This is a genomic window from Catellatospora sp. NPDC049133, from assembly GCF_040648455.1.
GTDB lineage: Bacteria > Actinomycetota > Actinomycetes > Mycobacteriales > Micromonosporaceae > Catellatospora > Catellatospora aurea.
In genome coordinates this window covers 113,674-229,016 of sequence record NZ_JBEZDT010000005.1, presented here as the reverse complement: position 1 = coordinate 229,016, position 115,343 = coordinate 113,674, and the positions used below count along the sequence as shown (strand labels likewise).

Annotated in this window: 75 protein-coding genes (2 of these 75 only partly in view); 45 read left to right on the top strand and 30 right to left on the bottom strand. The window is 73.2% G+C overall.

The window, feature by feature from the left end; genetic code table 11:
• Positions 1-155: the 5' portion of a hypothetical protein gene (locus tag AB0B35_RS07530; RefSeq protein WP_361041980.1), read on the bottom strand. It extends 457 nt beyond the left edge of the window; the window shows 155 of its 612 coding nt (coding positions 1-155); it begins with the start codon at positions 153-155; the stop codon falls past the left edge of the window.
• A gap of 146 nt (positions 156-301) precedes the next feature.
• On the opposite strand from AB0B35_RS07530, the gene AB0B35_RS07525 reads away from it, so the two are divergent.
• The 3 genes from AB0B35_RS07525 to AB0B35_RS07515 all read left to right on the top strand — a co-directional run bounded on the left by AB0B35_RS07525 (position 302) and on the right by AB0B35_RS07515 (position 3,152).
• Positions 302-820 (top strand): hypothetical protein, encoded by a 519-nt coding sequence (locus AB0B35_RS07525; RefSeq protein ID WP_361041977.1) that lies wholly within the window; start codon positions 302-304, stop codon positions 818-820.
• A gap of 79 nt (positions 821-899) precedes the next feature.
• Complete coding sequence (locus AB0B35_RS07520) at positions 900-2,057, top strand: DUF1996 domain-containing protein (RefSeq protein ID WP_361041974.1); 1,158 nt, start codon at positions 900-902, stop codon at positions 2,055-2,057.
• A 54-nt stretch (positions 2,058-2,111) separates the two neighbouring features.
• Complete coding sequence (locus AB0B35_RS07515) at positions 2,112-3,152, top strand: magnesium transporter CorA family protein (RefSeq protein WP_361041972.1); 1,041 nt, start codon at positions 2,112-2,114, stop codon at positions 3,150-3,152.
• An 18-nt stretch (positions 3,153-3,170) separates the two neighbouring features.
• On the opposite strand, the gene AB0B35_RS07510 is transcribed toward AB0B35_RS07515, so the two are convergent.
• A complete protein-coding gene (locus AB0B35_RS07510; RefSeq protein ID WP_361041969.1) occupies positions 3,171-3,758 on the bottom strand; it encodes an NADPH-dependent FMN reductase in 588 nt (195 codons plus the stop codon).
• Between the two features lie 177 nt (positions 3,759-3,935).
• Between AB0B35_RS07510 and AB0B35_RS07505 the strand changes: the two genes are divergently transcribed.
• On the top strand, positions 3,936-4,544 hold the full coding sequence (locus AB0B35_RS07505; RefSeq protein WP_361041967.1) for a VOC family protein: 609 nt from the start codon (positions 3,936-3,938) through the stop codon (positions 4,542-4,544).
• 18 nt (positions 4,545-4,562) lie between these two features.
• On the opposite strand, the gene AB0B35_RS07500 is transcribed toward AB0B35_RS07505, so the two are convergent.
• Entirely contained in the window at positions 4,563-4,898 is a 336-nt protein-coding gene (locus tag AB0B35_RS07500) for a hypothetical protein (protein WP_361041964.1), read from the bottom strand.
• Between the two features lie 279 nt (positions 4,899-5,177).
• On the opposite strand from AB0B35_RS07500, the gene AB0B35_RS07495 reads away from it, so the two are divergent.
• A complete protein-coding gene (locus tag AB0B35_RS07495; protein WP_361041962.1) occupies positions 5,178-5,984 on the top strand; it encodes a hypothetical protein in 807 nt (268 codons plus the stop codon).
• A 221-nt stretch (positions 5,985-6,205) separates the two neighbouring features.
• On the opposite strand, the gene AB0B35_RS07490 is transcribed toward AB0B35_RS07495, so the two are convergent.
• Positions 6,206-7,087, bottom strand: a complete 882-nt coding sequence (locus tag AB0B35_RS07490) for a phosphotransferase (protein WP_361041959.1) — start codon at positions 7,085-7,087, stop codon at positions 6,206-6,208.
• Positions 7,088-7,269: 182 nt separating this feature from the next.
• Positions 7,270-7,491, bottom strand: a complete 222-nt coding sequence (locus tag AB0B35_RS07485; protein WP_361041956.1) for a hypothetical protein — start codon at positions 7,489-7,491, stop codon at positions 7,270-7,272.
• Positions 7,492-7,637: 146 nt separating this feature from the next.
• On the opposite strand from AB0B35_RS07485, the gene AB0B35_RS07480 reads away from it, so the two are divergent.
• From AB0B35_RS07480 to AB0B35_RS07470, 3 genes are all read left to right on the top strand, one after another.
• Positions 7,638-8,345 (top strand): SDR family oxidoreductase, encoded by a 708-nt coding sequence (locus AB0B35_RS07480; RefSeq protein WP_360526733.1) that lies wholly within the window; start codon positions 7,638-7,640, stop codon positions 8,343-8,345.
• Positions 8,346-8,409: 64 nt separating this feature from the next.
• Positions 8,410-9,015 (top strand): TetR family transcriptional regulator, encoded by a 606-nt coding sequence (locus tag AB0B35_RS07475; RefSeq protein WP_361041954.1) that lies wholly within the window; start codon positions 8,410-8,412, stop codon positions 9,013-9,015.
• A 389-nt stretch (positions 9,016-9,404) separates the two neighbouring features.
• Positions 9,405-10,145 carry a methyltransferase domain-containing protein gene (locus AB0B35_RS07470; protein ID WP_361041951.1) on the top strand — a complete coding sequence of 247 codons (741 nt, stop codon included), beginning with the start codon at positions 9,405-9,407 and terminating at the stop codon, positions 10,143-10,145.
• A 19-nt stretch (positions 10,146-10,164) separates the two neighbouring features.
• Here AB0B35_RS07470 and AB0B35_RS07465 read toward each other — a convergent pair whose 3' ends face one another.
• Positions 10,165-11,379 carry an amidohydrolase family protein gene (locus AB0B35_RS07465; protein WP_361041949.1) on the bottom strand — a complete coding sequence of 405 codons (1,215 nt, stop codon included), beginning with the start codon at positions 11,377-11,379 and terminating at the stop codon, positions 10,165-10,167.
• Between the two features lie 180 nt (positions 11,380-11,559).
• Between AB0B35_RS07465 and AB0B35_RS07460 the strand changes: the two genes are divergently transcribed.
• Positions 11,560-11,973 (top strand): cupin domain-containing protein, encoded by a 414-nt coding sequence (locus tag AB0B35_RS07460; RefSeq protein WP_361041946.1) that lies wholly within the window; start codon positions 11,560-11,562, stop codon positions 11,971-11,973.
• On the opposite strand, the gene AB0B35_RS07455 is transcribed toward AB0B35_RS07460, so the two are convergent.
• From AB0B35_RS07455 to AB0B35_RS07445, 3 genes are read right to left on the bottom strand one after another with little or no spacing between them, the layout of a single operon-like run.
• A complete protein-coding gene (locus tag AB0B35_RS07455; protein WP_361041943.1) occupies positions 11,958-12,209 on the bottom strand; it encodes a hypothetical protein in 252 nt (83 codons plus the stop codon). The genes AB0B35_RS07460 and AB0B35_RS07455 overlap by 16 nt on opposite strands.
• 30 nt (positions 12,210-12,239) lie before the next feature.
• Positions 12,240-12,632: a hypothetical protein gene (locus AB0B35_RS07450; RefSeq protein WP_361041941.1), complete on the bottom strand. Its 393-nt coding sequence runs from the start codon at positions 12,630-12,632 to the stop codon at positions 12,240-12,242.
• A complete protein-coding gene (locus AB0B35_RS07445; protein WP_361041938.1) occupies positions 12,629-12,889 on the bottom strand; it encodes a family 43 glycosylhydrolase in 261 nt (86 codons plus the stop codon). Before AB0B35_RS07445 ends, AB0B35_RS07450 begins: the two co-directional genes overlap by 4 nt.
• A gap of 43 nt (positions 12,890-12,932) precedes the next feature.
• Between AB0B35_RS07445 and AB0B35_RS07440 the strand changes: the two genes are divergently transcribed.
• From AB0B35_RS07440 to AB0B35_RS07430, 3 genes are all read left to right on the top strand, one after another.
• Entirely contained in the window at positions 12,933-14,090 is a 1,158-nt protein-coding gene (locus AB0B35_RS07440) for a GyrI-like domain-containing protein (protein WP_361041936.1), read from the top strand.
• 76 nt (positions 14,091-14,166) lie between these two features.
• Complete coding sequence (locus tag AB0B35_RS07435; RefSeq protein WP_361041933.1) at positions 14,167-14,667, top strand: SigE family RNA polymerase sigma factor; 501 nt, start codon at positions 14,167-14,169, stop codon at positions 14,665-14,667.
• Positions 14,664-16,055 carry a hypothetical protein gene (locus AB0B35_RS07430; RefSeq protein WP_361041930.1) on the top strand — a complete coding sequence of 464 codons (1,392 nt, stop codon included), beginning with the start codon at positions 14,664-14,666 and terminating at the stop codon, positions 16,053-16,055. The genes AB0B35_RS07435 and AB0B35_RS07430 overlap by 4 nt, the downstream gene beginning before the upstream one ends.
• Here AB0B35_RS07430 and AB0B35_RS07425 read toward each other — a convergent pair.
• Both AB0B35_RS07425 and AB0B35_RS07420 read right to left on the bottom strand, forming a co-directional pair.
• Positions 16,045-16,734: a type 1 glutamine amidotransferase domain-containing protein gene (locus AB0B35_RS07425; protein ID WP_360526701.1), complete on the bottom strand. Its 690-nt coding sequence runs from the start codon at positions 16,732-16,734 to the stop codon at positions 16,045-16,047. The genes AB0B35_RS07430 and AB0B35_RS07425 overlap by 11 nt on opposite strands.
• A 44-nt stretch (positions 16,735-16,778) precedes the next feature.
• Positions 16,779-17,516 carry a tetratricopeptide repeat protein gene (locus AB0B35_RS07420; protein ID WP_361041927.1) on the bottom strand — a complete coding sequence of 246 codons (738 nt, stop codon included), beginning with the start codon at positions 17,514-17,516 and terminating at the stop codon, positions 16,779-16,781.
• Positions 17,517-17,642: 126 nt separating this feature from the next.
• Between AB0B35_RS07420 and AB0B35_RS07415 the strand changes: the two genes are divergently transcribed.
• Positions 17,643-18,299, top strand: coding sequence for a PhzF family phenazine biosynthesis protein (locus AB0B35_RS07415; RefSeq protein WP_361041924.1), 657 nt, complete (start codon positions 17,643-17,645; stop codon positions 18,297-18,299).
• Between the two features lie 18 nt (positions 18,300-18,317).
• On the opposite strand, the gene AB0B35_RS07410 is transcribed toward AB0B35_RS07415, so the two are convergent.
• Complete coding sequence (locus AB0B35_RS07410) at positions 18,318-19,622, bottom strand: serpin family protein (RefSeq protein ID WP_361041921.1); 1,305 nt, start codon at positions 19,620-19,622, stop codon at positions 18,318-18,320.
• Positions 19,623-19,814: 192 nt separating this feature from the next.
• Here AB0B35_RS07410 and AB0B35_RS07405 point away from each other — a divergent pair, with 192 nt between their 5' ends.
• From AB0B35_RS07405 to AB0B35_RS07360, 10 genes are all read left to right on the top strand, one after another.
• Positions 19,815-21,644: a glycoside hydrolase family 76 protein gene (locus AB0B35_RS07405; RefSeq protein WP_361041919.1), complete on the top strand. Its 1,830-nt coding sequence runs from the start codon at positions 19,815-19,817 to the stop codon at positions 21,642-21,644.
• Between the two features lie 281 nt (positions 21,645-21,925).
• On the top strand, positions 21,926-22,087 hold the full coding sequence (locus AB0B35_RS07400; RefSeq protein WP_203692783.1) for a hypothetical protein: 162 nt from the start codon (positions 21,926-21,928) through the stop codon (positions 22,085-22,087).
• A gap of 81 nt (positions 22,088-22,168) precedes the next feature.
• Entirely contained in the window at positions 22,169-23,434 is a 1,266-nt protein-coding gene (locus tag AB0B35_RS07395; protein ID WP_361041917.1) for a YcaO-like family protein, read from the top strand.
• Complete coding sequence (locus tag AB0B35_RS07390; RefSeq protein WP_361041915.1) at positions 23,413-24,036, top strand: TOMM precursor leader peptide-binding protein; 624 nt, start codon at positions 23,413-23,415, stop codon at positions 24,034-24,036. The genes AB0B35_RS07395 and AB0B35_RS07390 overlap by 22 nt, the downstream gene beginning before the upstream one ends.
• A complete protein-coding gene (locus AB0B35_RS07385; protein ID WP_361041913.1) occupies positions 24,033-25,484 on the top strand; it encodes a hypothetical protein in 1,452 nt (483 codons plus the stop codon). The genes AB0B35_RS07390 and AB0B35_RS07385 overlap by 4 nt, the downstream gene beginning before the upstream one ends.
• A 140-nt stretch (positions 25,485-25,624) precedes the next feature.
• Positions 25,625-25,999, top strand: coding sequence for a hypothetical protein (locus tag AB0B35_RS07380; protein ID WP_361041911.1), 375 nt, complete (start codon positions 25,625-25,627; stop codon positions 25,997-25,999).
• Positions 25,996-27,153, top strand: a complete 1,158-nt coding sequence (locus AB0B35_RS07375) for a hypothetical protein (RefSeq protein ID WP_361041909.1) — start codon at positions 25,996-25,998, stop codon at positions 27,151-27,153. The genes AB0B35_RS07380 and AB0B35_RS07375 overlap by 4 nt, the downstream gene beginning before the upstream one ends.
• Positions 27,150-28,499: a SagB family peptide dehydrogenase gene (locus AB0B35_RS07370; protein ID WP_361041906.1), complete on the top strand. Its 1,350-nt coding sequence runs from the start codon at positions 27,150-27,152 to the stop codon at positions 28,497-28,499. Before AB0B35_RS07375 ends, AB0B35_RS07370 begins: the two co-directional genes overlap by 4 nt.
• Positions 28,500-29,111, top strand: coding sequence for a flavoprotein (locus AB0B35_RS07365; RefSeq protein WP_361041903.1), 612 nt, complete (start codon positions 28,500-28,502; stop codon positions 29,109-29,111).
• Positions 29,108-30,187, top strand: a complete 1,080-nt coding sequence (locus tag AB0B35_RS07360; RefSeq protein WP_361041902.1) for a hypothetical protein — start codon at positions 29,108-29,110, stop codon at positions 30,185-30,187. Before AB0B35_RS07365 ends, AB0B35_RS07360 begins: the two co-directional genes overlap by 4 nt.
• 57 nt (positions 30,188-30,244) lie before the next feature.
• On the opposite strand, the gene katG is transcribed toward AB0B35_RS07360, so the two are convergent.
• The 9 genes from katG to AB0B35_RS07315 form a co-directional block, all read right to left on the bottom strand.
• The gene (katG, locus tag AB0B35_RS07355; protein ID WP_361041899.1) at positions 30,245-32,521 is read right to left on the bottom strand and encodes a catalase/peroxidase HPI; all 2,277 of its coding nucleotides are present in this window, start codon (positions 32,519-32,521) and stop codon (positions 30,245-30,247) included.
• Positions 32,522-32,543: 22 nt separating this feature from the next.
• Positions 32,544-32,969: a Fur family transcriptional regulator gene (locus AB0B35_RS07350; protein WP_361041897.1), complete on the bottom strand. Its 426-nt coding sequence runs from the start codon at positions 32,967-32,969 to the stop codon at positions 32,544-32,546.
• Positions 32,970-33,120: 151 nt separating this feature from the next.
• Positions 33,121-34,218: an NAD(P)-dependent alcohol dehydrogenase gene (locus AB0B35_RS07345; RefSeq protein ID WP_361041895.1), complete on the bottom strand. Its 1,098-nt coding sequence runs from the start codon at positions 34,216-34,218 to the stop codon at positions 33,121-33,123.
• A gap of 8 nt (positions 34,219-34,226) precedes the next feature.
• Entirely contained in the window at positions 34,227-35,018 is a 792-nt protein-coding gene (locus AB0B35_RS07340; RefSeq protein WP_361041893.1) for an SDR family NAD(P)-dependent oxidoreductase, read from the bottom strand.
• A 56-nt stretch (positions 35,019-35,074) separates the two neighbouring features.
• Positions 35,075-36,688 (bottom strand): FAD-binding protein, encoded by a 1,614-nt coding sequence (locus AB0B35_RS07335; RefSeq protein WP_361041891.1) that lies wholly within the window; start codon positions 36,686-36,688, stop codon positions 35,075-35,077.
• A gap of 276 nt (positions 36,689-36,964) precedes the next feature.
• Positions 36,965-38,437 (bottom strand): MFS transporter, encoded by a 1,473-nt coding sequence (locus tag AB0B35_RS07330; RefSeq protein ID WP_360526644.1) that lies wholly within the window; start codon positions 38,435-38,437, stop codon positions 36,965-36,967.
• 39 nt (positions 38,438-38,476) lie between these two features.
• Entirely contained in the window at positions 38,477-38,692 is a 216-nt protein-coding gene (locus tag AB0B35_RS07325; RefSeq protein WP_360526641.1) for a ferredoxin, read from the bottom strand.
• A complete protein-coding gene (locus tag AB0B35_RS07320; protein ID WP_360526638.1) occupies positions 38,689-39,891 on the bottom strand; it encodes a cytochrome P450 in 1,203 nt (400 codons plus the stop codon). Before AB0B35_RS07320 ends, AB0B35_RS07325 begins: the two co-directional genes overlap by 4 nt.
• A gap of 32 nt (positions 39,892-39,923) precedes the next feature.
• A complete protein-coding gene (locus AB0B35_RS07315) occupies positions 39,924-40,688 on the bottom strand; it encodes an SDR family oxidoreductase (protein ID WP_360526635.1) in 765 nt (254 codons plus the stop codon).
• Positions 40,689-40,939: 251 nt separating this feature from the next.
• Here AB0B35_RS07315 and AB0B35_RS07310 point away from each other — a divergent pair, with 251 nt between their 5' ends.
• The 9 genes from AB0B35_RS07310 to AB0B35_RS07270 all read left to right on the top strand — a co-directional run bounded on the left by AB0B35_RS07310 (position 40,940) and on the right by AB0B35_RS07270 (position 90,573).
• On the top strand, positions 40,940-55,489 hold the full coding sequence (locus tag AB0B35_RS07310) for an SDR family NAD(P)-dependent oxidoreductase (RefSeq protein WP_361041889.1): 14,550 nt from the start codon (positions 40,940-40,942) through the stop codon (positions 55,487-55,489).
• An 18-nt stretch (positions 55,490-55,507) separates the two neighbouring features.
• Positions 55,508-65,311, top strand: coding sequence for an SDR family NAD(P)-dependent oxidoreductase (locus AB0B35_RS07305; protein ID WP_361041887.1), 9,804 nt, complete (start codon positions 55,508-55,510; stop codon positions 65,309-65,311).
• 19 nt (positions 65,312-65,330) lie between these two features.
• A complete protein-coding gene (locus AB0B35_RS07300; RefSeq protein WP_361041884.1) occupies positions 65,331-76,058 on the top strand; it encodes a type I polyketide synthase in 10,728 nt (3,575 codons plus the stop codon).
• A gap of 9 nt (positions 76,059-76,067) precedes the next feature.
• The gene (locus AB0B35_RS07295; protein ID WP_361041881.1) at positions 76,068-81,428 is read left to right on the top strand and encodes a type I polyketide synthase; all 5,361 of its coding nucleotides are present in this window, start codon (positions 76,068-76,070) and stop codon (positions 81,426-81,428) included.
• On the top strand, positions 81,428-85,381 hold the full coding sequence (locus AB0B35_RS07290; protein ID WP_361041878.1) for a beta-ketoacyl synthase N-terminal-like domain-containing protein: 3,954 nt from the start codon (positions 81,428-81,430) through the stop codon (positions 85,379-85,381). The genes AB0B35_RS07295 and AB0B35_RS07290 overlap by 1 nt, the downstream gene beginning before the upstream one ends.
• A gap of 28 nt (positions 85,382-85,409) precedes the next feature.
• On the top strand, positions 85,410-86,633 hold the full coding sequence (locus AB0B35_RS07285) for a cytochrome P450 (RefSeq protein WP_361041875.1): 1,224 nt from the start codon (positions 85,410-85,412) through the stop codon (positions 86,631-86,633).
• Between the two features lie 32 nt (positions 86,634-86,665).
• On the top strand, positions 86,666-87,022 hold the full coding sequence (locus tag AB0B35_RS07280; RefSeq protein ID WP_361041873.1) for a nuclear transport factor 2 family protein: 357 nt from the start codon (positions 86,666-86,668) through the stop codon (positions 87,020-87,022).
• 15 nt (positions 87,023-87,037) lie between these two features.
• A complete protein-coding gene (locus AB0B35_RS07275; RefSeq protein ID WP_360526611.1) occupies positions 87,038-87,814 on the top strand; it encodes an alpha/beta fold hydrolase in 777 nt (258 codons plus the stop codon).
• A gap of 302 nt (positions 87,815-88,116) precedes the next feature.
• Positions 88,117-90,573 carry a LuxR C-terminal-related transcriptional regulator gene (locus AB0B35_RS07270; protein WP_361041871.1) on the top strand — a complete coding sequence of 819 codons (2,457 nt, stop codon included), beginning with the start codon at positions 88,117-88,119 and terminating at the stop codon, positions 90,571-90,573.
• Positions 90,574-90,622: 49 nt separating this feature from the next.
• Here AB0B35_RS07270 and AB0B35_RS07265 read toward each other — a convergent pair whose 3' ends face one another.
• A complete protein-coding gene (locus AB0B35_RS07265) occupies positions 90,623-91,261 on the bottom strand; it encodes an NAD(P)H-binding protein (protein ID WP_360526605.1) in 639 nt (212 codons plus the stop codon).
• A gap of 101 nt (positions 91,262-91,362) precedes the next feature.
• Between AB0B35_RS07265 and AB0B35_RS07260 the strand changes: the two genes are divergently transcribed.
• From AB0B35_RS07260 to AB0B35_RS07235, 6 genes are all read left to right on the top strand, one after another.
• The gene (locus AB0B35_RS07260) at positions 91,363-91,740 is read left to right on the top strand and encodes a helix-turn-helix domain-containing protein (protein ID WP_361041868.1); all 378 of its coding nucleotides are present in this window, start codon (positions 91,363-91,365) and stop codon (positions 91,738-91,740) included.
• A gap of 79 nt (positions 91,741-91,819) precedes the next feature.
• Entirely contained in the window at positions 91,820-92,662 is an 843-nt protein-coding gene (locus tag AB0B35_RS07255) for a metallophosphoesterase (RefSeq protein ID WP_361042176.1), read from the top strand.
• Positions 92,659-93,321, top strand: a complete 663-nt coding sequence (locus AB0B35_RS07250; RefSeq protein ID WP_361041865.1) for a 4'-phosphopantetheinyl transferase superfamily protein — start codon at positions 92,659-92,661, stop codon at positions 93,319-93,321. Before AB0B35_RS07255 ends, AB0B35_RS07250 begins: the two co-directional genes overlap by 4 nt.
• A gap of 139 nt (positions 93,322-93,460) precedes the next feature.
• Complete coding sequence (locus AB0B35_RS07245) at positions 93,461-94,183, top strand: VOC family protein (RefSeq protein ID WP_361041863.1); 723 nt, start codon at positions 93,461-93,463, stop codon at positions 94,181-94,183.
• 82 nt (positions 94,184-94,265) lie between these two features.
• A complete protein-coding gene (locus AB0B35_RS07240) occupies positions 94,266-96,740 on the top strand; it encodes a DUF4132 domain-containing protein (RefSeq protein ID WP_361041861.1) in 2,475 nt (824 codons plus the stop codon).
• A 313-nt stretch (positions 96,741-97,053) separates the two neighbouring features.
• Positions 97,054-97,668 carry a M23 family metallopeptidase gene (locus tag AB0B35_RS07235; RefSeq protein WP_361041860.1) on the top strand — a complete coding sequence of 205 codons (615 nt, stop codon included), beginning with the start codon at positions 97,054-97,056 and terminating at the stop codon, positions 97,666-97,668.
• 16 nt (positions 97,669-97,684) lie between these two features.
• On the opposite strand, the gene AB0B35_RS07230 is transcribed toward AB0B35_RS07235, so the two are convergent.
• The 3 genes from AB0B35_RS07230 to AB0B35_RS07220 all read right to left on the bottom strand — a co-directional run bounded on the left by AB0B35_RS07230 (position 97,685) and on the right by AB0B35_RS07220 (position 100,884).
• Entirely contained in the window at positions 97,685-98,368 is a 684-nt protein-coding gene (locus AB0B35_RS07230) for a DUF305 domain-containing protein (RefSeq protein ID WP_361041857.1), read from the bottom strand.
• Between the two features lie 55 nt (positions 98,369-98,423).
• Positions 98,424-98,801, bottom strand: coding sequence for a VOC family protein (locus tag AB0B35_RS07225; protein WP_361041854.1), 378 nt, complete (start codon positions 98,799-98,801; stop codon positions 98,424-98,426).
• Positions 98,802-98,880: 79 nt separating this feature from the next.
• Positions 98,881-100,884 (bottom strand): hypothetical protein, encoded by a 2,004-nt coding sequence (locus AB0B35_RS07220; RefSeq protein ID WP_361041852.1) that lies wholly within the window; start codon positions 100,882-100,884, stop codon positions 98,881-98,883.
• 206 nt (positions 100,885-101,090) lie between these two features.
• Here AB0B35_RS07220 and AB0B35_RS07215 point away from each other — a divergent pair, with 206 nt between their 5' ends.
• Positions 101,091-102,470 carry a PQQ-binding-like beta-propeller repeat protein gene (locus AB0B35_RS07215; protein ID WP_361041849.1) on the top strand — a complete coding sequence of 460 codons (1,380 nt, stop codon included), beginning with the start codon at positions 101,091-101,093 and terminating at the stop codon, positions 102,468-102,470.
• Between the two features lie 61 nt (positions 102,471-102,531).
• On the opposite strand, the gene AB0B35_RS07210 is transcribed toward AB0B35_RS07215, so the two are convergent.
• The 5 genes from AB0B35_RS07210 to AB0B35_RS07190 form a co-directional block, all read right to left on the bottom strand.
• On the bottom strand, positions 102,532-103,731 hold the full coding sequence (locus AB0B35_RS07210) for an alginate lyase family protein (protein WP_361041847.1): 1,200 nt from the start codon (positions 103,729-103,731) through the stop codon (positions 102,532-102,534).
• 130 nt (positions 103,732-103,861) lie between these two features.
• Positions 103,862-105,334, bottom strand: coding sequence for a glycoside hydrolase family 130 protein (locus AB0B35_RS07205; protein WP_360526572.1), 1,473 nt, complete (start codon positions 105,332-105,334; stop codon positions 103,862-103,864).
• Positions 105,331-106,341: a glycosyltransferase gene (locus AB0B35_RS07200; protein WP_361041845.1), complete on the bottom strand. Its 1,011-nt coding sequence runs from the start codon at positions 106,339-106,341 to the stop codon at positions 105,331-105,333. The genes AB0B35_RS07205 and AB0B35_RS07200 overlap by 4 nt, the downstream gene beginning before the upstream one ends.
• Complete coding sequence (locus AB0B35_RS07195) at positions 106,338-107,462, bottom strand: glycosyltransferase (protein ID WP_360526566.1); 1,125 nt, start codon at positions 107,460-107,462, stop codon at positions 106,338-106,340. Before AB0B35_RS07195 ends, AB0B35_RS07200 begins: the two co-directional genes overlap by 4 nt.
• 178 nt (positions 107,463-107,640) lie before the next feature.
• Positions 107,641-108,642: a glycosyltransferase family 4 protein gene (locus tag AB0B35_RS07190; protein ID WP_361041843.1), complete on the bottom strand. Its 1,002-nt coding sequence runs from the start codon at positions 108,640-108,642 to the stop codon at positions 107,641-107,643.
• Positions 108,643-108,847: 205 nt separating this feature from the next.
• Between AB0B35_RS07190 and AB0B35_RS07185 the strand changes: the two genes are divergently transcribed.
• The 6 genes from AB0B35_RS07185 to AB0B35_RS07160 all read left to right on the top strand — a co-directional run.
• The gene (locus tag AB0B35_RS07185; RefSeq protein ID WP_361041840.1) at positions 108,848-109,345 is read left to right on the top strand and encodes a hypothetical protein; all 498 of its coding nucleotides are present in this window, start codon (positions 108,848-108,850) and stop codon (positions 109,343-109,345) included.
• 69 nt (positions 109,346-109,414) lie between these two features.
• A complete protein-coding gene (locus AB0B35_RS07180) occupies positions 109,415-109,954 on the top strand; it encodes a GAF domain-containing protein (RefSeq protein ID WP_361041838.1) in 540 nt (179 codons plus the stop codon).
• A gap of 30 nt (positions 109,955-109,984) precedes the next feature.
• Complete coding sequence (locus tag AB0B35_RS07175; RefSeq protein ID WP_361041836.1) at positions 109,985-112,069, top strand: EAL domain-containing protein; 2,085 nt, start codon at positions 109,985-109,987, stop codon at positions 112,067-112,069.
• A 92-nt stretch (positions 112,070-112,161) separates the two neighbouring features.
• On the top strand, positions 112,162-114,102 hold the full coding sequence (locus tag AB0B35_RS07170; protein WP_361041834.1) for a sensor domain-containing diguanylate cyclase: 1,941 nt from the start codon (positions 112,162-112,164) through the stop codon (positions 114,100-114,102).
• A gap of 176 nt (positions 114,103-114,278) precedes the next feature.
• Positions 114,279-114,548: a hypothetical protein gene (locus tag AB0B35_RS07165; protein ID WP_361041831.1), complete on the top strand. Its 270-nt coding sequence runs from the start codon at positions 114,279-114,281 to the stop codon at positions 114,546-114,548.
• A 140-nt stretch (positions 114,549-114,688) separates the two neighbouring features.
• Positions 114,689-115,343: the 5' portion of a DUF4184 family protein gene (locus AB0B35_RS07160; RefSeq protein WP_361041828.1), read on the top strand. 98 nt of this gene lie beyond the right edge of the window; 655 of the gene's 753 nt are visible here — the first part of the coding sequence; its start codon is at positions 114,689-114,691; its stop codon lies off the right edge, out of view.

Here is a 115,343-nt window from a genome sequence, read left to right as displayed (position 1 = left end):
GCCAGCCACGTCACCGTGATCACGATGGCGACCAGGCCCGGCGACGGCGACGGCCCGCCGGCCAGCCTGGCCCGCAGGCCGGGCCGGTGGCGGCCGCGGACGTCCGGCGGCGGCTGCTCGCCGGCCGCCGGACCGCTGCGCGTCGGGGCGTTCACGGAGGCCATCTTGCACGGTCACCGGGCGGCCGGGAACGGCGGGTGGTTCCGCGCCCGCGACCTGGTCTGGAGGCAGTAGGGTGCCGCACATGTTCGGTCGTGCGAAGCCTTCGTCGCTGCCTTATCCCCAAGCATCCCCGGAAGGGATGGCGGCCCGCTGGCTGCAGTGGGCAGCTTCGATTCCGGCGTGGCGGACTCCGCTCGGCGACCGCGCGGAGTACTACGCCACCAACCAGCCCAAGGACGTGTGGTTCCTCGCCGGACAGTTCGGTGACGCGGGTGACGATCCCGAGAACTTCCGGCGGGTGACCGTTCCGGTGGGCCGGCCGGTCTTTCTGCCGATCTGGTGGGCCTTCGGGACGGACGACGCCCCGAACGGCAGGCCTGCCGACGCCGGGGTCGCGTATGCCACGCTGGAGAACGACGAGGAGATCGACCTGCCGATCCTCGAGGTGGTCTGCCGTCGCAAGTTCACGGTCGACGGCGTCTTCGGCAATCCGATCACGACCACCGGCCGCTCACGGGAGGTCTGGATGTGGGCCAACTGCGTGCTGCTCACCGGCCTCACCCCGGGACGGCACCGGCTGATCACGTCACGAGCGCACGTCTCCGAGGAGCGTCCGGACGCGGCCGCCTTCGTCTACCTCATCACGATCCGCGGCTGACCCGTGCGGAGACATCGCGTTCACCGGGCGCGGTTACCATGCCAGCGGCCCGAGATCGCCTTGCCTGCCAGGAGTCAGCGTGTCGTACCAGACGATCGACGGGTCCGGACCGGACCCGCAGCCCGGTTCCGGCCTGCGGAGCCGGCTGGCCCGCAACCGGCGCAACGTCCTCGTCGTCGCCGCCGGTCTGGCCGTCGTGACGGCCGTGGCGGCAGGGGCGGTGTTCGCGGCCGGCGAACCGGAACCGTCGAACGCGGCCGAAGGTCCCTCGCCGACCGCGTCACCGGTTGCGCCATCCGCGTCGACGGCGACCGCGCCGTCACCGAGTGCGGCCGTGCCGAAGGCGCCCAAGCCCGGCTGGGTGCCCGTCGACCAGGCGGTATGGCAGGCGCAGGTCGACGCGTACCGGGCGAGGAAGGTCGATCCGGTCCCGGCCGGGGTCGGCAACCTGCCGGAGTTCCGGGCCGACTGCAAGTACAGCCATTCGCTGCCCGACGATCCGATCGTCGCCCCCGGGCTGCCGGGCGCCTCGCACATGCACTCGTTCGTCGGCAACAAGGCCGTCGACGCGCAGACCAAGGCCGCCGACCTGATGAAGTTCACGGCGACCACCTGCAAGCCGGTCGAGGACCACTCCTCGTACTGGGTGCCGACGCTCTACGACAACGCGACCGGCAAGCCGGTCGAGACGACGGGTTTCCGGGTCTACTACCGCTCGCTGATGAACACCTCGGCGAACCAGCTGCCGATGCCCAACGGCCTACGCATGATCGTCGGCGACGCCAAGAAGAAGAAGCCGACCCCGCGCGGGGCGGGCGGCCAGTTCTTCTGCGCCTACTACGGCCCCGGCGACGTCGACGGCGTGGCCCGCAGCGGCAACGGCAACTGGCCGGTCTGCGACGGCAAGGCGACGCTGCACTACATCATGCAGTTCCCGGACTGCTGGGACGGCAAGCACCTGGACAGCCCCGACCACAAGGCGCACGTGTCGTTCGGCCGCGGCAACGCGTGCCCGCGCAGCCACCCGGTGAAGATCCCGGCGATCACCTTCGACATAGCGTACGGCTCGCAGGGCAGCGCGGCGGGTTTCTACCTGTCCTCCGACAAGGACGGCAAGAGCGCCTCGTCGATGCACGGCGACGCGTTCGTGATGTGGGACGTCGACGCCATGAACAAGCGCACGAAGAACTGCGTTCAGCAGCGCCGGACCTGCGACAACTTCGGCTATCAGCAGTGAGGCGCCGGTGGGCGACCGCCCTCGGTGACCGCCCGGCTCGCCTAGGCTGGAGGCGTGGGCGGGGACGGCGGGGTCGTCTCGGGCCCCGGCGGCGATCGTGATCCGCCGGAGGCGCTGCGGCGCGCGAGGTCCCGGGTGTATCGCGACGGCGTGTGCGTGCTCGAAGACTTCCCGGTCGACGACGTCGCCGCGCACCTGGCCGACCCGGCGGCGGTCCTCTGGCTGGACCTGTACCGGCCGAGCGCCGAGGATCTGGACATGCTCGGGGCCGACATCGGGCTGCACGAGCTGGCGATCGGGGAGTGCCTGGACAAGGGCCAGCGCCCCAGCCTCAACCGCTACCCCGAGCATCTGTCCCTGGACGGGTACGGGGCCGCCCTCGATCCGGACAGTTCGGCGCTGATGCTGTACGAGATCGCCGTCTTCTGCAACGACCGTGTGCTGATCACGATCCGCAAGGACTGCGGCCTCGACCTGGATCCGGTCGTCGCCGGCTGGGACGCCGCACCCGGGCTGACCCGCCACGGCGTCGCCTACCTGCTCTACGGGCTGCTCGATCACATAGTCAACGGCCAGTTCCAGGCGGTGCGCCAACTCGACGAGGCCGTCGACGATCTCGAGGAGCAGCTGTTCGGCGCCCGCAGGTCCGCGGTGCAGTCGGCGCAGCAGCGGCTGTTCCGGCTGCGCCGCGACCTGATCGCGTTGCGCCGTGTGGTGAAGCCGATGGAGGAGGTCGTCGAGTCGTTGCTGAACCAGGACGTGCTCACGATCGACGATGCCGTGTCGCCGTACTACCAGAAGCTCTACGACCACGCGATGCGCGCGGCCGACTGGGCCGACGCCCTGCACGACCTCGCCGCCACCACCGTGCAGACCAACCTGATCACCCAGGCGAACCACCTGAACATGATCATGAAGAAGGTGACCAGCTGGGCGGCCATCATCGCGGTGCCGACGGCGATCACCGGGTTCTACGGGCAGAACGTTCCGTTTCCCGGCTACGGCAGCGCGTGGGGCGTGCTCGTCTCGACAGCCCTCATCGCGCTCCTGTCCGTCGTGCTCTACACCGTCTTCAAGCGCAACGACTGGCTCTGAGCCGGCGCGCTTCGGGCGTCACTGCGGCTGCTCGTGGCCCTGGCGGGGGAGCACCGACAGCACGCGCACGATGTGGTCGCGGAACTCGGCCATGTAGTCCGACAGGAACGTGCGCACCGCGTCGTCGACGACCTCGCCGTCGCCGGGGAACAGCGTCTGGTTGAACTGGATGTACGCCTCGGGCGCGGTCATCTGCCGGGCGTTGCAGAAGCTGAGCACACCGCGCAGCGCCTGCTGGGCCAGCGCGGTGCCGATCTGGCCGATGGACGCGCCGATGACCGCCGCCGGGATGTGGTCGAACGAGTTCTTGCCCCACGGCCGCGACGCCCAGTCGATCGCGTTCTTCAGCGCGCCCGGGATCGACCGGTTGTACTCGGGCGTGACGAACAGGATCGCCTGGGAGCGGTGGATGGCGTCCTTGAGCGCGACCGCCTCGGGCGGGTAGTTCGCGTCGTGGTCCGGGCTGTACAGCGGCAGGTTGCCGATCGCGATCTCGGTGAACTCCAGCTCCTCCGGCGCGAGCCGGATCAGCACCCGGGACAGCTCCCGGTTCACCGACGTCGACGACAGGCTCCCGATGAAGTATCCGACCTTGTACGTGGTCATGGCACAGCCTCCTGGCTAACGGTTCCTCCGGCCTGCATACCTCCACCCGGGCCCCGCCGTACGCGGTTCCGCGCAGTTCGCCCGGGTAGCAGGTTGTATTAGGGCGATAAGGCGCGGCAAATACGATTCGCCAGTATCGTCGAGGACGAGAAATCGCCGTGGTCTTGGGAGGAAGCGATGGGCACGACGCCTGGTGTCGCCGACGTCGACATGAAGCTCGAAGTCGTGGTGATCCCGGTCTCCGACATCCCTCGGGCGGAGGAGTTCTACGGGCGGCTGGGCTGGCGCTCGGATCAGACCCCGCCGGGATCGGGTGTCATCCAGCTGACGCCGCACGGCTCGCAGTGCTCGGTCCACTTCGGCACGAACCTGACCACGGCCGCACCCGGGTCGGCCCGGTCGTTCCTGATCGTCGCCGACATCGAGCAGGCCCACGATGCGATCGCCGCTGCCGGTGTCCAGATCAGCGACGTCTTCCACCTCGGCCCGGACGGGCCGATCAAGGGCCCGGACCCCGCTCGCGGCACGTACGCGTCGCGGGCCGAGTTCGCCGACCCCGACGGCAACACCTGGGTGCTGCAGGAGATCACCAACCGGCTGCCCGGCCGCGTCGACCCGGGCGCGACCGCGTTCACCTCCACGACGGACCTGGCGACCGCGATGCGCCGGGCTTCGGTGGCCCACGGCGAGCACGAGAAGCGCCTCGGCGCGGCCGACCCCGACTGGCCCGACTGGTACGCGGCGTACATGGTGGCCGAGGCGTCGGGCGCACCGCTGCCGCAGTGACCCGGCCCGGTCGTCGCGTCATCCGGCGAATGCGTGCCACGCGACGTCGAAGGCGCGCAGCGGAGCCAGATGTGCGCGGTGCCGGGTACTGAGGAACACGTGCGGGCGGCGACCGCCGCGGTCCACCTGGACGACGAGTCCGTCACCGGCATGGAACTCCGTGTCGCGGCCCAGCAGCCACCCGCCGGTCGGCACGCGCCGCAGGCCGCGGGTGAGCGCCTGCGCCTGGTCCTCGTCGACACCGCCGCTCGCATAGCAGGGCGCGTAGGTCGCATGTGGCGTGCCGTGGATCCGCACCGGCTGCCCGGCCGAGGCGAGCGCGACGGCCTCCGAAACAAGTGCTCTCTCGTGCACGTCCGTCCTCGCTCATGCCTGATCACCGGACTGCGAACCTAGCGGAGCGGGGTGACGTTCTGCCCAGCGTGCGAGAACGGATTTCGGTGGTCCGTCCTGGCGGTCTTCCTGGCCGTTCGGCCAGGTCAGGTAGGCCGAAGTGGTCACGCTGCGTCAGATCGAGGACAACTCGAAACCGGACAGTGTCGCTCCGATTACAGTCCGGAACGGCTTTGGATTCCTGTTGGTCTCAGGCGCTCTGGTGTGGAGAGCGCCTGCTCCTTTTTCGAGGTGGCCCACGTGGTGGAGCAATCGCAACGCCCTGCGCCGGGTGCGCGCGGCGCGGCCTTGTCGGCGATCGCCACGGTCGTCAGCACGGTCGTGGCACTGCTGGAGTTCTTGACCGACCTGGGCGCGCTGGCCATCGTGCTGCTCGGCGCGACCGCGCTCGTCTTCGCCGGCTGGGGACTGGCCCGCACCTGGACCAATCGGCAGGCGCTGCCCGCCGTCTTCCTGCTGCTCGCCGTCATCGCGGTATCCGCCGCCGTCGGCGCCGCGGGCGACCGCCTGCTGCGTCCCGAGCCGGCCGCTGTCACGGCCGCCGGGCAGACCGGGCCCGGCGGCGCGACCTCGGCGACGCCGGGCGCGCCGACCGGGGATCCGAGCCGGAGCGCCTCGCCGTCGGCGAGCACACCGTCACCGTCGCCGACCGCGCCGTCCGCCCCGGGCGGCGAGCCGGCCGTCAAACGGGCGGCCTCCGTGACGCTGCCCATCTACTACTCCATCGACCTCGACTCCGGCGCGCCCAACTGGAACGTGGTCCGCGGCTCGGTGTCCGGCTGGGACCTGCGCGGGGCGCTCGGGGTCGGCCCGTACGGCGTCGCCTCGAACCGTGACCTGACGTACGTCAGCGGGGAGCCGTCGCACCAGACCTGTGTGGCCGCCACCGCCCTGCAACGCGGCATCGAGCAGGAGAAGACCCGCGCCGGCACCGCGTTCTGCGTACGCACCAGCGAGGGGCGGTGGGCGTGGGTGAAGATCACGGGTGTGTCCGCGGACTCCGGGGACGTCAAGCTCGACGTGCACGTCTGGGAGGCGACCTCCTGAGCCGCTCCGGGCGAGGCCGGCGCTCCGACCGCATACGTTCGCCGGGTTGGTCGGGCCGCCGCGGTGAGTGGGCGTCCACCACAGCGGAGGTAAGCGTGAAGCACAGCTCGACCCGGTGTTTGAGGGCGCTGGAAGTGTAGCCGTCGGCGTCCGCGTCGAGCAGCACCATGTCCTGGCCATCGATGTCCAGGCGGAGCCGCTACTTCCAATACATGCCTTGGTCAGTCGACAAGGAACTCCCGCGCTGCGAGCAGGCCCATCTCATTCTCTCGTGCATCCTCGATGCCAGTCATGTCGCGGGTCGCGATGCGCCCCGCGAAGTAGTCGGCCTGAACTGCCCACCTGAACCGGTGGAATACATCCAGGCCTCGCTCGATCTCGTCCTCGCCGAGGGCGCCGGTCCGAACGTATGCCGCGAGCAGAGACTGCGCCTGCGCCTTCCCGCCTACGTACATGACTGCCGAGGCGAGGTCGTAAAGCAGCGGACCCGACATGGCGGCCGCCCAGTCGATCAATCCGACATCGCCGGTCGCGGGATCGACGAGGAACGCCTCAGGCGCCGGGTCGGTGTGCAACATGCCCCAGGTGAGCGACGGCGGGTCGAGCGCGTCGAACATCGCCAGGGCCTTCACGATACCGGGCTTCACCCAACCCGGGGCATGATCGAGGTGCGCGGCGTTCGGATCGACCCAGTGAAACTGCTCTGCGCCGGCCACGCATATGTCCCGGACTGCCACGTGCACGCGCCCGAGAGTCTCCCCGATGACGCGCCGACCGCTCTCGTCATCGGGCGGCTCGGCACCCGGCACGTACTGCAGGAGCGCCACCGGCCCATCGGCGGTCTCGACCGCCAGCTGCCCGGAGGTCGTGGGGATCGGCGCACCCGCCGGGATACCAGCACGTTGGACGTGCGAGGCCACAGTGAGCCCGCCGACGAACTGGTTGCGGTTCCAGCCGGGGATGTGCTTGGCGACGTCGCGACGGCCGTCGTGGTCGACCCACCAGGTCGCGGAGTTCATACCACCGTTGTGCACCTCGACGCGGACGTCGACGAGGCCCCAATGTCCAGCGAGCAAGCCGGACAACCTGTCGGAATCGATCATCCGGCGAGTCAATCAGATGCCTGTTCGGGCGGCGATCGATTAACCTGCTCGCATCCACCCGCACCCCATACGCGACGCGGTGACCGCAACGTGGGACGCGGCGGCTTCCCACTGAGGCTATTTCAGCCCACTCAGGCCTTGAGTCACCGATCCCAAAGCCGGTGACGTATCAGGTCGCGGCCCTAGCCGTCGTCGACGGCCGACGCCGTCCGCAACTCCACCATGAGCTGTTCGGCGTCGAGGGTGTCGAGCACCTTCTCCAGCACCCGCGAGTCGTGGCGGCCGGTCGCCTGCGCCGAGAGCAGCGCCGACCGCTGCCGCTCGATCACCCGTAAGCGGAGTTCGCGGTACTGCCGGATCTTTCTGGCGGTCGCCAAGGCGTCGAGGTCCACGCGGTTCCGCACAGTTCCCCGCCCGGTTCCGCCGACTGGATGTCGCCCACCGAGGGAGCGCGCTATGGTAGTAACCAACTAGTTAGATACTCGCTCGGTCGACGGGCAAGGACCCGTCGACGGGACAGCGCGGGTGAAAAGGGATTAGGAAGCACATCATGACCATCACGCTGATCACCGGGGCCAACAAGGGACTCGGTTTCGAGACCGCCCGCCGGCTCGTGGACGCCGGACACATCGTGTACGTCGGCGCCCGAGACCCGGAACGGGGCCGTCAGGCCGCCGAGCGGCTCGGCGCTCGCTTCATCCAGCTCGACGTCACCGACGACGCCTCGGTGGCCGCCGCCGTCAAGACCGTCGAGGCCGACGGCGGCCTCGACGTCCTGATCAACAACGCGGGCATCGAGCCGCGGACCGCCGGCGGCGGCTTCGTGCCGCCGGCCGAGGTGACCGCCGACTCCGTACGCGCCGTCTTCGAGACGAACGTGTTCGGCCAGGTGCGGATGCTGCACGCGTTCCTGCCGGTGCTGCAGCGCTCCGCCGCCCCGGTCGTCGTCAACGTCGGCAGCGGCACGTCGCTGATGCGCGAGCTGGCCAACCCGGACTCCCCGTCGCACTTCTATCCCGACATCGCCTACCCGGCCTCGAAGGCCGCGGTGAACATGCTCACGGTGCAGTACGCCAAGGCGTACCCGGGCGTCAGGATCAACGCCGTGGACCCGGGTTTCACCGCCACCGACCTGAACCACCACGCCGGCACCCAGACCGTCGAGGAGGGAGCCGAGGCCATCGTCCGCATGGCCCAGCTCGGCCCCGACGGACCCACCGGCGGGTTCTTCGACAAGGACGGCGTGATTCCCTGGTGATCCGGCAGGGCCCGGCGACCGTACGGCCGCCGGGCCTGGCCCGCCCTTCGACGAGGAAGCCCGAATGACCACACCCATGCCGCGGGCCCGCGACGCCCAGGCCACCAAGGCGCTGCTGCTCGAAGCCGCCACGGACGAGTTCGCCGAGCGCGGGCTGGCCGGTGCGCGCATCGATCGCGTCGCCGAGCGCGCCGGAGCCAACAAACGCCTGCTGTACGTCTACTTCGGAGACAAGAACGACCTGTTCGACGCCGTCCTGGCCGAGCAGACGCGGGCCGTGGTCGCGGCCGCGTCCCTGGACGACGGGGACCTGTGCGCCTTCGCCGCCGCGCGTTTCGACTACATGCTCGCCAACCCCCGGGCACGCAGGCTCGCCACCTGGCGCGTCCTGGAACGCTCCGAACCGACCGCACTGGAACGCGAAGCGTTCCAGGCGCGGGTCGACGCCGTCGCCTCAGCACAGCGCGCCGGGCGGCTCCGCGACGACATCACCGCCGTGGACCTGTTCGCCATCGTGCTGCGCATGACGGAGGGCTGGCTCAGTGCCTCGCCGGGTCTGCTCGCGACCGCCGGCGACGACCCGATGTCGCCCGGCCGGCTCGCCGAGCACCGCGCAGCGCTGCTCGCGGCGGTCCGCAGGGTGAGCGAACCGCCACCCGGCCAGGGCTGAACACCGATGCCTGGCACCCCGTATCCTGCCGGTGATGATGGTAGGAAGGCACGCTTGACATCTCCCCCAGCCGAAGCAGGGGGATTCGACCCTCGCGGGTTGAACTTTCTGCTTCACAGCCCGTTGCCGACCTGGGTTACCAGCAAGGAGCGGTGTACCGCCCACCGGTCTTACACAGGCTCCACAGACCTGACTTCCCGCCAGCCCGGCGGTAGGCCCGACCGGCTTGGTTATCGCTGGCCAGGCCACAACAAATTAGCACACCTGTTCCCTCCCGCGACACCGGCGGATGCCATTCGCCCTGGCGGCGAACCGGCTTTTCCTGCCCTGCTCCGCAGAGTTCCGTTTCCTCTCCGCCCTGAAGGCCGGAGTATCCACGGGGGTATCCGATGAACGATCCTTACCGGACTCTCGGCGCAGGTTATGCCGAGCGCCGCCGACCGGACCCGCGCGTGGCCGCGATCATCGAAGCGGCGCTGGGCGATGCCCGTACGGTCGTCAACGTCGGGGCGGGTGCGGGTTCCTACGAACCCGCCGACCGCATGGTGCTCGCCGTGGAGCCGTCGCCGGTGATGATCGCGCAACGGCCGCCGGGCAGCGCGCCCGTGGTGCGCGCCGTCGCCGAGCGGCTGCCGTTCGCCGACAAACACTTCGACGTCGGCCTTGCCGTCCTCACCGTGCACCACTGGACGGACCCGGCACGCGGGCTGGCCGAGCTGCGCCGCGTCTCGCACCGGCAGGTGGTGCTCACCTGGGATCACACGGTCATGTCCCGGTTCTGGCTGATCGCCGACTACCTGCCGGAGATCGCCGAGGCCGAGCGGGAGCTGCCGGAGCACGACTTCATCGCCAGGCACCTGGCTCCCGCCCAGGTGGCGGAGGTGCCGGTGCCGCACGACTGCAGCGACGGGTTCCTGGCGGCGTACTGGGACAGGCCGCACGCCTACCTCGACCCGGCGGTGCGGGCATCGATCTCCTCGCTGGCCAGGCTCGACCCGGCCCGGGTCACCGAGGCGACGCGCCGGCTGCGGGCCGACCTGGAAGGCGGGCAGTGGCAGGAGCGCCACGGGCGACCGGGCGCGGGCGGCACGGCTGACGTCGGCTACCGGCTGCTGACATCGCCCCGGTAGTGCCGATCGGGGTCGTGTTTCAAGCGAGGCGCGCGGTCAGCCTGACCCCGCGGACGTACACCGCAAGCAGCCGGTGGATCGCCGCCGGCTCGGCGACCGGGTCGCCCGAGACGGCCAGGATGTCCGCGTCGTAACCGGCGGCGATCCGCCCTTTGCGATGGCCCAACCCGACCACCTCGGCCGCCCGGGCCGTGACCGCGTGCAGTGCCTCCGCGCCGTCCATGCCCAGCGGCGCGAGCTGGGGCACCGCATGACGCAGCACGAAGTGCGGCTTCACGGGTGCGATGCCCGCGTCGGTGCCGATCACGATCCGCGCGCCTGCGGCCCGCATCCGGGCCGCGTTGGCGGTGAACCGCGGCATCCGGGTGGCGATGCTCGGCGGCACCGCGTGGCCGTCCACGGGCCGGGTGCCGAACGTGAGGCTCAGCGCGATGCCGCGGGACACGATCGTGTCCAGCAGCCCGTCGGGGATGTCGTCGACGAAGCCGGCGTTGATGAAGGTGGCGTGTTCGAGGCTGTCGACGCCGGCCTCGGCCGCCGCGACGATCGACGACGTGCCGTGGGCGTGCGCCGCGACCCGCAGCCCGAGCCCGTGCGCCTGCTCGACCACCGCCCGCAACTCGTGCACGGAGTACTGCGCCAGCTCCGGGCGGCTGCCCGGGGTGATGTTGCCGCCGCTCGCCATGATCTTGATGACGTCGACCCCGCGTTCGGCGCGAGCCCGGATCGCGGCGCGCAGGTCCGCGACACCGGCGGCGCAGTCACCGAGGAAGTGGCAGTGCCCGCCGGGTGTCGTGATCGGCACGCCCGCGGCCACGACCTCGGGCAGCGTATGGTCGCCGGCGCGAGCCGCCGCGCGTACCCGTAGCGCCAGGTAACCACGGTCGCCGAGGTCGCGCACGGTGGTGACGCCGCCGGCCGTGGCCGCGCGGGCCGCCGCGCACATCGCCTCGTAGGCCGCCGTGTCGTCGCGCTCGCCCAGCCGGGCGATCGGGTCGGCGCTGGCGTCGAACGCCAGGTGCAGGTGGGTGTCGACGAGGCCGGGCAGCAGCGTGGCCTCGGGCAGGTCGACCACGTCCGCGCCCTCGGGCAGACCCGCCGGTCCTTGCGCGACCGACACGATCCGGCCGCCGTCGACGACCACGGACGGGTCGTCGAGCAGGGCACCGCCGTCGAACAGGCGCCGTGCGCGCAGAACGAGCAGGTTCGGGCGGGGGCGCGTCTGCGTGGTCATCACGTCAGGATCCCGTGTCACGCCGAACCGTGCCAGACCGGCCGCCCCACCCGAGTGAACGGTTCCGGGCACGGGACCTGCCGCCCTTTGCGAGGATGGGTTCGACCGGCGTACCGGCAGGGACCGGTGCCGGACCAGCTCAGCGGCCATCGCTGGCACGGTGCGAAGAGGTGAACCGACATGGACCCCGCGGACAACCGGAGCACCTCCGTGCTCACCATGCTCAACCAGCGGCTGCTCGACACCACCCCGCAGCCGGTCGATGTGATGACCCTGCTGGTCGAGATCCCGCCCGGCGGCAAGGGACTGCCGCCGCACAAGCACTCCGGCCCGATCTTCGGATACATGATCGAAGGCGAGATGCTCTTCGAACTCGAAGGCGAGCCCGAACGGGTCATCCGGGCGGGCGAGGCGTTCTTCGAGCCGGGCGGCGACGTCATCCACTACCAGGACGGCAACAACCTGCCCGACGCGACCAGCCGCTTCGTCGTCATCATGCACTGCGTGCCGGGCCAGCCGATGCTGACCTATGTCGACGACGACGAGCTGGAACGCCGCCGCGACCGGCGCGCCCCGCGTCAGAGCGGTTCGTAGTCGAACCAGTCGAACGCGACCTCGCCGGCTGCGGCGTACAGGCCGATGACCCGGCCGGTGAAGCCGCCCGCCACCTCGGTCGACAGGTAGCGCCCGTCGAGTTCGGCGAGCACGTCGAACGTGCCGTCGGCGGCTTCGACCCCGAGGCGGAGCAGGTCGGGCTCCATCCGGGGATGCCAGTTTTCGGGTGAGGCGGCGGCGACGTCGATCCGCAGCCGGACCGGCCCGTCCGGCACGGCCCGGGTCGCGACCGTCGAGAGCAGCGACTACGCACGCGCCAGCACCCGCACCTGGCCGTCGCCCGCCTCGATCTCGTAGTGGTGTGCCTCGTCGATCCGCACCGCGAGCCCGCCGCGCCCGGCGGTGGCGTCGACCAGGGTCCGCGCCCGGCAGGACTGGTGCTGCTGGCGGCGGCCCACGAACGTCACGTCGGGTGAGTCGAGGCCCGCGCCGCGCGCCCGCATGGTGAGCCAGCCGGGGCGGTCGGCCGACCGGAACACCTCCGGTCGGGACCGTACCCAGATCCACCGCGGGTGCAGCGCGTCGCCGTCGAAGTCGTCGCGGACCGCAGGGGCGGGCAGCGGGTGCGCCGGCCACGGCGGTGCGGCCATGGTGGGGGCGAGCTCGCCGACCACCGGCCAGCCGTCGACCCAGCTCACCGGCGCGAGGAAGGTTGCCAGAAGCGGCCATCGTGGTGGCGCAGGGTGGGCGCGTACACGCCGGCCGACGACGGCATGCCGAGCGGCAGGACGAGCTGGCTCGGCCGGTCCAGCGCGTTGCCGATCTGCTCCCAGTGCACCAGGTCCCGGCTGTGGAAGACCGGCACCCCGGGGAAATACTCGAAGCTGGAGCAGGCCAGGTAGTAGTCCTCGCCGACCCGGCACACGCTCGGATCCGGGTGGAACCCGGGGATCACCGGGTTGGTGAAAGCCCGCCTATTCTAGCGCTAGAATAGGCGCGTGGACCCGACACTGACCGACGCCGAGCTGACCGTCCTCGGGCTGCTCCTGGAACAGCCACGCCATGGGTACGAGCTGGAACGGGTGATCGAGGAACGGGGTGTGCGGACCTGGACCGCGCTGGGCTTCTCTTCGATCTACTACCTGCTCGACAAGCTCGCCGGGCGTGGCCTGATCGAGGCGTCGGCGACCGAGAAACGCTCGGCGAAGTCACGCGCGACCTACCAGGTGACGGCAGCGGGCCGTGACCTGTGCGCGGCCACCACCAGGGACGCGCTGGCGGCGCTGACGCCGGTGCGCTCCCGGGTCCTGATCGGCATGGCGAACAGCCCCGGTCTGCCGGAAGGGGACGTGGCCGCGGGGCTGACCCGGCGGCTGACGGCGCTGCGGGACCAGCTGGCAGAGGTCCGTGCCGCTCGGGCGCACCAGGAGCCGCTGCCCGGCGCCGCTTCGGCGATCTTCGACTACTGCGAGGCGATGCTCCGGGCCGACGTCGGCTGGACCGAGGCCACGCTCGCGACACTGACCAAGGAGACCGCGATGGACAAGTACGACGTCAAGAAGGCACACCGCGAGCTGTACGCCCCACCGGCGAAGGACTTCGTCGTCGTGGACGTGCCCGAGCTGCGGTACCTCGCGGTCGACGGCCATGGCGACCCGAACACCTCGACGGCGTACGCCCAGGCCGTGGAGGCCCTGTTCACGACGGCGTACACGCTGAAGTTCGCGAGCAAGAAGGCCCTCGACCGCGACTTCGTGGTGGGGCCGCTGGAAGGGTTGTGGCGTGCCGACGACCCGCAGTCCTTCGTGACCCGTGACAAGCAGGCCTGGTCGTGGACGATGTTGATCAGCCAGCCAGACTGGATCACCGAGGACATGGTCCGCGCCGCGCTCGCCGAGGCCGCGAAGAAGAAGGACAACCCGGCGCTGGCGGGTGTACGGCTGATCAGCCTCACCGAGGGGAAGAGCGTGCAGATCCTGCACATCGGCTCCTACGACGACGAAGCGCCGACCCTGGACCGCCTGCACCGCCGCTACCTGCCCGACAACGGGCTGACCTTCAACGGCGACCATCACGAGATCTACCTCAGCGACGCCCGGCGCACGGAGCCGGCCAAGCTCAAGACGATCCTCCGGCAGCCCGTCAAACCGGCCTGACCGAGAATTCGACGGCCGGACGGCACAACCGTTCGGCGAGCTGCTCCGGTCAGGGGGTACGGACGAGAGGGGTCAGATGCGGGCCGACGACGAACACGCCTTCACCGAGTTCGCGCAAGCACGGGTGCTGGAGCTGCGCCGGACGGCATACCGGCTGTGCGGGAACTGGGACGAGGCGCACGACCTGACCCAGTCCGCCCTGATCCGGCTCTACCGGCACTGGACACGGGTCGCGCAGGCCGACTCGCCGGACGCCTACGTGCGCCGCATGCTCGTCAACATCTTCCTCGACCAGCGGCAGACCTGGTGGGCGCGACGGGTCAGGCCGTTTCCCCAACCACCGGACGTGCCCGCACCGGCCGCGGACGTCGCCGACCGCCTCGACCTGATGGCGGCGCTGGCCAGGCTCGCCCCCGGCCAGCGCGCCGTGATCGTGCTGCGCTACTGGGAGGGCATGGACGTCGCGGAGACCGCCCGGACGCTGGGCTGCTCGCCGGGCACGGTCAAGAGCCAGACGTCGTACGCCATCACCGCCCTGCGGCGGCTGCTGCCCAACTACGTAGGAGACCGAGCGTGAACGACCAGCAGATCGCGGCCCTGCTGGCCGCGGCCCCGCAGGAACCCGAGCCGCCGCTGCCGCCCGGCCTGCTGGAGGGCCTGGTGCCGGCCGCCCGGCGCGACGTCCGGCGGCGACGCGCCACCGCGGCGCTGTGCGCGGTGGTGGCCCTGCTGCTGGGCGCCGGAGCGCTGCTCATCCCCGCGGGCAACCGCGACGCGGTCCCCGCGCGGCCGTCGCCTGGCAAGGCGGCCGGCCTGCCGGACCTGATCGCCGGGTACTCGCCGCTGACCGGTTCGGTGAGCGCCGCCCCGCCGGGACGGGCTCTGCTGCTGTACGGGTACGGCAACAGCGAGATGCTGCGCACCTACCAGACGCTCGTGCTGGGTGCCGACGCCGACGTGTACCGACAGCTCGACGCCGTGCCCGAGCGCACCAAGCCGTGGCTGCTGTCCCCGGACGGGCGCACGATCGTGCTGTCCGAACCCGACCGCGAGGTGGCCGAGGTGCGGGTCGTCGACCTGGAGACGGGGCAGACCCGGCAGGTGCCGGTGCCGCGCCCCGGCGGGGTCGTCCCGCTGGCACTGTCCCCGGACGGCAACATCCTGGCGTACTCGGTCGTCGACCTGGGGCCCGTCGCGGAGGAGGCGGCCCGTGACGCCGGCGACTACGTCGAGTGGTACGCCACCGGGCACGGCGAGCTGATGCTGCTGGACCTGCGTACCGGGCAGGCCACCGGGACCGGCGTCGTGCCGGTGTCGGCCGCCGCGTTCGCGCCCGACGGGCAGCGGCTGGTGGTGCAGTCCGAGCTGCGGACCTGGCTGATCGGGCTGGACGGGCAGCGGCAGCGGGAGGTGATGGTGCCGCAGGGTTACGGGATCACCGTGCACAACGCCTGGTCGCCGTCGGGGCTGCTGCTGGCCGTCGTGCCGTGGCGGTCCGAGGGCATCGACAGCGGGCGCGTCTACATGTTCGACTCCGGGACGTCGGGTGCGGTGCGCACCGTCAGTATCGCCGAGCCGTCCGCCCTGCGTGGCACCGCCGATACGGAGACGTTTCTGGGCTGGCTGTCCGACACCGAGGTGCTGGGCCATGCCTGGGACTACGGCTCGGACACCGGCGCGCTGTCGGCGGTGCCCCTCGACGGGAGCCCGGCCCGGGTGCTGAGCCGGTTCGACGACTCATACCGGTGCGAGTTCGGCATGCAGCGCTGCGTGCCGTACGAGATCTCGGTCGCCGCGGGCCTGCTGGCCGGACTGGGCACGCGTACGGCCGAGTCGGCCGACCGCGGACCGTGGCCCGTCGGGTTCCAGATCGCGGCGCTCGCGACGGTCGCCGTCCTGGCCGCGGTGGTCTGGCTGGTGCGACGCCGGGTCCGGCGCAGGCGGGCCGGTGAGGCTATTTCGTGAGCTTCTCGACCATGGAGATCAGCTGGTCGGCGGCCGGGCCCGAGGACGCCGGGTTCTGGCCGGTGATGAGCCGGCCGTCGGTCACCACGTACGGCTGCCAGTCGTCGGCCTTGCTGAAGTGGGCTCCCTTGGCGACGAGTTCGTCCTCGACCAGGAACGGCACGACCTTCGTCAGGCCCACCGCCTCCTCCTCGGTGTCGGTGAAGCCGGTGACCTTCCGGCCGGCGACCAGGGGAGTGCCCTCGGGCGTCGTGACGTGGCGCAGCGCGCCCGGGGCATGGCACACCAGCGCGATCGCCTTGCCCGACCGGACCACCTGCTCGATCAGCGCGATCGAGACGGGATCCTCGGCCAGGTCCCACATCGGGCCGTGCCCGCCCGGGTAGAACACGGTGTCGAAGTCGTCGGCGGATACCGAGTCCAGGCGCAGCGTGGTGTCGAGCTGGGCTTCGGCGGCCGCGTCGGCCTCGAACCGGCGGGTCAGGTCGGTCCGGAACTCCGGTTCGTTGCTCTTGGGGTCCAGCGGCGGCCGCCCGCCCAGCGGCGACGCCAGCGTGACGTCCCATCCGGCATCCCGGAAGCGGTAATAGGGCGCGGCGAGTTCCTCAAGCCAGAAGCCCGTCTTGCGGCCGGTGTCACCGAGCTGATCATGTGAGGTAATCACCATCAGGACCTTCATCCACCCCACCTCCCTACGAGGTGTAATCGTATGACGTCGGTGGGTCACGTGTGGGAGGTCCCGCCGTCATCGAACGCCTCACGCGGGTCGAGCGCCTGACCCTGCGCGTACCGCTCGGCGAAAACCGCCGGGCCCAGCCTCTCGATCGCGGCCTCCCGCGCCTTGGCCAGGTCGGCCGCGTCGTCAGGGTCGGGGACCTGCCCGAGCGCGGCGAACGCCGCGTCCGTGACGCCCACCAGGAGCGCCGCCCGCGTGTGATCGTCCTCGGCGGAGGCGAGCGCGACACCGGCCACGCACACGTACGGCACGAAGTCGGCCCAGCCTTGCTGGAACACCCGCTCCCGACCCGCCGCGAACAGCGCCCTCGCCGTATCGAGGTTGCCGAGTCCGAGCTCGCAGAACGCGAGGTTGTGGTACTCCGAGTTGACGACCTCGGGGCGGCCCAAAGCCTCGTTGAGCGCGATGTTCTCCCGGTACAGGTCCCGGGCGCGGGCCAGGTCGCCCGACATCCGGGCCACCGCCGCCAGCACATGCCGGGGCCGCTCCTCCAGGGCGCGGTCCCCGGAGCGTTGCGCCACCGCGAGCGCCTCCCGGGCCCGGACCTCGCCGCCCGGCAGATCGCCGCCGCGGATGGCGACTCGGGCCAGGGCATACCTGGCCTCCACCTCACCGGTCAGGTCCCCGGCCGCCTGCGCCCGGACGATCTCGGCCTCGCTCATGCGCACCACGGCGTCGGTCTCACCGCGCCGGAAGGCCGCCCGCACCTCGTCGCTGAAGCTCATTCGCCTGATCGCCCTCCATATGTCACGTTCATCGACACTATGCCGCCTCGGCCGTGCCCGGCCCTGATTCGCTTGCCCGGCACAGGCGCAGGTACTGGACAGGACACCTGTGGTTCGATGGCAGTTGTGGCTGATCTTCATGTGCTGCGGGTGTTCTGTGGGACGGGTGGGCGCGGCGGCAACCGGCTCGGCGTCGTCAGCCGCGGCGCGACGGTGGTCGGCGAGCGGCAGCGGTCGGCCGTCGCCGCGAAGCTCGGGTTCAGTGAGACGGTCTTTGTCGACGATCCGGACCGCGGTGTGGTCGACATCTACACGCCCAGCGTTCGCCTGCCCTTCGCCGGGCACCCGCTGGTACGACATCTGGGCACCGGAGTCGACGTGCTGCGTCCGCCCGCCGGTGACGTCTCCACCTGGCAGGAGGGCGACTTCACCTGGATCGCCGGTCGCGCCGACTGGGCCGCCGGCCGCGAGCTGCGGCAGCAGGCATCCGCGGCCGAGGTCGACCGCCTGCCCGCGCCGCCGCCGGGCACCGGATTCCTCTACGCCTGGGCCTGGCAGGACGAGTCGGAAGGCGCGATCCGGGCCCGAGCCTTTCCCCGGCGCGGTGACGCCGTCATCGAAGACGAGGCCACCGGTGCCGCCGCGCTCCTGCTCGCCCACACCCTCGGCAGGGCCATCGACATCCGGCAGGGTGTCGAGTCGCAGATCCTGGCGCGCCCGCGGCCGGACGGCTGGATCGAGGTCGGCGGCCGCGTCGCCCTGGACGAGGTCTGGACGCTGTAGAAGGGCAGCGGTCGACGGTCAGCTCGATCGCTTGGCCGTCGGATCGCTGACCCGGCCGATGAACAGCGGGATGTGGTCCTTGCCGCCCACGATGGCGAACGCGAACGGCCGGTCGGCGATGAACGTCGCCTGGGTGGGCGGCGGGCCGCTCATCGCCATGGCGATGCCCGTGACAGCGGCGGCCTCGGAGCCCCACTCGTCGACAGTGATGTTCGCCTTGTGCACCGCGTCGGAGATGAACAGCCCGGGTGCGATGCCGTCAAAGTCGGCGCCGGCGCCGAACGCGGCGGTCACGCCGAGCTTGGCCAGGGTCGTCCTGAGGTCGATCGAGGAGTCGAAGTCCCATTTGGGGACGGCGACGTCGACCTGCAGCTCGGTGAACGAGTCGCGCAGCCGGGCCAGCACCTGGTGCGCCAGCGCGTCCTCCGGCTTGCCGCCGGGCGGCGCGAGCATCAGCCACATCGCGTACGGGCCCTCGGCGTAGGGCAGTTCGATCGCGGCGATGCCGGCCGTCTCGGCGTAGCGGATGCGCAGCCCGTTGCGCATCGTCGGGGTGCGCACGACCGTGCCGTCAGCCTTGGTGAAGGCGGCGTCGGCGACGTCGAGGAAGTAGCTGTGCCAGTCCGCCTTGAAGTAGACGGTGTTGGCCAGCACCAGTTTCGTGTCCGCGGGCAGGCTGTCGAACACCTTCGCGATCCGGCCCGCGGTCTGGCGGTTCACCCACGCGTTGATCTGCTTGACCGCGTCGCCGCCGAAGTCGACCGGGCGCACGCCGGCCGCGTACTGCTCCGCCAGCGTGCGCAGGAAGGCCTCGCCGACCGTGAAGCCCTGCTGGGGGAAGAGGGCGTTGCCGATGCTCACCACCGGTGGCGTGCGCTTGGCGTTCGGGTCGCGCGGGCCGTTCTTCGGCTTCGGAGGCACGTCGGCGGTGGCGAGCTGCCCGCTGATGGCGTTGTACGCCTCGTCGCGGCCCTGCGCCGGGAAGCCGAACGCGGTGTCGAGTTCCTTGGCGGTCGTGCTGCCCGCGCCGACCCGCGCCATCGCGAACGCGAGCGCGATGCTCAGCGGCGAGGCGACGAAGTTGGCCCCGGGCTGGGCGGCGGCCTGCAGGATGCGGTGGCCGAAGTCGGCCACACCGTCCACGGACGCGGCGACCGGAGCGTCGGTCGGCGGCACGACCCGGTCCACGTCCGCGGCGGTGACCAGCTCCGGCCCGCCGTCCTCGCCGGCGCAGCCGACGAGCGGCAGCGCGGCGGCCGCGGCCAGCCCCAGCAGCAGCGCGCGCCGGGTGGCGGTGGCGGGGTCGGGATGTCCTGCGTGCATGGTCGCCTCCGGGTTCGGTCGTCGATGTGTGAGACGTTTCGGCCCCCGGGCAGGTTGCGCGGGCCACGGGTGGTATGCGCACTTCGTGGACAGTCAACGGTTAAGTTTGTTAACTTCGATCCAGAGATATCGATGGATGCGGCGGGTTGCCGTCCGTTGTGCTTTCCGGTCGGCCGGAGCGAGGTGGAACCGATGCGCAAGCTGACAGTCCTCATGACGGTGCTGCTCGTCGGCGCGGTCGGTGCGGTGGTCGCGACCCCGGCGAGCGCGGCCCCGGCGGTGTGCGCGCTGTACTGCGACACCCGCGATCCGTCGCTGGCCCGCCAGGAGACCTTCCCCGTGCCTGAGGTCAACCTCAACGGGCGGCGGCTGGTCCTGCACGTTTCCGACCCCGACCGGATGGCCTGGGGCAGCATCGACAACGGCGTCGTCGGCGACTCCGTCTGGCTCGACCGCAGCTGGACCGACGGCTCCACCTGGGACGGACTGCTCGGCAAGGCCGGCATCCCGTCGACCTGGACCGGCACCCGGACCCTGATGTACAACGTCGCCGACCCCACCGCCCACCGGCGCGGCATGGTCCGCGCCTGCGGCAACGCGGGCGGGGTCACCTGCACCGCCTGGGTGTACGTCAAGGTCTGCGACGCCGTCTGCGACGGAGCGGACCCGGCCACAGCCGTCGGCGACAACCAGCCGGTGCCGGGGACCACCATCAGCAACCGCCGCATCGACCTGCACATCGACAACCGCGGCCTGGCCTGGGCCACGCTCGGCGCGGGCACAGCCGGTGACGAGGTGTGGCTGGACCGCTCGTGGGACGAGGGCGCGTCCTGGCCGGGCGGCTCGTCGCTGGGACGGGTCGGCGTCCCGGCCGGGGCGAACTCGGTCCGCACCACCATGGTCAACACCCGCGATCCGCGGTCGCTGCTGTACGGCGGGGCGGTGCGGGCGTGCGGCCGGGCCGTCAGCGGCGCGAACGGCAGTTGCACCGCCTGGGCCCGGCCCGCCGCCGACCGTCCGGCCGCCGCCGCGGACGCGCTGGCGTACGCCTATCGCACCGACACCGCGTGGTGGCCGTCGAGCTGGTGGAACTCGGCGGTCGCGGTCACCGCGCTGGGGGACTGGTCGGGGCGCACCGGCCGCACCGACTACCGCTGGCTGATCGACCGGACGTTCGAGCTGAACAAGGGCGTGATGCCGGCCGGGCAGAAGAGCACCGACGCGATCGAGGGCAACTTCATCAGCCGCGCGATCGACGACACCGGCTGGTGGGGGCTGGCCTGGGTGCAGGCGTACGACGTCACCCGCGACGCCAAGTTCCTGAACATGGCCGTGACGATCGCGAACTACATGCACTCGTACTGGGACGGCGTCTGCGGCGGCGGGGTCTGGTGGAACCGCGAGCGCACGTACAAGAACGCGGTGACCATCGGGCTGTACGTCCGGCTCACCGCGGCGCTGCACAACCGGATTCCCGGCGACACGCTGTGGCTGGGCCGGGCCACCGCGGGCTGGAACTGGTTCGCCGCGAGCGGCATGATCAACGGCTCGGGGCTGGTCAACGACGGGATCACCGGCGGCTGCGCGAACAACGGGCAGACCGTGTGGACGTACAACCAGGGGTTGGCGATCGGCGCGGCGGTCGAGCTGTGGCGGGCCACCGGCAACGCGTCGCTGCTGGCCTCGGCGCGGCAGCTGGCCGACGCGGCGATGAACTCGGCGGTGCTGACGCGCTCGGGCATCCTCACCGAGTCGTGCGACCCGGCCAACAGCTGCGACGACAACCAGAAGCAGTTCAAGGGCATCTTCATGCGGTATCTGATGGACCTGGCCGACGCCTCGGGCGTGGCCGCGTACCGCACCTACGCGCAGCGGCAGGCCGACGCGATCTGGCAGTACGACCGGGACGGCCTCGTCCGGATCGGGCAGCGCTGGGCCGGCGGGACGCCGAACGCACGCGACTGGCGCACCCAGGCCTCCGGACTCGGCGCGCTGCTGGCCGCGACGGCGAAAACTCCCTAGTCGACACGCGCGGATGACGCGCTTTGCGCTGATTTCCCGTTATGGTTTCTTCGTGGTGCTGAACGAGCCCGTTTCGGGCCGGTTCGCGCTCTGCTGAGGGGACGGTCCTGAGGGGTGGCCGTCCCCTCAGTCATTCCCGCCACAGGCCGCTGCCTGGGCGGATGCGTCCTCATCGGAGTCCGTGATCACGGACGGTAATGATCTATTTGAGTCTTCCGCTGGCGGGGAGTGGCTGCTACCTTCTCAGCAAGGTTTGTTAACAGATCTGGTTTGGAGGAAGAATGAACCACCTCGACCTGGACGTCCAGGACGTCTCCACCGGCGACTGGGACATGCTCGTCACCGAGATCATGCGCAACGCCGGCGAGCTGACCCCGCAGGACCCGGAGCTCGCCCCCGTCACCGGCTGCGGTTGCGGGTGCGCCTGCGGCTGCGGTTGCTGAACCTCTGAAACGAACCGCGACGGTGGCCGGCCCAGCCGCGCCACCGTCGCGCCTCCTGCGGACTCTGTTTCGGGAATGTCAATGAGCGCAGATCTCGCCAGTCTGGTCAGCCCGCTGGGTGTGGTCAGCGGGCTGCGGCCACTGCTGCCGGACCGCGGCCTCGACCGGCTCAGCCACGTGGTCGCCGCCAGCGGCGACTCGCACACCGGCCACCACGACGGCAACCCCCAGCTGGGCACCGGCCGCGGCTTCGACGCCGAGCTCGCCACCACCGTCGCGATCGCCGAAGCCGCCGAGCGCTACGTGGGCAGCTACCCCGAAGCCGACACCGTGCGAGCGACCGCCGCGGACCTGCCCGGCGCGGTCCTCGACCTGGCCTCGCTGCCCCGCTGCTTCGACGCCGAGTATGCGCACCCCGGCTGCCCCGTCGTCCCGGCCGATCCCGCGGCGGAGATCCGCTGGATGCGCGGCACCGACCTGTTGTCCGGCGAGCCGACCTGGGTGCCCGCCGTCATGGCCTGCTACGGACTGCACCCCGAACCCGCCGAACGTTTCGTGTTCCAGATATCCACCGGGCACGCCGTGCACGTCGAACCGCGGCGCGCGCTGCTCGGCGGGCTGATGGAGGTCATCGAACGCGACGCCATCGCGCTGACCTGGCTGCGGCGGCTGCGGCTGCCGCTGCTCGGCCCCGCCGGGTTCAGCCCGGACGTGCGCTACCTGCTCGACCACGGCCGCCGCCGCTTCCTGGACAACGTGCTGTTCAACGCCACCACCGACCTGGGCATCCCGACGGTGTACGCGCTGCAGCGGGCACCCCACGACGCGCAGGCCGCGAACCTGGTCGGCGCGGCGACCGGCCGCACCCTGGCCGACGCGGCGGAGAAGGCCCTCATCGAGATCGCCAACATCCGCCAGCTGTTCCCGCACGGCACCGCGCCCGTGCACGGCGACACCCGGTTCACCGACATCATGGACGGCGCACGGTACATGGCCGTGGCGCAGCGGGCCGAAGCCTTCGCCTTCCTCACCGAGGACCTCGCCCGACGCCCCACCTCGGACGACTGCCGGGAACTGCCGGCCGATCCGGCCGAGGCGCTCGCGGTGGTGCTGGGGCAGTTGCGCCGGATCGGCGCGCAGGCGGTGTGCGTCGACCGGACCTCGGCCGAGCTGCGCCGCGTCGGCCTGGTCGCGCTGACCGTGGTGGTGCCGCAGTTGCAGCCGATGTCCCTGGCCCCGCTGGCGCAGTTCCGCGCCCACCCGCGACTGACCGAAGCGCCCGCGGCGATGGGCGTGCCCGCCTCCCCCGAACAGGAGCAGAACCCGTGGCCGCAACCGTTCGCCTGACCGAGACAGCGGTCGCCGCCGTGGGGGAGTTCGGGCATGCGGTGCAGGCCCGGCTGCTGGCGGCCGGCGCGACGGCCTTGGACGCCGACCAGCCGGAACCGGGCGGCGCGCGGGCGATGGCGCTGGTGTCGTGGCGGCCCGAACCGGACCTGGCCCGGCGGTTCGACGAGCTCGCGTCTCGCGCCGGGATCGGCTGGCTGCCGGTCGTGGTGGAGCACCCGTGGCTGATCGTCGGCCCCTGGGTGGCCCCCGGCGGTCCCTGCTACGACTGCTACGGCTTCCGCCGCGAGCAGCACGACCCGAAGGCGCGGCACCGCGCCGCGCTGCTGGCCGCGTACCGCGCCGACGGCGGACTCGGCGTGTACGGCCACCTGCCGCACCACCTGCGCATCGCCGAGGCGCTCGTGCAGCTCGTGCTGCAGAATCCGCAGCCGGGCATGACCACCATGGTCGACCTGTCCACCATGCTGGTGAGCCGGGTGGACGTCATCGCCAGGCACGGCTGCCCACGCTGCGGCTCCGCCGACACCTGGGGCGACCCGCGGCTTGCCGCGACCCTCGCCGAGACCGTGAACCGGCTGCCCGAAGGAGCGCTCGCGTGAGCCGCCTCGGGCGTCCCGCGCTGGCGGCCGGACTGGCCGTCGTGGACACCACCGAGGGGCTGCTGATCGAGGGCGGCCCGAGTCGCCGCCTGTTCACCGGCGCCGCCGCCCGCGACCTGCTGCCACGACTGCTGCCGCTGCTGGACGGCCGCACCGACCTGGCGGCGGTGGCCGAGGCTGCCGAGGCACCCGTCGCGCAGGTTGCGCAGGCAGTGGCGCTGCTGCACCGCAGCGGGCTGCTCCACGACGGACCCGCCGAACCCGGCGACGCCACCGAGGCCTTCCGGTCCCGCGCCCTGGCCGCGTCCGGGAGCCACGACCGGCCGGCGACGCTGCGTGAACGGCTGGCCGAGGCCACCGTCGTCGTCGCCGTGGCGGGCCGGCTGGGCGAGCTGCTCACCACCGACCTGGCCCTGTCCGGCATCGGCACTGTCACCACCGACCCGCTCGGTCTGCGTACCCGCCCGGACCGTGTCGGCCACCCCGCCGCCTGCTCAGGCACCGCGACCGTGCGCGAACCCCGTGCCGCCGACGCGTCCTGCGCCACGGCGCTGGCCATCGTCACCGACGACCAGCTCGCCTCCCTCGCGGCGACCGGTGTGCCCGTGTTGCGTATCGGCGGCGACGATCGCACCGTCGAACTCGGACCGCTGTTCACGGTTCCGGACACCGCCTGCCCGGACTGCTTCCTGGCCGACGGCAGGACTGCCGGTGCTCCCGACCTCGGGCGGGCGGCGGCGCAGTTGCTGTGCGGGCTGGCCGTGGCCGAGGCCGTCGGCCTGCTGGCCCGGCTCGCCGACCCGGCCACCGGCCGCCGCCTGCACCGCATCGACACTGTCGACCTGCGCCGCAGCGTCCACGAAGTCACCCCGTCGGCCGCTTGCCGGACCTGCGCCATGGCGGGCGACGGCGTGCTCGGTCGGCTGGAGTGGCTCAACCGGCGGGTGTCCTGGCAGGTCACCGGCGACCGGGCGGTTCCCGTCACCGCGGACACCGACCTGGCCTCCTCGCCCCGGGTGCCGCTGAACGAGGCGCCGTCCTGGCTGCGGACCCTGCTCCCGGCGGCGACGGCCCGGCCGTACGCCGACACCTACCTGCTCGGCGTGCACGGCCTGCCGCACCCGGTCTACCGCTGGTCGCCGTCCACCCGGTCGCTCATCGCCACCCGTGGCGACCTCAGCGCCACCCCGCCGATCGCGGGACTGCCCGACGACCCTGCCGCCGTGCTCGTGTTCGTCTCCGCCACCACGCGGCTGACCTCGGCATACGCCGAGCAGGGCCTGCGCCGGGCGTTCCTGGCCGCCGGCCGGGCGATCGCGGCCGTCGCCGCCGGCCACCACGCCGTGCTCGCCGGCACCGTCGACCCGGCCTTGGCCGACCTGCTGGAACTGCACGGCGGCGGCGAACACCTCGCGGCCGCCGTCGGACTCTACCCGGAGCGGCCCTGATGCCCGTCCAGCCCAAGGACACGACACTGAGCGCCGCGCTGCGCCTGGACTTCGCCGGACCACGCCGTCCCGGCATCGGGCCCGCAGCTGATCGACCCCTGCCATCGGCACCGGCAACGGACGACGGTATCGGGGCCGCGGTGATCCGATCGCTGGCACAGTCACCCGAGCCGCTGACGGCCTGCATCGCCATCCTCGGCCCGGCGGGCGCGGCGACCGGCACCTACCGCGTGGACGCCGACGGACTCCTGCACCAGGTCCACGCGCAACCGCCGCCGCTGGGGCACCTCGACGCCGACGTGGCCGTGCTGCTCGGCGGCCCCGCCACCGCCTCGCCCGCCGACTTCCGGGCACTCGCGGTCGCCGCCGGAGTCGTGTCGGCGCACCTGGCCGCCCTGCTCGGCGGCAGCCTGCGCCACGTGACCTGCGACGACGAGACCATCGCCTGGCCGCTGGCCGCCGTGAACGCCCCGATGACCCATCTGACCACCGTCACCGGCAAGGAAGCGCCATGACCGAATACCAACTGTCCACTGTGATCATGGCGCATCCGAGCCGGCTCGCCCTCGCCGAGGCGCTCGCCGACAGCCTGCCCGAACTCAAACCCGACATCGTCGTCGACCCGGACCCGCACGGGCCGCCGTCGTCGCTGCGCACCGCCGCCGTGGCCTGGTCGTTCGTACCCGAACACGCCACCCACCACCTGGTGCTGCAGGACGACGCCGTGCCGTGCCGGGGCTTCGCCGACGCCGTGCACGCCGCGATCGCGCAGCACCCGGACGCCGCCCTGGCGCTGTTCACCGAGTGGACCTCGATGACCGCCCACCACCTGCGCATGGCCGCTCTGGCGGGCGGGACCTGGGCCGGGGTGGTGGACGAGTACGTGCCGAGCGTCGCCCTGGTCCTGCCCGCCCGGATCGCCCGCGAGTTCGGCGAGGCCGCCACCCGCAACCAGCGCGAGTGGACCCCGACCGACGACGTCGCGCTGATGAACTTCCTCCGCGACCGGCACGTCGCCGCCATCTGCCGCATCCCGAACCTCGTCGACCACGACTCCCCGGACAGCCTCACCGGCAACCTCCACCAGGGCCCGCGCCGTTCGGCCTGCTTCGCCGACGACGTGCCGCCCCGCCCGGACGCGCTGCTGGGCGTGGCCGACCTGCTGCCGACGTTCGCGCACTACCAGATGCCCGACTTCGGCTCCCGGCCTTACCTCGCGCTGCGCAAGCCGCTGGAGGACGGGGGAATGCCCTGGTCGATCCGATCCGCCGAGCAGTGGCTCGCCGACACCGGCCTCGATCCGGCGACGGTCACGGCACTGGCCCGTGCGCACACCGACCGATGGCGGCGGCAGCATCCGCAGCTCACCGACGAACTGCTCGACCGGCTGTGGCTGACGCCGTTCGCGATCGGCGTCAGCCTGACCCTGCCGTCCGTCCGGCTCTACCAGCCCGACGGCACACCCCTGCACAGCCGGTTCCCGGTCGCCGACGAGGCGGCCCTGGCGAACCTGCTGGCCGATCCGGTGGTGCGGCGCGCGTTCACCACCCTGCCGCAGGCGCACCTGCACCCGGTCGCCACCCGTGACGTGCTCGACGGCCTCGAACAGTTCCTGGGTGAACTCATGCTCGACGCCGTCCGGGCCGGATACCGCCACGCCCGGCGATGATCACGCTGCGCCGCGGCGGTGAGCTGACCGTCGCCACCACCCCGTCCGCCGACCTGCTGATCACCGGCCCGGACCGCGATCCGGTAGCCCTGCACGACGCGGACGGGTCGGTGGCCGCCGTCCTCGCGGCGCTGAACCGCCCGACGACCTGGCAGCACCTGCGCGAACAGGTGCCGCTCGGCGCGGGACGGCTCGACACGCTGGTCCGCCGGCTGCTCGTCACCGGAGTCGTCACCCTGGGCTGCGCCGACGAACACGGTGACGTGGCGACCGCCCGGTTCCGCTCCCGGCTCGCCGTGGTGCGGCCCGACGCCGATACGGCGCTGGAGCAGGCGATTCAGCTGTCGCCGTACGCGCTGCTGCGGCGGCTCGACGGCCGGGCCGTCGTCGAGTCGGCCCACGACGGGACCGCCGTCGAGCTGCATCGCCCCGAGCTCGCGGCGGTGGTGGCGGGCCTGTGCGCGCCGACCGTCGCGGCGGCGGCCGCCGGGCTCGCCCCGGGCGGCGAGCGGTTGCTGCGGCTGCTGGCCGCGGTCGGCCTGGTGACCGCGCCCGGCCCGGAGACCGGACGTGCACCGCACGCGGTGTGGACCCATACCCGCAGCAGGAACGGCCTGGTCGAACTGCGCACCGCCACGCCGGACGCGCTGGACGAACCGCCCGCCGAGCCCGCCGCCGAGACCGACATCGCGCTTCCCGTGCCCGACCTGGCGGCGCTGCGCCACAGCGATCCGACGCTGGCCGAGGTCATGGAGACCCGCCGCTCGGTACGCCGGTTCGGCGGCACGCCGCTCACCCTGCCGCAGCTGAGCGAGCTGCTGCACCGGGTGGCCCGGATTCAGCAGCGGCTGCCCGCCGACCCCGCCGACGACCGGTCCTACTCCTTCACGCTGCGGCCGACCCCCTCGGCGGGGGCGATGCACGAACTCGACTACTACCTCACGGTCCGCGCCTGCCAGGGCCTGGCCCCCGGCGTCTACCGCTACCGGCCGGACCGGCATGCGCTCGCCGTCGTCAACCGCGACACCGTGCCGCTGGTCCGGCTGATCAACGCCGCCTACCTGGCCCTCAACCGGGTGTCGGTGCCGCAGGTGCTGATCAGCCTCGCGGCCCGCGGCGACCGGACCACCCGCAAATACGGCGACCTGGCGTACTCACTGACGCTGCGCAACGCGGGCGTGGCACTGCAGTCGGTGTACCTGGCCGCCACGGCGATGGGCCTCGGCGCGTGCGCCGTCGGCAGCGGCGACGCCGCCGACTTCGCCGAGGCGACCGGCCTCGATCCCACCGAGGTGTCCGCGGTGGCCGAGATCGTCATCGGATCCCTTCCCGGAGAGGATGTGTGAATGGACGACTCGACCCCCTCCGCCGAGCCACGGCTGCCACCGCTGGGTTTCCGGCGGCTGCTGGTGGTCGCCACCGGCTCGCTGCACGCCGCCTTCCTGCCCCGCGACCTCGCCTGGCTGCGGCTGGCCTACCCGCAACTGGAGACGCAGGTCGTACTGACCCGGTCGGCGCTGCAGTTCCTGACCCCTACCGCGGCCGGCGCGATCACCGGCCGGGCCGCCGCGGTCGACGAGTGGGCCGGTCCGGCCGCCGAGGCCGTGCACGTGACCTGGCAGCAGTGGGTGCAGGCCGTCCTGGTGTATCCGGCGAGCCTGAACTACCTCGCGCGGCTGGCGGTGGGCCTGGCCGACTCGCCCAGCCTGCTCGCGATCCAGTGCAGCACCGCTCCCGTCGTGGTGGCCCCGGCGCTGCCGCCCGGCGGCTGGGACAGCCCCGTCACCACCGCGCACGTGGCCGCGCTGCGGCAGCGGCCCACGGTCACCGTGCTGCCGCCCGTGCCGGTGCGCAGCTTCACCACCGGCCGCGACGACGCGCACGGGCCGCCGCCGTTCACCGCCGCGCTCGGCACCGTCGAACTGCTGCGCCACCGGCTCCAGGAGGAATCCGCGTGAGTTCCGCCCCACGAGTGCTGTTCCTGGCCCGCGGCCACGGCTTCGGCCACGCCGCCCGGGACCTGCGGATCATCAGGGCCATGCGCGCCCAGCGGCCGGACGTCGCGATCCAGGTGATGGCCTCCGGCAGCGCCGCGGTCTACCTGGACCTCTACGGCGAGAGCTGCATCGACATGGGGATCGGCGACCACGAGGACATGACCCCGGCGGCCGGCGCCCGGGTGTGGGAGCTGATGGGCGAGCACGCCCCGTTCGACCTGGTCGTCGCCGACGAGGTGGTGTGGTCGCTGGTGTTCTGCGTCAAGAAGTGGCGGCGGCGCGCGATCCTGCTGACCGACTGGTTCTACTCCGAACTGGGCGCGCCCGAGTCCGATCCGATCCTGGACCAGGCCGGGGAGATCCTGCTGCTGGACTTCTCCGTCGCGCACCCGGGCCCGTTCGGCGTCACCAGGCCGATCCAGACGTTCGGCCCGGTGGTGGCGGACTTCGGCGTCAGCCGCGAGCAGGCGCGTGCCGACCTCGGCGCGGCCGAGTCCGAGACGGTCGTGGTGCTCACCATCGGGGGCATGACCCGGATGGTCGACAACGCGGCGATAGCCGAGCTGACCGTACGTGCCTGGCTGGAGCACGCGCCGCCCGGTCATCGGCTGTTCGTGCTGGCCGAGCCGTTCTGCGAGGTGCCCGCCGACCGGGCCGCCGACGTCGTCTGGGCCGGGTTCACGGCCGAACCGGAGAAGTACTACGCCGCAGCCGATCTGGTGGTGACCAACGCCAACGGGACCGTCACCTGCGACCTGGTGTGGAACCGGATCCCGGTGCTGGCCATGACCCACCCCGCGGTGTCCTACCCGGACTCGTTCGGGCTGCGCGTCAAGGCGATGAGCGAGGCCGGGATGACCACCCACGGCGAGGCCACGGTGTCGACCGCCGAGCAGTGGCGGCTGATGAACCAGGCGAAACGCGCCGGCTGCCGGCCCGACCCGGCGTTCGAGTGGACCACCGGCGAGCAGGTCGCCCGGCACCTGCTCGCCCGGCTCGACTACATGACGGCCAAGGCGGAGCCGGCGGTCGGCTGAACCGACGGCGGGGCCGGCCGATCACCACGGATCGGCCGGCCCCGCCGTTGCGGACCATCAGTTGAGGTCGAACCGGTCCAGCTCCATGACCTTGGTCCAGGCCGCGACGAAGTCGCGCGCGAACTTCTCCCGGGCGTCCTGGCTGGCGTACACCTCGGCGACCGCCCGCAGTTGCGAGTTCGAGCCGAAGATGAGGTCGACCGCGGTGGCGGTCCACTTGACCTGGTCGGTGGACACGTCGCGGACCTCGTACACGTGCTCGCCGGTCTCCGCCGCCTTCCACCGGGTGCCGGGGGAGAGGAGGTTGACGAAGAAGTCGTTGCTGAGCACGCCGGGCCGGTCGGTGAACACGCCGTGCTTGGCGCCACCGGCGTTGGCCCCGAGTGAGCGCAGGCCGCCGACCAGGACGGTCATCTCGGGCGCGGTCAGGTTGAGCATGTACGCGCGGTCGACGAGCAGCACCTCCGGCATTTGCTTCTCGCCAGGCCGCAGGTAGTTGCGGAACCCGTCGGCCTGCGGCTCCAGGACGCTGAACGACTCGACGTCGGTCTGCTCCTGGGTGGCGTCGGTGCGACCCGGGCGGAACGGCACCGTCACCGTGAACCCGCCGTCGCGCGCCGCCTTCTCCACCGCCGCCGAGCCGGCCAGCACGATCAGGTCGGCGAGCGAGATCTTCGCGCCACCGGCGGCGTTGAAGTCGCGCTGGATGCCCTCCAGGGTCTGCAGGACCGTGGCGAGCTGCGCGGGCTGGTTCACGTCCCAGCTGCGCTGCGGCTCCAGGCGCAGCCGGGCGCCGTTCGCGCCGCCGCGCCGGTCGGTGTACCGGAAGCTCGCGGCCGCGGCCCAGGCGGTGGAGACCAGCTGCTCGACGGTGAGCCCGGACTCCAGGACCTTTGCCTTGAGCGCGGCGATGTCGGCGTCACCGACGAGCTGGTGGTCGACGGCCGGGACCGGGTCCTGCCAGAGCTGGGCCTCGGGGACCCAGGGGCCGAGGTAGCGGCTGACCGGGCCCATGTCGCGGTGCAGCAGCTTGTACCAGGCCTTGGCGAAGGCGAGCGCGAACTCGTCGGGGTTGGCCAGGAACCGCCGCGAGATCTTCTCGTACGCCGGGTCGACGCGCAGCGACAGGTCGGTGGTGAGCATCGTCGGCCTGTGCTTCTTGGCCGCGTCGTACGCGTCGGGAATGATCTCCTCGGCGTCCTTGGCGACCCACTGCTTCGCGCCGCCGGGGCTGGTGGTCAGTTCCCACTCGTTGCCGAACAGGATCTCGAAGAAGCGGTTGCTCCACTGCGTCGGCTGGTCGGTCCAGGTCACTTCGAGACCGCTGGTGATCGTGTCGGGGCCCTTGCCGCTGCCGTTGCTGCTCAGCCAGCCCAGGCCCTGCGCCTCCAGCGGCGCGCCCTCCGGCTCCGGGCCGATGTGGTCGCCGGCGGGGGCCGCGCCGTGGGTCTTGCCGAAGGTGTGGCCGCCGGCGATGAGCGCGACGGTCTCCTCGTCGTTCATCGCCATGCGGGCGAAGGTCTCGCGGATGAAGTGCGCCGCCGCGGCCGGGTTCGCGTTGCCGTTGGGTCCCTCGGGGTTGACGTAGATGAGGCCCATCTCGGTCGCGCCGACGCCCGCGGCCATCTCCTTTTCGGAGACGTAGCGCTCGTCGCCGAGCCAGGCGTCCTCCGGCCCCCAGAAGATCTCCTCGGGCTCCCATACGTCCTCGCGGCCGAAGCCGAAGCCGAAGGTCTTGAAGCCCATCGACTCCAGGGCCACGTTGCCGGCGAGCACGAGCAGGTCGGCCCAGGAGACCTGCTGGCCGTACTTCTGCTTGACCGGCCACAGCAGCCGCCGGGCCTTGTCCAGGTTGGCGTTGTCCGGCCAGCTGTTGAGCGGGGCGAAGCGCTGCCCGCCGTCGCCCGCGCCGCCGCGCCCGTCGTGGATGCGGTAGGTGCCGGCGGCGTGCCAGCTCAACCGGATCATCAGGCCGCCGTAGTGGCCGAAGTCGGCCGGCCACCAGTCCTGCGAGGTGGTGAGGACCTCGGTGATGTCGCGCTTGAGCGCCTCGACGTCGAGCTTGCCGAACGCCGCGGCGTAGCTGAAGTCCTCGTCCAGCGGGTTGCCCTTGGCCGAGTGGGCGTGCAGCACCGACAGGTCGAGCTGGTTGGGCCACCAGTCGCGGTTGGTGCGCGGGCGGCCCCCGGTCTTCGGGGTCGGCGACGGGATCGCCGGGTTCTCGCTCTCACTGCCGTGCGCGGTCACCGAGTCGTGCGCGACCGGGCAGCCGGCCGCCGTCTTCTCCTCCACGCCCTGCGCGCTGGCGGGCATGTTGTCCTGGGTGTCGCTCATCTGCTTCCTCCGAACTGGCCGATCACTGGGAAAAACGTTCGGTCGCGCAGCCGGGGCAGACGCCCCAGTAGACGACCTCCGCCTCGTCGACCACGAAGCCGTGGTCGTCCGACGCGGTGAGACAGGGGGCTTCGCCGACCGCGCAGTCGACGTCGGCGATGACGCCGCAGCAGCGGCACACGACGTGGTGGTGGTTGTCGCCCACGCGGGACTCGTAGCGGGCGACCGCGCCGGCCGGCTGGATGCGCCGCACCAGGCCGGCTTCGGTGAGCGCGCGCAGGACGTCGTACACGGTCTGGTGGGAGACCGCGGGATGCTCGGCGCGCACCAGGGCGATCACCGTCTCGGTGTCGACGTGCGGATGCTCGCCGAGCACGGCGAGCACGGCCAGCCGGGGCTTGGTCACCCGCAGGCGGACCGCCCGCAGCTGCGCCTCGAAGCCCGTCATCTGCTCAATATTGCCATAATCTGGACCGATTCAAGTTAATTTCGGAGTTTGCGGGGTGGTGTCGCACCTCTTCAGCGCTCTTGACAGCATTTTTACGGCACCGGGGCAGGGCACCCGGTGCCGGACACGCTGTGGACGGCGAATTTCGCGCTCAGTGCGTGAGCACCGGCTTGACCACCCGTCCCGCCGCGGCGTCGGCAGCGGCCTCGTTGACCTGCGCGAGGCCGTACCGGGTGATCAGCTTGTCGAGGGGGAACCGGCCCGCCAGGAACAGGTCGACCAGCTGCGGGATGAGGATGCCGGGCACGCTGTCGCCCTCCACGACACCGGTGACCGTGCGGCCGAACAGCCGCGAGATGTCCAGCGACACCTCCCGCCCGGTGCCCGCCGAGCCGACGACAGCGGCGCTGCCCCCGACGTTGAGCACGTCGACGGCGTTACGCACCGTCTGCGGCAGCCCCACCGCGTCCACGGCGTGGTCCACCCCGCCGCCGGTCGCCTCGGTGATCTGCTTGACGACGTCGTCGTCCGCGGCGTCGAAACCGGCGGTCGCGCCGAGTTCGGCGGCCAGCGCGAGCCGGCCGGCGTGCAGGTCGACGACGACGATGTCCCGGCATCCCGCGACGGCCGCCGCCATCACCGCGGCCAGGCCGACCGCGCCCGCGCCGAAGACGGCGATGCTGCCCGCCGGCCGCGGCTTGAGCACGTTGAACACCGCGCCCGCGCCGGTCTGCAGGCCGCAGCCCAGCGGCCCGAGCAGGTCCAGCGGCGCGTCCGGGCGCACCCGCACGACGCTACGCTCGTCGGCGACGACCAGCCCGCTGAACGAGGACTGCCCGAAGAAGTGGCCGCCCAGCTCCGCGCCGTCCGCGCCGCGGTAGGCGGTGCTGCCGTCGGGGCGGCGGCCGCGCAGGTTCAGGCCGAGGAAGGTCCGGCACTGCATGGGGTGCGCGCCGAGGCAGTTCACGCAGCGCCCGCAGCTCGCCGGGGCGAGCACGACCGGGTCGCCGACCGCCACTGAGCGCACGCCCGCGCCGACGGCCTCGACCACGCCGCTGCCCTCGTGGCCGAGCACTGCGGGCGGACCGGGCGGCATGATCTGGTCGCGGGCCAGCAGGTCGGTGTGGCACAGCCCGGTGGCGACGACCCGGACCAGCACCTCGGTGGGCCGCGGCTCTTCGATCCGGACGTCCTCGATCGCGAAAGGTCCGCCCTTGGCGCGCAGCACGGCGGCACGGCTGGTCGGCATGGTCTCTCCTAACTGTGGTCGGTGACCAGGACGCCGTCGCGGTAGCGCAACCGTTGCGCGCCCGGCACGGGCAGGTCGGGGAACGGGAACGGGGCGACGTCGCGGTCGGCCATGACCAGCCACGCCTCGCCGGTGCCGCGGGCGGCCAGGACCGCCTCCAGCGCGTCGGCGACCAGCGCGGGATCGGCGACGGGCACGCCTGCGGCGCGGATCGCCTCCTGGCGGGCGGCGATCATCGGGGTGTCGACCAGGCCGGGGCACAGCGCGTTGACGGTGACCCCGTCCGTGGCGAGCACCGGGGCAAGCGAGCGGACCAGGCCGATCACGGCGCTCTTGGTCGCGGAGTAGAGCACCTCGATGGAGGGCCGCAGCGCGGCGGCGCTGGCCGTCACGACGACCGCGCCGGCGGTGGCGCGCAGGTGCGGCAGGGCCGCCTGGACGCCGAAGACCACCGAGTCCAGATTGGTGGCGACGATGTGGCGGTAGCGGTCGAGGTCGAAGCCGTCGCCGGGCGTGGTGCCGCCGATGATCCCGGCGTTGAGGTGCACGACGTCGAGCCGGCCGAACCGGGTCACGGCGGTGTCGAACAGCGCGGTGTTGTCGGCGAGCCGGGTGACGTCGGCGGCGACGAACTCCCCGCCGATCCGGGCGGCGACGCTGCTGCCGCGCTCGGTGTCGATGTCGGCGACGACGACGTGCGCGCCGCCGCGGGCGAGGCGTTCGGCGCAGGCGGCGCCGATGCCGCCCGCGCCGCCGGTCACGACGGCGACCTTGCCGTGGTGGGGGCCGTGTTCGGTCATCGGCACTCCGTTCCGGGTAGGGGTGGCGCGGCGCGGGACCGCCGCGCCACCGTCGATCAGCGGATGCTCAGGGTGTGCTGGAACACCCCGCACGGGTCGTACTTCGCCTTGACCCGCCGCAGCCGGGGCAGGTTCGCGCCGTAGTACAGCTCCAGCGCGCTCACCCCGCTGCCGTTGTAGGCCGGGTCGACCAGGTCCACGTCCGGCCAGTTGATGTAGCAGCCCTCGTTGGCGTCGCTCGGCGCGGGCACGCCGCCGGTGGAGGCGTACAGGTCGCGGAAGAACGCCCGGTTCCAGTCCAGGTGGCGCTGGTCGTCGGCGGGCACGTCCCAGCAGCTGAAGACCGAGCCGAGCATGATCGAGCGGCGGTGCGCCGTCGCCGTGGCGTTCGGGGCCAGGGCGTTGATCCGGCCGCCGTACGAGGCGATGGTGAACACGGACGCCTTGTGCGCGTAGTCGGCGCGGGTCAGGTGGTGGTACGCGATGTCGATCTGCTCGTCGGTGTAGCGCTTCTTGAGCAGGCCGCCCTTGGTCTTCGAGCGCGGCGGGCCGAGGATGCCCATGGACACGGCGGTGTCCGGGGCGGAGATAGTCGGCTGCAGCCACGGCTGCACCGGGGCCTTCACGATCAGCGGCGTCGGGCCGACGCCCACGCCGAGCGCGGCGAGGAAGCTGTCCAGCAGCGTGACCTGGCTGGGCACGCTCGGGTCGACCTGGCCCGAGATCAGGATCTTCCCGTTCTCGATCCGCGGGGCGATCATCGACGCGTACAGGGCCGCGCCCGCCGAACCCGAGGCGCTGTTCTGCTCGTGCCAGGTGCCGAAGTTCGCGCAGAGTCGGCGGAACGCGTCGGCGGTCATGTCGGACCAGTTCCAGATGGCCCGGCCGACCAGGTAACCGCCGGGGGCCTTGGGCAGCAGCTGGGTGGGGTTGGTGGACCGCACCCCCGGCTGGCGCAGCCAGAACTTGGTGACCACGCCGAAGTTGCCGCCACCGCCGCCGGTGTGCGCCCACCACAGGTCGTAGTTGGGGTCGGCGGGGTTGTCGGTGGCCACCACCGCCCGCACGAGGCCCGCCGCGTCGACGGTCACCACCTCGACGGCGACGACCAGGTCGGCGACCAGGCCGTACTGCCGCGACAGCGGGCCCACGCCGCCGCCGACGAAGTGGCCGCCCGCGCCGACGGCCGGGCACACGCCGCCGGGGATGGTGACGCCCCAGCCGTAGTACAGGGTGCGGTAGATCTGGCCCAGGGTCGCGCCGGGCTCGATGGTGAACGCGTTGCGCACCGGGTCGAACGCGATGTCGCGCATCTCGGTGAAGTCGATGACAATCTTGACAGCCGGGTCGTCGACCAGGCCGTCGAGGCCGTGCCCGCCAGAGCGGACGCCGATGCGCTTGCCGCCGCGCACCGCTTCGCGGACCGCCTGCACCACGTGCTCGGTGCTGCCGACGATGCGGACGGCCTCGGGAGTGCCGACGAAGCGTTTGTTGTAGCCGCGCAGCTGGGTGTCCGCATAGCGCGGGTCGGACGGCGTGACCGTGGTCAGCCCCGGCGGGATCTCGCCCGGGTCGTGCGCGGCCGCCGGCGCGGCGACGACGCCGGTGGCGAGGCCGGCCGCGGCGGAACCCGCTCCGGCGATGAGCATTCTTCGGCTGAGCCTGGACATGCGTGAGTCCTTCGAGGGGTCGAGGGAATGGTCGTGGCGCTATTTCTCGGACGTTTCTCCCAATGCGATGGAGAGGCGTTTGCGCCAAGGCGAGGATCACGCATTGTCACGGTCGAGTCGACCCCTAACAAACCCCTATGGAGACCCATTTCCCGTGCTTATCACCGCTCGGTGACCAATGGCTTGCGGAATGCTGTCGCGGCCGTGTGCTAAAAGGCCCCCGGAATGGTTCCTGTCGGTAATCGAACAATTCCGGGGGCCGGTTGTCCATGGCGGTCAGCCCGCCGCGGCTTCCTTCTTGCGCCGGGGGTCGATGACGATGAGCAGCCGGGCGGCCAGCGCGCCGACCAGGGCGACCCCGCCCGCGACCGCGCAGGCCACGGCCAGGCCGTGCACCATCGCGGCAGCCTCCGGGTCGGCGCCGGTCGGATTGCTGAGCAGGTAACCCGCGGCGGCCACAGCGGACACGGTGTTCAGCAGCGCGGTGCCGATCGAGCCGCCGATCTGCTGCGAGGTGCTGACCACGGCCGACACGATGCCCGCGTCACGGGCGTCGGCGGCCGACATCGCGGTGCTGAAGATCGGCACCGCGATGTTGCCGACACCGATGCCGAACAGCAGCAGCGCCGGGAGGATGTCCACCGGGTACGTCGACTCCGGCGTGAGCCGTGTCAGCAGCAGCAGGCCGACCGCGGACACGACCAGCCCCGACGAGATCATCATTCCGGGGCGCACCCGCAGCAGCAGCTTCGGGGCCACCTGCGTGGAGTAGATCGCGGCGGTGACGATGTACGCGAGGAACGCGAGTCCGGCCTGGATCGGCTTGTACCCCATGACCGACTGCAACTGGTAGGTCATGCCCAGGAACATGCCGAGCATGCAGAACGCGGAGATCGCCATGGCCAGGAACGCCCCGCCGCTGTTGCGGTTGGTCAGCACCCGCAGCGGCAGCAGCGGCGCGCTCACCTTCGACTCCACCACGGCGAACGTCGCCAGCAGCAGCACGCCCACCAGCAGCGCACCGATGATCACCGGCGAGGACCAGCCCAGGTTGGCCGCCTCGCCCAAGCCGTAGATCAGCGACAGCAGCCCCAGGGTGCCCAGCACCGCACCCGGCACGTCGAGCTTGGCCTCGTGCCGCCCGTCCGTCCTCGGCACGGTCAGCCAGGCGCCGACCAGGATGAGCGCCGCGATGGGCAGGTTGACGTACAGGCACCAGCGCCAGTCCAGCAGCGTGGTCAGCGCGCCGCCGAGCACCAGGCCGGTCGCGCCGCCCGACATCGAGGTCGCGGTGAAGATGCCGAACGCCCTGGCCCGCTCCTTCGGATCCAGGAACGTCAGGCTGATCAGCGACAGCGTCGCCGGGGCGATCAGCGCCGCGAACACTCCCTGCAGCGCCCGCGCCGCCAGCAGCGTCTCGGCGCTGCCGGCCGCGCCGCCCAGCGCCGAGGCCAGCGCGAACCCGGCCACGCCGATGATCAGCGAGCGACGGCGTCCGATGTGGTCGCCGATCCGGCCGCCGAGCAGCAGCAGACCGCCGAAGGTCAGCGCGTACGCGGTGACCGCCCACTGCCGGGTCACGTCGGTCAGGCCGACGTCCTGCTGCGCGGAGGGCAGCGCCACCGCGACGATGGTCGAGTCCAGGGTGACCATCAGCTGGGCCAGCGAGATCACCGCCAGGCCGGTCCAGCGGCTCGACGGGCCGCGCCCGGTCTGCTCCGGGCTGGTCACCGCGTCGGTTGTCGTCATGTTCTACTTCCTCAGGTCCGGGACGGGAGCGGGCTGAGCTCAGCCGCGCTCGGTGAAGCCGATGGCCGACGCGGGGCACAGGTACGCCGCCTCGTCGAGCAGCGCGCGATGGCTCTCGTCGACCTCCGCGAGCAGCACCACGACGGTGCCGCCGTCGTCCTGGTCGAACACGTCGGGCGCGGTTCGCACGCACTGCCCGGCCCCGATGCACCGGGTGGCGTCGCCGCTGGGCAGCAGCGTTCGCGCGCCGCTCACCAGGTCACCGGCAGCTCGGCGATGCCGAAGACCAGGCCCTGGCGCATCGGGATCTGCTCCATCGGCACCGCCAGCCGCAGGGCGGGGATGCGGGTGAACAGCGCCCGCAGCGCGATCTCCACCTCGACCCGGGCCAGGTTCTGCCCGATGCACTGGTGGATGCCGAAACCGAAGGTCAGGTGGTTGCGCACGGTGCGCCGCACGTCGAGTTCGTTGGGCCGCTCGAACTGGGCCTCGTCCCGGTTGGCCCCCGGGTTGAGGAAGATCAGTCCGTCGCCGTCGGCGATGGTCAGGTCGCCCAGCTGGATGTCGGCGGTCGCGACCCGGGACAGGCCGCCGGTGATGGCCAGGAAGCGCAGCAGCTCCTCGACCGCGTTCGGCCACAGCGACGGGTCGTCGAGCAGCAGCGCCAGCTGGTCCGGGTGCTCCAGCAGGGTCAGCACGCTCAGCGCGATGGTGTTCGCCGTGGTCTCCTGCCCGGCGATCACCAGCACCAGCGCGTACTTGACCAGCTCGTCGCGGTCCAGCTCACCGGCGAGGACCTTGGCCACCAGGTCGTCGAGCAGTCCGTCGCCCGGGTCGGTCTCCTTGGCCCGCAGCAGCCGCGACAGGTAGTCGGTCAGGTCGGCCAGCGCGTCCACCACCTGCGCCGGATCGAACCGGCGGTAGGTGAGGTCCTCGAAGTACTCCCGGTCGGCGAACGGGACGCCGAGCAGCTGCGACAGCACCATCGCCACGGCGGGTTTGGTGTACTCCTCGACCAGGTCGACGACCGGTCCCTTGGCCGTGATCGCGTCGAGGCGGTCCGCGCAGATCTGCTCGATGCGCGGCCGCAGCACGCCGATCTTCTTCAGGGTGAAGCTCGGCAGGATGTCCTTGCGCTGCCGGGTGTGCTCCGGCGGGTCCGTGCGGATCAGGGCCCCGATCGCGGGCGTACGCGAACTCTGCAGCTGCGTCAGCGCCGGGATCGGCATCGGGAAGTTCGGGTGGAACCGGTCCACCGACATGTGCGGGCTGGACAGCAGCTCACGGGTCTCCAGGTGGCCCGTCACCGCCCACACCGGACGGCCGTCGAACTGGCGCACCCGCGTCACCGGCCCGATCGCCCGCAGGTCCTCGTACGCCGCAGGGGGGTGGTACGGGCACTCGCGGTTCATCGGCAGCTCGGGCAGCCCCCCGGACTCGTTCTCTTCGTTCATGGCGAATCGGCCCTCCAGGGCAGGCAGTGGGATCAGGGCGCGGGGGTGAGGAAGTGGCCGTCGACCCGGACCACCTGGCCGGTGATGTTGGAGTTCGCGGCCGAGCACAGGAACGCGATCGTGTTGGCCACGTCCTGCGCGGAGGTGGTGCGCTTGGTCGCGGCGGCGGCCGACGCGTACTGGATCAGCGACTGCGGCTGGCCGTCGGCCGGGATGAAGCCGGGCACCACCACGTTGGTGTAGATGCCGGCACGGGCCAGCTCCCGGGACATGACCTTGGTCAGGCCGTGCAGGCCCGACTTCGCGGCCGCGTACGGCGCCCGCCCCGGGAAGCCGTCCTCGGCGAACGTGGACGACACGTGCACGATGCGCCCCCAGCCCGCGGCCCGCATGTGCCCGACCACCGCCCGGCTCAGCAGGTAGGGCCCGGTGAGGTTGCTGGTCAGCGAGTCCACGAACCGCTGCGGCGGGGCCTGCTCGAACAGCTCGCCGTGCGCCGGGAACGGCGGCAGCGCCACCGCGTTGTTGACCAGGATGTGCACCGCGCCCCAGCGCCCGGCCGCGGTGTCGACCGCCGCCTGGATCGAGCCGGCGTCGGCCAGGTCCAGCCGGGTCGCGAGGGCCTCGGTGCCCGCGCGTTCGGCCTGCTCCAGCAGCTCCTTGGTGCCGTTCGGGTTGCTGTGGTAGGTGCCGAGCACGCGCGCGCCGGCGGCCGCCAGGGCCAGGGCGGTGGCGCGGCCGACGCCCGAGCTGGCACCGGTGACGACGGCCACCTTGTTCTTCAGGCCAAGGTCCATGACGTGACGCTCCGGAGGATGTGGACGGCCAAAGCTGGGCGCCCGCGGCGGAATACCGCGCCCACGGCACATCACCGGGGACGGGAATGAGATATCCGGGAGCGTAACAACGGATACCCCTATGCGCATTAGGGGATTTGTAGGGGTTGTCCTCGCGGCCGTTTCGCGGACAGCCTATTGCCATTGCTGTGTCTCAATAGACATCTCGGTGTCACGGGTTCGGCATCGCTGTTCATGGTGGGGCGGGGAGAATGACTCATACTGTTGATCCCGACGCGGGGCACGCGCACTCGATCGCAGTGGTGGGCATGTCGGTCCGGCTGCCGGGCGTCGCGTCCGGACGCGATTTCTGGCGGCTGCTGCGTAGCGGCGGACAGACCGTCACCGAGGTCCCGGCCGAGCGCTGGGATGCGGCGGCGGCGTACGATCCCGACCCGTCGTCACCCGGCCGGATGACCTCGAAATGGGGATCCTTCCTGGACGGCGTCGACCGGTTCGACGCGGCGTTCTTCCACATCTCGCCCCGCGAGGCCGCGGCGATGGACCCGCAGCAGCGCCTCGTGCTCGAACTCGGGTGGGAGGCGCTGGAGGACGCGGGCGTGCTGCCCGCCTCGGTGCGCGGCACCCGCCTGGCCGTGTTCGTCGGCTCGATCTGGGACGACTACGCCCGGCTCGTCTACCGCGACGGCGTGCCCACCGCCTCCCAGCACACCGCGCCCGGCGTGCAGCGAAGTGTTCTGTCCAGCCGGCTGTCGCACTTCCTCGGCGTGCACGGCCCCAGCCTCACCGTGGACAGCGGACAGTCCTCGTCGCTGGTCGCCGTGCACCTGGCCTGCGAGAGCCTGCGCCGGGGCGAGTCCGACACGGCCATCGCGGGCGGGGTGAACCTGAGCCTGCTGCCCGAAACCTCGATCATCTCCAGCAAGTGGGGCGGGCTGTCGCCCGACGGCCGCTGCCACACCTTCGACGCCCGCGCCAACGGCTACGTACGCGGCGAGGGCGGTGGCGCGGTGCTGCTCAAACCCCTGGCCGCGGCGCTGGCCGACGGCGACACGATCTACTGCGTCATCCGCGGCGGCGCGGTCAACAACGGCGTCGGCGAGACCCTGACCACCCCCAGCGTCGACGGGCAGCGCGCGGTGCTCCGCGACGCGTACGCCGCGGCCGGTGTCGACCCCGCCCAGGTCCAGTACGTCGAACTGCACGGCACCGGCACCCGGGTCGGCGACCCGATCGAGGCCGCCGCGCTCGGCGCGGTCCTCGGCGCGGACCGCGACCCGAGCCGGCCGCTGCTCGTCGGCTCGGTCAAGACCAACGTGGGACACCTGGAGGGCGCGGCCGGCGTGACGGGCCTGATCAAGGCCGCGCTCGCGCTGCACCACCGGAAGATCCCGGCCAGCCTCAACTACGAGACCCCGAACCCGGCGATCCCGCTCGACGAGCTGCGCCTGTCCGTCGCGCGCGAGCTGTCGGCCTGGCCCCGCCCGGACGAGGCGCTCCTGGCCGGGGTCAGCGGCTTCGGCATGGGCGGCACCAACTGCCACCTCGTGCTCAGCGAGCCGCCCGCGATCCCGGCCACTCCGACCACCGTGCACGCGCCGGTCGGCGTGTGGCCGCTGTCCGCGCGCACCGCGCCCGGCCTGCGTGATCAGGCCCGCGCGCTGGCCGAACTCGCGCCCGAGGGCGTCGCCGACGTCGGCTGGTCGCTGGCCGCCACACGCACCGCGTTCGAGCACCGCGCCGTCGTCGTCGGCTCCACCCCCGACGAGCTGCGCGCCGGGTTGGCGGCGCTGGCCGCGGGCACCCCCTCCGGGCAGGTCCACACCGGCCAATCCGTCGGCGGCAGACTCGCCGTCCTGTTCACCGGCCAGGGCGCGCAGCGGCTCGGCATGGGCCTGCAGCTGTACGCGGCGTACCCGGCGTACGCCGCCGCGTTCGACGCCGCCTGCGCCGCCCTCGACCCGCACCTGCCCCGGCCGCTGCGCTCGGTGATCGAGTCCGGCGACGGGCTCGACGACACCGGCTTCACCCAGCCCGCCCTGTTCGCCGTCGAGGTCGCGCTGTACCGCCTCGTCGAGTCCTGGGGCGTGGTGCCCGCGCTGGTGAGCGGGCACTCGATCGGCGAGATCACCGCCGCGCACGTGGCCGGGGTGCTGTCCCTGGCCGACGCCGCGACGCTCGTCGCCGCCCGCGGCCGGCTCATGCAGGCCCTGCCCGCCGGTGGCGCGATGGCCGCCGTGCAGGCGAGCGAGGACGAGGTCCGCGAGCTGCTGGCCTCCTCCGCCGGGCCGGTCGCCGTCGCCGCCGTCAACGGCCCCCGCGCCGTCGTGCTGTCCGGAGCCGAGGAGCAGGTCGAAGCCGCCTGCCACGTCCTGCACGAGCACGGCCGCAAGACCCGCCGCCTCACCGTCAGCCACGCCTTCCACTCGCCGCTGATGGACCCGATGCTCGACGGGTTCCGGGAAGTCGTGGCCGCGCTCGCGTTCGCCGCGCCGCAGATCCCGCTGGTCTCCACCGTCACCGGCGAGCTCGCCGACGCCGCGACGCTGTCCGACCCGGACTACTGGACCGGCCAGGTGCGCCAGGCCGTCAGGTTCGCCGACGCCGTCCGCACCCTGGTCGGCGAAGGAGCGGACACGCTGCTCGAATGCGGCCCCGACGGGGTGCTCGCCGCGATGGCCGCCGACTGCCTGCCCGACGGCTCCGACGCCGTCGCCGTGCCGGCCCTGCGCGCCGGGCGAGACGAGCCCGTGAGCGTGGCCACCGCGCTCGCCCGGCTGCACGTACGCGGCGTCGAACTCGACTGGGACCGGATCTATCCCGGGGCCCGCCGGGTCCCGCTGCCCACCTACGCCTTCCAACGCGAGCGCCACTGGCTCGACACCGCCACCGCACCGGTCCAGGGGCCGACGCCGACCGTCAGGCCGGGTTCCCGGTCGGTGGCGACTGCCGCGCCGAAATCGCTGGAAGGGCCGAGCGGCGCGACACATCCCGCGCGGGTGTTCACGGTCGGGGCACCGGTTCCGGCGGATGCGGTGCCGAGAGCGGTTGCTCCTGACCGCGCGGCGGTCACCGGGCTGGTCCTCGCGCACGTGGCCGCTGTCCTCGGGCACACCGACCCGGCCGCCGTCCCGCTGCGGGCTCCGTTCAAGGAACTCGGGTTCGACTCGCTCGGCGCGGTCGAGCTGCGCGACGCCCTGGCCGCCGCCGTCGGGCGGCCGCTGCCCGGCAGCCTGCTGTTCGACTACCCGACCGTCCAGACGCTGATCGACTTCCTCGCCGACGGTGCGGCAGATGCCGAACCCGGGTTCGCCGACGCCTCGGACGAGCCCGTCGCGATCGTCGGCATGGCCTGCCGGCTGCCCGGCGGCGTCACCTCCGCCGACGAACTGTGGCAGCTCGTGTACACCGGGACCGACGCGGTCTCGGAGTTCCCGCAGGGCCGGGGATGGGACCTCGACGCGCTGTTCGACCCCGACCCGGCGGCGACCGGCACGGTGCACACCCGGCAGGGCGGCTTCCTGCACGACGCCGACCGGTTCGACGCCGAGTTCTTCGGCATCTCGCCGCGCGAGGCCCTGGCGATGGACCCGCAGCAGCGGCTGCTGCTGGAGACCGCCTGGGAGACCGTCGAGCAGGCCGGCATCGACCCCACCACACTGCACGGCAACGCGGTCGGAGTGTTCGTCGGCGCGTCGCCACTGGACTACGGGCCGCGCATGCACGACGCGGCCGAGTCCGTGGAGGGTTACGTGCTCACCGGCGCGACCCCCAGCATCCTGTCCGGCCGCATCGCGTACCAGCTGGGACTGGTCGGCCCGGCGCTGACGGTGGACACCGCGTGCTCGTCGTCGCTGGTGGCGCTGCACCTCGCCGTACAGGCGGTCCGCCGCGGCGAGTGCTCGATGGCGCTGGCCGGCGGTGCGGCCGTCATGTCCACCCCCGGCATGTTCCTGGAGTTCAGCCGCCAGCGTGGGCTGTCGCCGGACGGGCGGTGCAAGGCGTTCGCGGCGGAGGCCGACGGCACGGGTTGGGCCGAGGGCGCGGGGATGCTGCTGGTGGAGCGGCTGTCGGACGCGCGGCGGCTGGGGCATCGCGTCCTGGCGGTGGTGCGGGGTTCGGCGGTGAACCAGGACGGTGCGTCGAACGGTCTGACCGCGCCGAACGGTCCTTCGCAGCAGCGGGTGATCCGGCAGGCGCTGGCCTCGGCCGGGTTGTCGTCGGCGGACGTGGATCTCGTCGAGGCGCACGGCACCGGCACGAGGCTTGGCGACCCGATCGAAGCCGAAGCGCTGCTGGCCACCTACGGGCAGGGCCGGGCTGAAGACCGCCCGGTGCGGCTGGGGTCGTTGAAGTCGAACATCGGCCACGCGCAAGCCGCCGCCGGTGTCAGTGGTGTGATCAAGGTGGTGCAGGCGCTGCGGCACGGGGTCATGCCGCGCACGCTGCACGCGTCCAACCCGTCGCCGTTCGTGGACTGGTCGGCGGGTGCGGTCGAGCTGCTGACCGAGGCGAGGCAGTGGCCTGAACTGGATCGGCCCCGCCGGGCGGCGGTGTCGTCCTTCGGGATCAGCGGCACGAACGCGCACGTCATCATCGAGCAGGCCGCGCAGGACGAGCAGCCCGCCGACGTACGTCCCGCCGGACTCCCCAGCGCCCCGATCGTCGTCAGCGGACACAGCACCGAGGCACTGCGGGCCCAGGCACTCGCCCTCCACGATCACGTCGCGGCCGGGTCGCCCGATCTCACGGACCTGGCGTGGTCGCTCGCCTTCACCCGGACGGTGTTCGAGCACCGTGCGGTGGTCGTCGGCGGGGATCGTGACGAGTTGCTGTCCGGTCTGCGGGCGGTCGCGGACGGCACCGCCGGTGGTGCGGTGGGCAGGGGCGCGCTTGCGCTGCTGTTCACGGGTCAGGGTGCGCAGCGGGCGGGCATGGGACTCGGCCTTTATGAGGCGTTTCCGGTGTATGCGGCGGCGTTCGACGAGGTGTGCGCGGTCCTTGACCCGTTGCTGGGCCGGTCGTTGTGGGACGCGGTCGCTTCTGGGGACGGTCTGGAGCAGACGGGGTTGACGCAGCCTGCGTTGTTCGCGGTGGAGGTGGCGCTGTTCCGCCTGGTGGAGTCGCTGGGTGTGACGCCGGGGTTCGTGGCGGGGCATTCGATCGGTGAGATCGCGGCTGCGCATGTGGGCGGGGTGTTGTCGCTGGCGGATGCGGCGACGTTGGTCGCGGCGCGGGGCCGGTTGATGCAGGCACTGCCGTCGGGTGGGTCGATGGTGGCGGTGCGGGCTTCGCGTGAGCAGGTCACGGCTGCGCTGGATGGGCTGAACGAGCAGCAGGCGGACCGGGTAGGCATTGCTGCGGTCAACGGCCCGGCGTCGGTGGTGATCTCCGGTGACGAGCAGGCCGTGGACGCCGTCGTGGCCGCGTTGGGCGTGAACGGGCGCAGGCTGGCGGTCAGCCATGCGTTCCACTCGCCGCTGATGGAGCCGATGCTGGCCGAGTTCGAGCAGGTCGTGTCGGGGTTGCGGTTCGAGGCTCCGACGGTGCCGTTCGTGTCCTCGGTGACCGGCGGGCTGGTGGGTGCCGATGAGCTGTCCCGGCCGGGTTACTGGGTGGATCACGTGCGGCGTCCGGTGCTGTTCGCCGACGCGGTCGACACGCTGGTCCGGGAGGGTGCGTCCACGCTGCTGGAGATCGGGCCGGACGCCGTGCTCACCGCGATGGCGGCGGAGTCCCTGCAGGCGGACACGATGGCGGTCGCCGTCCAACGGCGCGACCGCGACGAGGCACGCGAGCTGCTCACCGCGCTCGGCACCATCTTCACCCGGGGCGTCGAGGTCGACTGGCGGGCGCTGCTGGCCACGACCGGCGGCGGCCGGGTGGACCTGCCGACGTACGCCTTCCAGCGGCAGGGCTTCTGGTACACCGACAGCCGGGCGGGGTCGGGGCTCACCGCGGCGGGGCTCGGGGCCGCGCGGCACCCGCTGCTAGGCGCGAGTGTCGAGCTGGCCGCCGGTGACGGGCTCGTCGTCACGGGGCGGCTGTCCCGGCAGAGCCACGGCTGGCTGGCCGACCATGAGATCCGGGGCGCCGCGCTGCTGCCGGGCACGGCGTACGCGGAGCTGGCGCTGTGGGCGGGGGAGCAGGCCGGCTGCCCTGTCGTGCAGGAACTGACGATCGTCGCGCCGCTGGTCCTGCCCGAGCGGGGTGCGGTGCTGCTGCAGCTCGCCGTCGCGGGGCGGCCGGAGGACGAGCGGCGCGAGTTCGCCGTCTACTCCCGACCGGACGGGCCGGACCTGCCCTGGGTCCGCCACGCCGAGGGTGTGCTGATTGCCTCCTCCGACGACGTGCCGACGGTGCGCGGGGACGCCTGGCCACCTGCAGAGGCACAGGAGATCGACCTCGACGACGTGTACGACCGCCTGACCGAGCACGGCTACGGCTACGGCGACGCCTTCCAGGGCCTGCGGCGGGTATGGCGGCGCGACGGCGACGTCTTCGCCGAGGTGGCCCTGCCCGCGTCGCAGCAGCCGAACGCGGCCTCCTACCTGCTGCACCCCGCGCTGCTCGACGCCGCCCTGCACCCGCTGCTGCCCGGGGTGACCGGCGACGACCGTCCGGCCGCGCTGCCGTTCACGTTCTCCGGGGTCCGCGTGCACGCCCCCGGGGCGGGCGCGCTGCGGGTCGCGTACACCTGGACCGGCCCTGACACGGTGCGCCTGCACGCCGCCGACGCCCACGGCCTGCCCGTCGCCACCGTCGACGAGCTGCGCTGGCGTCCCGTCACCGGCGACGCGGCGGACCCGTCGCTGGGCGCGATGTACACGGTCGCGCCGGTCCCGGTCGCCACCGACCCGGCGACCGCAGCGGTAGTCACCGGCTGGGACGAGTACCTGGCCGATCCGGCCGGGGCCGCGGACACGGTGCTCTACCGGGTCACCGCCGATCAGACGGCCGATCCCGCCAGCGCAGCGAAGGCCGCCGTCGCGGACACGCTCGCCGTCGTGCAGCAGTGGACAGTCGATCCCCGCGGATTGCGGTTGGCGGTGCTGCTCGACTCCGCCGACGCGCTGCGGCTGTCGGGCGTACGCGGCCTGATCCGCACCGCCGCCACCGAGCACCCGGGCCGGTTCGCGCTGGTCGTCAGCGACGGCGACGACCTGGCGCGGCTGCCCCAGGCGCTGGCCACGGGGGAGACGGAGCTGCTGCTGACCGGGGGCGGGGTGAGCGCGCCGCGCCTGGTCCGGGCCGCGCCGGGCACCGCCCCGGCGGCCGCGCCCGACCCGGCCGGCACCGTCCTGATCACCGGCGCGAGCGGCGCGCTCGGCGGCCTGCTGGCCCGCCACCTGGCCCGCGAGCACGGCGTCCGCAACCTGCTGCTGCTCAGCCGCCGCGGCCCCGACGCCCCCGGCGCGGCCGAGCTGGCCGACGACCTGGCCGCGCTCGGTGCGCGCGCCAGCATCGCCGCCTGCGACACCGCCGACCGGGACGCGCTCGCGCGGGTGCTGGCGGGGATCGCGGCCGACGCCCCGCTGACCGCGGTGATCCACGCGGCCGGGGTGCTCGACGACGGCGTGCTCTCCGCGCTCACCCCGCAGCGGCTCGACGCGGTGCTGCGGGCCAAGGTGGACGCCGCCTGGCACCTGCACGAACTCACCCGCGACCTCGGCGTCACCCGGTTCGTGCTGTACTCCTCGATCTCCGGGCTCATCGGCGCGGCCGGGCAGGCCTCCTACGCCGCCGCGAACACGTTCCTCGACGAACTGGCCGCACAGCGCCACCACGCGGGACTGCCCGCGACCTCGCTGAGCTGGGGCCTGTGGGAGCAGTCCGGCGGCATGGCCGACGCGCTCGGCGCGGCCGACCTGGCGCGGATGGCCGCGACCGGGGTGCTGCCGCTGGCCCACGCGCCGGGTCTGGCGCTGTTCGACCAGGCCTGGCAGGACGACCGGCCGCACCTGGCGCCGCTGCGCTTCGACGCCGCCGCGCTGCGCCGGCCGGGCGTGAGCGTGCCGGGACTGCTGCGCGCCCTGGTGCCGGTGCGGGCCCGCCGGGGCCGCGACGGCGACGGGCAGGCCGTGGCCCGGCGGCTGGCCGCGCTGCCCGAGGCCGAACGCGCCCGTGCGCTCGCCGACCTGGTGCTCGGCGAGGTCGCCGCGGTGCTCGGCCGCACCGACCCGGGCTCGATCGACCCGACGCGGGCGTTCCGCGAGCTGGGCTTCGACTCGCTGACCTCGATCGAGCTGCGCAACCGGCTCGCCGCCGCGACCGGGCTGCACCTACCGACGACCCTGGTCTTCGACTACCCGTCCGCGCACGAGCTGATCGGCTACGTCGCCGGCGAGCTGTCCGGCGGCACCGCCGCGCGGCAGGCCGCGCCGACCGCCGCCGTCTCCGGCGACCCGATCGTGATCGTCGGCATGGCCTGCCGGTACCCGGGCGGGGTGGCCTCGCCCGCCGACCTGTGGCGGCTGGTCGCCGACGGCCGCGACGCGATCTCCGGCTTTCCGGTGAACCGGGGCTGGCCGGACGACATCTTCGACCCCGACCCGGAGCGCCCCGGCCGTACCTACGTGCGCGAGGGCGGCTTCCTGCACGAGGCCGACGAGTTCGACGCCGAGTTCTTCGGGATCTCCCCGCGCGAGGCGCTGGCCATGGACCCGCAGCAGCGGCTGCTGCTGGAGACCGTGTGGGAGACCTTCGAGAGCGCGGGCATCGACCCGGCGGCGGTGCGCGGCAGCCAGACCGGCGTCTTCGCCGGGCTGATGTACCACGACTACGCTCCGCCGGTGCACCAGATGCCGGAGGAGCTGGAGGGCATCCTGCTCACCGGCAACACCGGCAGCGTGCTGTCGGGCCGGCTGGCGTACCAGTTCGGCCTGGTCGGCCCCGCCGTCACCGTGGACACGGCCTGCTCGTCGTCGCTGGTGGCGCTGCACCTCGCGGTCCAGGCGCTGCGCAGCGGCGAGTGCGACCTGGCGCTGGCCGGCGGCGTGACGGTCATGTCGTCGCCGGGCACGTTCGTGGAGTTCAGCCGCCAGCGCGGCCTGTCGCCGGATGGGCGCTGCAAGGCGTTCTCGGCGCGGGCCGACGGCACCGGATGGGCCGAGGGCGTCGGCATGCTGCTGGTGGAGCGGCTGTCGGACGCGCGGCGGCGGGGACACCAGGTCCTCGCGGTGGTACGCGGCACGGCGGTCAACCAGGACGGGGCCTCCAACGGGCTCACCGCGCCCAACGGCCCCTCGCAGCAGCGGGTCATCCGGCAGGCGCTGGCCTCGGCGGGACTGTCCACCTCGGACGTCGACCTGGTCGAGGCGCACGGCACCGGGACCAGGCTCGGCGACCCGATCGAGGCCGAGGCGCTGCTGGCCACGTACGGGCAGGACCGGCCCGGGGACCGGCCGCTGCGGCTGGGGTCGCTGAAGTCGAACATCGGCCACGCCCAGGCCGCCGCCGGGGTGGGCGGTGTGATCAAGGTGGTGCAGGCGCTGCGGCACGGCGTCATGCCCGCCACCCTGCACGCCGCCGAGCCGTCGCCGTTCGTGGACTGGTCGGCGGGCGCGGTCGAACTGCTCACCGAGGCGCAGACCTGGCCCGACCTCGACCGGCCGCGCCGCGCGGCGGTGTCGTCGTTCGGCATCAGCGGCACCAACGCCCACGTCATCATCGAACAGGTCCCCGGCGCGGACCTGCCCGCCGAGCGGCCGGGTGCCGAGCCGACGGCCGGAGCCGTGCCGGCGCCGGTGCCGATCGTCCTGTCCGGGCGGACGGACCCCGCGCTGCGGGCGCAGGCGGCGCGGCTGCACGACGCGGTGCTCGCCGAGCCGGTCGCGCTGCCCGACCTCGGCTGGTCCGCGCTCACCGGCCGGGCCCGGTTCGACCAGCGGGCCGTCGTGCTCGCCGCCGACGCCGAGCAGCTCGCCGCCGGGCTGACCGCGCTCGCCGAGCAGCAGGACGATCCGCGCGTCGTCACCGGCGGCGTCCTGCCCGGCACGGACCGGGTCGTGTTCGTCTTCCCTGGCCAGGGCGCGCAGTGGGACGAGATGGCGCAGCGGCTGCTCGACGAGTCACCGGTCTTCGCCCGCAGCATCGCCGACTGCGACCGGGCCCTGTCCGCGTACGTCGACTGGTCGCTGCTGGACGTGCTGCGCGGGGTCGAGGGCGCGCCGTCGCTGGAACGCGTCGACGTGGTGCAGCCGGTGCTGTTCGCGATGATGGTGTCGCTGGCCGCGCTGTGGCGCTCGTACGGGGTGCAGCCCGCCGCCGTCATCGGGCACTCGCAGGGCGAGATCGCCGCCGCGCACGTCGCCGGGGCGCTCACCCTCGACGACGCCGCCCGGGTCGTCGCGCTGCGCAGCCAGGCCATCGGCGCGATCGCCGGGCAGGGCGGCATGATGTCGGTGCCGCTGAGCCTGCCCGCCGTGCAGGACCTGCTCGCCCCGTGGCAGCAGTCGATCTCCGTGGCGGCCGTCAACGGCCCCGCGTCGACGGTCGTCTCGGGCGAGGTCGGGCCGCTGCGGGAGCTGCACGCCCAGCTCGTCGCCGACGGCGTACGCGCCCGGTTGGTCCCCGTCGACTACGCCTCGCACTCCGCGCACGTCGAACGCATCGAGCAGCGTCTGCTGGAGCTGCTGGCCCCGGTGCGCCCGCGCACCGCGCAGGTGCCGTTCTTCTCGACGGTCACCGCGAGCCTGCTGGACACCACCGAGCTGGACGCGGGCTACTGGTATCGCAACCTGCGCCGGACGGTGCGGCTGGAGGAGTCCGTGCGCGGGCTGCTCGCCACCCGGCACCGGGTCTTCGCCGAGATGAGCCCGCACCCGGTGCTCATCGTGGGCATCGAGGAGACCGCCGAGGCGGCCGGGGAGCGCATCGTCGCCGTCGGTTCGCTGCGCCGCCAGCAGGGCGGCCTGGACCAGTTCCTCAGCAGCGTGGCGCGGCTGGACACAGCCGGTGTGCCGGTCGACTGGACACCTGCGTTCGGGACCGGCGCGCGGCGGATCGACCTGCCCGTGTACGCGTTCCAGCGGCAGCGATTCTGGCTGCGCGCGGCCATCGGCACCGGGGACATGGCCTCGGTCGGGCTGGCCGACGCCGCGCACCCGCTGCTCGGCGCGGCCGTCGAGCTGGCCGGCGGCGATGCCGTGCTGACCGGCCGGATCGGGCTGCGGGCGCAGCCGTGGCTGGCCGGGCACGCCGTGTACGACACCGCGCTGCTGCCCGGGGCCGCGTTCGCCGAACTGGCCGTGCGGGCCGGTGATCAGGTCGGCTGCCCGCACGTCGAAGATCTGACGCTCTGGTCGCCGCTGCTGCTGCCCGCGTCCGGCGGCGTGCAGGTGCAGATCACCGTCACCGGGTCCGGCGACCGCCGGGAGCTGGCCGTGCACGCGCGCCGTGACGGCGAGCAGGAGTGGACCCGCCACGCCAGCGGGGTGCTCACCCAGGCGGCCCCGGCGGCACCGGCCGGGCCGGGCGCGTGGCCGCCGCCGGGTGCGGTCGAGGTGGACCTGGACGGTGTGTACGAGCGGCTCGCCGAGCACGGATACCAGTACCAGGGCGCGTTCACCGGCCTGCGCCGGGTGTGGACCGACGGCGACGACGTGCTCGCCGAGGTCGTGCTGCCCGAGGACCACCGCGCCGACGCGGACCGGTTCACGCTGCACCCGGCCCTGCTCGACGCCGCGCTGCACCCGCTGCTGCCGGGCGTGGCGGGCGGCGGGCGGCCGCTGCTGCCGTTCGCCTGGACCGGCCTGACCGTGTACGCGGCCGGGGCCACCGAGCTGCGGGTGCGCCTGAGCATCAGCGAGGACGAGCAGGGCGCGACCGCGCGGCTGCTGCTCGCCGACACCACCGGCGCGGTCGTCGCCACCGTCGACGAGCTGACCCTGCGCCCGCTGACCCGTCAGGTGCTGACAGGTGCCGCGAACGGCGGCGCACTGTACGAACTCGACTGGATCACAGTTCCGGTGGACGAGCACGCCGCCGCGGCGTACCCGATGATTGGTCCTGATCTTCTCGGTCTGCGGCCCGCAGCCGTGCACGCGGACCTGGCGGCCCTCGGCGCGGCCCTGGACACGGGCCGGCCGGCTCCGGACGTGGTGCTGTGCTGCGCCGCCGCACCGACCCCTGGCGACATGCCCGTGGCCGTGCGCGACGCCGCCTACGGTGTGCTCGACCTGGTGCAGGCGTGGCTGGCCGATGAGCGTTTCGCCCGGTCCCGGCTGGCCGTGGTCACCCGGCGCGCGATGGCGCGGGCGGGCGAGCGCGTCGGCGACCTGCCGCACGCGGCCGTGTGGGGCCTGGTCCGCACCGCGCAGACCGAGAACCCGGACCGGTTCGTGCTCGTCGATCTCGACGACCTGCCCGGAACGCCGCGCCTGCTCACCGGTGCGCTCGCCACGGGCGAGCCGCAGCTGCTGCTGCGTGACGGCACCGCCCTCGCGCCCCGGCTCACCCGGCCGAACCCCGGCGACGTGCTGCCGGTGCCCGAGGACAGCCCCGCCTACAAGCTGATCGTCGAAGGCGGCACCCTGGAGAACCTGCGGTTCGTACCCGCGCCGGAGGTGCTGGAACCGCTGGCCGAAGGCACGGTGCGGGTCTCCGTGCGGGCCGGTGGCCTCAACTTCCGCGACGTGCTCATCGGACTGGGCATGGTCGACCAGCGCCACGCGGTGATGGGCGCGGAGGGCGCGGGTGTGGTCGTCGAGGTCGGCCCCGGCGTCACCGACCTGGCCGTCGGCGACCGGGTGACCGGCTACTTCCCTGGCGCGTTCGCGCCGCTCGCGGTCGCCGACCGGCGACTGCTGGCCCGGATGCCCGACGGCTGGGGCTTCGCACAGGCCGCGTCGGTGCCGGTGGTGTTCCTCACCGCGTACTACGGCCTGGTCGACCTGGGCCGGGTGCGGCCAGGGGAGAAGGTGCTGATCCACGCCGCGGCCGGTGGCGTCGGCATCGCCGCGGTGCAGCTCGCCCGGCACCTGGGCGCGGAGGTGTTCGGCACCGCCAGCCCCGGCAAGTGGAACACGCTGCGCGCCCTCGGCCTCGACGACGACCACATCGCCCACTCGCGCACCCTCGACTTCGGCGACCGGATCCGCGCCGTCACCGGCGGCCGGGGCGTCGACGTCGTGCTCAACTCGCTGGCCGACGAGTTCATCGACACGTCGCTGCGGTTGCTCGGCGACGGCGGCCGCTTCCTGGAGATGGGCAAGACCGACATCCGCGACACCGCGCAGGTCGAGGCCGCACACCCCGGCGTGACCTACCGGGTGTACGACCTCACCGCGCTCGCCAGCACCGAACCCGGCACCCCCGGGGCGATGCCCGAGCGGATGCGGCAGATCCTCGTCGAGGTGCTGGCCCTGTTCGAGCAGGGTGTCCTCCAGCCGCTGCCGGTGACCACCTGGGACGTCCGGCACGCCGTCGAGGCGTTCCGCTTCCTGTCCCAGGCGCGCGGCACCGGCAAGGTCGTGCTGACCGTGCCCCGGCCGCTCGACCCCGACGGCACCGTCCTGATCACCGGCGCGACCGGCACCCTCGGCGCGCTGGCCGCCCGCCACCTCGTCACCGAGTACGGCGCCCGCCGGCTGCTGCTGGTCAGCAGGCGCGGCCCCGACGCCCCCGGCGCGGCCGAGTTGCGTGACGAGCTGACCGGCCTCGGCGCGCACGTCACCGTCGCCGCCTGCGACGTCGCCGACCGCGCGGCCCTGGCCGAGCTGCTGGCCGCGATCCCCGCGGCGCACCCGCTGACCGGGGTCGTGCACACGGCGGGCGTGCTCGACGACGGTGTCGTGGCGACCATGACCCGGGAGCAGTTCGAGAACGTGCTGCGCCCCAAGGCCGACGCCGCCTGGCACCTGCACGACCTCACCCGCGCCGCCGACCTGTCCCTGTTCGTGCTGTACTCCTCCTTCGCCGGGCTGCTCGGCCAGGCCGGGCAGGCCGACTACGCCGCCGCGAACGCGTTCCTGGACGCGCTCGCCGCGCACCGCCGCGACCTCGGGCTGCCCGCGGTGTCCCTGGCCTGGGGCCTGTGGGCGCAGGCCAGCGGCATGACCGGGCACCTCGACGAGGTCGACCTGCGCCGGATGGCCCGCAGCGGCCTGCTGCCGCTGTCGAGCACCGAGGGCATGGCCGCGTTCGACGCCGCGCTCGCCCTCGGCCGGCCCGCCGCCGTGCCGACCCGCCTCGACGCGGCGGCCCTGCGCACCCAGGGGGAGAGTCTCCCGGCACTGCTGCGCGGGCTGGTCGCCGTCGCCACCCGGCGCACGGCCGCGGGCCAAGCCGCCGCGCCGGGCGGATCGCTGGCCGACCGGCTGGCCGCCCTCACCGAACCCGACCGCCGCCGCACCCTCGTCGACCTCGTACGCACCCAGGTCGCCACGGTGCTCGGCCACGCCGGACGCGACACCGTCGCCGCCGACCGGGCGCTCAAGGAACTCGGGTTCGACTCGCTGACCGCCGTCGAGCTGCGCAACCGGCTCAACGCCGCGACCGGCCTGCGGCTGCCCACCACCCTGGTCTTCGACCACCCGACCGCCGGGGAGATCGCGGCCTTCCTGCGCGAGCAGTTCACCCTCGGCGAGATCGCCGCCGACGCGGCCGTGCTCGCCGACCTGGACCGCATCGGCGCGCTGCTGCGCTCCTCGCTCGGCGAGGGCGCCGCCCCGGACCGGATCGCCGGACGCCTGCAGGAACTGCTCGCGCTCTGCGCCACCGCCGACGCCCCGCAGACCGACGACGACCTGGACGCCGCGACCGACGACGAGCTGTTCGCGCTCGTCGACCAGCTGAGCTGAGCACATCGGAGCTGAGAGATGGCAGACGAGGACAAGCTTCGCGAATACCTCAAGCGCGCGGTCGCCGACGCCCGCGACGCGCGGCGACGGCTGCGCGAGATCGAGCAGCGACGCCGCGAACCGATCGCGATCGTCGGCATGGCCTGCCGTTTCCCGGGCGAGGTCGACTCGCCGGAGCAGCTGTGGGACCTCGTCGCGGCCGGTGGCGACGCGATCGGGCCGTTCCCGGCCGACCGCGACTGGGACCTCGCCGGGCTGTTCGACGCCGACCCCGACGCGATCGGCAAGACGTACGCCCGCGAGGGCGGCTTCCTGCACGACGCCGCCGAGTTCGACGCGACCTTCTTCGGCATCTCGCCGCGCGAGGCGCTGGGCATGGACCCGCAGCAGCGGCTGCTGCTGGAGACCGCGTGGGAGGTGTTCGAGCGCGCCGGGATCGACCCCGGCCGGGTACGCGGCGAGCGGGTCGGCGTGTTCGTCGGCGCGACCGACCAGGCGTACGGGCCGCGCATGCACGAGGCGGGCGAAGCCGTCGCCGGGCACCTGCTCACCGGCAACACCTCCAGCGTCGCGTCCGGGCGCATCGCGTACCAGCTCGGGCTCACCGGCCCGGCCGTCACATTGGACACCGCCTGCTCGTCGTCGCTGGTAGCGCTGCACCTGGCCGCCCAGGCCCTGCGCAACGACGAGTGCACCATGGCCCTGGCCGGCGGGGTCATGGTGATGTCGACGCCGGGCACCTTCGTCGAGTTCAGCCGCCAGCGCGGCCTGTCGCCCAGCGGCCGCTGCCGCTCCTTCGCCGCCGCCGCCGACGGCACCGGCTGGTCGGAGGGCGCGGGACTGCTGCTCGTGGAGCGGCTGTCCGACGCCCGGCGGCTCGGCCACCGGGTGCTGGCCGTGATCCGGGGCAGCGCGGTCAACCAGGACGGGGCCTCCAACGGCCTCACCGCCCCCAACGGGCGCTCGCAGCAGCGGGTGATCCGCCAGGCGCTCGCCGACGCCGAACTGACCACGGCCGACGTCGATGCCGTGGAGGCGCACGGCACCGGCACGAAGCTCGGCGATCCGATCGAGGCCGAGGCGCTGCTGGCGACGTACGGGCAGGGCCGTGACGCCGACCGGCCGCTGTGGCTCGGCTCGGTCAAGTCGAACCTGGGCCACACCCAGCACGCCGCCGGGATCGCCGGGGTCATCAAGATGGTGCAGGCCCTGCGCGCAGGGATGCTGCCGCGGACGCTGCACGTCGACGAGCCGAGCCCGTACGTGGACTGGACCGCGGGCGGGGTGCGGCTGCTCACCGAGTCCCGCCCGTGGCCGGCCGGCGCCGTGCCGCGCCGGGCGGGCGTGTCGTCGTTCGGGGTCAGCGGCACCAACGCGCACCTGATCCTGGAGGAGGCCCCCGCCGACACCGGCCCGGACGACGCGTCCACCGACGAACCCCCGCCCGCGGTCGCGCCGGTCGCATCGCCGCCACCGGTGGACTGCGCCCTGGTGCCGTGGATCCTGTCCGGACGGTCGCCCGGTGCGCTGCGCGCGCAGGCCGCGCGGCTCGCCACCGCGCTCGCCTCGGTGGACCGGCTGGATGCGGGTCTGTCGCTGGCCGCGACACGCTCGGCCTTCGAACACCGCGCAGTCGTCCTGGCCGCCGACCACGTTGAGGCACTGGCCGGGCTGGCCGCCCTCGCCGACGGCCGGTCGAGCGCCGCCGTGGTCACCGGCGAGGCCGTGCCGGGCCGGTTGGGTCTGCTGTTCACGGGTCAGGGTGCGCAGCGGGCGGGCATGGGGCTCGGCTTGTGCGAGGCGTTCCCGGTGTATGCGGCGGCTTTTGACGAGGTTTGCGCGGTCCTGGACCCGCTGCTGGGCCGGTCGTTGCGGGCCGCGATCGCGTCCGGGGACGGTCTGGAGCAGACCGGGTTGACGCAGCCTGCGTTGTTCGCGGTGGAGGTCGCGCTGTTCCGCCTGGTCGAGTCGCTGGGCGTCGTCCCCGCGTTCGTGGCGGGGCATTCGATCGGTGAGATCGCGGCTGCGCACGTGGCCGGGGTGCTGTCGCTGTCCGACGCGGCGACGCTGGTCGCGGCGCGGGGCCGGTTGATGCAGGCGCTGCCCGCCGGTGGGGCGATGGTGGCGGTGCGGGCGTCACGGGACCAGGTCACCGCGGCGCTGGCCGGGCTGGGGGAGCCGCTCACGGGCCGGGTCGGTATCGCGGCGGTGAACGGCCCGGCTTCGGTGGTGATCTCCGGTGACGAGCAGGCAGTGGACGCGGTCGTCGCCGTGCTGGGTGTGACCGGGCGCAGGCTGGCGGTCAGCCACGCGTTCCACTCGCCGCTGATGGAGCCGATGCTCGCCGAGTTCGAGCAGGTCGTGTCGGGGCTGCGGTTCAGCGTGCCGACGCTGCCGTTCGTGTCGACGGTGACCGGTGCCCTGGTCGACGCCGAGCAGCTGTGCCGTTCCGAGTACTGGGTGGAGCACGTGCGCCGCCCGGTCCTGTTCGCCGACGCGGTCGGCGCGCTGGCCCGCGAGGGCGTGACCACCCTGCTGGAGATCGGACCCGACGGGGTCCTGTCCGGACTCGTTCCCGAACTCGCACCCGACGCGGTCGCCGTGCCGCTGCTGCGCGCCGACCGCCCGGAGCCGCAGGCGGCCCTCACCGCACTGGCCGCGATCCACACCCGTGGCGCGGGCGTCGACTGGTCCGCGTACTTCGCCGGCACCGCGGCGCAGCGGATCGACCTGCCCACCTATGCGTTCCAGCGGCGGCGGTTCTGGGCGGGGCAGTCCGCCGGGCACGTCACCGCCGATCCGGCCGACCGCGAGTTCTGGCAGATCGTGGAACGCGAAGACCTGTCCGCCCTCGCCCACCTGGTAGGTCTCGACGGGACCGAGCTGGGTGCGGCCCTGCCCGCGCTCGCGGGCTGGCGTCGCCGCCGCCTCGGCCAGGCCGCCGCGGCACAGTGGCGCTACCAGACCGTGTGGCAGCCGCAGCCCGCCCCGGCCCCGGCCACGATCACCGGAGAGTGGCTCGTCGTCGCGGCCGACGACTTCGCCGCCGAGGCACAGCACGCCGTGCGCGCGCTGTCGGCCCGAGGCGCGGACGCCCGGATCGCCGACGCGGTCACCGCGACGGCCGACGGGGTGCTCATGCTCGGCCTGTCACCGCTGCCGTCGCTCACCGACACCCAGGCCTCGATCTGGACGCTGAGCCGGGGCGCGGTCGCGGTCACCGGTGCGGAGCGGCCGGAACCCGCCGGGCTTCAATGGTGGGCGCAGGCGCAGGAACTCGCCTGGCAGGACCTGCCGCACTGGCGGGGCATCGTCGACCTGGCCCCGGACCTCGACGAGCCCGGCTGGCTCCGGCTCGTCGACCTGCTCGCCACCGCCACCGAGTCGCAGTACGCGCTGCGTGCCGACGGGGTGTACGCACCTCGCCTGCACACCGCACCCACCGGGAACCGGCCCGCCTGGACCCCGCGCGGCACCGTGCTGCTGTCCGGGGCCGAGACCCCCGCTGCCGCGCTGCTGACCGGTTGGCTCGCCGCGGCCGGAGCCGAGGTCGCGGCGGTCGCCGCCGGGGACCTCGACGCCGCCGCGACCGTGCTCGCCACCCGCCGGGTGACCGCCGTCGTGCACGTCAACCACGACCCGGCCACCGGCCCCGCCATGATGTGGCTGCTCGACGAACTGACCCGGGGCCGCGACCTCGACGCGTACGTGCTGCTCTCCTCGGCGACGACGCTGTTCGGCGGGCCCGGCCAGGCCGCGCACGCCGGCCTGCGGCTGCACGCCGACGCTCTCGCCCAGCGCCGCCGCGCCGACGGCCTGCCCGCCGTCTCCGTCGCGTGGGGACTGTGGGACGGCGCCGAGGTGGCGCCCGCGGCAGGGTTCCGCCCGATGGCCGCCGAACCGGCCCTGCTCGCCCTGGCCGACGCCGCGACGCAGGCACCCGCCTGCGCGGTGATCGCCGACATCGACTGGCCGCGCGTAGCCGGGGCGGTGCCGGTCTCCGTCTGGTCGTTCATCGCCGACCTGCCGCAGGTCCGCGAACTGGAGCCGGAGGACGGCATCACGGCGGGTGGCGAACTGCGCCGGCGACTGGCGGGCCTCGGCCCGCAGGACCGCGACCGGGCACTGCTCGGCCTGGTCCTCGACCAGGTCGCGCTGGTGCTCGGCTACCCGGGCACCGACCAGCTCGGCGGCCGCCAGGCGTTCACCGAACTGGGGCTGAACTCGCTCACCGCGGTCGAGCTGCGCAACCGGCTCGCCGCGGCGACCGGGCTCACCTTGCCCGCGACACTCGTCTTCGACCACCCGAACCCCCAGGCGGTCGCGCACTACCTGGGCACCGAGCTGTTCAGCGCCGCGCCCGCCGCGACGGTGACCGCCCGGCAGGCCGCCGACGCGGACGAGCCGATCGCGATCGTGGGTATGGCATGCCGCTTCCCCGGCGACGTCGCCTCGCCCGAGGACCTGTGGGACCTGGTCGCCTCCGGCCGCGACGCCATCGGCGGCTTCCCCACCGACCGGGGCTGGGACGTCGAGGGGCTCTACGACCCCGACCCGGACGCGGCCGGCCGGACGTACGCGCGCGACGGCGGCTTCCTCTACGGCGCGGCCGAGTTCGACGCGGCGTTCTTCGGCATCTCGCCGCGGGAGGCACTGGCCATGGATCCGCAGCAGCGGCTGCTGCTGGAGACGGCGTGGGAGGCGTTCGAGCGCGCCGGGATCGACCCGGAGACGGTACGCGGCACCGAGATCGGGGTGTTCGCGGGCGGCAACGGCACCGACTACGCCTCGATGATGACCCGGGCGCCGGAGGGCGTCGACGGTTATCTGATGACCGGTACGGCGTCGAGCGTGGTCGCCGGGCGCATCTCGTACACGTTCGGGTTCACCGGGCCCGCCATGACCATCGACACCGCCTGCTCGTCGTCGCTGGTGGCACTGCACCTCGCCGCGCAGGCGCTGCGCAACGGCGAGTGCCGGATGGCGCTGGCCGGCGGCGTGACGGTGATGTCGACCCCGGGCACGTTCATCGAGTTCAGCCGCCAGCGCGGGTTGTCGCCGGACGGGCGGTGCAAGGCGTTCGCGGCGGAGGCCGACGGCACGGGTTGGGCCGAGGGTGCGGGGATGCTGCTGGTGGAGCGGCTGTCGGACGCGCGGCGGCTGGGGCATCGCGTCCTGGCGGTGGTACGCGGCTCGGCGGTGAACCAGGACGGTGCGTCGAACGGTCTGACCGCGCCGAACGGTCCTTCGCAGCAGCGGGTGATCCGGCAGGCGCTCGCTTCGGCGGGTCTGTCCACCTCGGAGGTGGACCTGGTCGAGGCGCATGGCACCGGTACGCGGCTGGGCGATCCGATCGAGGCCGAGGCGCTGCTGGCGACGTACGGGCAGGGCCGGTCTGCTGATCAGCCGCTGTGGCTGGGGTCGTTGAAGTCGAACATCGGGCATGCGCAGGCGGCCGCCGGGGTGGGCGGTGTGATCAAGGTGGTGCAAGCGCTGCGCCACGGGGTCATGCCGCAGACGCTGCACGTGGAGAACCGGTCGCCGTTCGTGGACTGGTCGGCGGGCGCGGTCGAGCTGCTGACCGAGGCGAAGCAGTGGCCTGAACTGGACCGGCCCCGCCGGGCGGCGGTGTCCTCGTTCGGGGCCAGCGGCACCAACACCCACGTCATCATCGAGCAGGCCCCCGAGCCCGACCCGGTCATGCCGCCGACGAGCGGCACGGGCACCGGTCCCGTGGCATGGGCGTTGTCCGCGAAGTCCGACACCGCCCTGCGCGACCAGGCACAGGCGCTGCTCGCGGTCGTGGATCCACGCCACCTTGACACGGATCCCGCTGCGGACGATGCCGACGTCACCGCGATCGCAGCGGCACTGGCCAGTCGCACCGCTTTCGATCACCGGGCTGTCGTACTCGGCGATGACCTTGCCGAACTGACCGCGGGCTTGTCCGCCCTCGCCTCCGGCAGCGACGCCCCGGGCCTGGTCACCGACGCGGTGGCATCTGGTCGGCTCGGTCTGCTGTTCACGGGCCAGGGCGCGCAACGGGCGGGCATGGGACTCGGCCTTTATGAGGCGTTCCCGGTGTATGCGGCGGCGTTCGACGAGGTGTGCTCCGTCCTGGACCCGTTGCTGGGCCGGTCGCTGCGGGACGCGATCGCTTCTGGGGACGGTCTGGAGCAGACGGGGTTGACGCAGCCTGCGTTGTTCGCGGTCGAGGTGGCGCTGTTCCGCCTGGCGGCGTCGCTGGGTGTGACGCCCGATCTTGTGGCGGGGCATTCGATCGGTGAGATCGCGGCTGCGCATGTGGCCGGGGTGTTGTCGCTGGCGGATGCGGCGACGTTGGTCGCTGCGCGGGGCCGGTTGATGCAGGCACTGCCGTCGGGTGGGTCGATGGTGGCGGTGCGCGCTTCGCGTGAGCAGGTCACGGCTGCGCTCGACGGGCTGGGGGAGCCGTTCGCGGGCCGGGTCGGTATCGCGGCGGTCAACGGCCCGGCGTCGGTGGTCGTGTCCGGTGATGAGCGGGCCGTGGATGCGGTCATGGCGGCGCTGGGCCTGGACGGTCGCAGGCTGGCGGTCAGCCATGCGTTCCACTCGCCGCTGATGGAGCCGATGCTGGGCGAGTTCGAGCAGGTCGTGTCGGGGTTGCGGTTCGAACCGCCGAAGGTCGCGTTCGTGTCCTCGGTGACCGGTGCGCTGGTCAGTGCCGAGGAACTGTCCCGGCCGGGTTACTGGGTTGATCACGTACGCCGACCGGTGCTGTTCGCCGACGCGGTCGGCACACTGGTCCGGGAGGGTGCGTCCACGCTGCTGGAGATCGGGCCGGACGCCGTGCTCACCGCGATGGCGTCCGCGTTCCTGCCGGACGGGGTCGCGGCGGTCGGCCCGCAGCGGCGCGACCGCGACGAGGCACGCGAGCTGCTCACGGCGCTGGCGCGCCTGCACACCAGGGGAGCGATCACCGGGTGGCCGCGCCGGGCCGACGCCGCGTCCTCGGTGGACCTGCCGACGTATCCGTTCCAGCGGCAGCGGTACTGGCTGACCGCGGCCGCGGCGGCCGACCTGGCCGCCACCGGCCTCGACGACGCCGGGCACCCGCTGCTCGGCGCGGCGGTGGAACTGGCCGGCGGTGACGGCGCGCTGCTCACCGGCCGGATCTCGCTGTACGGCCAGCCCTGGTTGGCCGACCACCGGGTGATGGACACGGTGCTGCTGCCGGGCACCGCCTTCGTCGAGCTGGCCGTGCGCGCCGGTGACCAGGTCGGCTGCGGCGTGCTCGACGAGCTGACCCTCGCCGCGCCACTGGTGCTGGCGGCCGGCGAGCCGGTGACGTTGCAGGTGGCCGTGGGCGCCGCCGCCGACGACGGACGCCGACCCGTCAGTGTGTACGCCCGCGCCGGTGACGGCGACGAGTGGACCCGCCACGCGACCGGCTTCGTCGCGCCCGCCGTGCCCGTCGCCCCCGGGGAGGGCCTGACGGCGTGGCCGCCGCCGGGCGCGGACGAGCTGCCAGTCGACGACGCGTACGACCGGCTGGCCGTGCAGGGATACGGCTACGGTCCTGGGTTCCAGGGCCTGCGCCGGGCCTGGCGCAGCGGCGACGACGTGTACGCCGAGGTCGCCCTGCCGGATTCGCTGAACCCGGCCGGCTACCGGCTGCACCCCGCGCTGCTCGACGCGACCCTGCACGCGTTCATGCTCCGCGCCCTCGACGACGCCGAACCGGCCCTGCCGTTCGCCTGGAACGGCGTGTCGGTGCACGCCGTCGGCGCGACCGACCTGCGGGTCCGGTTCACCTCCACCGGCCCGGACACGGTCGCGGTGCTGATCGCCGACGCCACCGGTGCGCCCGTGGCCGAAGCCCGCTCGCTGCAGTGGCGCACCGTCACCGCGGACGCGCTCCCGGCCGCCCGCTCACCCCACCGCGACGCCCTGTTCACCGTCGACTGGGACGCCGTTCCCGCGGGTCCGGCGGGTGACCGCACCGGCTGGGCCGTGCTCGGCTCCGACGATCTGCGGCTGGGCGCGCGCCTTGGCGTCACCCGGCACGGCGCGAACCTCGACGACCTGCTCGCCGACGCGGGCGAGGTGGTGCCGGACACGGTGCTGACCTGCCTGGTCGAACCCGCCGACGCGGACGACCGTACCGACGGCGGGGTCATCGGGGAGGTCCACGCCGCCACCCGGGCCGCGCTGGAGCTGGCCCAGGCCTGGCTGGGCGACCCGCGGTTCGCGCAGTCCCGGCTGGTCGTGGTGACCCGCGGCCTGCTCGCCGAGGACGCCGGCGGCGGTGACCTGGCACTGGCCGCCGCCACCGCGCTGCTGCGGTCCGCGCAGGCCGAGAACCCGGACCGGATCCTGCTGGCCGACCTCGACGGCGCCGACGACGCGGCCGACCTGCTGCCCGCGGCGCTGGCCACCGGCGAACCGCAGGTGGCGATCCAGCAGGGCCGGGTACGCGCACCCCGCCTCAGCCGGGTGCGCCCGGCCACCGGCGAAGGCGCGGCGCTGCGCACCGATGGGACCGTGCTGATCACCGGCGGCACCGGCGGCCTCGGCGCGATCCTGGCCCGCCACCTGGTGGTCGAACACGGCGTGCGGCACCTGCTGCTCGCCGGACGGCGCGGTCTGGCCGGCTCCGGAGCCCAGGAACTGTCCGACCAGCTGACCGCGCTCGGCGCGCAGGTCACCGTGGCCGCCTGCGACACCGCCGACCGGGACGCGCTGGCCCGCCTGCTGGCAGGCATCCCCGCCGACCGGCCGCTGACCGCCGTCGTGCACGCCGCCGGTGTCGCCGACGACGGCGTCATCGGCTCGCTGGACCCGCACCGGCTCGCCGGTGTCCTACGGCCCAAGGTGGACGCGTCCTGGCACCTGCACGAGCTGACCCAGGACACCGACCTCGACGCGTTCGTGCTGTTCTCCTCCGCCGCCGCCGTGTTCGGGGCACCCGGCCAGGGCAACTACGCGGCCGCCAACGCGTTCCTCGACGGCCTCGCCCTGCACCGCCGCGAGCAGGGCCTGCCCGCGACCGCGCTGTCGTGGGGCCTGTGGGCGGCCCGGAGCAGCGGCATCACCGGCCACCTCGGCGACGCCGACTTCCAGCGCATGGCGCGGGCCGGTCTCACCGCGCTCGACGAGCAGGAGGGCCTGGCGCTGCTGGACACCGCGCTCGGCCGGCCGGACCCGTGGCTGCTGCCGATGCGGCTGGACCTGCGGGTGCTGCGCGCCCCGGGCAACGCCGTGCCGGCCCTGCTCCGCGGCCTGGTGCCGATTCCGGGACAGCGCACCGCGGCGAGCGGCCAGCGGATGTCCGGCCTCGCCGACGACCTCGCCCGGCTCGGCGAGGCCGAGCAGCGGGAACTGCTCGGCGACCTGGTCCGCAAGCAGGTCGCCACGGTGCTCGGCCACGCCGCCGGGGCCGCCGTCGATCCCGACCGGGCGTTCAAGGAGCTGGGTTTCGACTCACTCACTGCGGTGGACCTGCGCAACCGGCTCAACACGCTGACCGGGCTGCGGCTGCCCGCGACGCTGGTGTTCGACCACCCGACGCCGGGCTCGCTCGCCGAGCATCTGCGGGCGGCGCTGGCCGGCCCCGGCATCGACCCGGAGCGGCTGGTGCACCAGGAACTCGACCGGCTGGAGACGGCGCTCGCCGCCGACCTCGACGACCTGGCCCGGGCACGCGCGAAGGTGCGCCTGCAGGAGCTGCTGTCGCAGTGGGACACCCCCGCGGCGACCACCGACGTGACTTCGGAACTGCGGGACGCGTCAGCCGACGAGCTCTACGACTTCGTCGGGCGCGAGTTCGGCATCGCGATCTGAGCTGGGGAGATAGCTGACAATGGCGGACGAGAAACTGCTCGGGTACTTCAAGAAGGTCACGGCGGAGCTGTACCAGACCCGTCGGCGGCTGCAGGAACTGGAGTCGCAGGACACCGAGCCCATCGCGATCATCGGCATGGCCTGCCGGTACCCGGGCGGGGTGCGCACGCCCGAGGACCTGTGGCGGCTCGTCGCCGACGGCGTCGACGCGGTGTCGGAGTTCCCGGCGAACCGGGGTTGGCCCGCGGACCTGTACGACCCGGACCCGGAGGCGACCGGCAAGAGCTACTCCCGGGAGGGCGGCTTCCTGCACGACGCCGATGCGTTCGACGCCGAGTTCTTCGGCATGTCGCCGCGGGAGGCGCTCGGTGTGGACCCGCAGCAGCGGCTGCTGCTGGAGATCTCGTGGGAGGCGTTCGAGCGGGCCGGCATCGACCCGGCCGCCGCGCAGGAGACCCCGGTCGGCGTGTTCGCCGGGGTGATGTACGCCGACTACGGCGTACGGCTGCTGCACGACATTCCGGAAGGGTTCGAGGGATACCTGCTCACCGGCAGCGCGGGCAGCGTCGCGTCCGGCCGGGTCGCGTACAACCTGGGCCTGGTCGGCCCGGCCGTCACCGTCGACACCGCGTGCTCGTCGTCACTGGTGGCGATGCACCTGGCGGCGCGGGCGCTGCGCTCGGGTGACTGCACCCTGGCGCTGGCCGGCGGCGTCACGGTGATGTCGATGCCGGGCACGTTCGTCGAGTTCAGCCGCCAGCGCGGGCTGGCCCCGGACGGGCGGTCGAAGTCGTTCGCCGCCGCGGCCGACGGGGTGGGCTGGTCGGAGGGCGCGGGCATGCTGCTGCTGGAGCGGCTGTCCGACGCCCGGCGCAACGGCCACCGCGTGCTCGCGCTGCTGCGCGGCTCGGCGGTCAACCAGGACGGGGCGTCCAACGGGCTCACCGCGCCCAACGGGCCGTCGCAGCGGCGGGTGATCCGGCAGGCGCTGGTCAACGCCCGGCTGGACCCGGCCGACGTGGACGTGGTCGAGGCGCACGGCACCGGCACCACCCTGGGCGACCCGATCGAGGCCGAGGCGCTGCTGGCGACGTATGGGCAGGACCGGCCCGCGGACCGGCCGCTGCGGCTCGGTTCGATCAAGTCGAACCTGGGGCACACCCAGGCGGCCGCGGGTGTCGCCGGTGTGATCAAGATGGTGCAGGCGCTGTCGCACGAGGCTCTGCCGCGCACGCTGCACGTGGACGCGCCGTCACCGCACGTGGACTGGTCGTCGGGCGCGGTCGAGCTGCTGACCGACCAGCGGCCTTGGCCGCGCGCGGAGACACCGCGCCGGGCCGGGGTGTCCTCGTTCGGCATCAGCGGGACCAACGCCCACGTGATCATCGAGGAGGCCCCGGCCGCCGAGGCAGCGGTTGCCGAGGTCGCCGCGCCGGTCGACCCTGCCGGGCCGTCCGGCGACGGGTCCACCGTGGACGTTCCAGTCCCGGCCGTGCGGGTGGCGATGCCGGTCGTGCCGTGGTTGCTGAGCGCCCGTAACCCGCAGGCGCTGCGAGAGCAGGCCGAACGGCTGCACGCGGCCGTGTCCGGTCTCGACGCGCAGGATGTCGGCTTCACGCTGGCCACGGCCAGGGCACGGTTCGACCACCGGGCCGTGGTGACCGGACCCGATCGCGACACCCTGCTGTCGGGCCTGTCCGCGCTGGCAGCGGGTACGCCCTCACCCGACGTCGTACAGGACGTGGTGACACCGGGCCGATTGGGCCTGCTGTTCACGGGTCAGGGTGCGCAGCGTATGGGCATGGGCTCGGGCCTCTACGAGGCGTTTGCGGTGTATGCGGCGGCGTTCGACGAGGTGTGTGCGGTCCTGGATCCGCTGCTGGGCCGGTCGTTGCGGGACGCGATCGCGTCCGGGGACGGGTTGGAGCAGACCGGTCTGACGCAGCCTGCGCTGTTCGCGGTGGAGGTGGCGCTGTTCCGGCTCGTGGAGTCGTTGGGCGTGACGCCTGGCTTCGTGGCGGGGCACTCGATCGGTGAGATCGCCGCTGCGCATGTGGCAGGGGTGCTGTCGCTGGCGGATGCGGCGACGCTGGTCGCCGCGCGGGGCCGGTTGATGCAGGCACTGCCTGCCGGTGGGTCGATGGTGGCCGTGCGCGCTTCGCGCGAGCGGGTCACCGCGGCGCTGGCGGAGCTGGCCGAGCAGCACGCGGGCCAGGTGGGCAGCTCTACCGGCGACGTTCCGGTGTCGGCGGTCGGCATCGCGGCGGTGAACGGCCCCGCATCGGTGGTGATCTCTGGTGACGAGCAGGCTGTGGACGCGGTCGTCGCAGCCTTGGGCGTGAGCGGGCGCAGGCTGTCGGTCAGCCACGCGTTCCACTCGCCGTTGATGGAGCCGATGCTCGAAGAGTTCGAGCAGATCGTGTCGGGGCTGCGGTTCGAGCCGCCGAAGATCGCGTTCGTGTCGACGGTGACCGGTGGTCTGGTGGGTGCCGACGAGTTGTCCCAGCCGGGTTACTGGGTCGACCACGTGCGGCGTCCGGTGCTGTTCGCGGATGCGGTGGTCGAGCTGGAGCGGCAGGGTGCGGCCACGTTGCTGGAGGTCGGGCCGGACGCGGTGCTGACCGCGATGGCAGCAGACTCCGTCACCGACGCCGTCGCGGTGCCGCTGCTGCGCCGCGACCTGCCCGAGCCCCAGGCACTGTGGGCCGGGCTGGGCCGTCTGCTCGCGCGTGGTGTGCCGGTCGCGCTCGCCGCCGCCTACGAGAGCACCGGCGCGCAACCCGTCGACCTGCCGACCTACGCCTTCCAGCACGAGCGGTACTGGCTGCTGCCCCCGGCGGGCAGCGGCGACGTCGCCGCAGCCGGTCTCGGCGCGGCCCGCCACCCGCTGCTCGGCGCGACCGTCGAACTGGCCGAGGGCGACACGGTCGTGCTGACCGGCCGCGTCTCCACGCAGACCCACCCGTGGCTGGCGGACCACGCCATCCTGGACACCGTGCTGGTTCCCGGCACGGCGCTGCTGGAACTCGCCACGCGCGCCGGCGACCAGGTCGGCTGCCATCACGTCGCGGAGCTGACACTGGCCACGCCGCTCGTGCTGGCCGGAACCGACCCGGTGCAGTTGCAGGTGGTGGTGGGTGCGGCCGATCCGGACGGGCAGCGCGAGCTGACGATCCACTCCCGCGCCGACGAGGACCAGCCCTGGACCCGCCACGCCGAAGGCCTGCTCGGACCGTCGGCTCCGGCGAACCCCGCCGGCCTAGGCGTGTGGCCGCCCGTGGGGGCCCGGGAGGTCCCGGTCGACGGCCTCTACGAGCGCCTGGTGACGCAGGGCCACGGCTACGGCCCCGCCTTCCAGGGGCTGCGCCACGTCTACCGCGACGGCGCCACGATCTACGCCGAGGTCGCACTGCCCGAAGCGGTACGCCCCGACGCGGCCCGGTTCGTGCTGCACCCGGCGCTGCTGGACGCGGCGCTGCACCCGCTGCTGCGCGGGGTGGCCGGCGACGACCTGCCCGGCGGGCTGCCGTTCTCCTGGTCCGGCGTGACCGTGCACCGGGGCGGCGCGGCGGCGCTGCGGGTCCGGCTGGCCCTGTCCGGCCCGGACACGGTGGCCCTGGACGCCTACGACGAGACCGGCGCACCGGTGGCCACGGTGGACTCGCTGCTGTCCCGGCAGGTGTCGGCCGACGCGCTGCGCGGCGCGGGCCGGACCTTCCACGACCACCTCTACCGGCTGGACTGGGTGCCGCTGCGGGCAGCCGAAGCGACCCGAGCCGAGTGGACCGGACTCGCGGACCTGCCCGCCACGGGTTCGGTGCCCGCCATCGTGCTGACCGAGCTGGCGGCCCCTGCGGACGGGCCGGAGCCGGACCGTGTGCGCGAGGCCGCCCGGCAGGCGCTCGACCTGGTGCAGCGCTGGCTCGACGACGACCGGTACGCGGATTCGCGGCTCGTGGTGCACACTCGGGGCGCGGTCGGCCAGACGCCGGACCTGGCGCTGGCCGCCGCGTGGGGCCTGCTGCGCACCGCGCAGACCGAGAACCCGGGCCGGTTCGTGCTGGTGGACGGCGACGGCGACCTCGGTGCGGCCCTGGCCACCGGCGAACCGCAGCTCGTCCTCCGCGACGGGCAGGCGCTCGCCGGCCGGCTCGCCCGGGTCGAGTCCGCACCGGCGGCACCGTCCGCAACCTGGCCTGCCGACGGCACGGTCCTGATCACCGGGGCGACCGGCGGGCTCGGCGCGCTGCTGGCCCGGCACCTGGTCACCGCGCACGGGGTACGCCGCCTGCTGCTGACCAGCCGCCGGGGTCTCGACGCGCCCGGCGCGGAGCAGCTACGCGCCGACCTGATCGGGCTCGGTGCTCAGGTCACCGTCGCGGCGTGCGACAGCGCGGACCGCGACGCCCTCGCGGAGCTGCTGGCCGGTATCGACCCGGCGGTCCCGCTGGGGGCTGTCGTGCACACCGCGGGCGTGCTCGACGACGCCGTCGCCGCGGGGATGACCGCAGAGCAGCTCGACCGGGTGCTGCGGCCGAAGGTCGACGGCGCGTGGCACCTGCACGACCTCACCCGGGACGCCGAGCTGGACCAGTTCGTCGTCTACTCCTCGTCTGCGGGCGTGTTCGGCGGGCCTGGCCAGGCCAACTACGCGGCAGCCAACGCCTTCCTGGACGCGCTGGCGCTGCGCCGCCGCGCCGCCGGGCTGCCCGCGGCCTCGATCGGCTGGGGCCTGTGGGCCCAGGACGGCGGCATCACCGCGGAACTGTCCGGCAACGACCTCGCCCGTATCGCCCGCGCCGGCATGTCGCCGCTGCGCGAGGAGGAGGGGTTGCGCCTGTTCGACACGGTGCTCGCCGAGGGCCACGCGGCGGTGCTGCCGATGCGCCTGGAACTGTCCGCGCTGCGCGCCATGAACGACCTGCCCGCGCTGCTGACCGGCCTGGTGCGCCGCGCTCCGCGCCGCGCGGCCGCCGGTCGCGGGCAGGGCGGTTCGGCCGGGCTGCGTGAGCGGCTGGCGGGCCTGTCCGCCGCCGACCGGGCCAAGGTCCTGCTCGATCTGGTACGCGGCCAGGTCGCCGCGGTGCTCGGGCACGCCGGCGCCGACACCGTCGACGCCGCGAGGGCGTTCAAGGACGTCGGCTTCGACTCGCTGACCGCCGTCGAGCTGCGCAACCAGCTCAACACGGTCACCGGGCTGCGGCTGCCCGCCGCGCTGATCTTCGACTACCCGTCGCCGCAGGCCATCGCGACCCTGCTGGACACCGAGCTGGGCGGCGCGGCCGCGACGGCGGCACCGGTCGCGGTGACGGCCGTGGCCGACGACGACCCCATCGTCATCACGGGCATGGCCTGCCGCCTGCCCGGCGGGGTCGAAAGCCCGGAGCAGCTGTGGGATCTCGTCGCGCGCGGCGGGGACGCGGTGGGCGACTTCCCCGCCGACCGCGGCTGGGACGTGGCGGGCGTCTACGACCCCGACCCGGACGCGGCCGGCAAGAGCTACACCCGGCAGGGCGGTTTCGTCAGCGGCATCGACCGGTTCGACGCGGGCCTGTTCGGGATCTCGCCGCGCGAGGCGCTGAGCATGGATCCGCAGCAACGGCTGCTGCTGGAGACGGCGTGGGAGAGCTTCGAGAGCGCCGGGGTCGACCCGCAGGCGGCCCGGGGCGGGCAGACCGGCGTGTTCGTCGGCGTCAGCAGCCAGGACCACGCCACGATCCTGGCCCGCGTGCCCGGGTTCGAGGGCCAGCTGCTGTCCGGCAGCGCGAACAGCATCGCCTCCGGGCGGATCGCGTACCACCTGGGCCTGACCGGTCCCGCGATCACCCTGGACACGGCCTGCTCGTCGTCGCTGGTGGCGATGCACCTGGCCGCGCAGGCGCTGCGCAACGGCGAATGTGACATGGCGCTGGCCGGCGGCGCGCTGGTGATGTCGACGCCGACGCTGTTCGTCGAGTTCAGCCGCCAGCGCGGGCTGGCCCCGGACGGGCGCTGCAAGGCGTTCTCGGCCGCCGCCGACGGCACCGGCTGGGCCGAGGGCGTGGCGATGCTGCTGCTCGAACGCGAGTCCGACGCCCGCGCCCGCGGTCACGAGATCCTCGCCGTGCTGCGCGGTTCCGCGGTCAACCAGGACGGGGCGTCCAACGGGCTGATGGCCCCGAACGGCCCGTCGCAGCAGCGCGTGATCCGGCAGGCGCTCGCCTCGGCGGGGCTGTCCCCGGCCGACGTGGACGCCGTCGAGGCGCACGGCACCGGCACCCGGCTCGGCGACCCGATCGAGGCCGAGGCGATCCTGGCCACGTACGGGCGGGAACGGCCCGCCGGCCGGCCGCTGCTGCTCGGCTCGGTGAAGTCGAACCTCGGCCACACCCAGCACGCGGCGGGGGCGGCCGGTGTCATCAAGATGATCATGGCGATGCGGCACGGGGTGCTGCCGCAGACGCTGCACGTCGACGAGGCGTCGCCGCACATCGACTGGTCCGGCGGCACCGTGGAGCTGCTGCGCGCCGCCCGGCCGTGGCCTGATTCGGCTGCGCCCCGCCGGGCGGCGGTGTCGTCGTTCGGCGTGAGCGGCACCAACGCCCACGTGATCCTGGAACAGCCCGCCGCGCCACCGCAGCCGTCCACCCCCGACTTCCGGACGGTGAAGTCGCCTGCCGCGTCCCCGTCGTCCGAGATCCTGCCGGCGCGCGAAACGGTGCCGTGGGTTGTTTCCGGCCGGACCGCCACGGCGCTTCGCGATCAGGCGGCCCGCCTGCTCACGGCGGTGGGGGACCACGAACCCGCTGCCGTGGCACGCACGCTGACCTCCCGGACGGTGTTCGAGCACCGTGCGGTGGTCGTCGGCGGGGATCGTGACGAGTTGCTGTCCGGTCTGCGGGCGGTCGCGGACGGCACCGCCGGTGGTGTGGTGGGCAGGGGCGCGCTTGCGCTGCTGTTCACGGGTCAGGGTGCGCAGCGGGCGGGCATGGGACTCGGCCTTTATGAGGCGTTTCCGGTGTATGCGGCGGCGTTCGACGAGGTGTGCGCGGTCCTTGACCCGTTGCTGGGCCGGTCGTTGTGGGATGCGGTCGCTTCTGGGGACGGTCTGGAGCAGACGGGGTTGACGCAGCCTGCGCTGTTCGCGGTGGAGGTGGCGCTGTTCCGCCTGGTGGAGTCGCTGGGTGTGACGCCGGGGTTCGTGGCGGGGCATTCGATCGGTGAGATCGCGGCTGCGCATGTGGGCGGGGTGTTGTCGCTGGCGGATGCGGCGACGTTGGTCGCGGCGCGGGGCCGGTTGATGCAGGCACTGCCGTCGGGTGGGTCGATGGTGGCGGTGCGGGCTTCGCGTGAGCAGGTCACGGCTGCGCTGGCCGGGTTGGCCGACCTGCGCGCGGGCCAGGTGGGCATCGCGTCTGGCGATGACCTGGCATCGTCGGTGGGCATCGCGGCGGTCAACGGTCCGTCGTCGGTGGTGATCTCGGGTGACGAGCAGGCCGTGGACGCCGTCGTCGCCGCGCTGGGCGTGAACGGGCGCAGGCTGGCGGTCAGCCATGCGTTCCACTCACCATTGATGGAACCGATGCTGGCCGAGTTCGAGCAGGTCGTGTCGGGGTTGCGGTTCGAGGCTCCGACGGTGCCGTTCGTGTCCTCGGTGACCGGCGGGCTGGTGGGTGCCGATGAGCTGTCCCGGCCGGGTTACTGGGTGGAGCACGTGCGGCGTCCGGTGCTGTTCGCGGACGCGGTGGTCGAGCTGGAGCGGCAGGGTGTGTCCACGCTGCTGGAGGTCGGGCCGGACGCGGTGCTGACCGCGATGGCCGCCGACTCCGTCACCGACGCTGTGGCCGTGCCGATGCTGCGGCGGGATCGGGCGGAGGAGCACAGCGTGCTGGCCGCGCTGGGTGAGGTCTTCGTGCGCGGCGCGGCGGCCGTCGACTGGGTCGCCGTGCTGCGTGGCCAGGGGCGGCGGGTGCCGCTGCCGACGTACGCGTTTCAGCACGAGAGCTACTGGCTCACCGTGCCGCCGGGTGCGGGCGACGCGGCGGCGATCGGTGTCGGCGACGCCGACCACCCGCTGCTCGGCGCGACGGTCGAGCTGGCCGGCGGCGGTCTGGTGCTCACGGGAAGGCTGTCGCCCGCCACCCAACCGTGGCTGAACGACCACGCCGTGATGGGCGCCGTACTGCTGCCGGGCACGGCGTTCGTCGAGCTGGCGCTGCGCGCCGCCCGGGAGGCGGGCTGCCCGCGTATCGAGGAGCTGACCCTCGTCGCGCCGCTGGCGCTGCCGGCGGGCGGCGGGGTACGGGTGCAGGTCACCGTGTCCGAGCGCGACGACAAGGGACGGCGTACCGTCGAGATCCACTCGCGGCCGGACGGCGACCCGGACGCGGCGTGGTCGCAGCATGCCGCCGGGGTACTCACGGAGACCCCCGCGGTGCCCGAGGCGGCCGGCACGGCGTGGCCGCCACCGGAGGTCACCGAGCTGGACGTCACCGGCGTATACGACGACCTGGCCGGGCAGGGCTACCGCTACGGTCCGGCGTTCCAGGGCATGCGCCGGGTCTGGCAGCGCGACCGCGAGCTGTACGTCGAGGTCGAACTCCCCGAGGCGCAGCGGGCCGCGGCGGGCCGGTGCATGGTGCACCCGGCCCTGCTCGACGCGGCCCTGCACGCCCTGCTGCCCGGGGTGACCGCCGAATCGACCACACCCGGCCTGCCGTTTTCCTGGAACGGCGTGACCCTGCACCGCCCCGGCGTGACCGCCCTGCGCGGCCGCCTGACCCGGCAGAGCGCCGACGCGGGCCTCGACACGGTGCGCCTGGACCTCACCGACGAGTACGGCACCCCCGTGGTCTCGGTCGAGTCGATGCTGTCCCGCCCGATCCCCGCCGACGCGCTCGCCGCCGCCCCGCACGACGCGCTCTACCGCGTTGACTGGACCGACGTGCCCGCAGCGCAGACCGCCGCGGACTGGGCGGTGCTCGGCGACGAGGAGTACGCTGCGGCACTGCCGGGCACCCGCTACGGCGGACTGTCCGAACTGACCGAATCCGGCAATCAGATACCCCCGCAGGTGCTCGTGCCCGTGGCGGCTGACCCGTCGGGCGACGTCGCCGAGCAGGCCCGCGCGGCTGCCCAAGAGGTGCTCGACCTGGCGCAGCGCTGGCTGCGCGAACCCCGTTTCGCGGACTCCCGCCTGGTCCTGCTCACCCGCGGAGCCGTCGCGGCGGGCGACGAGGCCGCGACCGACCTGCCGTACGCCGCCGCGCGTGGCCTGCTGCTGTCGGCCGCGACCGAGAACCCCGGCCGCTTCGCCGTCGTCGACGTCGACGGGGACGCGCGTTCCCTGGCCGCGCTGCCGGTCGCGCTCGGCTCCGGCGAGACCGACCTCGCCGTACGCGAAGGAAAGGTCCTCACCCCGCGCCTGGCCGCGGCCCCGCGCCGCGAACCGTCCGCGCTCGACTGGGACCCGGCGGGCACCGTCCTGGTCACCGGCGCGACCGGAGGCCTGGGCGCGCTGCTCGCCCGGCACCTGGTCGCCCGGCACGGGGTGCGGCGGCTGCTGCTGGTCAGCAGGCGCGGCCCGGCCGCGCCCGGGGCCGACGAGCTGCGCGACGAGCTCACCCGCCAGGGAGCCGAGGTGGAGATCACGGCCTGCGACGTGTCCGACCGCGACCAGGTCGCGCGGCTCGTCGCGGCCGTGCCGGCGGACCGGCCGCTGACCGCCGTCCTGCACACCGCGGGCGTGCTCGACGACAGCATGCTCACCGCGATGACGCCCGAGCAGGTCGACGGCGTGCTGCGGCCCAAGACCGACGCCGCTTGGCACCTACACGAGCTGACCCGGGACCGGGAACTGGCCGCGTTCGTCCTCTACTCGTCGGTGTCCGGCCTGCTGGGGCCGCCGGGACAGGCCAACTACGCGGCGGGCAACGCGTTCCTCAACGCGCTCGCCGCCCAGCGCCGCGCCGCCGGGCTGCCCGGCATTTCCCTGGCCTGGGGCCTGTGGGCGCAGGAGGGCGGCATGATCGCCCAGCTCGACGAGGCCGACCGCAGGCGGGTCGCCCGCGGCGGGGTGGTGCCGATGAGCGAGGACGAGGGCATGGCCCTGTTCGACGCCGCGATGGTCCACGACGAGAGCCTGCTCGCGCCGGTGCGCTTCGACACCGCCGCGCTGCGGGCCCTCGGCGGCGGCCTGCCCCGGGTGCTGCGCGGCCTGGTACGCGCCCGCGCCCAGGCGTCGGCCGCCCCGACCGTGCCGCTGTCGCAGCGGCTCGCCGGGCTGGATGCCGAGCAGCGCGACCGGCTGCTGTCCGATCTGGTCCGCGCCGAGATCGCCGCGGTGCTCGGGCACAGCGGCCGGGACGCCATCGACCCCGACCGGCCGTTCACCGACCTGGGGTTCGACTCCCTGGCCGCCGTCGAGCTGCGCAACCGGCTCGGCTCGGCCGCCGGGCTGCGCCTGCCCGCCACGCTGGTGTTCGACTACCCGACCGCCGGGGCGGTGGCCGGCTACCTGGCGGCCGAGCTGCCCTCGGCGGCCGTGCCGGTCTCGTTCGAGCAGGAGCTGGCCCGCCTGGAGGCGGGACTGGCGGCGCTGACCCGCGACGCGGAGGTCGCCGGACCGATCGCGGCACGGCTGGAACGGATGCTGGTCGGCCTGCGCGGTTCGGCCGTCTCGACCGCGGGGGCGGAATCCGAGCACGATCTGCAGACGGTTCCGCTGGACCGGCTGCTCGACATCATCGACACCGAGTTCGAGCTGTAGGGGCCTGACGTGAGCCAGCAAGAGACCGAGAAGATTGCCGACTACCTGCGCAAGGTGACGGTGGACCTGCGCCGGGCCCGCCAGCGGATCCAGGAGCTGGAGCAGGTGGAGCCCATCGCCGTGGTCGGGATGGCCTGCCGCTACCCGGGCGGGGTCGCCTCCGCCGACGGGCTGTGGGACCTGGTCACCGCGGGCGGTGACGCGGTCTCGGACTTCCCCGTCAACCGGGGCTGGCCGACCGGCCTGTACGACGCCGACCCGGACAGTCCCGGCCGCACGTACTGCACCCGGGGCGGCTTCCTGCACGACGCCGACGCTTTCGACCCCGCCTTCTTCGGCATCTCGCCGCGCGAGGCGCTGGGCATGGACCCGCAGCAGCGGCTGCTGCTGGAGACCGTCTGGGAGACGTACGAGCACGCGGGCATCGACCCGGCGTCGGTGCGCGGCTCGGAGACGGGCGTGTTCATGGGCGTCATGTACTACGACTACGCCCCGCCGCTGCGCCAGATCCCGGCAGAGCTGGAAGGCGTGCTGATGACCGGCAACGCCGCCAGCGTCGTCTCGGGGCGGATCGCGTACAACTTCGGCCTGACCGGGCCGACCGCGACCGTGGACACGGCGTGCTCGTCGTCGCTGGTGGCGCTGCATCTGGCGGTCAAGGCGCTGCGCGACGGCGAGTGCACGGCGGCGCTGGCGGGCGGGGTCGCGGTGATGCACACCCCGGCGACCTTCGTGGAGTTCAGCCGCCAGCGCGGCCTGGCCGCCGACGGCCGGTGCAAGTCGTTCGCCGCCGAGGCCGACGGCGTCGGCTGGTCCGAGGGCGTGGGTGTGCTGCTGCTGGAGCGCCTGTCGGACGCGCGCCGGCTGGGACACCCGGTGCTCGCGCTGGTACGCGGTTCGGCGGTCAACCAGGACGGGGCGTCCAACGGGCTCACCGCGCCGAACGGCCCCTCGCAGCAGCGGGTGATCCGCCGGGCGCTGTCCTCGGCGGGACTGTCCACCGCCGATGTGGACCTGGTCGAGGCGCACGGCACCGGGACCCGGCTCGGCGACCCGATCGAGGCCGAGGCGCTGCTGGCCACGTACGGGCAGGGCCGGGCCGGGGACAACCCGCTGTGGCTCGGATCGCTGAAGTCGAACATCGGGCACGCGCAGGCGGCCGCGGGTGTCGGCGGTGTGATCAAGATGGTGCAGGCGCTGCGCCACGGCATCATGCCGCGCACGCTGCACGCGGCGAACCCGTCGCCGTTCGTGGACTGGTCGGCGGGCGCGGTCGAGCTGCTGACCGAGGCGCGCCCGTGGCCCGACCTCGACCGGCCGCGCCGGGCGGCGGTGTCCTCGTTCGGCGTCAGCGGCACGAACGCGCACATCATCATCGAACAGGCCCCGGCCACCGAGCCCGCGCCACCGGCGGAGCCGAATCAGGACGGACGAACCTCCGCGTCCGAAAGGGCGCTGGTGCCGGCCGTCCCGCCGCCCGCGTCCGCTCCGTCGCCCGCCGCGTCGCGCGACCAGGCGCGGGTGCGGGCCGCGCTGCCGCTGGTGCTGTCCGCGCGTACTCCCGCCGCGCTGCGCGGACAGGCGTCGCGCCTGCTGCCGCTGTTCGGCCAGGACGGTCCCGAGCCGGTGGATGTCGGCTTCTCGCTGCTCGCGTCCCGGGCGGCGTTCGAGCATCGTGCCGTCGTGGCCGGGCGCGACCGGACGGAACTCGCCGCGGGCCTGGAGGCGCTCGCCCACGGCGGGTCACCGGTCACCACGCCCGGCCGTGGCGCGCTGGGCATGCTGTTCACCGGCCAGGGGGCGCAACGCGCGGGCATGGGCTCCGGCCTGTACGAAGCCTTCCCGAGCTACGCGGCCGCGTTCGACGAAGTCTGCGCCGTGCTGGATCCGCTGCTCGGGCACAGCCTGCGCGAGGCGATCGACGCCGGAGACCGGCTGCAGGAGACGGGCCTGACCCAGCCCGCGCTGTTCGCGGTCGAGGTGGCGCTGTTCCGGCTGGCCGAGTCCATGAGTGTGAAGCCCGGCTTCGTGGCCGGGCACTCGATCGGCGAGATCGCCGCGGCGCACGTCGCCGGGGTGCTGTCGCTGGCCGACGCGGCGACCCTGGTCGCGGCGCGGGGGCGGCTGATGCAGGCGCTGCCCGCAGGCGGCGCGATGGTCGCGGTGCGCGCCTCCCGCGAGTCGGTCGAGCAGGCGATCGCCGGACTCGGGCAGGAGCACGCCGGGCTGGTGAGCGTGGCGGCCGTGAACGGGCCCGCCTCGGTCGTCGTCTCCGGCGCCGAGCAGGCCGTCGACGCCGCCTTGGCCGCGCTCGGCGTGTCCGGCAGGCGGCTGCAGGTCAGCCACGCGTTCCACTCGCCGCTCATGGACCCGATGGTGGCGGAGTTCGAGCAGGTCGTCGCCGGGCTGACGTTCCACCCGCCGACGGTGCCGTTCGTGTCGACCGTGACCGGCGAGCCGGTGGCGGCCGAGCAGCTGACCCGGCCGGGTTACTGGGCGGAGCACGTACGCCGACCGGTCCTGTTCGCCGACGCGGTCGGCGCGCTGGCCACCGCCGGTGTGTCGACGCTGCTGGAGATCGGGCCGGACGCCGTGCTCACCGCGATGGCGGCGGAGTCCCTGCCGGACCACGTGACGGCGGTCGGCGCCCAGCGCCGCGACCGCGACGAGGCGGTCACCTTCCTGGAGGCCCTCGGCACCGTTTACGCCCGCGGCCACGCCGTCGACTGGCCCGCCCTGTTCGCCGGGACCGGTGCGCGGCGCGTGGACCTGCCGAGCTACGCCTTCCAGCACGAGCGTTTCTGGCTCGTGCCCGCCACCGCATCCGGCGATGTGGCCGGGGCGGGCATCGACGCGGCCGGGCACACGCTGCTGGGCGCGGCGGTGCCCCTTGCCGACGGGAGCGGCCTGGTGCTCACGGGCCGGCTCACTCGCGCAACGCTGGGCGACGTCTTGGCCGCAGAGCCGGCCGTGCCTGGCACGGTCCTGTTGGAGCTGGCGCTGCGCGCTGCCGACCAGGTCGGCTGCGGCCGGGTCGCCGAGCTGACCCTGGACCGGCCACTGCCGACCCCGGTCGGTGAGCAGGCGCTGCGGCTGCAGGTCGTGGTGTCCGGTCCCGACGGCGACGCGCGCCGCACCGTCACCGTGCACGCCCGGCCCGAGGACGACGACACCGGCTGGACCAGGTACGCCCACGGCGTCCTCGCGTCGGGCCAGGCCGTGGCAGAGCCGCTCACCGGTGATCCCGTCGAGGTCGCCCTTCCCGACGAGACGCAGGCAGGCTTCCTGCTGCATCCCGGCCTGGCCGAGCTTGCGCTGCGGAGCGCGCCCGCCGACCCGGACGTGGTGCCGGTGCGCTGGACCGACGTGACCGTGTACGCCACGGGCGCGCAGCGGCTGCTGGTGCACGCCGCGCCGGTCGACGGCGGTCACCGCGTCGTCGCCCTCGACCCGGCCGGGCAGCAGGTCGCCGTTTTCGGCACCGTCGGCTACGCGCCCAGGGCCGCCTGGCAGGGCGCTTCCGCCGCGGCCGACTCGCTGTACACCCTGGACTGGACCCCCGTGGAGACACCGGCCGAGCCGGTGGACCTGAGCGGATGGGCCGTGCTCACCACCGGCGGCGACGCCTCGGATCTCGCCTGGCAGCTGGGCGTCAGGTCGGTGCCGGACCTGGCCGGCCTGGACCCCGCGCCGCCGGTGGTGCTGGTCGAACTGTCGTCGGACACCGGCCTCACGATGGCGCAGCGGGTGCGGGCGACCACCGCCACGGCACTGGAGCTGGCCCAGAACTGGCTGGCCGAGCCGAGGTTCGCGGCGTCCCGGCTGGCCGTGATCACCCGAGGGGCGACCGGGGCGGCGGCCGCGCCGGACCTGGCCGCCGCCTGGGGACTGCTGCGCACCGCGCAGAGCGAGCATCCCGACCGGTTCGTGCTGGTCGATCTGGATGCCGAGAGCACCTCGGCCGCGCTGACCCCCGCGGCGCTGGCGGCGGGCGAGCCGCAGCTCGCGGTACGCCAGGGGCGGCTGTCCGCCCCGCGGCTCAGCCGGGCGGCCGGGGAACCGGCCCCGGTGGCGTTCGTGCCGGAAGGGACGGTCCTGGTCACGGGCGCCACCGGGGCACTGGGCGGGCTGATCGCCCGGCACCTGGTGCGTAGGCATGGCGTACGCAACCTGCTGCTGGTGAGCCGCCGCGGTCCCGACGCACCGGGCGCGGCCGAACTGGAGCAGGAGCTGACCGCACTGGGCGCGCGGGTGCGCACCGTCGCGGCCGACGTGTCCGACCGGGCGGCGCTGGCCGCCGCCCTCGACACCGTGCCCGCCGAGCACCCGCTGACCGCCGTCGTGCACGCGGCCGGGGTGCTCGACGACGGACTGCTCGTCGCGCAGACCGCGCAGCGACTCGACACCGTGCTGCGGGCCAAGGCCGACGCCGCCTGGCACCTGCACGAACTCACCCGCGATCGGGGACTGTCGGCGTTCGTGCTGTTCTCGTCGGTGGCGGGCCTGCTCGGCGGGGCCGGGCAGGCCGGTTACGCCGCCGCGAACGCGTTCCTGGACGCGCTGGCCGCGCACCGGCACGCGGCGGGACTGCCCGCCCAGTCGCTGGCGTGGGGCATGTGGGCGCAGGCGGGGGCGATGACCGCGGATCTGTCCGAGGCGGACCTGCGGCGGCTGGCCCGTGCGGGCATCGCGCCGCTCGACGCGGACCAGGGCCTGGGGCTGTTCGACGCGGCACTCGGGCGGGCCGAGACGCTGCTGGCGCCGGTACGCCTGGATCTGCGCGCCCTGCACGGCCAGGACCGGTCCGCGGTGCCGCCGCTGCTGCGCGGCCTGGTCCGCACCGCCACCCGGCGCACGGCCGCCCACGGCGCCGCCGTGCCGCTGGCCGAGCGGGTCGCCGCGCTGCCCGCCCCGGAGGCGTCGCGCCTGCTCACCGACCTCGTCCGCACCGAGGTCGCGGTGGTGCTGGGCCACCCCGGCCCGGCGGCCGTCGACCCCGACCGGGCCTTCCGCGAGATCGGCTTCGACTCGCTGGCCTCGGTGGACCTGCGCAACCGGCTCGCCGCCGCGACCGGGCTGACCCTGCCCGCCGCGCTGGTGTTCGACCAGCCCACCCCGACCCTGCTCGCCGCGTACCTGCTCGGGGAACTGGCTCCCGCAGCAGCGACGGTCGTGGACCCGCAGGAGGCCGCCGTGCGCGAGCTGCTGGCCACTGTGCCGATGGCGCGGTTGCGCCAGTCCGGGCTGCTGGACCTGCTGCTGCGCCTCGGCGAACCCGACGGCGGGGATGCGCCGGCCGAAGCCGGGTCGATCGACGAGATGGACGTCGACAGCCTGCTGCGGCTGGCCGGCGAGAGCGCGGCCCGCTGATGGCGGCCTCGGTGGAGCAGCTCGTCGAAGGGCTGCGCGCGGCGCTGAAGGAGAACGAGCGCCTGCGGCAGCAGAACCAGAGCCTCGTCGACGCCATGGCCGAGCCGATCGCGATCGTCGGCATGGCGTGCCGGTTCCCCGGCGGGGTGAGCTCACCGGAGGACCTGTGGCGGCTGGTCTCCGCCGGGGGCGATGCCATCGGCCCGTTCCCGCAGGACCGGGGCTGGCCGGAGGACCTGTACGACCCGGACCCGGGCCGCTCGGGCCACACGTACGCGCGCACCGGCGGCTTCCTCGACGGCGCGGACACCTTCGACGCGGCCTTCTTCGGCATCTCGCCGCGCGAGGCGCTGGGCATGGACCCGCAGCAGCGGCTGCTGCTCGAAGTCACCTGGGAGACCCTGGAACGGGCCGGGCTCGACCCGGCCGCGCTGCGCGGCTCCGACACCGGCGTGTTCGTCGGCGGCAACGGCCAGGACTACCCGCTGCTGCTGGCGCAGGACCCGCGGCCCGTGGAGGGCATGCTCATCACCGGCAACGCGGCCAGCGTCGCGTCCGGACGGATCTCGTACACGTTCGGCTTCACCGGCCCGGCCCTCAGCCTGGACACCGCCTGCTCGTCGTCGCTGGTGGCGCTGCACCTGGCCGCGCAGGCGCTGCGCGCCGGGGAGTGCTCGCTGGCGCTGGCGGGCGGGGTCACGGTGATGTCCACGCCGTTCGGGTTCGTGGAGTTCGCCCGGCAGCGCGGGCTGGCCCCGGACGGCCGGTGCAAGGCGTTCGCGGCCGGGGCCGACGGCACCGGCTGGGCCGAGGGCATCGGGATGCTGCTGGTGGAGCGGCTGTCCGACGCCCGCCGCCTCGGGCACGAGGTGCTGGCGGTGCTGCGCGGGTCGGCGGTCAATTCCGACGGCGCGTCCAACGGGCTCACCGCCCCGAACGGGCCGTCCCAGCAGCGTGTCATCCGGCAGGCGCTCGCCGCGGCCAGGCTGTCGCCATCCGAGGTGGACCTGGTGGAGGCGCACGGCACCGGCACCGTGCTCGGCGACCCGATCGAGGCCGACGCGCTGCTCGCGACGTACGGCGCGGACCGGGCCGAGCCGCTGTGGCTGGGTTCGGTCAAGTCCAATCTGGGGCACACGCAGGCCGCCGCGGGCGTGGCCGGGGTGATCAAGACGGTGCTGGCGATGCGGCACGGCGAGCTGCCGCCGACCCTGCACGTCGACGCGCCCACCCCGCACGTGGACTGGAGCTCCGGCACGGTGCGGCTGCTCACCGAGGCCCGGCCGTGGCCGCGCGGCGACCGGCCGCGTCGGGCGGGCGTGTCCGCGTTCGGGATCAGCGGCACCAACGCCCACGTCATCCTGGAGGAGGCCGCCGCCCCGCCGCCCGCGGCCTCGCCGCAGCCGCCCGCGGTGGTGCCGTGGCTGCTGTCGGCGCGTACGCCCGAGGCGCTGCGGGCGCAGGCGGCGCGCCTGCACGAGGCGGTCGCGGGGGGCGCGGATCCGGTGGCGGTCGGCTGGTCGCTGGCCCACACCCGGGCCCGGTTCGACCACCGCGCGGTCGTGTCCGGCACCGGGCGCGAGCACCTGCTCGACGGGTTGGCCCGGCTCGCCCGGGGTGAGACCGGCCCCGGCGCGGCCGCCGGACGGCGTGGCGCGGGCCGGGTCGCGGTGCTGTTCACCGGGCAGGGCGCGCAGCGGGTACGGATGGGCCTGGACCTGGCGGCCGCGTTTCCGGCGTACCGCGACGCGTTCGACGGGGTGTGTGCCGACCTCGATCCGCTGCTGCCCCGGCCGCTGCGCGAGGTCGTCGCGTCCGGGGAGGGGCTCGGGGAGACCGGGTTCGCCCAGCCGGCCCTGTTCGCCGTCGAGACGGCGCTGTTCCGGCTGCTGGAGTCCTGGGGCGTGCGCCCGGCCGTGCTGGCCGGGCACTCCGTCGGCGAGATCGCCGCCGCGCACGTGGCCGGAGTGCTGTCGCTGCCGGACGCGGCGCGCCTGGTCGCCGCGCGGGGCGCGCTGATGCAGGCGCTGCCGCCCGGCGGGGCGATGGTCGCCGTCGGCGCACCCGAGGACGAGGTCCTGCCGCTGCTGGCGGCACACGCCGCGGCGGTCGCCGTCGCCGCGGTCAACGGCCCGTCCTCGGTGGTGGTCAGCGGCGAGCAGGACGCGGTCGACCAGATCGTTGCCGAGCTGCGCGAACGCGGTCGCCGGACGCGGCGGCTGGAGGTCAGCCACGCGTTCCACTCACCGCTGATGGAGCCGATGCTGGACGGGTTCCGCGCCGTCGTGACGGCGCTCGCCTTCGCCGAGCCCCGGATACCGATCGTGTCCACTGTGACCGGTGCCCTGACTCGTCCGGGCGAGCTGGCCGACCCTGCGTACTGGGTCGGCCAGGTCCGGCAGCGGGTCCGGTTCGCCGACGCCGCGGCCGCGCTGTACGCCACGGGCGTGGACCTGTTCGTCGAGGCCGGGCCGGACGGCGTGCTGTCGGCGCTGCTGCCCGGGTGCCTCGGCGACACGGGCGCACCGGCCGTGCCGATGCTGCGCCGCGACCGCCCCGAACCGCTGTCCGCAGTCGCCGCGTTCGCCGAGGCCGCGGTCCGCGCCGACGTGGACTGGTCGGCGTTCTTCCCGGACCCGGCTCGCACCACGCTGCCGACCTACGCCTTCCAGCGCCGCCGCCACTGGCCGGCCCGCGGCCTGCCCGGCGCGCGGCGGCAACCCGACGACGTCACGCCGGGCGCGGCTCCTGTCACGGCGTCTTCGAGCGCGGAACGCGGCGCGGCGCCTGCGGACGCGGCGACCGGCACGTCGGCGCAACGGCGGGCGCAGTCGCCGGAATCCGGTCCGGCGTCGCCGGCCGCGCGCTCCGCCGGTCGCAGCCGGGACGAGTTGCGGCAGCTCGTCGCCGCCGCGGCCGCCGCGGTGCTGGGACACCCGGATGGCGAGCTGGACGAGACCACGACGCTCACCGCGCTGGGGCTCACCTCGCTGTCCGCCGTGGAGCTGCGCGACCGCCTGCACGCCGCGACCGGGCTGGCCCTGCCCGCAGCGGCCCTGTTCGACAACGCCACCGTGGGCACGCTGACCGAACACCTCGCCACCACGGCCGGAGCTGTCGCCGCAGTGACCGAGCACCTCGCGACGCCCGGCGGGCCCGCTGCCGAGGCGGGAAAGACCCTGGTGGAGACGTTCCGGCGGGCGTGCCTGGCAGGACGGGTCGGCGAGGGCATGGACCTGCTCGCCGATGCCGCCGCCGCACGGCCGTGGTCGGACAAGCCGGTCGTCGGCGAGCCGGTGCGGCTGGCTGAGGGATCGGCCGCGCCCGCACTCGTGTGCCTGCCGTCGTTCGTGGCCCCGGCCAGCCCGGTGCAGTTCGCCCGCATCGCCCGAGGCCTGCGCGGAGCACGCCCGGTGTCGGCGCTGCCGCTGCCCGGCTACCTGCCGGGCGAGGACCTGGCCGAGGACGTGCCGTCGCTTGTGGCCGCGATCGCCGACCGGGTGCCCGATGGCGAAGCGGTGCTGGTCGGCTACTCCTCCGGCGGCTGGCTGGCGCACGCCGTCGCCGCCGAACTCGCCGACCGCGGCCGCGGCTGTGCCGGCGTCGTGCTGCTGGACACCTTCCCGCCCGGCGCGCCCGAGCTGACCGCGCTGCAGGACGTGCTGTTCCAGGACCTGGCCGCCCGGCCCGAGGTGGTGGCGCTGGTCGACGCCGCCAAGCTCGCCGCGATGGGCCACTACCTGCGGCTGTTCCAGGACTGGCGACCGGAGCCGTCGCCGGTGCCCACGCTGCTGGTGCGCGCCGAACGGATCCTGGCCGGGCCGGCGGAGCGCACCGCATGGCCCGTGCCGCACGACGCGGTCACGGCCGCGGGAGATCACCGCTCCCTCGTCGAGGAGCACGCCGCGGCGGCGGCGCAGGCCGTCGAGCACTGGCTGACGTCCCGGGGCTGAACCCCCCTAGTCGAGAAAGGACAATACCGTGACCTACGCACCACAGGCCGACGACGTCGACCTGCTCAGCTGGAGCTTCGTGCAGGACCCCTACACGACGTACGCCCGGCTGCGCCAGGACGGCCCGGTCACCCGGCAGGTCGTCAAGACACTGGCCACCGAGCTGAACGCCTGGGTGGTGACCAGCCACGAGCACGGCCGTGCCCTGCTGGCCGACCCGCGGCTGTCCAAGGACTCGGTGGCGCTGCCCGGCGTGGTCAACCGCCACTCGGTGGACGGCAGCCAATCGGCGACCGAGCAGCCCAAGAGCATGCTGTTCAGCGACCCGCCGGACCACACCCGGCTGCGTCGGCTGCTGGGCAAGGCGTTCACCATGCGCCGCGTCGAGCAGATGCGCCCGTGGATCGTACGGCAGGTCGACGAGCTGCTCGACGGCGTCCGGCCGGGGGAGGAGTTCGACCTGGTCGACCGGATCGCGCTGGCGCTGCCGATCTACGTCATCGGCAACCTGCTGGGCGTGCCCGAGGAGCGCTTCGCCGACTTCAAGGTCTGGAGCAGCGCCCTGGCCAGCGTCGACATCACCGCGGAGGAGAAGCAGCAGGCGCTGGGTGCGGCGTTCCAGTACCTGCGGGAATTGATCGCGGGCAAGGCCGCCGAACCGGCCGACGACATGATCTCCGCGCTGATCCAGGCGACCGACGACGGCGTACGCCTCGCGCCGGCCGAGCTGATGTCCACGGTCTTCCTGGTGATGAACGCCGGCTACGAGACCACCGCCAACATGATCAGCAGCGGGATGCTGGCCCTGCTCACCCACCCCGACCAGCAGGAACTGCTGCGTACGGACCCGTCGCTGCTGCCCGGCGCGATCGAGGAGTTCCTGCGCTTCGAGAGTCCGCTGAACCTGTCCACGATCCGGTTCAGCACCGCCGACATCCCGGTCGGCGACGTCGTCATCCCCGCCGGGGAGATCGTCTTCGTGGCGTTCCCGGCCGCCAACCGCGACCCGGCCCAGTACGACGACCCGGACCGGTTGCGCGTGGACCGGCGGGCCGGTTCGCACCTGTCGTTCGGGCACGGCATCCACCACTGCGTGGGCGCGCCGCTGGCCCGCCTCGAAGGCGAGATCGTCTTCCGGGCGCTGCTGGAGCGGTTCGCGTCGTGGCAGCTCGCCGTCCCGGTCGAGCACCTGACCTGGCGCTACACCGCGCAGTTCCGCGGCCTGGAGCGGCTGCCGGTCGTCCTGAAGTGACCCATCCACCGCAACGAGCAGGGAGACACAGCATGTCCAACACAGACGTGGTCGCGGGATTCTTCGCGGCGGGCGAGGCCGACGACGTGGCGGCCGCGATCGCGCATTTCGCCGAGGACGGGGTGTGGATCGCCGCCGAGGGGTCCGAGCCCGGCACGACCTACCGCAAACCCGCCATGTCCGAGCTGCTGACCAGGCTCATCGCCGTGCGCAAGGAGTACGAGGCGAAGGGCGTGAAGATCGCGTACGGCGACCTCGTCGAGGCGGGCGACAAGGTGTACCTGGAGATCGTGGTCAGCCTCGACGGCAAGGTGCTCGACCGCTCGATCGACGTGTTCACCGTGGTCGACGGCAGGATCGCCGTCAAAGACGTGTACCGGAAGGCGTGAGTACGCTCGATGGCTGTGGCACAGACCTCTGACGCCGAGCGCTGGGTGCGCCGCTTCCATCCCGCCGACGGCGCGCCCGTCCGGCTGGTGTGCTTCCCGCACGCGGGCGGCTCGGCCAGCTTCTTCTTCCCGGTGTCGCGTGAGCTCGCGCCGGCGGTGGACGTGCTGGCCGTGCAGTATCCGGGACGCCAGGACCGGCGGGCCGAACCCCCGCTGACCAGTATCGACGGGCTCGCCGACCGGCTGGCCGAGGTGCTGGCGCCCCATGCGGACCGGCCGGTGGTGTTCTTCGGCCACAGCATGGGCGCGCTGGTGGCGTTCGAGACCGCGCGGCGGTTCGAGGCCGCCGGGCATCCGGTGCGCGCCCTGGTCGCCTCGGGTCGGCGGGCGCCGTCGCGGGTGCGGCACGAGAACGTGCACCAGCGCACCGACGAGGGCATCGTCACCGAGTTGCGGCTGCTCAGCGGCACCGAGTCGGACCTGCTCGGCGACGACGAGGTGGTCCGGATGATCCTGCCCGCGCTGCGCGCCGACTACCAGGCGGTGGAGACCTACCGCTGCGACTCGGGGCGGCGGATCGCCGCGCCGATCCTGGCGCTGGTGGGTGACGCCGACCCGCGGGTGGACGTGGCCGAGGTGGAGACCTGGGCGGCGCACACCGGCGGGGCGTTCCGGCTGCGGGTGCTACCAGGCGGGCACTTCTACCTGACCGGCCAGCAGGCCGCGGTGCTGGGCGAACTGCGCTCGGTCACCGCGGCCGCACACAGCGCCGTGGACGCGGCGACGGCGTGAGGTCCGCGCCGGGCGGGCGGACGCCCGGCGCGGACACCCCCGGACGCAGTAGTTTCATGGATATCGATGTCCAATCCAGACTCCGAGCCACGCCGAATCGTTGTACCGAGTGAGAAAGTCGGCAGTTGGTGGTCCCGATAGGCGGCCCGACGGTAAGTTCGTCGCGGTGGCAACGGGGCCTTTCTTTCTGGACACGGTTCGGTAACAGGTGGCCAGTACCCTTCGATGTGTCAGGTTCGTTGCTGCGCATGCGAGGCGCTGGGGGGCGCCGGGTACGGGACCACGACGGGGGAGGGACGACGATGAGCGCTGCCGTGCATCTATCCGGTTACCGACAGCTGGTGTCCGCCCTGACCCGGGCGCGCGAAGGCGCGGGCCAGGTGGTCCTGCTCGACGGCCCGACCGCCGGCGGCAAGACGTACCTGCTCGATCTGCTCGTCCAGCTCGCTCGCGACGAGGGCGACCTGGTGCTCACCGCGGTGTGCTCCAAGTTCGACCGGACCGATCATCTGGCCGTGCCGCGGCAGCTGTTCGGCTCGCTGGGGCAGGCGGTCGAGCCCGCGCTCAGCGACGCCGGGACACTCGTCGGCAGGCTGTCCGCGCTGGCCGGCACGAGCGCGGTGGTGGTGGCGGTCGACGACCTCCGCCACGCCGACCCGGCCTCGCAGCGCTTCGTCAAGCAGCTGGCAGCCAGCCTGGCCGGGCAGCCGATACTGCTGGTCTGCGCCGACCGGGCGCGCCCGGCCGCCGGGTTCCCCGGGATCTGGGCCGATCTCCTCGACCAGGCGCACCTGCGACGGATCGACCTCGGGCCGCTCACCTCGTGCGAGGTCGTCCGCACGGCCTGGCACGGCCACGGGCTCACCCTCGGCGAGGCGTTCGCGCAGCGCCTGGCCGCCGTCACCAACGGCAGCGCGCCGCTGGTGAACGCGCTGCTGGCCGATCACCTCGCCCGGTACGGCAGGCGCGTGCCCGACGGCGTCGACCCGGTCGGCGGCCGGGCCTACCGGCAGGCCGTGCTCGACTGCCTGCACGCCCTCGACCCGGAGGACCGCGACATCGCCGAGGCGGTCGCCGTGATCGGCTCACTGGGCGCGGTCGACATGGTGTCGCAGGTGGCCGGCGGGCAGCCCGCGGAGGGCGCGATCGCCGAGCTGACCGCGTGCGGCCTGCTCGACGCCACCGGGTTCCGCACCCGCGCCGCGCACGAGGCGGTGCTGCACAACATGTCGGCCAGCCGGCGGGCGTCGCTCAGCCGCCTGGTCGTCGAGCTGCTCGTCCCGGCCGGGGCGAGCCCGGACGACGTCGCCTCCTGGCTGGCCGCCGTGGAGAACCTCGACCCGATCAGCGAAGCCGCGCCACCGCAGCCCCAGCGGCGGGTCAGCGCCAGCCGTTTCGTGCCGGTGCGGGTGCTGCAGATGCTCGGCGACGGGTCCGCGGGCAACCTCGACTTCGCCGGGGACGGCCGCAGCCGCCGGCACTGGCACGTCGGCGCGGGGGAGCAGCCGCGCACCGCCGAGCCGCGCTCGCTGTGGCACGCCACCGAGACCGTCGCCGCGCTGGAGCAGGAGATCGCCGGCCTGCCGCCGGGCGCGTTCACCGTGGCCGACCTGCGGGCCCGGCAGCTGATCATCGGCTGCGACTACCCGAGCCTGCTGCCGTCGGTGCTGGCCCGGGTGAAGGTCGACAGCCGCCGGCTGACCGAGCAGTCGCCGCGCTTCGCCGCGGTGCACTCGCTCAGCCGGGTGCTGGGCGGCCACGACACGCAACCCGCGCTGGCCGACGCGCACGCGGCGCTGACCGCCTTGGAGCGCGGCCGGGAGAACTCCCGGGCCGTGGTCAGCGCGCTGGCCACCCTGCTGCACGAGAACCAGTTCGCGCCCGCCGCGGCGTGGTGCGAGCGCTTCGCCTCGATCGCCCGCGCGGAAGGCGACGTCGCCGCCGTCGCCGAACTGCTCGCGCTTCAGGCGCAGATCACCATGCGGGGCGGTGACACCGCCAAAGCGATCGCCCAGGCCGAGCACGCGCTGGAGCTGATGGCGCCGGAGCAGTGGGGGATCCGGCTCGGCATGCCGCTGTCCACGCTGCTGCTGGGCACCACAGCCGTCGGCGACCATGAGGCGGGTGTGCGCTACTTCCGGCACCGCCTGCCCGAGCCGATGTTCGACAGCCGGTACGGCCTGCACTACCTGTACGCGCGGGGCCACTTCTACCTGGCCGCGGGCGAGCACCTGTTCGCGCTCGCGGATTACCTGCGCTGCGGGCGGCTGATGACGCTGTGGCGGGTCGACTCGCAGGAGCTGGCGCGCTGGCAGCTCGGCGTCGCCGCCGCGTACATGGCGATGAACGACTACGACAAGGCGGTCAGCACCATCGCCGAGGCGCTGCCGCGGCGGTCGGACGACCCGCTCGACGCCGAGCACGCCCGCAAGTGCGAGTCCATCTTCGAATCCTTGCTGACCTCGGCGGGCACGCCCGGACTGCTGTCCACGATCGAGCACCTGTGCCGCAACGTGTTCACCCGGACGGAGACCGAGCCGGTCGCCAAGTACAAGATCGTCGACCGGTACGCCGACTGCCTGGACCGGCTCACCCTGGCCGAGCGCCAGGTGGCGGTGCTGGCGGCGAAGGGCTCCACGAACCGGGCCATCGCCCGGGAGCTGTCGATCACCGTCAGCACGGTCGAGCAGCACCTGACCCGCGCGTACCGCAAGCTGCAGGTGGTCGGCCGCAATGAGCTGCGGGTCCGGCTCGGTTGAGCGTGGTGGGGCGGCCAGGATGGCGCCCGCCCCACCACGCCGCCCTCAATCAGTCCGCGACCGCGACGCGGGTGCGGTGGTGGCGCGGGTTGTCGATCTCGTCGACGATGGCGACCGCCAGGTCGGCGTAGGACAGGTGGCTGGTGCCGTCCTCCTTGGCCAGCAGCTGGTCGCCGCCGGTGCGGTAGGCGCCGGTGCGCTCGGCCTGGTCCAGCACCATCGGCGGGGTCAGCACGACCCAGTCCAGCTCGGTGTCGGCGGTGCGCAGCGTGTCCAGGCCCGCGGTGTGGCCCTGCGCGAACTCCTTGTACGCCTCCGGGAAGTCCGGCGTGTCCAGCATGCGCACGCCGGGCGCGACCTCCAGGTTGGAGACCATGCCGATCACGACGGCCCGGCCCACGCCCGCCTTCGGCAGCCCCTCCAGGAACGCGTTGGCCGCGCCCACGAAGAAGTCGCCCGGGGCGCTCTGCGGGTCGTACGCGGCGTTCACGGCGGCGTCGTGCCCGGCGGCCAGGCCCGCCACCGAGGACGCGTCGCGCACGTCGCCCGCCACCGCGGCGACGCCCAGGTCGGCGTACTTGGACGGGTCGCGGACCACGGCCGTCACCTCGTGGCCGCGCTTGACGGCCTCGTCGACGACGGCACGGCCGGCCTTGCCACCGGCGCCGAACACGATAATCCTGCTCATATGCAGACCTTCCCCTAGTATCGGTGTATCCCGATCTTTGTGGCCGAGTCTAGAACGGAAGGTACTTGTTACCGCAAGGGTACCTAAGTACCCTCTGGATAGTGACCACGTCATTGGACCCAGAGATGTTCGATCCGGCCTGCCCGTCCAGCGCGATGCCGATCCGCATCGGCGACAAGTGGGCCGGGCTGATCATCTGCTGCCTGGAGGACGGCCCCAGGCGCTTCACCGAGATCCAGGTCCCGCTGCGCGGCGTGACCGCGAAGGTGCTCGCCCAGACCCTGCGCGGCATGGAGCGCGACGGAATGATCACGCGTACGGCGTACCCGGAGATCCCGCCCCGGGTCGTCTACGAGCTCACCGACCTGGGCCGCACCCTGCTGGAACCGATCGCCGCCTGCCGCGAGTGGGCCAAGGAGCACCTGCCCACGATCCTCGCCGCCCGCGAGGAGTGGGAGAAGGCCGCCGCCGCGGCCTGAGCCGTACGTCCACGAAGGAAGGGACCGGGCTGTCCCTTCCTTCGTGCTGCCGCCCGCCAGCACCCCGCATGAGGTGAGAATGCAACCCGGCACGCTTTACGCCATCAGCGACCTGCACGTGGGCTACGCCGAGAACCGCGCGCTGCTCGACGGGCTGCGGCCCACCTCGCCGCGGGACTGGCTCATCGTCGCCGGTGACGTCGGCGAGATCTTCGACGACGTCGTCGACGTGCTCGCCGGGCTCCGCGAACGGTTCGCCAAGGTGATCTGGGCGCCGGGCAACCACGAGTTGTGGACTCCGCCGCAGGACCCGGTGCAGACCCGCGGCGAGCGCCGCTACCTCGACCTGGTGCGGCGGTGTCGGCAGCTCGGCGTGCTGACCCCGGAGGACGACTACGCCGTATGGGAGGGCGAGGGCGGCCCGGTGGCCGTCGCGCCGCTGTTCCTGCTGTACGACTACTCGTTCCGGATGCCCGGCATGCTGACCAAGGCGATGGCGTTGCAGCACGCGTACGACACCGGCATCGTGTGCACCGACGAGATGCTGCTGCACCCCGACCCGTACGCCAGCCGCGAGGAGTGGTGCCTGGCCCGGGTCGAGTACACCCGCGCGCGGCTGGACGCGGTCGACCCGGGTCTGCCCACCCTCCTGGTCAACCACTTCCCGCTGGTCCGGCAGCCGACCGACGTGCTGTGGCACCCGCAGTTCGCGCAGTGGTGCGGCACCGAGCTGACCGCCGACTGGCACGTGCGCTACCGCGCCGCGGCAGCCGTCTACGGCCACCTGCACATCCCACGCCTGACCTGGTACGACGGCGTGCCGTTCCAGGAGGTGTCGCTGGGCTACCCGCGCGAGTGGAAGACCCGGTCCGCCCCGCCCGCGATGCTGCGTCCGGTGCAGTGGGCCGCGGTGCCCGCATGATGGGCCCGCTGCTGCCCGCCGCCGCCACGGTGGTGGAGGCGTTCGACGACACCGTGCCCGCACCGCTGTTCCCGGAGGAGGAGCAGCTGGTGGCGCGCGCGGTGGACAAGCGGCGCACCGAGTTCGCGACCGCCCGGCGCTGCGCCCGCGAGGCGCTGGCCAGGCACGGCTTCGCGCCCGCGCCGCTGCTCGCCGGCGAGCGCGGGCAGCCGCTGTGGCCCGCCGGGACGGTCGGCAGCATCACCCACTGCGCCGGCTACCGCGCCGCCGCCGTCGCCCGCGCCGCCGATCTCGGGTCGGTCGGCGTCGACGCCGAACCGCACCAGCCGCTGCCCGGCGGCGTGCTCGACACGATCGCGCTGCCCGCCGAACTGGCCCGGCTACGGGCGATGGCCGCCGCCCACCCCGGGGTCTGCTGGGACCGGGTGCTCTTCAGCGCCAAGGAGTCGGTCTACAAGGCATGGTTCCCGCTGGCCCGGCGCTGGCTCGACTTCACCGACGCCGACCTCGCCTTCGACCCGGACGCCGGCACGTTCAGCGCCACTGTGCTGATCGACGCTCCCCGGTACGGCGACACCCCGCTGTCGCGGTTCGACGGTCGTTTCGCCGCCTCCGCCGACCTCGTGGTCACCGCGGTGACCGTGCCCGTCCGGCCGTGACGCCACTGCGCGGTCTCAGGGCCGCGCGCCGGGCTGCTCGAATACTCGGCTGCGGGTGAGACCGCCGCGCGTCTAGGGTGCCGTGCGGGAAGCCGCACAGCCCTGGCCCACCGGCCGGCGGATCGGAAGTGAGCACACGATGACCAGTCGACTGTCCGCCCTCTGCTTCAACGCGCTCGAACCGCTGCCACTCGCGCGGTTCTGGGCGGGAGTCCTGGGCAGGCAGCTCGTCGACGATCCGCACGACGGCGTCGTGCTCCTGCCCGATGACGACACCGCGTTCCGGATCCGGTTCGTCCCGAGCACCGAGCCGAAGATCGGGCAGAACCGCGCGCACTTCGACCTTCCGAGCGCGTCCCTGGAGGCCCAGCGGCAGACCGTGGCCACGGCGCTCGAACTCGGCGGCCGGCACATCGACGTGGGCCAGGGCCCCGATGCCGACCACGTGGTGCTCGCCGACCCCGAGGGCAACGAGTTCTGCGTCATCGAGCCGGGCAACAACTTCCTCGCGGGCTGCGGCCTCATCGGCGCGCTGTCCAGCGACGGCATGCCGGAGGTCGGCTACTTCTGGAGCGCGGCGCTCGGCTGGCCGCTGGTCTGGGACCAGGACCAGGAGACCGCGATCCAGGCGCCGTACGGCGGCACGAAGATCACGTGGGGTGGTCCGCCGCTGATGCCCAAGACGGGCACCGACCGGCTGTACCTCGACCTCGCTCCACCGGTCGGCGGCGATCAGCAGGCCGAGATCGAACGCTTGCTCTCCCTCGGCGCGACCCTGCTCGACAAGGGGCGCGACGACGCCGGTCGGGTGATGATGGCCGCGCCGGGCGGCAACGAGTTCTGCTTGCTGATGCCCCGATAGCACGCCCGTCCGCGCCTGTCGCAGCCGTCCCTTAGGGTCTGGACGGATCATGGGCGGCAGGCGTGGACGGCAGGGGTGGGCGATGTTCGAGCAGTCGGGCGGCACGCTGGCGATGATGGCGCTGGTACATCGGGCCCGCCGGGCGGGGGCCGCCGGCGACCTCGCCGCCCTGCGGACCACGGCCCGGGACATGCTGGCCCAGTTGGAGACCGCGAGCGCCGGACGCCTGCCGAAAGCCGACGAGCAGGAGCTGGACCGGCTGTACGACACGGCGTTCCCGCTCACCGACCCCGCCGACCCCGCCGACGTGCTCGACGCGCCCTGGCGGACCACGGCGCGGCTGGCCGCGCTGCGGGCCCTGCTCGGCGGGCAGCAGAGCCCCGACGTCCGCCTCGACGCGCTCGTCGTCGCCGCGCTCGACGCCGGTGACCTGAACCTGCTGCGCGTCGTCGCGCTCACCCCGCTCGGCGAGATCTGTGGCACGTCGCGCGCACTGCTGCTGGACGCGCTCCAGGCGGCAGGCGAGCTGGACGACGAGGTCGTCGAGCGGTTCGCCGCCGACACCGACACGGTCCGCAAGCTGGTCGGCCGCGGCAGTCCGGTCGTCGCCTCGGCCACCGGCGACCGGTTCCGGCCCGCCCTGCACGACCGGATGTGGGAACTGGTCTGCGCGCCGGCCCTCGACGAGGACCGGCTGCTGACGCTGCCCGTGCCGCGTGGGTTGCGCTTCGTGCGGTGGGCGCTCGACTTCACCGGCAACTGGCGGGTCGCCCGGCACCTGGGCGCGGCGGCGCTGACCTCGGCCGAGCGGGGCGAGCTGATCGGACTGCTGCGCGGTGCGCCCGTGGAGCGGCAGGAGCGGGCGTTCACGCTGCGCCTGGCGGCCGGGGACGCGCAGGCGCTGCTGCCGCTGCTCGGCCTGGCCGGGGCCGAGCGCCTGCTGCGTCTGATCCAGACGGGCCAGGCGACGAGCCGCGTGGTGCGCAACGACCGGGCGGCGATCCTCGCGGCGGCGGCCGAGGCGGGCGGCGCGGACGTGGCCCGGTTGCTGAAACTGGTGCCCAACGACGTGGTCGCGGCGGCCCTCGGGCTGCGCCGCGGACCGGTCATGACGCGGGTGGCCAAGGACTCGCCGGTGGGCCTCACGGCGTACGGCATGCTGCCGCCGGCCGACGGTGAGACCGTGTTGGACCGCTGGGTGGCGCTGCGTGAGGTGCACCGGCGGGGCATGGAGTTCTCCCCGGAGCGGCGACGTCAGCACGCGGTGGCCCTGGACGTCGCGCTGGACCACCTGGCCCAGGTCGGCGGATACGCCGACGCCGCCGCGCTGGACGAGGCGGGGGAGGCGCATTCGCCCACACCGGTCCCGCCGCCGCTGGTCGTCGGGCCGTACACGGCCGCCGTGGGGTTCGTCGCGGGCGAGCCGGCGGTCGTCGCGAGCAAGGGCGGCCGCGTGCTGAAGTCCCTGCCCAAGGCCGTACGCGAGGACCCGGGCATGGTCGCGTTGCGGGAGCATCACGAACTGGTACGCGGCCATGCCTCGCGGCTGCGCGGCAGGCTGCACCGCCTCGTCACCACCGGCGTGCCGGTGCCGCCCGCGGAGCTGGCCCGGCTCCGCGCCACCCCGGTCGGGGCAGGGCTGCTGCCGCTGCTGGTGTGGCAGGACCAGGGCGGCCTGTTCGGGCTGCTCGACGACGTGGACGCGACTGGCCCGGTCAGCGCGGCGCATCCAGCCACGCTGGCCGCCGCCGGACTGCTGGGGCGTTGGCAGGCGGAGGCGGCCCGGCGCAGGCTCTGCCAGCCGGTGCCGCAGCTGTTCCGCGAGTGGTACGCGCCGACGCCTGAAGAACTCACCGGCGACGCGACCCGCTTCACCGGCCGGGTGATCGACGGAGGCGCGGCGGCCCGGGAACTGGCGTCCCGCGGCTGGTCTCTTCACGACACCGCACAGCCGTACGCGACCAGACGGCTGGGCGAGCACACCGCGGTGCTGCACGCCGTCACGGCGGGCTACTGGGCGGCGGGCGACGTCGGCTTCACCCGGCTGGAGTTCCGCGACGGCGACACCGCCATGCCCGCCGACCGGGTGCCGCCGGTGGTGTTCTCGGAGGCGGTGCGCGATCTCGACCGGGCCGCCTGGGCCGGCCGCCGCAGCGTCGGCGACTACTCGACGGGCCTGGCGCGGTCCCGCGCGGAACTGCTGACCGCCGTGCTCGGCGACGGCGGACCGGACCGGATCACCCGGCACGGCGACACCGTCGTGGTCGACGGCTCGCGCGCGGTGTACCGGCTGCACCTGGGCACCGATGCCGTCGTGATCGGCGACCGCCCGGGGCCGCGCGACCTGTCGTACAGCTTCGGCGACACGCAGCATCCTGCGCTGTTCCAGCCCGTCGAGCGTGCCGACCATGCGACCACGCGCCTGCTCACCCGGATCCTGCTGCTGGCCGAAGACGAGAAGATCACCGACGAGTGGACCTTGGAGAAACTGGGTCTGCTGCCGCACGGGACCGTGCCGGCCTGCAGCATGTGCGGAAGTGACCATCTCTGGGGCTGACGTCCGACGTAGGGGGTGATGTCGCTCGCTTCGTTTGGTAACGATAGTTGTAGTCGACCAACCCTGTACCAGCGAGGACAACACACAGTCACCAATGGACCACGAATCACGGTTTGTGACCGGGGACGCGGGGTGGCTAGTTTGTTCAAGTCTCACTTGACGTTCGGACACCTGCGCGCGGCGGACCTCGCCTCGCGGTGGTGGGAGATGACGGGGAGCACACGTGCAGTATCGGCCGGAAGTTGTCCGCGAAGGCGACCGTTACCGGGGTCGACGACGGGCAGACGTCCCGTCCCGGCGCAGGTACACCGCAGTGCTGGCGACGGCGGCGGCAGGTGCGGGAGTCGTCGCGTTCGCCACGGGCGCCGCGGTCGACGACGCGAAGGGCGACGCCGCCGACAGCGCGGTAGCCGCGTACGTCCAGACCGGCGGCGCCACCAGTGATCGCGCGCAGGCCGCGGACCGTGCCAACCGTGCCGAGCGGACCACCGAGACCACGGCCGAGAGCACCGACACCTGGAAGCTGCCGCTGCACGACTACGACCTGGCCGCCGGGTTCAGCACCGGGGCGGGCCACTCACGCCACGGCCTGGACCTCACCGGGCTGCCCGAGGGCACGCCGTTCGCGGCGATGCGGGCCGGCACCGTGGTGCAGGCGGGCTGGAACGGCGCGTTCGGCAACTCGGTCATCATCGACCACGGCGCCGGCGTGCAGACCGTGTACGCCCACGCCAGCCACGTCCTCGTCAAGCGGGGCCAGCAGGTCGAGGCCGGCGAGGCGATCGCGCTGCTCGGCAACACCGGCCTGTCCCGCAGCGTGCACCTGCACCTGGAGCTGTACGTCGACGGCGTGCTGCAGGACCCGCTGTCGTGGTTCAAGGAGCGCGGCGTCGACTTCGAGCTGGAGATCGAGGCGCTGCCCAGCTGACCGCCGGGCGGAGCCGTCAGGCGGCGAGCTTGGCGAGCAGTTCCTTCATACGGCGGATCTCGATCTGCTGGTCGGCGTTGACCTCGCGGGCGAGCCGGTCGCTGGCCGGTTCGATGCCCCCACCGGCCTGGTAGAGCTGGTCGACCATGGTCACCGCGCCCTGGTGGTGCCGGATCATGTAGTCGAGGAAGAGCCGGTCGAAGTCCGGGCCGTCGGCGTCGGCCAGCCGCGTCAGGTCGCTCTGGTCGAGCATGCCGGGCATCAGCTCGCCGTGGCCGACGTGATTCGCGTGCGGCGACGGCAGCGCTTCGCGGCGGTCCGTCAGCCACCGCTCCATCAGCGCGATCTCGTCCTGCTGCGAGATCGTGATCCGCTCGGCGAGCTGGGCGATCTCGGTGCTCCGGCTGCGGCCGGCGACCAGCGCCGTCATCTCCAACGCCTGCCGATGGTGCGGGATCATCTTGGCCATGAAGGCGGTGTCCGCCGCGTTGTGCGGCGGCGCGGACAGCCCGGCGACGTCCGCGGGGGAGAGCGTGCGCGCGGACTGTCCGGGCGCGCCCGGCTGGACCACGCGTAGGGTCGGCGCGGCCGTGCCCGGGGCGGCGTCGTCACCCGGCAGCAGGACGATCAGGGCCACCGCGACACCGGTCGCGACGGCGGCGGCCACGGCGGCGATGGCGAGGCGGCGGGAGCCGAGCATGGTCAAGACGGTAGCCGATGTGCGGCCGCGCGGCGACCGTCCAGCGTGGGCCGGGTCAGCCGCCGTACGGGCGGGTGATGATTTCGAGGTTGTGCCCGTCGAGGTCTTCCCAGTAGAGGCCGCGGCCGCCGTCGTTGTGGTTGATCTCGTTCGGCCTGCTGTGGAACGGGTCGGCCCAGAACGTCAGGCCGCGGTCGCGGATGCGGGTCCAGATCTGGTCGAACTCGTCCTCGGTCACCAGGAACGCGTAGTGCTGCGTGCGGATCGGTCCGTCGGCGCGCACGACGTCGAGGGATACGCCGTTGGCCAGGGCGACCACCCGGAACGGGCCGTAGGTCGCGGCGGGCGCGAGGCCGAGCAGGTCGGTGAGGAAGTCCGCGCTCCGGTCGCGGTCGGCGGCCATGACGATGGTGTGATTGAGCTGTACGGGCATGACGTCCATCTTGCCCGAAACGCGGAGGGGGCGGCCCGCCGAAACCGGTGGGCCGCCCCCTGCGCTTTGCGTGCCGTGCTCAGTCGAGCGTGGCGCACTGGCCGCCGGCGGGGCCGTTGACCGTGTTGGCCGCGCCGAGGTTGATCGGCGCGGGGGTGTTGCCGGAGCAGGCGAGCGGGCCGTTGATCGTGCTGTCGGCGATGATCGGCTCGACGCCGGGCGTGCTGCCGCCCGACAGTGAGACCGGCCCGTGCACGGTCGTGTCGACGACCGCCACGCTGCCCGTCGCACCGGAGACGGCCACCGGGCCGCGGACGGTGCTGTGGTAGAGGTGCACCGCGGCCGCCGACGACGCCGACACCGGGCCGGAGATCGTCGAGTCGATCGCGAGCAGCGTCGCGCCCCTGCGGACCGCGACCGGGCCGTTGACGGTCGCGCCGTCCAGGCAGGTCACACCCGAGACCGTCAGCGAGCCGTTGTGGCGGCCGTCGATGGTCGTGGTGCAGGTGCGGGCCAGTTGGTCGAAGCGCGCCCGCGCCACCGCGAAGCTCGGCGCCCAGGTGAACTTCGTCTGGTGCTGGGCGTTGAACTCGGGCAGCTGGATCTGCCGGGCCGCGGCGATCTCCGCCTCGGTCAGGTGGACGCTCGGCTTGAGGCCGAACACGTCGAGGCCGCGGGCGATCTCACTGCCGTAGACCGCGCCGTTGTACCAGTACGCGGACCACATGCCGCCCAGCACGAGCGCGGTGGCCGAGATCGGGCCGCGGTCGAAGAACGCGATCTCCTTCGGGTGCGCCGAGTCGGTGTAGTCGACCAGCGAGATGCCGCCCTGGTACCAGGCCTGGGCCATGATGTCGCGGCCGGGCACCGGGATCAGCGAGCCGTTGTGCGCGACGCAGTTCTCGGTCAGCGTCTGGGGCACCGGCAGCTTGTAGTAGCTGCGGAACTCCATCTTGCCGTCGACGATGTCGAAGACCGCGTTCGCGCCCCAGCTGGCCTGGTCGGTCGGGCGGCACCGGGCCCCCGTGCCGCCGCCCCACTCGTCGGTGAAGATGACCTTCTTGCCGTCGTTGGTCAGCGTCGCCGAGTGCCAGTACGCGAAGTTGGGGTCGGCCACCTCGTCCAGGCGCACGGGGTTGGCGGGGTCGGAGATGTCGATCAGGATGCCGTTGCCCTCGCATGCGCCGGCCGCCAGCCCGACGGCCGGGTAGGCGGTGATGTCGTGGCAGGCGTCCGTGATGGGGGTGGGACCCCAGTTCGCGCCCGACGGGTGCGTCGGGGCGGGCGGCGTGTTCTGCAGCCCGTCGACCGCGCCGGTGTCCGGGTCGGCGAACAGCCGCGGACCGCTGACCACCGCGGCGGCGGCCGGGTCGGCGACCGGGACCTTGATGACGTCGATGCGCCAGCGGGACGGGTCCTCGCCGTTGGCCGGGTTGTTGTTGCAGCCCGCCATCGTGGCCACCGGTCGCACCCCGGCGGTGCCGGAGACGTACACGTAGACGTTGGCCGGGTCGTCGGGGTCGGTGACCACCGAGTGCGTGTGCGAACCGCGGCACAGCTGGACGGCCGCGACCTGGGTCGGCGTGGTGATGTCGCTGATGTCGAAGACGCGCACGCCCTGGAAGCGCTCGCCGATGGTCGGGTTGGTGCCGCAGTCGACGCGGGCGCGGCTCTCCTCGACCGACATGAACAGCAGGTCGCCGTAGACCGACACGTCACCCTGCCCGCCCGGGCAGACGACGCTGGTCACGACCGACGGGGCGGACGGGTTCGCGATGTCGACGACGTTGAACCCGTTGAAGTTGCCCATGATCGCGTAGTGGCCGGTGAAGGCAAGGTCCGAGGTGACGAAGCCGAAGTCGCCGGGGTTGGCCGGATTGACGAAGCCCGGTGGTTTGTCGAGGTTGGCGAGGTGTTCGAGATTGCCGATCGCCGACTGCGCGTCGAGCCAGCCCGCACCGAGTCCGATGCGGGGATCCGGTTCGTCGGCATGAGCCGCGCCCGGCGTCAGTGCGGCGATGAGTAGGGTGGCCGCGCCTGCGGCCAGCATGCGGTGGATGGTGCGTCGTGGAGTGGTCGGCATGTATCGCGCCTCTCTTGTGGAGGGGGCTCAACTCGGCGCGGCGTGTAATGAGTGGGACGGTCGCCGCACCTCACCGGACGGTATCGAAGGGGGGCGATCGGGGCAAGAGGGCCGGCGGCCTCGCCTCCCACCAGGCAAGCCCCTGCATTAGTCTGCGCTGACTCATGGTGCGGTGATCGTTCGCATCTCGGCGGGGGAGGCACTGGGTGGATACGGAGATCATCGAGCTGGGCGAGGTTCGGGCCGGAGCGGAGCCATCGCCTGGCCGGAGCCGGCCGGTCCGAGGCCTCAGGCCGCTGGCCGCGGTGATCGCGTTGCTGTTCACGGGCGCGCTGGGGGCCGCGGCGCCGATGACGCCGATGTTCACGCAGCTCGCCGACGTGGCCCTGGGCGACGTCGACGGGCCGGTCACCGGCGGCGTCGATGTGGCGGGCGACCTGCTGCTGGTCCGCAACAGCCAGGCGGTGTCCGCGTACGACATGAACAGCGGCGCGCTGCGCTGGCGGCTGCCGGCCTCGGCCGGCCGGGGGCGCGACATTCAGGTCGCGGCGCAGGTCCCCGACGTGCTGGTGATCAACGAGGACTTCGCGGACGGCAGCACCTCCTCGTCCGCTGTGGACGCGCGCACCGGAGCCGTGCGTTGGAGCACGCGGCAGTACGTCTGGGTGATCGGCGAGTACGCCCTGGACAGCCCGCCCATCATGATGTCGGCGGAGCCGGGGGGCGAGCTGTCCGCGCCCGCGCCGACGGAGATGATCGTGCGCGACCTGAGCACCGGCCGGGTGCGGTGGGTGCTTCGAGGTGAGCCGTACGCCGCGGTCGACGAGGAGGCGCTGGAGGCGTGGTCGGTCTCCGAACGGGGCGAGTTCACGGTGCGCGATCTGCGCGACGGGCGGGTGCTGCGCACCGGCACGGCCACGTTCCCGCCCGGCAGACCGCTGCTCGCCACGGTGTACGGCGGGATGCTCGTGCTGTCGGCCACCCTGCCGAACAGCCAGTACATGGAGACCCGTTACGACACCCGGACGCTGCGCAAGATCGACGTGAGCGGGTCGCTGACGCGTTTCGCGTGCGGCGACTACCTGTGCGAGGTGGCCGACGACGGCGGCACGACCTCCCCGCTGGCCGTGCTGGACCGCGACACCCTGGCCGTGCGCTACCGGCTGGCACCCAACCTGCATCTGCTGCCGAGCGCGCAGGGCGCGATCACGGTCTGGACGGACGGGGCGCTTGCGCTGGGCGCGACCGCCGACCGGCTGATCGACCTGGCCGACGGTGCGACGCTGCTCGACCTGGAAGGCTGGCGCGTACAGCTCTCGTCCGACGGGAGCCGGGACGCGCTGCTGCTGCGGTCGACCGCGAGCGGGATCCAACTCTCCGCGTCCGACGACGGCACGGTGCGCCGCCAGGACACGCGGCCCGAACTCGGCCGCTACCAGGTCGCGCGGATCGAGGACGGGCAGGTCCGGCTGCTGGGTACGCTGCCGCCCCGACTGAATCGCTGCTTCCACACCCGGCAACGGATCGCCTGCGTCCACGACGGCGACCGGCTGGGGGTGTGGAGCGTCGCCGCGTCGGCGTACTGAGCGATGCCGCGCGAGCGGTGCCCAGGTGAGGCCGGTCCCACCTGGGCACCGTCCACGGGTTTCAGTTCGGGTTGGCGGCGTGGGTGAGGGTCTCCCAGGCCACGAACAGGTTGTTGGTGCCGGCCGGACGCTGGTTGAGGGTCAGCGTCTGGGTGTTGGTCATGCCGATGCCGAGCCGGAAGTTCAGCGCGTTGAAGCCGACCTCGGTGACCGGGCCCAGGCCCAGGTGCAGGCTGCCGCCGCACAACCACGACGGCGCGGCGGTGCCGAGCTGGTACTTGCTGTGCAGGCCCAGGGCATGGCGCAGCCGGTCAGTGAACTCCGGGTAGAGGTCTTGGCCCTGGATGCGGCTGGTCTCGGCGATGTGGGTGGCCGAGGAGATGCCGTATCCGGTGTGCGTGAAGTCGCGGCAGGTCTCCTGGGAGAGTCCGTCGACGAAGGTGCTCTGCCCCTGCCAGTAGGTGATGATCTCGCTGGGGGTGTCGATGCCGCCGCCGGGGCCGTACGGCACCGCGCCGTCGGAGGCGAGGTAGAAGTAGGCGCGCATGCGGTTGCGGAACCTGGTCACGGCCCGGTCGTAGGCGCTGCGGTCCTCCAGGAAGACCGCTATGCCCATGGTGGCCTCCATCATGGACATGTCCCAGTTGCCGTTGCTGGTGGTGTTGCCGTTGACCACCTCGGGCAGGTACACGTTGCGCAGCATGGTGGCGAAGCGGGTCGCGTTGGGCCAGCCGGTGTAGGTGTAGCGAATGATCTCGGCGGCGCGCGGCCAGGTGGACCCGGCCCAGGCGGTCTGCAGCGGGGCGTTGCTGTTGGTGTGGTCCACGATCACCGCCGACCAGGCGTCCATCAGCTGGATGGCCTTGTCCGCGTAGCGGTTGTCGCGGGTGATGTACCAGGCCAGAGCCATGGTGTACGCGGCGATCGCGTCCTCGCGCTCGTCAGTGCAGCCGAGGTTCGGGTTGGAGTACGAACCGCACTCGACCACGGCGCGCGGTTTCGGCGCGCGGGTCAGCGAGGCGTACCGGCTGCCCATCATCTGGTCGTAGGCCTGCCGCCACGGCTGGGCGTTGCTGTTGACCTTGCTGCGGACGAAGTCGAGCTGGGCGCGGCTGACAAGCACGCCGGGGTGGGCGAAGGTCGCGGGAGCGGCCTCCGCGCGGCGCTGCGGCCCGGCGGGGACCACGGCGAGCGTGGTGCCGACCAGGGCGATCAGCGCGGTGGCGAGGGCGAGCGGCATCCGCCGTCGGGTGTGGAGCATCGGCGTCCTCCCGGAAGTCTCCAGGGCTCGGGAGCGGCCAAGCCGTGAACTGTAAGGTAACTTTCCTTACTAAACAGGGCTGATCCGGAGACTGTCAACACCCTCGATATGCCGTCGTCGATACGTGCTGTCAGGCCGCTCGCATGGCGTCGAGCAGCCCGGCGACGCCGACGGTGGCGAAACCCACCCGGGCGTCGCTCGCGCCGTAGGGCATCCACAGCTCGCCCCGGTGCAGCAGCCCGCCGCAGGAGTAGACCACGTTGGGGACGTACCCGTCGCGGTCGGCCTCCGCCGGAGCCAGCAGCACGCCCGGCAGCTCGGCGACGACCCGCTCCGGCCGGTGCAGGTCCAGCAGGATCGCTCCGATGGCGTACTGCCGCATCGGTCCCACGCCGTGCGTGAGCACCAGCCATCCCGCGTCGGTCTCCAGCGGCGAGCCGCAGTTGCCGACCTGGATCAGGCTCCAGCTGCGTCCGGGCCGCAGCAGGGGGACGGGTTCGGCCCAGCGGTTGTCGCCGTCGAGCGCGGTCAGTCCGAGGGTCTCGCCGTCGGCCCGGCAGAGGGCCAGGTGACGGCCGTCGATGGTCCGGGGGAACAGCGCCACGCCTTTGTTGCGGGCGCCCGGCCCGCGCATCGGGGTCACCTCGAACCGGGTGAGGTCGGCGCTGTCGAGCATTCGCGACGCGATCTGCCGCCCGTCGTACGCCGTGTAGGTCGCCCGGTAGGCCGCCTCGCCGTCCGCACCGGTGACCCTGACGAAGCGGGCGTCTTCCATGCCGTTGCTCTCCGACGGGTTGTTCGGCCACAGCACCCGCCCGCTGAGCGGCACCTGCTCCGGGAAGACCACCGAGTAGCCGTCGGCGACGGTACGGCGCAGCTGCTCCATCGTGCGCTGCGCGGTGGCCCGATGCAGCAGGTCGGGCGGGATCGACGCCAGCGTCCGCTCGAACTGCTGGTCGTCGAAGCGTTCCGGCAGCAGCCCCAGCACGGTGGCGCAGACCTCGTCGTCGTAGGCGCCCTCGTCCAGCCCGGCGGCGAGCAGGTCGCGCCGGTGCAGCACACCGACGCGCGCCCCGACGGCCAGCGGGCCGGGTCGCGGAGCCAGGGCGAGGTCCCGGCCCGGTCCGAGCACCGCGGTCGCGAACCCGATGGAGGACAAGTGGCCCTCGCCGATCTGCCGCAGGCTGACCGCGACCCGCAGCTGCCCGTCGGCCAGGCCGGACTGGTCGGGATGCGGCACCATCGACGGGTTGCACAGGGCCGCGCCCTCGACGGCGTACTCGTGGCTGAAGAACGCGCCGATGAGCGTGCGCATCGTGTCGGGTAGTTCACGGTCCGGACTCACCCGGTGCCTGACCAGGTCGAAGTGGTGCCGGAAGGTGGCCGCCAGCTCGTGATGACGGCTGCCGTAGCCGTCCATTACCTCGTCCAGCAGCTGCGCGGCGGACCGGTCGTCGAGGGCGGTGATCCGCTCGACCAGACCGGAGGCGCGGGTCCGCGCGAGCGCGGCGTCCTCGCCGGGCACGAACAGTTTCACGATCACGCGCCGCGGGTCGGGGGAAAGCGTGACGTCGTGCCTGACGGCGAGCTCGGCGGGCGTCATGCCGGCACCTTCGCCCGCGCGTGCTGCAGCGTGGACAGCAGTGCCAGCGTCGACTCCGCGCCCTGGTTGAGATTGGGGCCGTACGCTGTCAGCCCGTCGTAGCCGCCGCCGGTGTGCTCGTCCCACATCACCGCACCGGTGTCGTTGACGCCCAGGAACCAGGCGACGGTCCGATCCAGATCGACCTCCCAGGCCCGGTCCCCGGTCACCGCCGCGGCGGTGGCGAAGGCGTCGGCCAGCGCGGCGACCTCGATCGGCTGCTGATCCCGGCCGGCGCGCTCCTCACCGCGCGCCCAGCCACCGGCCGGGACGACGCGCAAGCCCCGCGGGCCCGACTGCACATCGCGTATCCAGGCCAGCAGGTGAAGGCCCGTGCCGAGTGCGGTGTCGTCCCCGCGCGCGGCCGCGTCGGCGATGACGACCTCCGCGAGCGCCGCGTTGGCGTACGTCAGCCGGGGCAGCGGCCACGGCCAGTCCGGATCCGCGCCCGGTGGGCCGACCGCCGTGGCGGCGTCGGACAGCAGCGCGGCCGCGTCGACGTCGCCCGGGTCCGCGCGCAGCACCTCCGCCGCGCCCAGCCCGGCGAACGCCATGGCATGCGGGTAGGCGGACCGCTGCGACGTGCCGAGCCTGAAAGCGTTCAGGGCGGAGTCGCGTATCCAGGGCACCGGGTGGCGGGCCGCCGCCGTGCCCAGGCCCCACAGCGCCCGTCCCCACCAGTCGCCGAGCCCGGCCGGGTCGGCCCAGCGCCGGTCATGGCCGAGCCGGTTGTGGAACGCCCCGGTCTTGGCCTGCGCGTGGTTGAGGAAGGTCAGGTAGCACTCAGCCAGCCGGACCAGCTCCGCCGAGGGATCGGCCTCGCGGCTGGTGACGACGAGCCCGCGGGCGACGTCGTCGGTGCAGTAGCCGTGCTCACGGCGGGCGACGGCGAGTCTGGCGTGCTCGAACAGGCCGGTGTCGTCGGTCAGCCGGACGAGATGGGCGAAGTTCGGTTCGGGGACCTTCACACGGCGGCCGCGGTAAGTGCCCGGTCGGCTGCCAGCAGCCGCTGCGCGAGCGTGGCATACCGGTCCGCGACGGCGGGCCACAGCATGGCAGGGCCGGGCACGCCGCCCAGGCCCGCGGCGTCGGGACTGGTGAGGATCGCGCGGACGGCATCGGCCATGGCCGCGGCGTCGCCGTGCGGCACCAGGACGCCGGGACCGCCGGTCAGCAGCTCGACGGCGTGCGGGAAGCGGGTCGCCACGACGGGGACTCCCGCGGCGACCGCCTCGATGAGCACACCCGAGGTGACCTGTTCCCGCGAGTCGTAGGGCAGCAGCACCACGTCCGCGGAGCGGATCAGGCGGCCCAGCGACGCGTCGTCACGGTACACGGGGTCGAAGCGGACCGAGTCCGCGATGCCGAGCACCCGGGTCAGCTCGACCAGGCCGTCGCGGTACTGCTCGCCGTGCTGTTCGAGCACGCGCGGATGGGTCTTGCCCGCGATGGTGTACACCGGCCGCTGCGGCAGGTTCCGGAGCCGGCCCATTGCCCGCACGGCCCATTCGATGCCCTTGCCGGGCCCGAGCAGTCCCCAGGTGAGCAGGTGCGGGCGCGAGCCTTTGACGGCGGGGGCGGCGGCATGGTCGTGGGCTCCGTGCGGGATGACGGTGACCTTGGCGGGATCGACGTCGTAGCCGGCCGCCAGCCGGTCCCGGGCGGTCGCGGTCATGACGACCACGGCGTTCGCCGCCTGCGCGACCTGTTCGAGCACCGACTTCTGCCGGGCGGTGGGGGCCGCCAGGACCGTGTGCAGCACCACGATGCTCGGCACGGTGAGCTGGTTCAGCATCGGCACCACGTCGTGGCCGTCCGCGCCGGGGTAGATGCCGTACTCGTGCTGCACGACGGCCACGTCGAAGTGGCCGAGGGCCTTCGCGGCGAGCTGCCAGCCGCCGGCGTCGTCGCTGGACCAGGTGTGCACGACCTTGGGATCCGCGGCGCCCGGTTCCCGGGCGGCGGTGACGCGCACGATGCCGCCGGGCATCCCGTCCGGGCACAGCGCGGCCGACAGGGCGGAGTTGAACGTGGCGAGCCCGCACGCGGTCGGCGGATGGGTGCTGACAAAGCCATAACTGGTGGGCATTGATGATGCCTTCCGGTTCATCGGCGTCCTTCCACACGGGAAGGCGGCCTCACGCGGTGAAGGCGTCCGCTCGGCCTGCGTGTGCGGCGAGCGGTCCGGGTCTCCCGGGACGTCGCCCGGGAACCACATTGCACCCTTTCGGGCGTCTCAGCATCTCGACAGTAGCAGTAAGCAGAGGTCAATCGACGATCGTGTGATACAGCCGCAGGTAGTCGTCGACCATACGGTCGGCGGAGAACCGCTCCCTGGCCCGGTCACGGCAGCGCTGCCGATCGATGTCGCCGATGCGGGACACGGCCGCCACCGCCTGGCTGACGTTGTGCACGAGGCGCCCGGTCACGCCCTCGTCGACGACTTCGGGCATCGAACCCCGGGCGTACGCCACCACTGGTGTGCCGCAGGCCATCGACTCCACCACGGCGAGCCCGAACGGCTCGGCGAAGGCGATCGGATGCAGCAGCGCCGCGGCCGACGACAGGATCTCGCCGCGCTGCTCGGGTCCGACCGAGCCGAGGTAGACGACCTGCTCGCCGTCGACGTGCGGCAGGACCTGCTCCTCGTGGTAGCGCTGGTCGGCGACGATGCCGCAGATGGTCAGCGGCAGCCCGGCCCGCCGCGCGATCTCGATCGCGGTCCGGGTGCCCTTGTCGGGATGCACCCGGCCGAAGACGACCAGCCCGTGCCCGGCTGCGGACCGGTATGGGAACTGGTCGAACGCGATGCCGTGGTAGATCGTCGCGGCGTAGTCGAGGTCGGGGGAGCGGTCCGAGTCGGAGATGGACACGTACCGCGACCGGGCGCGCGCGTATGCGGGCAGGATCGCCGCGCCGGAGAACCCGTGCACGGTGGTCAGCAGCGGCGCGCGGCAATGCTGCGAGAAGGCCAAGGGCAGCCAGTCCAGGTGGTTGTGCACCAGGTCGAACTCCGCCGACCGGCCGAACGCGTGCGCGACGTGCATCGCCTCCCAGACGCGGCCGTCCATCGCCGGATCCTCGGCGTAGCCGTGGGCGCACACGCCGTCGAGGGTCGCCGCGGTGCGCGAGTCGAGCGTGGCGAACAGGGTGACGTCGACGCCGCGAGCCGTCAGGCCCTCCGCGAGCAGGCTGGTGACCTGCTCCCACGGCCCGTAGTGGTGTGGTGGCGTACGCCAGGCCACCGGTCCTAGCAGGGCTACCTTCACGCCGACCTGGTTCGAGGCATGCGGCTCACCCTACGGGACCGCGCGACCGCGGCGCCGCGCGGAGGCGGAGCGGGCCGCGCTGATCAGTCCGGGACCTGGTGGATCACGTTGCCGCCGATCGTCACGATCATCTAGGGTGCCACGGGTGCCATCCACTTTGTCCGGACCGTGCCGTGCCGGCGTGAACCTTCGAGGAGCCTCCCCCATGCGCCGTACCGCCGTCTCCGTGCTGCTGGCCCTCACGATGCTGGGCGCGGCAGCCTGCGGTGACGAAGCCGCGCCGCAGGCCGTGCCCTCGGCTGCCCCGGCGAGCAGCGCCGCCGCGGACCCGGTCGCGAGCCTCGCGTTCGCCTGCGAGGCCGCCGACGGCCTGTACGCCACGCTCAACAAGCAGACGCAGGCGCACATCCAGCGCGGCTTCGCGGCGGAGAAGCGCGGCGACACGGCGACGGTGGCCAAGGAACTGGCGGCGCTGGAGCCGATGTTCCTCGCCGTGTCGGCGAAGTTCGGCGAGGCGGCGGACCGGGTGGACGACGCCGAGGTGGAGCTGGCACTGAACGACCTGGCCGACGCGGCGTCGACGGCGGCGTCGTTCACCACGTTCGCCGAGTTCGGCGCGATGCAGCAGTTGACCGTCTCCGCCGAGTTCGTCCTCATCCGCAAGTGCCGGTACTCCGGGTACAAGATGGTCAACCTGGTCTGACGCTGTCACCGGTCAGACCGCGGTTTCACCGGACCGCGTGCGCGGCGATTTCAGCCGATATAATATTGAATGTTAAGCGGGAGTGGGAGGGGGCGAATAATGCAGATTATTTCGGTCAGTCCCATTGACTGGGCGATCGACATGATGGATGGTGCGAAAACCGTCGAGGACGTCCAGACCGCCCTGCGATGCAGTGGGCGGGCTGCGGTGCAGGCTCAGGGTGTGACCGTCGTGCAACTTGAGGACGGCCAGTGCCATTACCTGTGCGAGGACGCGATGAGCCCGCTGTGGCAGGGCCAGCGCTTCCCCGCCACGTCGTGCATCAGCGGATGGGCGATGCTGCACGACCAGACCGTGGCCATTCCCGACATCCGCGCCGACGACCGCATCCCGCAGGCCGCCTACCGCCCGACGTTCGTCCGCAGCCTGCTCATGGTGCCCATCCGGGTCGCCGGTGTGCCGGTCGGCGCGATCGGGGCCTACTGGGCGGATCTGCACCGGGCGACCGCCGGCGAGATGGCCGTGCTGGAGCGGCTCGCGGAGGCGGCGGGCCGGGCGCTGGCCAGGCTCTCGGCGCCCGCCGGTCGTACGTGCGCCCTGGCCGTCTGAGGCCGGAACCGGACCCCCGCGGCGGCGTGGATGACCGCCTACGAGCCAGACGTGTCCTCCCCGCCGCGTGAGCGGGCCGACGCGGACAGGGTGCTGCGCGACGTCGCGGCCGAACTGGCCGTGGCCGCGAGCGCCGAGGACGTGGTCGAGGCGCTGGACCGGGCCGTCACCCGGCTCGTCCCGGCCGGTTCGCCGCACGAGTTGCGCATCCTGCTGCCGGAGGACTCTGCCGGGTCCGCCGACCGGCTGCCGGGCCGGGACGAGGTTGCCGGGCTGGTCCTGATCGAGGTGGACACGCCCCGATCGGGGTTGGTCGGCGTCCTGCTGATCGATCGCGCCACCGCGGCGACACCCCACCTGCGGCTGGCCCTGCAGGTCATGTCGGCACAGGCCGCGCTGGCGGTGGAGAGGATACGGCTGGCCGCGGAGGTCAGCCGCTACCGGAGTTTCCGTGAGATCGAAGCGTTGATGGAGCAGACCCGCGACGTGGTGCTGATCATCGACGAGGACGGCTGCATCCGGTACGCGAGCCCGTCGGCGCGGCACGTTTTCGGCACCTCTGCGCTGCTCCATGCCAGGCTGCTCGACTTCATCGACGTCACGCAGCGACCGGCGGCCGAGTTCCTGCTACGGCACGTGCGCTCCGGCGGCGCCGGTGCGGGGGAGAGCCGCGCCGACTGGACCGTCCAGGCGCTGGACGGCAGGACGCCCATGGTCGAGGTCGCCTGCCGGGAGCTGTGCCCGGCCGGTCCGGCCCATGATCTGGCGCTCACCCTGCACGACGTGACCGCGCAGCGGCGGCTCGAACACGACCTGACGGACCGTATGTTCCACGACGCCGTGACCGGCCTGCCCAACCGGATGCTGTTCGCCGAGCGCACCGAACACGCGTTCGCCGCCGGTGCCGGCCTCACCGCGGTGCTGCTCGTCGACCTCGACGACTTCAGTTCCGTCAACGACAGTTTCGGCCACGCCGTCGGCGACGAGGTCCTCCACACGATGAGCGAGCGATTGCGGGACGTCGTCGGCGGCCACGGGGTCGCCGCCCGGTACGGCGGCGACGAATTCGCCGCGCTGATCCAGGACGCCGACACCGCGGCAGACGTCGAGCGCGTCGCGGCCCGGCTCTGCCGATCACTGGCCGAGCCGATGCGGACCAGCGGCGGAACGGTCGTGGTCTGCGGGGCGAGCATCGGGGCGGCCACGAGTGCGCCGGGCGGCAGCGCACACGAGCTGCTGCGCAACGCGAATCTGGCACTGCGCGCCGCCAAGAACGCCGGCGCGGGGCAGTGGCGCAGTTACGAGCCGTCGATGACCGACCAGGCGCGGCAGTCGGAGCTGCGCGCGGCCCTGGGCGCAGCCGTCGACGGCGAGGAGTTGCTGCTGGAGTACCAGCCGATCGTGGCTCTTCGTACCGGCCGCACGGTGGGCTTCGAAGCGCTGCTGCGCTGGCAGCATCCGACCTGGGGCCGGCTGCTGCCGGGCGAGTTCATCGAGATCGCCGAGGAGTCGGGGCTCATCGTCCCGATCGGCGAGTGGGTGCTCGCGGCGGCCATGCGGGCCGCGGGCCGGTGGCGCGACGCGGCGCGGGCACGCGCTCCGTACGTGAGCGTCAACGTCTCGGCCCAGCAGTTCCGGTCGGACGGCTTCGTCGACACCGTCGTGGGCCTGCTCGCGCAGACCGGGCTGCACGCGCACCGGCTCGTCCTGGAGATCACCGAGAGCCTGCTCCTGCGCGACGACGACAAGGTGTGGCACGCGCTCGAACTGCTCCGGGCCAGGGGAGTGCGGATCGCCATCGACGACTTCGGCACCGGCTACTCCGCGCTGGGCTACCTGCGGCAGATCCCGCTGGACATCGTGAAGCTGGACCGGCTGTTCGTCCGCGGGCTCACCACCTCCCGGCGGCAGCGGGACCTGGTGGAGGGCATCGTCACGCTGACCCGGGCGTTGAGCCTGGACGTGGTGGCGGAGGGCATCGAGACCGAGCAGCAGCGCCAGGGCTGCATCGCCACCGGCTGCACCTACGGTCAGGGTTACCTGTTCGCCGTTCCCATGCCGGAGACCGACACCGTCGGCTGGCTCGCCGAGGCACGTCGCGCCTCGCCGCCCTAGCGTTTCCGGTTTCGTCATTAAGGTCCCATTTGTTCGGAGTCTAGTGCTGGGGCATCCTGGGGACGATGGTCGCGGTTCGGAGGCGGTCTCGTATGTTCACCGACGCAAGCTCCGGCACTGCGGCCGGCGAGGATTCCAGCCCGCGCGAGCGCGCCCGCGCCAGGGCGTGGATCTGGTACGCCGGGGTGTCGCTGGCGCTGCTGGCGGCATACGCGGCGACCGCCGGGCACGGCCTGACGCAGGCGATCATATTCACCGGTTCGAGCCTGGCCGCCGTCGTGGCGATCCTGGTCGGCATCCGGCTGCACCGTCCCACCAGCCCCGAGGCGTGGTACCTGCTGGCGGCGGGGCAGGCCGCCTACGTGGTCGGCAACGTGGGCTGGTACGTCGTGGCGGCCGCGCAAGGCAGACCGACCAGTTTCCCGTCGCCCGCGGTGGACGTCTACCTGGCCTCATACGTGCTCAGCGGGCTCGCGCTGCTGCAGCTCATCCGGGCCCGGCGGGCCGGCGGGGACTGGTCGGCGCTGCTCGACGCCCTCATCGTCACCATCGCGTTCACCAGCGCCAACTTCGTACTGGTCGTCGCGCCCCTGCTCGGCGCGTCGCAACTGTCCTGGTACGGCCAACTGCTCGCCGGGATCTACCCGTTCCTGGACATGATCTTCTTGGCGCTGGCGACCAGGCTCTTCTTCGGCGCGGGCAGTTCACGGCGTGCGCTGGCGCCGCTCGCCGCGTGGGCGGCCGCACTGCTCCTGGCAGACCTGGCCTACGGCCTGCGGAAGGTGCAGGGTATCGGCGCCGACGGCGACTGGCCCTTCTACGGCTACCTGCTGTCGTTCCTCTTCGTGGGCGTGGCCGCGCTCCATCCGTCGATGCGGGACGTGACCGCGCACCGGGAGCGGGCCCCCGACGCCGGCCGCGCTCGGCTGGTCGCCCTCGGCCTGTGCGGGCTCGCCGTGCCGGCGCTGGTGGTCGACTCGGTCCGGCACGGGCAGGAGCTTGAGCCCATCGTGCTCGCCTGCGCCTCGGCGGTCATGTTCGTCCTGCTCATGCTGCGCGTGGGCGACCTGCTCACCAAGATCGTTGCTGCGGCCCGCCGCGAGCAGGGCCGGCTCCAGCAGTTTCTCGAGGCGATACCCGTCGGGGTGGACGTCCGCGACGCCGGGACCGGCCGGTCCGTGTACGCCAACCAGGTGGCCGGCCGGATCCTCGGCTACGACCCCGGACTGGTCCACTCACCGGCCGAGCTGCCCCACCTGTACACCAGTGGCACCGGCGAGCCCTATCCGCCGGACCAACTGCCGGTGACCCAGGCCCGGCAGGGCCACGTCGCCGCCGTCGAGGACATGGAGGTCGACCGCGACGCCCAGCGCCGGCAGCTGCGGGTGGTGGCAACGCCGATCCGCGACGGCAGGCAGGTCAGCTATGTGCTGACCGCCTTCGCCGACATCACCGACGAGCGCCGGATGGCCGAAGAGCTGCGCCAGCTCGCGGTGATCGACGAGCTCACCGGCGTCAACAACCGCCGCGGTTTCCTGCTCGCCGCCCGCCAGGAGCTGGCCCTGGCCGAGCAGGCCGGCCGACCCGGCGTGCTGCTGTTCGTCGATCTCGACGGCCTCAAGGTCATCAACGACACCTACGGGCACGGCGTCGGCGACCACGCTTTGGAAAGCACCTCCAAGCTGCTGCAGGCCAACATCCGACGGCGCGACGTGCTGGGGCGCATCGGCGGCGACGAGTTCTGCGTGCTGCTGACCGAGGCGGGCCGGGCCGCCGACGTCGACCTGTGGACCGGGCGGCTGCGCGAGCAGGTCACCCGGCACAACGAGACGAGCCGCCAGCCCTACCGGCTCGCGCTGACGGTCGGGGCGACGTTCGTCGACCAGGACGCCCCGAACACGATCGAGGACCTGATCGCCCGCGCCGACGCGGCCATGTACCAGGCCCGGGAGCAGTACAACGGCCAGGACTTCCAGGGGCCCGTACGCATACTGCGGCTGATCGAGGACACGAGGCCGACCGGGGCCCCGTGACCTGCGCACCGACCACCACGGAACCCGCGCGACCGGCGTTGCCCCGCCGCGGCCTTACCGGACGGTAAGACCAGCCTGTCCCGCCGGCCCGGAAGTGTCACCTCGCGGCCATATCGCCGGTCATCGACCAGCCGACATATCTGTTCTCGGCAGCCGGCGCCCGCCGGCTCGACGACATGACCGTCTCCGCCGCGGAGGTGCGCGCCGACGAACCCCTCCTGCACGGGCAGGCCCCGACGGGCCAGGAGTTCCTGCGGCTGACCTTCTCCGCCACCAACGACACCGCCGCCGGGTTCGCCTGGGTCTTCGACCGCGACCTGCACCTGAGACTGCCCGACGGCACCGTGGTCGCCACCGCCGACAACTGCGGCCGCGCGCAGATCTACCCGCGCCGCACGCCACCGCCATCGGTGGGCTCGCCTGCTTCCTCGTGCCCTCCCCGGTGAGCGGCGCCTACCTGCTCACCGGGAACCGGTATGCGAAGGGTGCGCTGCGCGTGCGAAACGATCTTCGCTGAACCGGTGCGGCAAGCCTGGCCGGCCTCCGGAGGGTCATCCGGGGCACGCGCGCGACGTTAGGATGTGCGATGCCTTTCACCGCAGGCCATCCGGCCGCCGTACTCGCCCTCGCCCGCTGGGGTCTGCCGGGCTCCGCCCTCGTGATCGGTACCGTCACCCCCGATCTGCCGATGATGCTGCCGTTTCCCGAGATCGTCCACTTCGGGCACACGCCCTGGGGCCTGGTCACCTCGGACCTGGTGCTCGGCACGATCGCCTTCATCCTGTGGCAGTCGGTGTTCGCTCCCGTGGTGCTCGCCCTCGCGCCGCCCACGATCGCCGTACGCGTTCCGCGGGACGCGCCTCGGGGACTCGCTTACCACCGCAGATCGTGGGGCCGGGTCGTTCGGGTGCTCATCGCGATCCTGATCGGTGCGGCGACCCACCTCATCTGGGACGGCATCACCCACGACTGGATGTGGGGACCGCAGTACGTGCCGTGGCTGGCGGCCCGGCACGGCTCGCTGCTGGGCTGGGAGTGGGCGCAGCGGGTCAGCGACGTCGCCGGGACCGCGATCGTCGCCGGGTGGGTCGTCGCCTGGTGGCGTCGTGCGCCCGTACGCGCGGACGTGGCCGTGCTGCCGGTGCGGCTCCGCGTGCTCGCCTGGTCGGTGATCGGAGTCCCGGCCGCGGTCGGGTTCCTGTACGGGCTGCTCACGAACTCCCTGTTCGCCGCCTTCGCGT

What these genes read in the sequence shown, in the direction of transcription:
- AB0B35_RS07525 (WP_361041977.1), top strand. Translation starts at nt 302, where the DNA reads ATGGCGGCCCGCTGGCTGCAGTGGGCAGCTTCGATTCCGGCGTGGCGG.
- AB0B35_RS07510 (WP_361041969.1), bottom strand. Translation starts at nt 3,758, where the DNA reads ATGACCACGTACAAGGTCGGATACTTCATCGGGAGCCTGTCGTCGACG.
- AB0B35_RS07505 (WP_361041967.1), top strand. Translation starts at nt 3,936, where the DNA reads ATGGGCACGACGCCTGGTGTCGCCGACGTCGACATGAAGCTCGAAGTC.
- AB0B35_RS07490 (WP_361041959.1), bottom strand. Translation starts at nt 7,087, where the DNA reads ATGATCGATTCCGACAGGTTGTCCGGCTTGCTCGCTGGACATTGGGGC.
- AB0B35_RS07480 (WP_360526733.1), top strand. Translation starts at nt 7,638, where the DNA reads ATGACCATCACGCTGATCACCGGGGCCAACAAGGGACTCGGTTTCGAG.
- AB0B35_RS07475 (WP_361041954.1), top strand. Translation starts at nt 8,410, where the DNA reads ATGACCACACCCATGCCGCGGGCCCGCGACGCCCAGGCCACCAAGGCG.
- AB0B35_RS07470 (WP_361041951.1), top strand. Translation starts at nt 9,405, where the DNA reads ATGAACGATCCTTACCGGACTCTCGGCGCAGGTTATGCCGAGCGCCGC.
- AB0B35_RS07465 (WP_361041949.1), bottom strand. Translation starts at nt 11,379, where the DNA reads ATGACCACGCAGACGCGCCCCCGCCCGAACCTGCTCGTTCTGCGCGCA.
- AB0B35_RS07460 (WP_361041946.1), top strand. Translation starts at nt 11,560, where the DNA reads ATGGACCCCGCGGACAACCGGAGCACCTCCGTGCTCACCATGCTCAAC.
- AB0B35_RS07435 (WP_361041933.1), top strand. Translation starts at nt 14,167, where the DNA reads ATGCGGGCCGACGACGAACACGCCTTCACCGAGTTCGCGCAAGCACGG.
- AB0B35_RS07425 (WP_360526701.1), bottom strand. Translation starts at nt 16,734, where the DNA reads ATGAAGGTCCTGATGGTGATTACCTCACATGATCAGCTCGGTGACACC.
- AB0B35_RS07420 (WP_361041927.1), bottom strand. Translation starts at nt 17,516, where the DNA reads ATGAGCTTCAGCGACGAGGTGCGGGCGGCCTTCCGGCGCGGTGAGACC.
- AB0B35_RS07410 (WP_361041921.1), bottom strand. Translation starts at nt 19,622, where the DNA reads ATGCACGCAGGACATCCCGACCCCGCCACCGCCACCCGGCGCGCGCTG.
- AB0B35_RS07405 (WP_361041919.1), top strand. Translation starts at nt 19,815, where the DNA reads ATGCGCAAGCTGACAGTCCTCATGACGGTGCTGCTCGTCGGCGCGGTC.
- AB0B35_RS07400 (WP_203692783.1), top strand. Translation starts at nt 21,926, where the DNA reads ATGAACCACCTCGACCTGGACGTCCAGGACGTCTCCACCGGCGACTGG.
- AB0B35_RS07395 (WP_361041917.1), top strand. Translation starts at nt 22,169, where the DNA reads ATGAGCGCAGATCTCGCCAGTCTGGTCAGCCCGCTGGGTGTGGTCAGC.
- AB0B35_RS07375 (WP_361041909.1), top strand. Translation starts at nt 25,996, where the DNA reads ATGACCGAATACCAACTGTCCACTGTGATCATGGCGCATCCGAGCCGG.
- AB0B35_RS07370 (WP_361041906.1), top strand. Translation starts at nt 27,150, where the DNA reads ATGATCACGCTGCGCCGCGGCGGTGAGCTGACCGTCGCCACCACCCCG.
- AB0B35_RS07365 (WP_361041903.1), top strand. Translation starts at nt 28,500, where the DNA reads ATGGACGACTCGACCCCCTCCGCCGAGCCACGGCTGCCACCGCTGGGT.
- katG (WP_361041899.1), bottom strand. Translation starts at nt 32,521, where the DNA reads ATGAGCGACACCCAGGACAACATGCCCGCCAGCGCGCAGGGCGTGGAG.
- AB0B35_RS07350 (WP_361041897.1), bottom strand. Translation starts at nt 32,969, where the DNA reads ATGACGGGCTTCGAGGCGCAGCTGCGGGCGGTCCGCCTGCGGGTGACC.
- AB0B35_RS07345 (WP_361041895.1), bottom strand. Translation starts at nt 34,218, where the DNA reads ATGCCGACCAGCCGTGCCGCCGTGCTGCGCGCCAAGGGCGGACCTTTC.
- AB0B35_RS07340 (WP_361041893.1), bottom strand. Translation starts at nt 35,018, where the DNA reads ATGACCGAACACGGCCCCCACCACGGCAAGGTCGCCGTCGTGACCGGC.
- AB0B35_RS07335 (WP_361041891.1), bottom strand. Translation starts at nt 36,688, where the DNA reads ATGTCCAGGCTCAGCCGAAGAATGCTCATCGCCGGAGCGGGTTCCGCC.
- AB0B35_RS07330 (WP_360526644.1), bottom strand. Translation starts at nt 38,437, where the DNA reads ATGACGACAACCGACGCGGTGACCAGCCCGGAGCAGACCGGGCGCGGC.
- AB0B35_RS07320 (WP_360526638.1), bottom strand. Translation starts at nt 39,891, where the DNA reads ATGAACGAAGAGAACGAGTCCGGGGGGCTGCCCGAGCTGCCGATGAAC.
- AB0B35_RS07315 (WP_360526635.1), bottom strand. Translation starts at nt 40,688, where the DNA reads ATGGACCTTGGCCTGAAGAACAAGGTGGCCGTCGTCACCGGTGCCAGC.
- AB0B35_RS07310 (WP_361041889.1), top strand. Translation starts at nt 40,940, where the DNA reads ATGACTCATACTGTTGATCCCGACGCGGGGCACGCGCACTCGATCGCA.
- AB0B35_RS07305 (WP_361041887.1), top strand. Translation starts at nt 55,508, where the DNA reads ATGGCAGACGAGGACAAGCTTCGCGAATACCTCAAGCGCGCGGTCGCC.
- AB0B35_RS07300 (WP_361041884.1), top strand. Translation starts at nt 65,331, where the DNA reads ATGGCGGACGAGAAACTGCTCGGGTACTTCAAGAAGGTCACGGCGGAG.
- AB0B35_RS07290 (WP_361041878.1), top strand. Translation starts at nt 81,428, where the DNA reads ATGGCGGCCTCGGTGGAGCAGCTCGTCGAAGGGCTGCGCGCGGCGCTG.
- AB0B35_RS07280 (WP_361041873.1), top strand. Translation starts at nt 86,666, where the DNA reads ATGTCCAACACAGACGTGGTCGCGGGATTCTTCGCGGCGGGCGAGGCC.
- AB0B35_RS07270 (WP_361041871.1), top strand. Translation starts at nt 88,117, where the DNA reads ATGAGCGCTGCCGTGCATCTATCCGGTTACCGACAGCTGGTGTCCGCC.
- AB0B35_RS07265 (WP_360526605.1), bottom strand. Translation starts at nt 91,261, where the DNA reads ATGAGCAGGATTATCGTGTTCGGCGCCGGTGGCAAGGCCGGCCGTGCC.
- AB0B35_RS07255 (WP_361042176.1), top strand. Translation starts at nt 91,820, where the DNA reads ATGCAACCCGGCACGCTTTACGCCATCAGCGACCTGCACGTGGGCTAC.
- AB0B35_RS07250 (WP_361041865.1), top strand. Translation starts at nt 92,659, where the DNA reads ATGATGGGCCCGCTGCTGCCCGCCGCCGCCACGGTGGTGGAGGCGTTC.
- AB0B35_RS07245 (WP_361041863.1), top strand. Translation starts at nt 93,461, where the DNA reads ATGACCAGTCGACTGTCCGCCCTCTGCTTCAACGCGCTCGAACCGCTG.
- AB0B35_RS07240 (WP_361041861.1), top strand. Translation starts at nt 94,266, where the DNA reads ATGTTCGAGCAGTCGGGCGGCACGCTGGCGATGATGGCGCTGGTACAT.
- AB0B35_RS07230 (WP_361041857.1), bottom strand. Translation starts at nt 98,368, where the DNA reads ATGCTCGGCTCCCGCCGCCTCGCCATCGCCGCCGTGGCCGCCGCCGTC.
- AB0B35_RS07225 (WP_361041854.1), bottom strand. Translation starts at nt 98,801, where the DNA reads ATGCCCGTACAGCTCAATCACACCATCGTCATGGCCGCCGACCGCGAC.
- AB0B35_RS07220 (WP_361041852.1), bottom strand. Translation starts at nt 100,884, where the DNA reads ATGCCGACCACTCCACGACGCACCATCCACCGCATGCTGGCCGCAGGC.
- AB0B35_RS07210 (WP_361041847.1), bottom strand. Translation starts at nt 103,731, where the DNA reads ATGCTCCACACCCGACGGCGGATGCCGCTCGCCCTCGCCACCGCGCTG.
- AB0B35_RS07205 (WP_360526572.1), bottom strand. Translation starts at nt 105,334, where the DNA reads ATGACGCCCGCCGAGCTCGCCGTCAGGCACGACGTCACGCTTTCCCCC.
- AB0B35_RS07195 (WP_360526566.1), bottom strand. Translation starts at nt 107,462, where the DNA reads ATGCCCACCAGTTATGGCTTTGTCAGCACCCATCCGCCGACCGCGTGC.
- AB0B35_RS07185 (WP_361041840.1), top strand. Translation starts at nt 108,848, where the DNA reads ATGCGCCGTACCGCCGTCTCCGTGCTGCTGGCCCTCACGATGCTGGGC.
- AB0B35_RS07180 (WP_361041838.1), top strand. Translation starts at nt 109,415, where the DNA reads ATGTTAAGCGGGAGTGGGAGGGGGCGAATAATGCAGATTATTTCGGTC.
- AB0B35_RS07175 (WP_361041836.1), top strand. Translation starts at nt 109,985, where the DNA reads ATGACCGCCTACGAGCCAGACGTGTCCTCCCCGCCGCGTGAGCGGGCC.
- AB0B35_RS07170 (WP_361041834.1), top strand. Translation starts at nt 112,162, where the DNA reads ATGTTCACCGACGCAAGCTCCGGCACTGCGGCCGGCGAGGATTCCAGC.
- AB0B35_RS07165 (WP_361041831.1), top strand. Translation starts at nt 114,279, where the DNA reads ATGACCGTCTCCGCCGCGGAGGTGCGCGCCGACGAACCCCTCCTGCAC.